Below are 115,343 nucleotides of genomic sequence, written 5' to 3' on the forward strand. Positions count from 1 at the left end.
CGAAACCCCTTGTTTGATGTGATGTTTGTGCTGCAAAACAATGAAAAGGTTGAGCTGCAAATGGGGGATGCGAGGTTTTGCCCGCTTGAAACTGAGCCGAGGACAGCAAAATTTGATCTGACGCTGCAAGTATCGGAGCTTGACGGCGGATATGAGGTTATCCTTGAGTATTGCCGGGATTTATTCACAGAAGCCTCCGCACGTACAATGCTTCTGCATTTTGAAGCATTGGTGGACTCCATCCTCGCCAATCCCAACGCACGCATAGCAGAATTGGAGATAATCAGCGATGCAGAGCGGGAGACAATCCTTGGTGCTTTCAACGAAAGAAACAATGAGAGCACACAAATCTACATCCTTGACTCTGGTAAGCTGTGTGGGATTGGAGTTGCAGGAGAGCTTTGCATAGCAGGGGCTGCACTTGCGTGCGGACGACTGAGCAACACGGAAATCAGCAAAAATGAGTTTGGAAAGAATCCCTATGGAGAAGGTATATTATACCACAGTGGTGAGCTGGCGCGATGGCAGATTGGCGGAAACCTTGAGTATATAGGGCATATGGGTGATAACAGCGATTCAAATATAAAATCAGTAATTGAAGAGGAGGCTAGGAAAACATATCCATACAGCGGCTACATGAATTATTTGAAAAGCCGTGATACAGCAGATTCTCTTGTCTATTGGCGTTCTCTTTTGTCAGATTATGAAGGGGATTATTATATAAAGTCTGTTTCAGATGTTGATTCTGATGAAGCGTATAGCGGTGTGGTAAGTCGGAGAATTGAACAGGGCTTGTTGGATCGGCTTGAGGAAACGTCAAAAAACTTAAATATATCAATATGTACGATATTTGAAGCTGCCTTTGGCTTGCTTTTGCAGAAATATGCCGACAGTAGCGATGTATTGTTTGGGAAGTTATTACTGGGAAGAAACGAGGAATTTATTAATAGTGGGTTTGATAATTCTTTGCACCCAATTCCAGTGAGGTTTAGGACAGAAGCTGAAATGAGTCTGGTGGAACTACTAAGGGCTGTAGCAAGACAGTCTGGCGAGAGCTTCCGCTATAGACATTATACGAGGGCTTCTATTCAAGAGATGACAGCTCAAAATGGAAGCATAATGAGAGTTCTGTTCGTGTTAAAGGACTGCTTAAGAGATGGGGAATTGATTCAAGGCAGGGAGTTCGAATCGGAAAAAAGCGGAGAGCAAACAGGCAATGAATTAACCTTCATGGTAAGGATAGGCGGCAGTACCACATTAGAGGTATTGTTCCATACGAAAAAATATTGCGAGATGGATGGGGAGTTATTGCTATCGCGTTTTCACAATATTCTCACGCAGGTGGCAGATAGTACGGCAATTGAATGCGAAGCTATCACGCTTGGAATTACAGAGCAGGAGTTCAACGATGTATTCATTCCCTATAATAATACAGAGGTATGCTTTCAAAATGGAACATTACACGGACTCTTTATAGAACAAGTTATGAAGACGCCAATGCATGCAGCCGTCATCTATAATGGCCGACAGATTACATACAGCCTTCTTTATCAGGAGGCATGCCGGGTGTCTAATTTTATTCTGGCGTCAGGTGTTAAGCCGGGCGAAAAAATAGCAGTGATGGGAGAACGCAAAATTGAAACAATCGTCAACATATTAGGCATACTGCTCTCGGGTTGTTCTTATGTTCCGTTGAGTCCTGATTACCCTGAAGAAAGGAATCACTATATAATTACGAATAGTGAGTGCAAGATGACGCTCACATCTGATACGTTGGAAGATGCAGCGGATTATTCCGATAAAATTGACCATGTGCGAGGCGGGGCGGATGCATTAGCGTATGTTATCTACACATCAGGCAGTACTGGTACACCAAAGGGTGTGGCTATCAGACACAGTGCGGCTGTCAATACGATTATTGATATTAATAAAAAGTTTCAAATCGATGACAAAGACAGAATCATTGGCCTATCATCTTTTGCATTTGATTTATCTGTATATGATATCTTCGGAGCGCTGAGCACTGGCGCGGCACTGGTGATGGTGGAAGAACAACGTGATGTCAATGAGATTCAGGGGATTCTTGCAAAACAAAAAATCACACTCTGGAACTCAGTGCCTGCCATCATGGATATTTTCAACGAGAGTGCGGATAAAAGCTTTGTAAATATGAGCTTGCGAAATGTATTGCTCAGCGGAGATTGGATACCGCTGTATTTGCCGGGAGCAATAAGAAATAAGTTTCCTAATGCTTCGGTGACAAGTCTGGGCGGGGCAACCGAGGGTTCAATATGGTCCATTTATTTTCCGATACATGAGGTAAAAGATGTATGGCACAGCATTCCATACGGGAAACCGCTGGCTAACCAAAAGATGTATGTACTTGATAAAAAACTCCGTATGTGTCCTTTAGGTATAAGCGGACAGATTTGTATCGGAGGAAAGGGTGTCGCAGAGGGGTACGTGAATGATAGCGTAAAGACCAACCGTGCGTTTGTTGACAACGATGAATATGGGAAAATTTATTTAACAGGGGACTATGGGAGGATGCGAAGTGACGGCAATATCGAATTCTTGGGCAGAGTTGATGACCAAATCAAAATCAGAGGATTCCGCATTGAGCTTGGTGAAATCGAAAGCGTTATAAGGAAACAACCGGGTGTGTCAGATGCTGTAGTTATTGTTCGCGAAATGGACGGTGACAAGAGTATATGTGCCTATCTGGTACCTGAACAGGGAATCGGGCCGCAGGAGCTTGACATCTCTTCCGTTCGTGAAGCACTCATTGAGAAACTGCCGGAGTATATGATACCGACATTTATAATAAAATTGAACGCATTGCCATTAAACAAAAATGGTAAGCTTGACAAGAGTGCGTTACCGAAGCCGGACGGGATCAGACGAACTTACACAGCACCGCGGACGGATGAGGAATGTGCAGTAATTCAAGTGTTTGAAGAAATTCTGGGTCTATCCTCCATCGGCATTGACGACAGCTTTTTCGAATTGGGAGGTGATTCTATGAAGGCAGTACGGACTGTTTCAAAATTACGTGAAAAGGGTTATGAGTTTGCCGTTATAGATATAATGCAGAAGCAGACGGCGAGGTTAATAGCTACTGTAAAGGTAAACGACAGAAAGATCAATATGATTGATTTCATGAGTATAACAACCGATGAGTCGAAAAAAGATAAGACTGGAAATATGAAAACAGATATTATTGATTGCATAGAGAATTACGGGAATAACTTCCTCCGAAGCAATTCACATAGTGATTGCAATGCGTTATATGTCAATCACTATTTTTTGAAGGAAATAAAAAATATAATGATTGATGTAAATGAAATTAATTATGATGCAGACGGCACAGCTTCAATATTGCAAACTATAATTTTAAATCAGGGAGCCATGCGAATCAAGTTCAACGAGGTAACAGAATGCTTCGAAGAATATGAATACTGTGATGACTGGATAATTCCTATTTTGGATATTGAAAAATATAATGTTGAAATGAATTCTTTCATTGATGTATTTCAGCAAGTTGTTCGTGAACTCAACTTCCTGTCAGACAATAGATTGCTCTCTAGGATATTGATACTCAAAACAGGGGAGGATCGCTGTGCAATTCTTCACGCAGTGCATCATTCCATATGGGATGGAGTATCAAAGGATTTGCTAAGGGCAATGTTTACCGAAGAATTGAGAAGAGAGAAATTGGGCAAGAACAGCCGATCATATATACAATATTGTAAAGATATTGAAAAGCTTAAGAAAAGCTATGTATTTAATGAAGAAGAGACATTGGCATTTGAGGAATGTGTTAAATTAGCTTTTAAAACATATAAGTCAATTACAAGGTTAGCTCCAAATTACTTGGCGTCGATTCGTGTAAAATTAGATGATACAAGGAGCAAGGAGTTTTCGGTAAATCCAATTGATACTGCCATGAAATTTTTCTCGAGTTTATTATACGACGATACAACAGAGGAGAGCTTGATAGTACCGTTTACTATATTGCGGCATAACAGAAACCAGAGAAACAGTGGGATGCTGGGATTAACACTTGATGCAAATCTTACGTTGTTTGATATTAGAAAGAAAACTAAAATTGAGTGCATGCTTGATAAATATTTTGATCCGGAAGTAATACCATTTTCAGAAAAAATCAGTTTGTTCCAGGAAAAGTCCGGATTCAGTGATATGGATTTGATGATTCCAAATATAAATTATCAAGGACTGTTTCAAGTTGCCGGAGGCTTAGATAGCGAAAACATGGATGAAATGCAGGTGAAAATTGAAACAACTGATTTCAATACAGGACGGAACACAATGGGAATGGCGTTTTACATGCAGGACAATATTCTGATGGCGCAAATAGTAGGAATCAGAGTTGATGAAAATATTGTAGAAAGGGCACTGAAGAATATTGACCCAACTACGGATTGACAAGCACTGGAAACACGCAGAAGCAAGGTATTGCAGAAGGACTGTCCGTACATGCTGCTTCTTCCTTTCGGGTGCAGGCTGACATCTGTGCGCGGTATCCTGTATTTTGGCCGTGATGAGAGCTGAGACTGCCGAAAGGAATAAGCAAATGCAGTAAGCATAATAAGAGGAGCAAATATGTAATTAAATAGCTGAAATAATTGCAAGAGACAGTGAAAAGCCTGATGGAACCGGCATGGCAGATGTCAGTTCCGTCAGGCTTTATTGCTGCGCTCATTGACAAGCAGCAAAACGCATAATAAGATTGAGTTATTTATCAATAGTCAAAATTGTCTGTAACCTTTTTGATAATTTTGCGTTTTTAAAGTGAGGAGATAACGAGAGGAGGGTGTGCATGAAGAAAGATGCCTTTGGAGAACTATACTGTCTTTATTTCAAACAGGTTTATCTTTATGCATACTCTCTTTGCAGGAATCATCACATGGCCGAAGATTTGACCAACGATACGTTCTACAAAGCCATGCTGGCACTGGACAAAGAAGTGCCGAGCACCAAATATTGGCTTTTGCGAGTATGCCGGAATCTGTTTTTTGATTTTTGCCGAAAAAATCGTGATAAGATACTGCCCTTGGAAGATGCATTGCTTTCCAGAGATGAAGACCCTTTGGAAAAGCTGTTACAGGATGAAAAGCACCGGCGATTGTACAGGGCTATGCAGGCACTTTCCCAATGGGATCGGGAACTGCTTACCATGTTCTATTATGGAGAGTGCAGTATTCACTGGATTTCAGATTTTACAGGGCATTCACCGGGGGCTGTGAAAACAGCCCTGAGCCGCGCCCGTTCCCGGCTCAAAAATCTTATGCAGGAGGAATAAACAATGAATGAATTTCGTGATCGTTTGAAATGCTATAAAAATGGAACCGCCGCCCCTGAAGAAGCTGAAAGCCTGCGCTTGGAAATTGAAAAGCATGAGGCAATAAGTGACTTCCTTGCCGAAGAATTTAACGAACAGCTGCCACCGATGGAAGAAACAGATGATACCCTTTCCGCAAAGAGAATTTCCAGAAAGGCAAGCCTCAGACTTTTTCTGACGGTATTGCTAACAGTTCTGTCGATGGCAATTTTGACAGTTGCGTTGATTGGCGGCTGCAACCTGTATTTTTATAATCCCAATAAGGGAATCCAGCCTACCTATGGCGGTGACGGGCAGCTTTTGGTGGATATGATAGCCTTTACCGAGCTTCACTCCCCTGGCTATTCCACCTATTGGGCAAAGGCATGGCGGGACGGCCCCGGATCCTATCAGGTGCGTATCCGCCAACAAAATGTGTTTCTTGGAGAATCGGAAAACTATTCGGAGCAGGTGGTCCGCGGAAAAGCACTTGGAAATGATAGGGAAATGCCAAATGATTATTGGCATTTCCCTTTAATGGATGCTTTTGGTGAACGTCAGGGAATTGTTGCCAGCTATGAAGGAGAAACCGGAGAAAGGATATTCCCATCGGAGAAGGATTGGTCAGAAGACTTGCAGGCATTGGCGCAGCTGCCTGATTCATGCCGTGCGGCTGTCTATGTTACATTTTCTAAGGATTTGACACTGGAACAGTTTTCGAATCTGTATAAAAAATGGACCGGTAAGCTTGACTTTCTCTATGCGGCTGTCGTCAGTGATGACAAATATATGGCATCTACCATTGGATTCGCTCCGGATTCCGCCGGAACCATACTGGAAAAGAATATTCCGGACGAAAAGGAATATCCCTATTTCCAGCTGTTTCAAGCCTCTGATGCAGAAGCCAATCAGGCCACCTTATGGGCGAAGCATTTTGACTCCCTGCTGAGATATATGTCCGGCCGTGGAGAATTCCTTAATACAATGGCCTCGGTCAATGGCATTGGTGATGATTATTACCGGGAGGTATTAAGCTATGTCAATGAAAATGGCGTAAAAATCTATGGCGTATTACTCACCGGCAACGTGAAGAGTGTTCAAGCATTTCTGGCACAGGAGAGTTATTCCGATTTTTATGTGAGCGGTGTGCGTCTATCTGCATTTTCTGATTGACAAGGAACTTTTAATTTACGGACAATTTGCAAAATAAGGAGAGAATACCATGGAGTACAAAAAATTAGGCAAGCAAAATGACATTGCACTGGTTATTACTGATAAAGCTATTATCAAGGATGCTCAATCCGCATTAGATGTGATTGCTTCTGTACAATACGAAACTAATTGCGATAAACTTATAATATACAAGTCATGCATAGCAGATGAGTTTTTTGCGTTAAGCACAGGAATTGCAGGCGAAATATTGCAGAAGTTTATCAACTATCGCAAAAAAGTCGCTATAGTCGGAGATTACTCAAAATACACAAGCAAACCTCTTAAGGACTTTATATTTGAAAGTAACAAAGGAAACAGTATTTATTTTTTGCCGAGCATTGATGAAGCGGTGCTTAAGTTGGATAGTTCCGAATAAGTCTAGGCTAAAGCCTATAAATTTAAAATTAATGGATTGTCTGAGTTTCTTGTGAGGAGCATAATAGACAATGCTTAACTGATGTGTCCTACAAAAATCTAAACAAGCAGGCTGTATTTCATAGTTGTGATAATCTGTGAAATACAGCCTGCTTGTTTTCTTTGTATTAAATATATCGTTTCTGCATAAGGGAGCGCAGGTGCACCCATATGCTATATTCACTGGAGAAACAGAACATTATACGATTGAGTGATACATACTTAAGGAATAATACTGAAGCTTTTTACATGCGATAGCTCAGGGCATGGATGTGCTGTGAAGCGGAAGCAATAATTTATTTTAAATATTAACTGTATTAGGAAATAAAACGTACTTACAGTTCTTGATATATATCACAAATACTATGAAAGCATCATATTATTTTCTGGGGGTGTTTATTATGACTAAAACAGATGTACTTGATGATATTATTGAATTATTGATTAAAAAGGCTGCGGAAGATGAACGGCAGAAGCATGATCTAAAAAAGAGATCCAATGAGCTTGCAAGGGGTGAAAAAGAAAATGGAGTATATTCCTCCTCTAGTTATCGGAAACAAGCTTGACCAGTACAAGGATGTCAAAAATACTCTTGATGAGGAATGGCTTGGTATTGGAGGGTATATACGGATTTCCACAAAAAAGGATAGTCAGAAAACTTCGATTGACAATCAGAAAAAGTATATACGCGAGTGGGCAAGGATAAACAAATTTAATGTTGCTGACTTCTATACAGATGTAAAATCCGGTGCGTACAGCTACCTGAGGAACGATTTGACCAGGCTTAAAAATGACATCGCATCAGGTAAAATAAAGGGAATTGTATCTAAAGAAATATCTAGAACATCCAGGGATATTTTGGATATTATTGAGCTTAAAAGAGGTCTCGCAGATCAAGGTGCTTTTTTTATATCAATAAAAGAAGGATATGACAGCAGAACTGATGATGATGAGTTTTTACTGGTTATACATGCCGGCTTGGCGCAAAAAGAAAGAAAGACTACAAGCTCAAGAGTGAAAATAACTCAAATGATTAAGGCAAATGAAGGAAAAACCAATGTGACCAAACCGGCTCTGGGTTATATGCTTTCTGAAGACAGGCAATATCTTGTTGTAAATCCGGACACAGCAGATGTATATAAACTGATTAAAGACAAGTTTTTATTTGGATGGGGCAGGCTTAAAATTGCCAAGTATCTGAATTCTCAAGGGATTAAATCTCCGCGCGGGAACGGCGGCTGGTCTACAAATACAATCTTAAATATTTTAACTAATCCTGTGTATTTAGGAGTCTATATGTATAATGTCTCAATTCTTGTCAGAGACAGTAGCGGCAAAGCCAAACGCATGATTCGGCCCCGGGAAGATTGGGTGATTAAAGAAAAGTCTCATCCGGCACTGATAACACCGGAAGAATTTGAACGGATCCAGCAGATTATTCAGGAACGCAGGGAAAAGGATAATAAGGAGTGGAGCTGTACAAAAACTTATCTGTTATCAGGATTTTTATATTGCGCATCCTGCGGTTCCAAATTGTATGGGAATAAGTTACTTAAGGATGCATCTAAAAAGAAGCATAAAGACGAATTAACTCCAGAGGATTACTATTATTATTATGTTGATAAAAAGGCAACTTCTTGCAAGCACAAAATAGCATACTATCATATGAATGCTGTTGACAATGCGGTTATAGATACAATAAAAAATCTATTTACTTCGGATTGCGGCTTGGACAAAAGGATAAAAAGTAAGCAATACATTTATGATACAAGGCTTGAAAAGGAGAAAAAAGCTAGAGAGGATATTGTAAATAAAATTGCATCGGTTAACACTGCAATCAAAAAACAGCAGCTTGCTTATGAGGCTGAGGCAATTACGATTGAAGAGTATAAGGGAAGGCTTGCTGAGCTGCGGGAGCAAAAATCCAATTTTGAAAAGAAGCTTTATAGATTGAATCAGTCACTGGAAAGGCTTGATTCAATGGAAGGCAGATTCTATGAAATAAAAGAAAAAGTCAAAGCATACATAGAAAATCTTAATTTGATGGATTATGATATTAAAGAAGAGATAATCAGAAAAACAATAAAAAGAGTTATAATAAGTGAAGACTATTCACTTGTATTTGAATATACCTTTGAAGAGTGAGAAGAAGTAGTATGAACAGACCCTCATACCAGCCAATAGAAGAATAATGAAGAAAAATATACAGCTGGTTAAGCTTGAGGGAGGAATGGATGATAAATTAGCTCTCAAAGAGAAATACAGGTTCTGTAAATAAAATAAAATGTTCACATAAATTTCACTTAACAATCAATATTTATTAACATATTGCAGCTATTATATAACCATAGCCTTTTTTCATATAGTCAATTACGGCTTAAACTTCTGCTTCAATATTTGAAGCTTCGATAATTGACTTTTTCTTTCCCCTATATTTTTTATAAAAGCTCCGGCAACGGAGCTTTTATTGGCTGCAAAATAATACCCCTGAGTTATTATATTTTCTTTATAAGTACAGGCGGCAAGGAAAATAACTGAGATACTGTGAAAATTAATATGGCAATTTGTGAAAAAATCCGATACTGTGAATTGAATTATTCCAATGTGGGTGATAAATACCTGGGTTTCTGACATGAAAGGCAGTATTGACTAATGATATACAATAATATATTATCCTATATAAGAAGCAATTCAGAGATACCTTGAAATAATAAAAAGTTGCAGATGGAGATAACAGATTTAATTATAATCAGAGCTTAAAAAGATATAGGACATGTGAAAACTTATATGATTAATAAACAGAATTTGACGGAGGTAAATATATGTACTTGACAATAAAACGATTTGAGGAATTATCCATAGAAGAGCTATATGAAATATTGCAAATCAGAGTAAAGGTATTTGTTGTTGAGCAGAATTGTCCGTATCAGGAATTAGACTATAAAGACCAATTCTCCTACCACGTGATTCTGAAAGATGAGCAAGGAATTAAAGCCTATTTGAGGGTTGTAGACAAAGGAGTATCCTTTGAAGAGGTATCAATCGGAAGGGTATTGACTGCCGATAGAGGATGCGGTTTGGGAAGCAGAATTCTTTCAGAGGGTATAAAGGTTGCGAAAGAGAAAATGAATGCGGATAAAATAAAGATAGAAGCTCAATCCTATGCAAAAGGGTTTTATGAAAAGGCAGGATTCAGGCAGGTATCGGATGAGTTTTTGGAGGATGGAATTCAGCATATTTTAATGGTTTTAGGATAAATAATTGAAGTGAACAAGCCTCCGGACTAATCAATAAAACATGAAATACGGCGGGCCGGACGGTGAGCTGGGTGCATCTTTAAGATATTTAAGCCAGAGGTTTTCCATGATAACCCCTGAGGCAAAAGCAACACTAAATGATATAGGAACAGAAGAACTGGCACACCTAGAAATGGTAGGGACCATGGTCAGACAGCTTACACAGGGAGCCAGTATGAAGGAAATCGAAGAAGGCGGGTTTGCTCCATATTATGTTGACCACGACAGCGGTGTTTATCCTGTCAGTGCGGCAGGTGTTCCTTTTACGGCTGCATATATTCAATCAAAAGGTGACCCGAGAACTGATTTGTATGAGGATTTAGCAGCAGAACAGAAAGCACGTTCAACTTACGAATACCTTATCAATTTGGCTGATGATCCCGATGTAATTGAGCCCTTAAGGTTTCTGCGCGAAAGGGAAATTGTACATTTTCAAAGGTTTGGCGAATCCCTAAGATATGTGCAGGAATATCTTGATAATAAAAAAAGATTTTCAGCAAGTCCTAAATAAAACTTCAAGAAAAAAATCACTTTCTCCAGGAGCTAGTGATTTTTTTAAAACAGGGAATAAAAAATAGTGTTCTTGTTAAAACTTTTTAAATGCAAAGAAAACTGCGCCTATTATACATATAAAGGAAAACACATAATTCAGCCTGAAGCTTTCTTTCAAATACAGAACTGAAAAAATTCCAAAAACAACAATTGTTATGGCTTCCTGAATTATTTTAAGCTGAGCTGTATCAAAGCTCTTTGAGGCAATTCTGTTTGCAGGAATCATAAAGCAGTATTCAAAAAATGCAATGCCCCAGCTGATAATGATAATAATCGGCAGCGGAGTGGAGCTGTTTTTAAAAAATTTCAGGTTGCCGTACCATGCAAAAGTCATGAAGATATTTGATACAACCAAAAGTAAAAAGGTCCAAAACCTTAGTATTGAAGACATATGTAAGCACTCCTTGTGTGTTGTCGTCAGCTGCATTTATAATGATTGCAGTCGGAATTAATCAGAAAAATTGACTTTATTGAGATATTATAGCGCTGTTTCAACAAAAATACCATCAGAAATGTTAAAAATTAATATAATAATATTTAAATTATTTAGTTCAAAAGAACACCGGATTTGAAAATTTTACTTCAAATTTGGTGTTCTTTTTATCGTAAAAATGTCCAAAAGCCTGATAAAATCAGGTTCTTGGACAAAGTGTAGTGCGGACGGCGGGACATTGCCCAAGTTCAAGTCCCAAATAAGAAAACACAAAAAACAACCGATATTTCATATCGATTGTTTTTTAAATGGTGCGGACGGTGGGACTTGAACCCACACGGTCTCCCATACGCCCCTCAAACGTACGCGTCTGCCAGTTCCGCCACGACCGCATTAATTAATCAGCTAATGCATTCCGCATCAGCAAGTATGATTATACTAGCATTTACTGTGTATTGTCAACAATAAATTTGAAAAAAATTGATTTTTTAAGAAAAAAATTTGAAGATATATACAAGAGGTCAATTCCTATCGGCTAAAGAACTGATGATATCGACGATAGTTTTGGCCTGAGGCTGAATCTTGCTGAAGTCAAAGATTTGCCTATCAAGACGACATAAATATTGTCTTGATATTATCGCCGCAAGGCTTGAAGGATAATTGACTAAAGGCAATTGCCTCCATATTATTGCTTAATATATATAATATATATTAAATTTCAGTTCATATTCAGTTAATAAAATTGAAATAATATAATAAGGTATGAAAATAAAAGTGACCATAAAAATGTTGAAAATTTGATTGAAAATGTATATTGTAGTATCCAGACAGGCTTGATACAATATATTAATGAAAACAAAAAAGGAGAGTTGATTTGTGGGGTTACTAAGTCCAAATTATAATAAGCCCGGTCCGGGGGTTGATAAGGATGCACCGCCAAAGCCAAGATTTTTTGTGTTTTTTGAGGTGTTCAAGAGAAAGTTTTGGAATTTGATGAAGGTTAATTTGATGTTTGTTTTATTCAATATTCTTGCATTAGCGGCAGCTTACTATGTATCAGCAGTGCTTTTACAGAGAATTCGCCTTGACGGCGGAATGGGAGATATTGTTATCAGATTATTTTTGGCTGCTATTCTGACCTTGATTCCGGTTGTTACCACAGGGCCGGTACAGGCTGGTTTTACGTACGTGCTGAGAAATTATTCAAGAGAAGAGCACTCCTTTATATGGGGTGATTTTAAAGAAAATTTATTGAGAAACTTTAAACAGGGAATGATAATTGCAATTATCGATATCTTTGCTATGATTGTATTTAGTATTGCCTTGAACGTTTACTCTAGTATGTCCGGAATATTACCGGTTTTAGGTGCAACATTCATATTTATTTCAATTATAATTTTCTTTATGATGCATTTATATATATATCCAATGCTTGTTACAGTTAATTTAAATATAAAAAACCTATATAAGAATGCTTTGATTTTCAGCATAATGAAATTTATTCCTAACTTTTTAATGATACTTTTAAACCTGATAATTGCATTTTTGGCTTTTTATATACCTTTTGTAGGGGTTGTTTTGTATATCCTTATATTACCGGCCTTTATGGGACTGATGAACAACTTCTATGTCAATCCTTTGATTAAGAAGTACGTTGCAATGCCCGATGAAGGTAATGGAAATAAGGAAGAAAGCATATTTGAAGATAACAAAAAGGGTGAAAGCTTTTATAAACCTGCAATTGAGGATGAAGACAAAAACATTTAAGCCGGTATGGATACAGAGAAATTTACTTTATTAGTAGCAGCATTATATTTATTTAAAGCTTTAGGCGGCTAATAAATACGGCTTTTCTTACAGGATAAGATTTTATAAAATTAATGGCTAGGCTTTGGCAGCTTATGAGAGAGTAGTTTTGAAAGTATAAATTTATAAGCTGAACCGTTAAAAGCAAAGCCATTAATTTTATCTGCACTCTAATTGTTTAGAAAAATCGTATTATAGATTAAACTCTTTTTTTATTGCTGAAATAGCTTTGTCAATATCCTTTTCATAAATAAGATATGATATTTCAACTTCTGAAGTGCAAATCAGCTTTACCTCGATATCGTTAACGGCCAGCAGGGTAAACAGCTGTGCGGCAACACCTGGTATATTTTTCATAGCCTCTCCGAAAACTGTAATCTTGGTATTATCTGAGTCAATTTCTATTCGCAGATTTGGAATTTTATTTTTAAAGGAGTTTAATATACCGATTATCTTTGCTATGTCCTGTGCCGGAAGAGAAAAGGATATACTGCTTTTGCCTTTATAGGGCGGAGCCTGACTAATCATATCAATATTAATTTGTTCGTGGGCAATTTTGCTGAACACATTTGAAATAACCGACATGTCGTTTGGAAGATTGTCTACGGTAACTAGTGCCACGCCGTATATGGTACTAATGCTTGTAACTGGATTATTTGCCATAAGAAATCCCTCCTTATATGCTATTATCTTAAATCCATAAAATGGACTTTAAGTACCTGCTAAAGCAATATGCAGCTGCTAAACTCCGTTTTACAGTAAGGGAGCAGCCGCAGATTGCTTGCAAATTATTAAAAAAACAGAGCTTAAAATTAGCATTAAACCTCAAAGGGCAACTATATTGCCTAAAGCTATAAATTAGTTGTTTTCAGCAATAAGGTCAGACATTGAATAAAGGCCGGGTTTCTTATCGGCAAGAAACATAGCGGCTTTTAATGCACCGACACCAAATATTTCTTTAGATGCTGCGGTATGATTTATTTCTATAATTTCATCCTTTCCGGCAAAAATTACAGAGTGATCACCTACAATTGTACCGCCGCGGACGGCATGCATACCGATTTCCTGCTTGCCGCGCTTTTTCCTTCTGGAATGTCTGTCATAAGTATATTCGTATTTCTCATCAAGAGAGTCATTTATAGCATCAGCAATTGCAAGAGCAGTGCCGCTTGGAGCATCAATTTTCTGATTGTGATGCTTTTCAACAATTTCAATATCAAACTGTCCTTCCAAAAGCTTTGCGGCTTTTTTAACCAATTCAATAAGTAGGTTTACTCCGAGAGACATATTTGCGGAGAAAAATACCGGTATTCTTTTTGCGATATCATTTTTAAGCATACCTGTCTGATCAGAGGAAAGACCTGTTGTACACATTACTACAGGAATGCGTTTTTCCTGTGCATATTCCATCAATCCGTCAAAAGCCTTTGGATTGGAAAAGTCAATAATTACATCAACCTTAATATCACAATCATTCAGCGAAGTGAAAACGGGATAGGGGTTATTTACAGAATTATTTAAATCTAATCCGGCTGCAATCTTTAATTCACAGAAGTTTTCTGAAAGCCGGGTTATCACTTGCCCCATATGTCCGTTGCATCCGCTTAGCAGTACATTAATCATTTGCATTTCACATCCTAATCTATATAATAAGTAAATTATATTGCGCAAAGCGCGCTTTTTAAATATGTAACAATTCAATCCGGATTTGAGACTTGCCGCATGATATATCAAGGAGATACATCTTTTAAAGAGCGGAGTTGTCAAGCAAATTTTAAATGCAGTTATAAAATTAATCCGTATTCCTTCAGGCTACTCTTAAGTAACTCCAAATTTTTGTCACTCATATCTACCAAAGGTAACCTGCAGTTGCCTACATTCATGCCAAGCAGATTCATTGCTGCTTTTATTGGAATAGGACTGACCTCACAAAACAGTGCTTTTACCAAATTCATGGCTTTTAACTGCAAATTTCTGCTGCCTTCAACGTCACCGGATAAATATTTTGCAACTATATCATGAGTATCCTTGGGAATAATATTAGCCATAACGGAAATTACACCTTTTGCACCCATTGAAAGAAAAGGAACAATAGTGCCGTCTTCTCCGGAATAAATAGTAATATCATCACCGCACAGGTTAACAATATCGCCTACCTGTGACAGATTACATTCTTTAATAGCAACGATATTTTCTATTTGAGACAAGGCTTTCACTGTTTCCGGTGAAATATTCAGGTTGGTTCTTGAAGGAACATTGTAAAGCACTGCAGGAATCTTTATGCTGTTGGCTATAAGCTTAAAATGTTCATATAATCCTTTTTGAGTTGTTTTGTTATAATATGGTGTAACGGTCAAAATAGCATCTGCGCCAGCCTCTTCCGCATATTTGCTAAGCTCTATGGCATGAACAGTGTGATTGCTGCCTGTACCTGCAATAACCGGTACTCTTCCTTTAACCTTTTCAACAGTATATTTAATTGCAGCCTTGTGCTCATTGTCATACATGGTGGAAGCTTCACCGGTTGTGCCGCATATGACAATCGCATCTGTTCCTTCCTTTATCTGAAACTCAATCAGTTCGGAAAGCTTCTGATAATCGGTACCTTCACTTGTAAATGGAGTAACAATAGCAACGCCTGATCCTGTAAAAATAATTGGCTTTTTCATACAAAACATCCTTTCATTAGAAATAAAAAACGCTAGCACGAGCTAACGTCTGTTTTACATACTTATGATTCATAATTTATAAATCATAATAAACAGATAGCGCTCCATCATGCAAAATGATGACAGTCACAAAGCTGTTAACCTTGTAACCAGGTATTACAAAACTTATTGGGTGAGTAATACCTTCGGCGTTTTTTCCTTTCAAAACAAATCACAAGACCCCAATAAACTTCATTGTATTTACTCTTAAAAAACGCACCTCTATCTAAGTCTATTCATTTTTCTTAATAATATCATTGGATATTGATTGTGTCAATGCTTATTTAAATTCAATAATTATTATAAAAATTCGGTTATTATTATTATATTTCAGATGTTTCATTAATGTTACATTTTTCTGACTAAGCAGGAGGTCATATAAAATCTGTCGAAAAACTATATTTGAACTGAAAAATGAATCAAAATATAGAAGGAGTCTGTTACAAATGAAGAAAATTTGCTTGCTTTTAAGCGCGATATTAATACTTATGATGCTTCCCGGCGCTAATTTTTGGGATACCGATGCAGCATCCGATTCAAACATTAAAATAGGCTTGTATTTTAAAACGACTGCCCAAAGCCAGATTGATATAAGCAGCAATAAAGGCGTTTCATTTTTTGCCTTTGATTCGATAAACAATAAGGAATACCCGGTATACAGCTCGGCCGAGGGAGAAGCAATTACCATAAGAAAAGACGGGTATTTCACTAACAGTGGTTTAAAATATACAGCCATAGTTGATGGAGCTAATACTGAAGGCGCTACAAGCGGTCCCTTTCATATAAAAATCGGTAACAGCTCCAGTACATACAAGGATGCATTGTCAATCGCTCAGGGATATACAAAAAAAGGTACAGCTTCATATCCTGTATATACTGATTCCGGCTGGAATGTCTGGACAGGCTTTTATATCAGCAGGGCTGATGCTGAAAAGGCAATAGCGGCTGTTAAGGCAAAGCTTGGGGACAGCTCATATGCTGTTATTGAAAAGGCGGATACAAGAATTTATGGTGTGAGCGGTACCGGAGAAGTAAGATTTATGTATGCTTCCGAAAAGAATCTTTTAAGAGGAAAGTCATTATCTTCTGAAACTCCAAATCCTATAAATATCGGGAGTGATAAGCTCAATTCCTATAGAGGGCAGGTTGAGTTTTACAGAAAAACAGACAGTGATATGACAATAATAAATGTTTTGCCCTTTGAAGAGTATCTATATGGTGTCGTGCCTAATGAAATGCAGGCGTCCTCCAATCCTGAGGCACTGAAGGCACAGGCAATAGCAGCCAGAACATATTCCTACAAAATGATAAACAAGCATGCCGCGTATGGGTTTAATCTTTGCACGACCACAGACTGCCATGTATACAAGGGATATGCATCTGAAAGCACTGCTACAAATAAAGCGGTGGATGATACAAAGAATATGGTGGTAACATATAACGGCAGTCTGGCGGAAACACTGTATTTTTCATCAAGCGGAGGCAGGACAGAGGCTGCAGTAAATGTATGGGGAACGGATTTTCCGTATCTTCAGAGTGTTGAGGACAAATATGAATCAGGTCAATCCTATAAATATAACTGGAGTGTAACCTATACAGTTGATGAAATCAGCAAAAAGCTGGAAAGCTATGGTGTCGGAAGGGTTACAAGCATTGAAATCACCAAATGCTCTGAAGCAGGCAGACCGGTTGAGCTTGTTATAAAGGGAACTTCAAAGCCAGAAGGAGTTGTAATAACAAAGGACAGGTGCAGAACCTTTTTAGGCTTGTACAGTCAGTGGTACACGATAAATAATAACGGTGACGGTACGGCAGATGTGAACGTCTACATAAAAAATCAAAATATGACGAAGCAAATAAATCAGCTGAAAGTAATAACTGCATCGGGAGAAACAAAAGGCTTATCCTCAGGGAAGGTAACAATAGTAGGTGCCAACGGTATCAAAACCAGTTCATCTGAAAGTCCGACAACAGCTTCCACAGGCTTTACCTTTGTGGGGAAAGGATGGGGGCATGCGGTCGGAATGAGTCAGGAAGGGGCAAAAGGATATGCGGATGCCGGCCGTACTTATGATTGGATTTTACAGCATTACTATTCAGGAACAAAAATTGAATTAAAGAAGTAGATGCAGTAAAATTAACGAAGTCAATTACTATCGGCTAAAGCCTCTTGAAGGCAAATAAAAAATACACCGTTGAAGGGTTCGGCGTATTTTTTATTTGCAACTGTTTATCTCCTGTTAAAAAACTCATTGTACAAGGAAATTACAGCTTTATGTGCTTCGTATTGTCTGACTCCGAACATCATTGTAACCTCAGAGGAGCCCTGATTTATCATTTCAAGACTGATTGAAGCCTTAGCCAATGCGGTAGTTGCTCTTGATGCTGTTCCTACGGTGTTTTTCATTCCTTCTCCTACTATTATTATCATGGCTAAGCCATGGTCTATGGAAACATCATCACAGTTCAGCTCGTTTTTGATTCTAGCCAGAATTTTTTGCTCAATGCTTGTATTTTTAATCTGGCTTTGCTTAAAGATTATAGATATATTATCTATACCTGAGGGAGTATGCTCATAGGATATACCTTCGTCCTCCAGAATCTGAAGAAGCTTTCTTCCAAAGCCTATTTCTCTGTTCATCATGAATTTGCTCACATATATACAGCAGAAGCTGTCATCGCTTGCTATGCCAACAACGTGACTGTTGGGTGAATAGTCTCTTGACAGGACTATCTTTGTCCCCGGGGCTGTCGGATTGTTTGTATTTTTTATATTTACAGGTACGCCAGCTTTAAAGACAGGTATCAAAGTATCCTCATGCAGTACCGAAAAACCTGCATAGGATAATTCTCTCATTTCCCTGTATGTTATTTCCGAAATGGCTACAGGATTGTTGACCAAACCGGGGTGAGCGGCATATACGGCATCAACATCAGTAAAATTTTCATATAAATCAACTTTTAAGGCGGCAGCTAAAATAGAACCTGTTATATCAGAACCTCCGCGTGGAAATGTGGCAACATTTCCTTCAGCCGTATAGCCGAAAAATCCCGGAAAAATAATTATTCCGTCTATGCCGCATAGCATTTTAAGATTCTCAAAGGATTCAGGCAATACCTGAGCATTTCCAAATTCACTGCTTAATAACAAGCCTGCCTGCTTAGGGCTGACATACTGAGCCTTCTTGCCGATACTGTTCAGGTATGCCGCTACTAACTTGGCACTGTTGTCCTCTCCGGCAGCCTTCATGGCATCCATAAACATTCCTTTATGACTTGTATCAAGCTTTAATCTGCCTTCCAGATCAGCTTTTATTTCATTTATAATTTCATCGCCAAGCTTTAAATCGTCAGCTATGTCTTTAAACCTCTTTACTACGGCATTAAGCTCCTCGACAGCATTACCGTCAGCCAATTGCTTCTCTGCACAGGCAATCAGCAAATCAGTAACCTTTGTATCTGATTTTTCTCTTTTACCCGGCGCAGATACTACAATAATTTTTCTATCACTATCTGAGAGAACGATATCACATACTTTTTTTATTTGTTCCGCGTTGGCTAACGACGTACCTCCAAATTTTGCAACCTTCATTTTAAATCCTCCATTCATTTTTTAAAAATTTTATGCTTGAACGGAAGTGTCCTGTTATAGTACATTAGTTACATATATAAGTAAAAGTCAGTTACTATCGGCTAAAGCCCCGTAAAGTCAAAATAAATTCAAATCCAAGCTGCGTTCAAAATTAGGCAAGGCTTGAACAGTAACTGGCTTTTGTCAATGTGCAGCAATAATGACTAAGCCTAAATATCACTAAGAAGAGACATCCTCCGGTATATTGCAGAGTGATAACATAGTGCTCAGATTCAGAGATTTCTGTTTCTCCTAAATCTGAGCCATCGGATAAATTATACAAAAAAACATTATTCATGGCAATAATTATTTGTAATATAAAGAATTATAATGTATGATAGTTAATGGTTATTTTATAATATTCAATTTTCCGGTATATGTTCATGGCATTAACGAGTTAATATTCAGTTTATATTGAATGGTATTATAGTTTATATAAAAATTAAAATGATTACATACAAATAAAGAAGCTATAGATAGTATTTCACAAAAGCAGTTGAATAAACATTATTATTGTCAGTAGAATCAGAAATGCTTTGGAGGAATTTCAGACGTGGATTTAAAGGAGTTTGATTACTATTTGCCAGAAGAGCTTATTGCTCAGCATCCGGCGGAAAAGAGGGATATGTCCAGACTGCTGGTACTGGACAAGAAGACAGGACAGACAGAACATAAGATATTTAAGGATATTGTTGACTATTTTAATGCGGGTGATTGTATTGTTCTTAATAATACCAGAGTTATTCCCGCCAGATTGCTGGGAGAAAAAGAAGGAAGCGGCGGAAAAATTGAGTTTGTTCTTTTGAAATGTGTTAAAGAGGATGACTGGGAGGTCATTCTAAGACCCGGCAGGAAGGCGAAGCCCGGTGCGAGGTTCGTTTTTGGGAATGGAGAATTGAAAGCGGAAATAATTGAGATTCTTAATGAAGGAAACAGATTAGTCAGGTTTGAATATGAAGGCGTATTTCAGGAGATACTGGACCGGGTAGGAGTAATGCCTCTGCCGCCTTATATAACCGAAAAGCCTGCAGATCCCGGCAGATATCAGACGGTATATGCAAAGCATAACGGCTCGGCAGCTGCACCGACAGCAGGGCTTCATTTTACCAAGGAGCTTTTGGAGGTTCTTGAAAGTAAAGGCATAAAAATAGTATATGTTATGCTGCATGTGGGATTGGGTACATTCAGGCCCGTTAAGGCGGAGGACATCTCACAGCATAAAATGCATTCGGAATATTATTCTATCAGTCAGGCAGCCTGTGACACTATAAACTCCGTCAGGAAAGCGGGAAATAAAGTGGTGGCTGTGGGAACGACAAGCTCAAGAGTTCTTGAAACTGTGGGCGCAAACGGAGAGCTTCATGCAAGTGAGGGCTGGACTGACATTTTTATATATCCCGGGTATAAGTTTAAAATTGTGGACAGGCTGATAACAAATTTTCATCTGCCGGAATCCACATTGATAATGCTGGTCAGTGCCCTTGCAGGACGTGAAAGTATTTTAAACGCATATTCTGAGGCGGTAAAGGAAAGATACAGCTTTTTCAGCTTTGGGGATGCAATGTTTATAAAATAAATAATTCGACTTTCAGGTTGAACCGACAGCCTTTTTATTCGGGAAAGTTGAGTAATAATATATATTGAAAGGTATTTATATGACTGCGGTTACTTACGAATTAATAAAAACATGCAAGCAAACAGGAGCAAGGCTGGGTAGAGTCCATACTCCTCACGGTTCCTTTGAAACACCGGTTTTTATGCCTGTCGGTACGCTGGCAACTGTAAAGGGAATGTCCCCGGAGGAATTAAAAGAGATTGATGCCAATATAATATTAAGTAATACTTATCACTGTTATTTGAGACCGGGGCAGGATATTGTCAGGGAAGCAGGAGGCCTTCATGGCTTTATGAATTGGGACAGGCCTATACTTACTGACAGCGGCGGATTTCAGGTGTTCAGCCTAAGCGGCCTCAGAAAAATTACCGAGGAGGGTGTTACCTTCAGGTCGCATATTGACGGTTCGAAGCACGTTTTTACTCCGGAATCGGTAATAGGGATTGAAAATGATCTGGGTGCAGACATTATTATGGCCTTTGATGAGTGTGCGCCGTATCCGGCTGAATATAATTATGTGAAGAAATCCATGGAGAGGACTACCAGATGGGCGAAACGCTGTAAGGAGGCTCATCAGGACACTGAAAGGCAGTCGCTGTTTGGAATTATTCAGGGAGGAATGTACAGGGATTTGCGCATGGAGAGCGCTCATCAGCTCAAGGAGCTTGATTTTCCGGGCTATGCCATAGGGGGGCTCAGCGTTGGTGAGCCTGCGGATATTATGTATGAGGTATTGGATTATACGGTTCCATTAATGCCTGCCGGCAAGCCGAGGTATCTGATGGGTGTCGGTTCACCCGATTATCTGATTGAGGGAGCTCTGAGGGGCATTGATATGTTCGATTGTGTGCTTCCCACCAGAATAGGCCGAAATGGTACAGTAATGACAAGTAACGGCAGAATAATTATTCGTGACGCAAAATATGCAAGAGATTTTTCAAGGCTTGATCCGGAGTGTGACTGCTATGTATGCAGAAATTATTCCAGAGCGTATATAAGACATCTGATAAAATGCGGCGAATTGCTTGGCTTAAGGCTTACAACATGGCATAACTTATATTTTTTAATTAACTTGATGAAGCAGGTCAGACAGGCTATAATGGATGATAGATTAGGCGGCTTCAGAGATGAATTTTATTATAAATACGGCTATAAAAAGGGTTGATTATACAGTAAGCTACCGCGGGAAGGCTTTAGCCTGTATTGACTATAGCCAACCCGTAAAAAGCTGAATTAAATATGAATAATACAGTTACACTGTGTTAAATAAATTTTCAGGAGGTTTTTAATTATGTCAGAACAATCAATGGCAGCGCTTGTTCAATTTGTTATACCTTTAGTACTACTTTTTGGTCTTATGTATCTTATGATTATTCGTCCGCAGAAGAAAAAAGAGAAGAAAACCAAAGAACTGCTGGACTCCTTGCAGGTTGGATGGTCCGTTATTACAATTGGCGGTATTTGCGGTAAAATCATTAATATCAAAGATGATGAGGTTACTGTTGAATCCGGTGTTGAAAAAACCAAAATTCTTATTAAGCGCTGGTCTGTAAAAGAAGTTATTAAGCCGATTGAAGGATAAAACCGGAATTGTTATATTTTGCATATACTTTGTTCTAACCGGTATACCTCAAAAATAAAATATATGGAAGACATTCTATAATATTTTTTGGAGGTATACTATGGCAGGACAGACAACCGGAATAAAAAAGTCACTTGATGAGCATGTAAATTTAATAAGGGTGGCTAAAGGAATAATTTTATCCTTTCTTATAACATTACCTTGTTTCTTTATGTTTGCATTGTTTTTGACCTACACGGATTTTCCTGAAAAATACACTTCAATAGCTGTATTTATAACTACTGTAATTAGTGTGCTGGTGGCATCGGCGTACTCAACTAAAAATGTAAAGCATAAAGGCTGGATGAACGGCTGTTTTGTGGGTTTGGTTTATGTCACAGTATTATACTTGGCCAGCAGTATTGTTGATAAAAACTTTATGCTGAATATTTCAGGGCTGCTTACATTTTGTATAGGAGCAATTGTAGGGTGTATAGGCGGCATTTTGGGAATTAATATGAAGTAGCATGTTTCTAAAAAATGGCTTTTCAAAACTATTCAAATGTGCTATAATCGGCTGAGAAAACTTATAGGAGGTATTATTTATGAAGCATGTTAAGACAATTAATGCGGCTACTTTAAAGAAAAGCCTTGCAAATGGCGGATGTGGAGAATGTCAGACTTCATGTCAATCAGCCTGCAAGACATCTTGTACAGTTGCAAATCAAAGCTGTGAAAAGAAATAATAGGTTATATTTATATTCTTGTTATGTATAAAATAAGTGAAAAGTGTTTTTGGCACTTTTCGCTTTTTATTGATGCATAAATGCATCAATAGGCATTGCATTAATAAAATACAAAATGCTTTACCTTGAGTATTTTTTCGCTGGAATATATTCTTGCGAAGATACTCTTTTATTGGTTTTTTGATTTTAAAAAATGTATCAAAGTATTTTTTTTGAAGGGCTTTAGGAGGTTCTTACTTAATGATTCACAAGTATACAATGCATAATACAAACATAGTTATGGACATAAACAGCGGAGCAGTTCATGTATTCGACGCTGCAGCATTTGATATTGTTGATTTATACAAAACGCAGACTAAAGGGCAGATTATTGAAGCCTTGTCACAAAAGTATGAGGGACAAGCTGTTTCAGATGCTTATGATGAAATTGTGGAATTAGAATCAGAAGGCTTGCTTTTTAGTGAGGATGTATATTCAGAAGCTGTTAAAAATTGGGAAAGGAAACCCGTTGTAAAAGCCCTTTGCTTACATATATGTCATGACTGCAATCTCAGGTGCAGATATTGCTTCGCTTCAACAGGAAGCTTTGGCGGTCATAGAACAATGATGGATGCTGATACCGGGAAAAGAGCTATTGATTTCCTGATAGAAAAATCAGCAGGCAGAAGGAATCTGGAGGTTGACTTTTTTGGCGGTGAGCCACTGATGAATTTTGATGTGGTGAAACAAATTGTTGATTATGCGCGAATCAGAGAAAAAGAAACCGGCAAGAATTTTAGATTTACAATTACCACTAATGCTATTTTACTCAATGAAGACAACAAAGAGTTTATAAATAAGCATATGCACAATGTTGTACTCAGTATTGACGGTCGTAAGGAGACCAATGACAGAATGAGATTCAGGGTTGATGGCTCGGGCACCTATGACAGTATTCTTCCAAAGCTGAAAGCTATGGCGGAATCAAGAAATCAGGATAATTACTATGTTAGGGGAACCTTTACAAGAGAAAACCTTGACTTTTCAAAGGATGTTCTGCATTTGGCAGATTTAGGGTTTAAGCAGATATCTGTTGAGCCTGTTGTGGCTGCAAAGGATTCTGGATATGATATACGTGAGCAGGATTTGAAGCAGCTTTTTGAGGAATATGAGTCTTTAGCCGAGGAATATGTTAAGAGAGGGAGGAATGAAGAAGGCTTTAATTTCTTCCACTTTATGATTGACCTTAAGCAGGGGCCATGTATTATCAAAAGGCTGGGTGGATGCGGTTCAGGCCATGAATATCTGGCGGTTACCCCTGAAGGGGATTTATATCCCTGCCATCAGTTTGTCGGAGATGAGAAGTTCAAAATGGGCAATGTTCATGGAGCGGAATTTAACACTGAGTTTCAAAAACATTTTCAAAAATCGAATGTTTATTCAAAAAAGGATTGTTCTGAATGTTGGGCTAAGTTTTATTGCAGCGGAGGCTGTGCTGCTAATGCATATCAATTTAATAATGACATCAATGTCCCATATAAGATAGGTTGTGAGCTTGAAAAGAAGAGAGTGGAGTGTGCAATCTGGATTAAGACTCAGGAATAATTGCTTATAGTGGCGGTTGGCTTGAAAAATACGAAGTTTATATTTCGTGCATTCATCGTTCGCTTGGCATATCAAAAGCTGCTCGCAGCTTTTTGTGGATTTGAGCAATCAAGCGAATAGTAAAAAACTGTGACCGCCGCAGCTGCTTTATTAAATTTTTGTGCCCAAGCTGGGTGTGGGGGTTATTATGATAAGAGCTTTTAAAAATATTATGCCCAGAATTCATGAAACCGCATTTATTGCATCAAATAGTACTGTTATAGGAGATGTGGTTATAGGAGCAAATTCTGCTGTGTGGTACAATGCGGTTTTGAGAGGTGATATTGACAGTATAGTGGTCGGTGATAATACCAATATTCAGGAAGGCTGTATCCTTCATTGCAAAAAAGGTTCTGCCCTGAAAATAGGTTCTGATGTTACAATCGGACATGGAGCGATATTGCACAGCTGCCATATCGGAGATAAGACTCTGGTTGGAATGGGTGCGATAGTTCTTGATGATTCTTTGATAGGAAATAACTGTTTAATAGCCGCCGGAAGTGTTGTTACTTCAAGAACAAAAATATCTGACGGAAGTCTGGTTGCCGGCAGTCCTGCAGTGGTTAAAAGAGTATTGACTGAGCAGGAAATTTTGGATATTGAAAATAATGCTAATGAGTATGTAAGTCTTTTAAAGTTATATAAATAGTTATAATTTTGAAATTGCAAGCTGAATATTTAAAAGAGTATTGTGTATTATAATGTTAAATACTTATTTTATATAACTAATTAAACAAAAAAACATTGCTTTAATTGTAAAATCTTAGCTAATTTTACGACATGTTTATTGACTAGAATTTATGATAGTTATATAATGTCGTAAGTGGAATTAATAAACAAGGGGGAATTAAACAAATGAGAGGCAAAAATGCAGTTAGGTTTTTCTCAATAATTGCTATCATCGGAATTTTAGCTTGGATAGGATTTAACGGTTCTATCTTAGGTTTTGATATACCTGGTTTTAGTGATTTCCGTCCGGGTATTGATATTTCGGGAGGAGTAGATGCAAAGCTATATGCGGTTACTGAAGATGGCAGTTTACCTTCAGCAGAGGACTTAGAAGCAGCAAAGATTACAATAGGTAAGAGATTGGATGCAAAAAATGTTTTTGACAGAGTTCTGACAATTGATACTAAAAAGGGATATGTACTTGTACAAATACCTCATAAAAGCGGCCAGGAATTTGATCCCCAGAAGTCAATTGAAGAAATAGGCGCTACCGCACTGTTAACATTCCAAGAGGTTGATGAAAGCAAAAAGGATGAATCCGGAAGCTATTTGCCGACCGGGAAAAATGTTATTGTCGGTGGTGATGTTGAAGAGGCGAAAGCTGAAATTTCACAACAGGATGGTTCATGCTATGTTGCGCTGAAGCTTAAAAAAGAAGGCGCTGCAAAGTTTTCTGAGGCCACAGAAAGACTTATCGGAAAGCCTATAGCGATATTTATGGATGACAAATTGATAAGTGCGCCGGTTGTACAGTCTCATATTACAGGCGGTGAAGCTACTATCAGCATCGGAGGGACAAACGGTTCAAAGGAGCAGAAAGCAGAAGCTACCGAGCTGGCAGGTGTTATTAAATCCGGTTCATTACCCTTTAAGCTTGAAGCCAAGCAGGTTCAGAATATCAGTCCTACACTTGGTTCAAATGCACTTACTGTATCTGTAGAGGCTCTGGTTTTTGCATTAGTTTTAATATGCCTGTATATGATATTCTACTATAGATTGCCTGGATTAATTGCAAGCATAGCATTAGTCCTTCACACTATTCTTGAGCTTTTAGCTCTGTCTTGGCTGGGAATTACAGTTACTCTGCCGGGTATTGCGGGTGTTATTCTTACGGTAGGTATGGGTGTTGATGCGAATGTAATAATATTCGAAAGAATTAAAGAAGAAATAAGAAGCGGAAAAACACTTGGTGCGGCAATTGATGTCGGATTTAAGAGAGCATTTACCGCTGTTCTTGATGGTAATGTTACTACGCTTATCGCAGGTGCAGTTCTTTGGAACTTTGGTACGGGAGCGATACAGAGTTTTGCATTGACCTTGATTATAGGCGTTATTTTAAGCTTTGTTACAGCTGTAACAGCAACAAGAATTATGCTTAAGTCCATATCCGGTCTGGAAGTGGCAAAGCACGTATGGTTATATGGTATAACCATGAGGGGAGGTAAATCAAATGCCTAATATAAACTTATACAGTAAAAGATATATTTTCTTTGTTCTATCTGTAATAATTATGGCAACAGGTATAATTACTTATTTTGTAAAAGGATTTGTATTTGATATTCAGTTTCAAGGCGGAACAGTTATTGAAATGCACGCAAATAAAGACACCTTTACTGCCAACAATGTTCAGCAGATTCAAAGTGAAGTTGCAGAGTTAGTTGAGAGCAGTATAGGTAAATCAGCCTATGTACAGAAATCAACTACTTATGATGTTAATAACAAATCTGATTTTGACGTAATAAAGATTAGTATAGGCAGTAATGAAACGCTTTCAAGCACTGAAATACAAAAAGTTGAGCAGGCAATTATAGATGAGCTGAAGCTTACTGCTGAGGATCCCGTAATAAGTGAAGAAAGTGTTGAGCCGTTTATCGGTAAGGAAATAAGCCAAAATGGTGTCAAGGCTGTTATAATTGCTGCTATTCTTATTATATTGTATATCTGGTGGAGATTTAAAATAGTATCAGGCCTTTCACTGGGTGTATTCGGTGTTGTAGGGTTATTGCATGATATAGGTGTTATGATAACAGTATACTTGATCTTCGGTATTCCGGTTAATGATTCATTTATTGCGGCAATGCTGACAATATTCGGTTATTCCATGAATGATACCATTGTAATTTATGACCGTATAAGAGAAAATACAAGATTAATGAAAAAGATTCCTTTCCCGGAGCTGGTAAATACAAGTATTATACAGACTATGAACAGATCGATAAATACAACGGTAACTGTATTGATGGCTGTAATAACTATATTTGTATTTGGTAAAATGAACGCTATAGAATCAATTACCGAGTTCAGTTTCCCTCTTATAATAGGTCTTATCAGCGGTACTTATTCTACAATATTTATAACTACTCCTTTATGGGTAATGTGGAAGGAAAGCCAGAAAAAAAGCAAGGTAAAACCGGCTAAGGCTTAATTTAGCAACAGATTATTTTTAACATAATACAAAAAAGGAAAGGGTTGCCCTTTCTTTTTTTGTATTTAATAATAAATTGCCGGTTTGAGAAGTTCCCTTGCTAAATTTTACAGCTCAAAGCTTATGAAGGTATTTTAAAAGCTGATGCAGGCAATTAAAATTTAATGCCTATTTGGCTTTTCTGATAAGAATGTCAAGAATTAATGAAGCTATCATGAATTCGGCAAAAACAAAAAAGCCATTTGTAATTAGTGTTGTTGTCATAAATTCAAATTCAATGCTAAAGTTATTGCTGGTTTTGTTAGCAGCGAATAATGCTGTACCAAGTGCAATAAAGAACAAAGCAGCCGGTGTTGCATACTTAATCATTTGCTTCGGTAATTCGGCCATGTTGCATAAAGCAATATTAAGTAAATGTATTTTTGATTTTTTCTTATTCTCACTACTACCCACGGCAAACCCCTCCCAGATAAAATGAATATAATAAATTAACGTAAATATTTAAAATAATTAGTATACATAAAATATTAACACCGGTAACCATGAAGTTCAATGTAAAAAAATGATAAAAGTGCATACTTCGACACCAAAATATTGATATAATACTAATTTTATGTAAAGTAGTCGAAATACCGAAAAACTTTTGTGTGGAATAAACGATATAAAATATTATATAATATGTACTATAATATATATAACAATATTTATAGAATTTAATTTGGAAAAATGAATAGGGGGTATTTTAAATGGAACTTGTTTGCTCAAAGAAACTTGAACTTGACGAGACGTTAGAATGCAAAAGCCGGGAGATTAACTTAGAGTACTATTTATTAGCATGTACGGTTGATGATTATTGCAGATATGGTATGCAAATAAATATGACAAGGAATTCCGGTGAGTCTGAAACCGCTATTATACGCGATGTCTTTACCTCAAGAGAAGAGATGATTAATCTCATAAAGCTGTTTCATTCCAATTCGGTTACCCCAGTAAGTGCGCTTGATATTGTTTATGACTTCATAGATTAAAACTTACTAAAGTCAATTACTATCGGCCAAAGAACCGATTCCGTCGGTCGATACTTTGGGTTTGAGGCTGAAGCTGGTTTTCAATTCAGCTTGGGCTTGTACGATTCTTCTTACCTTCAGCCTATAGTAATTAGCTTATATGATGTATAGAGAAATTACTGCATAAGGACAGTCATAAGGTTGTTTAATATATTTAATTATTTTATATCTAAAAAGTATGCTTGCAGCATACTTTTTTGTTGCCTTAAATCAAATATGTATAAAAATATTATCAAAAAAGAAGGATTCTAAATAATAATGTCGAACAAGTATTAAGTGATTTTGGTGAAAACTAAAATAATAAACAGGAGATTTGTTTATAATATTTAAATAATTAAATTATTATTGTTATTTAAAAAGATTGGAATGTAAGGCATAATGGCAAATTTTTTCCCTGAGGATTTAATAGAAGAAATAAGGGTTAATAATGATATAGTCGAAGTAATATCTGAATATGTCAAGCTTGAGAAGAAAGGAAAAAATTATTTTGGCAGATGTCCTTTTCATAATGAAAAGACAGGTTCTTTTTCTGTAGAACCGGTAAAACAGATATTTCATTGCTTTGGCTGCGGTAAAGGCGGAAATGTAATTCACTTTGTCATGTCAATTGAAAATCTGGATTTTATAGAAGCACTGAAGCTTCTTGCTGATAGGGCCAGAATACAAATTCCGGAAATGAACAAGGGAGTTCATGACGATGAAAGGGCTAAGCTTAAGAAGGAGCTTTTGCAGATAAATATAGAAGCTGCCAGATTTTTTTATAATAACTTAATTGATGAAAAGAATAGGATACCGTTTCAATATCTGGCTAAAAGAAAGATTGAAAGGCAAACTATTACCAAGTTTGGCTTAGGTTATGCCGAAGATAAATATGATACTTTATACAGGCATTTGAAAACAGCAGGCTTTAGTGATTCTTCAATATTTGCGAGCGGGCTTGTGATAATTAAAGAAGAAACTAAAAAAGTCTATGACAGGTTTAGAGGAAGAATAATGTTTCCTATTTTTGATATAAGAGGGAATGTTATTGCATTCGGAGGAAGGGTTCTGGACTCCTCACAGCCCAAATACATGAATTCTCCTGAGACTGCTGTTTATCAAAAGGGAAAACACTTATATGCAATGAATTTTGCAAAAAGTAATTGTGCAAAAAAGATTATTTTGGCCGAAGGTTATATGGATGTTATATCCTTGCATCAAAGAGGTATAATAAATGCAGTTGCTCCACTTGGAACTGCATTGACGGAAAGTCAGGGAAAGCTTTTAAAAAAATATTCAGAAGAAATAATTCTTTCTTTTGACTCTGATTCCGCAGGGCAGAAGGCAGCTCTCAGGAGTTTGGACTTGCTCAGTGATATTGGCTGCAATGCTAAAGTTTTGACTATTCCTTCAGGCAAGGATCCTGATGAGTTTATAAAAACCTATGGAGTTGATGAATTCAGAAATCTTATAGACAGCTCTAAGAGCCTGTTGGATTTCAAATTGGATATTTTGGACAGTAGGATTGATACATCGACAAATGAGGGAAAAGTTAAATTTATTGATAAAGCAGTGCTTATTTTGGATAGAATTGACAATAATGTAGAAAGAGAGCTTTACGTAAAAAAGCTGTCCAAGGATTTTGGCATTAGCGAGCAGTCCATTTATTCTGAAATGGCAAAGCGGCAAAAAAATATTGAAGGTTATGAGAGGAAGCAATTAAAGGATATTGCGGCAAATAAAAAGAATACTGTTAATAAAGGCAAGACAGCCGAGTTTAGCGAAGAACGGCTTGTTAAGATGTATTTGATGCTTCTGGCAGCTATTTGTATGGAAAACAACGTATATTTTCAGATAAAAGATGCTCTGGATATTGAAAAGATTAAAGCCGTTGAAATAAAAGAAGCATTAGTGTTTGCTTGCAATCAAATAGAAAGCAGGGCAGGTGTTTTAGTAGGCGAGATTTTGAATAAACTTTCTTCCCCTATGGCTGAGAGTTTTGCAAATATAATACAATCCCAGAGCGTTTATGAAAATAATAAAAAGGCTGCTCTGGACATTATAAAAAAAATAGACCTTTATGGTCTGGAGGCAAGAAAAGAAGAAATACTAGAAATTAAAAAAAGAAGTGATTTGTCAGAAGGAGATGTTGAGTTATTAAATCAAGAATTAGGCAGTATTGTATTAAATATAGCTATGCTGAAAAAAGGTTTATAAAAATGCTTGAAAGGAGGGGAGCGAATGAAGCATAATCAGGAGACCAGAAAAGCGATACTCAAGGATCTCATTGAAAAAGGCAAGTCAAAGGGTATGCTTACCTATAAAGAAATTACCGAAGCCTTCGATGAAATTGAAATAGAGCCGGAGCATATTGAAAAAATATATGAAACTCTTGAAAACTTGGGTATTGATGTTATTGGCGATATGGAAGCCGACTTGCAGGAGATTCAGAATTCTGATGAAGAAGAGGAGCTTGATATAAGCGTTCCTGAGGGAATAAGCATTGATGACCCTGTAAGAATGTATCTGAAAGAAATCGGTAAAGTGCCCCTTTTGACGGCAGAAGAAGAGATTGAGCTGGCTCATAGAATGGAAAATGGAGACATCGAAGCTAAAAGAAGGCTTGCGGAGGCAAATCTCAGGCTTGTGGTAAGTATTGCAAAAAGATATGTTGGAAGAGGTATGCAGTTTCTTGATTTGATTCAGGAGGGTAATCTGGGACTTATTAAAGCAGTTGAGAAGTTTGATTATAGAAGAGGTTTCAAATTCAGTACCTATGCAACATGGTGGATTAGACAGGCAATAACCAGAGCAATTGCCGATCAGGCAAGAACTATACGTATTCCGGTTCATATGGTGGAAACTATAAACAAGCTGATTAGAGTATCCAGACAGCTGCTTCAGGAATTGGGCAGAGAGCCTCAGCCTGATGAAATAGCAAAAGAGATAGGTATGTCGGTTGAAAAAGTCAGAGAAATAATGAAGATTTCACAGGAGCCTGTTTCTCTTGAGACTCCTATCGGTGAGGAAGAAGACAGCCATCTGGGCGATTTTATTCCTGATGATGATGCTCCGGCACCTGCAGAAGCTGCCGCGTTTACCTTGTTAAAGGAACAGCTTATTGATGTGCTTGACACATTGACACCACGGGAAGAGAAGGTTCTGAGACTTAGATTTGGTTTGGATGACGGAAGAGCAAGAACTCTTGAAGAGGTTGGCAAGGAGTTTAATGTCACAAGAGAACGTATTCGTCAGATTGAAGCCAAGGCTTTGAGAAAGCTGAGGCATCCCAGCAGAAGCAAGAAGCTGAAGGATTATCTGGATTGATTATTATTCGGAACCGAAATGGGTTTGAGTACCTTATGTTACTGAAGTCAATTACGGTTGAAAGCCTGAGCACGATGAAATACCGGGACAGTATGCATCGTTTTTCAGGCGGATACCGCTTTTAGCGCAGTTTTTGGTTTGTATAGCCTGAAAAATCAAAAGGATGTGTGTCTCCGTCTCCGCAATATAGAATTATTACAATACGCTAAAGCTGATTGTGGAGGCTGGCCTCAAATCCAGACTAGCAGCATTTGATACTATCGGGATGATGTAATTGTTGACGGGTATATCATTTATTTAGCGGATAGTAATTGACTTGGTAAAACAGCAATTTCTTAAAGATAGGGTAGTATAGTTTTTTGAGGTTTTTAAACATGTAAATCAGAGAAACAGAAAGTATTATTAAAAAACATATAGAGAATTGATAATAAATTCATTAAATGGTCAAATTATAGAAATTTTAGTGTTGACCAGTTGGCAGTTGGTAAGTATAATATTACTTGTGCTTGAGAGAGCAACAGGTTTTAAAGAGCATGAAAGCATTGGAAACAGTGAGTTAAGTACATTTAGTTGTGTATAAATGCACTGACAGATATAAATACACTGATGTGTATTTATATTTTAGATATTCCTCCTTAGCTCAGTCGGTAGAGCGCGTGACTGTTAATCACGATGTCGTTGGTTCAAGTCCAACAGGGGGAGCCACTTGGGCCTTTAGCTCAGTTGGTTAGAGCAACCGGCTCATAACCGGTTGGTCCGGGGTTCGAGTCCCTGAAGGCCCACCATAAAAAAAGAACACGTATTGCGTGTTCTTTTTTTATGGTGTCAAGCAGGAGGAACTCTTGCAGGCCATGGCTCCAAGGGCCTCCTGAGCAGTATGGAATCCAAAGACAAGTATATTATTGATAATTCTACTTGATTTTGTTGATAAATTCCAAATTCTGTTCTTCATCCTGCAAATCAATGCTTGTTTTCCTTATTGCAGGAATATTTGTGTTAACTCCGAAAATATCCCGTCCCAAGATATTTGTTGAAATGGGCTTCTCTATATCGCTTACTTTATGCTTCCGGTTATATGGCGGCATATGCAAAGACCTTTCTGTCAATTATTTTATATGTTTTGTCAGCTGTGAGAATTTAGCAGCCAGATATTATTATGCCCAAAATATTAATTTCTAAAGCTTTCTGAATTGATTTTATTCAGCCTTAAATCCATTTATATTTTATAGATTAAGTTGCTTATTTAATATTATTGTGTGTATAATTTACATTGGTACTACAAATGGATTCTTGAACAGCTGATTTGAAATATGGAGGATAGCTTTGAACTTAATATTAAAGGGCAGATTAAAATTATTGGCGGATAAGGTGCCAAAATGTGATGTGGCTGCCGACATAGGCACTGATCATGCGTACATACCCATTTATTTAATCCAGCAGGGTATTTGCAAAAAGGCAATAGCATCTGATGTTAGAATTGGACCGGTCAGGGTGGCAAACAAAAACATAAATTTATATAAAATGAACGACAGAATAGAAGCTAGACTTGGAAGCGGGCTGGATACCCTGTCAGAAAATGAGGCTGATGCAATAATCATTGCGGGAATGGGAGGAACACTTTTGTCCGGGCTTCTGAATGACAATGCTGAAAAGGCCTGCAAAGCTGCTTCTCTGATATTGCAGCCCATGAACGATTTGGATATGGTACGGGAATGGCTGCTTGACCATAAGTTTGATATTTATGACGAGGAATTGGCCGCCGAGGGCGAAAAGATATATTGTGTCATATCTGCAAGGTATGACGGGCAAGACAGGGATTATCAATCCTTTCAGCTCCATGTCGGCGAAAAATTGATTGAAAAAAAAGATCCGCTGCTGCCGGCTTATTGTGAAATAAGGTTAAGGCAGACAAATCGAATTTTGAGCCAGCTTGAGGCTATGGAGGATAATAAAGAGCTTTTGGGTTATTATTCTCAGCTGAAAACGGATTACATGGGCTTAATTAATAGAATACGATAATTACAAGTACAAGAAGGAGTAAAGAAACAAATGAACACAGGAGAAATACTTGATTTTATAAATGAGCTTGCACCTTTTAAATATGCTGAGGCTTGGGATAATGTGGGGTTAATGGTAGGCAGCCGTAAATGCAGTGTAAATAAAATATTGCTTTGTATGGATGTGACCGAAAAGGTTGTTGAGGAGTCAATAGACAAGGAAGCGAACCTCATAATATCTCATCACCCGTTTTTGTTTTCAAAGCTGAAATCGGTCGATTTTGACACAATGACAGGGCAGCAGATATCAAGGCTTATTAAAAACGATATTAATGTCATCAGTGCCCATACAAATCTTGACGTTGCAGAAGGCGGTGTTAATGATACCCTTGCCGAAGCAGTGGGTCTGACGGAATGCACCAATCTGAAGCCGTATATTCCTGAAGGCTTTGAAATAGACTTGGGATTGGGAAAGGCGGGACGCCTGTCCCGGGAGCTATCCTTTGACGAGTTTATCTGCAGTATAAAGAAAAAGCTTAACATTCAAAATCTGAGAATTACAGGTACCCAGCCTAAGACAGTGAGAAGGGCTGCAACCTTCTGCGGCAGCTTTGACGGTGATTTGGACAGTATACGGCAGCAGGATGTTGATGTCCTTATTACCGGAGATGTAAAGTATCATACAGCACTTGCTGCAAGAGAGCTGGGTTTGTGCGTGATTGATGCCGGACATTTTGCATCTGAGCATTTGATTGTAAATAAGCTCAAAAGCCTTTTGGAAAATAATTTCACAGGTATTGAAATATTATGCAGTACTATGGAAGGGGACCCATTTATTTTTGCTTGACTATTATAAGTTAAACATCTATAATAAGGTGGCTGATTAAGTTGTTATCAGATTACAAGTTAATAAATATATGAGTAAGCCAGATGATCGCGGATACAGCCTGAAAAGGCGTAGATGAGGAAAGTCCGGGCTCCGCAGGGCAAGGGTGCCGGGTAACTCCCGGTGAAGGTGACTTCAAGGAAAGTGCAACAGAGATATACCGCCTTACTGGCGATTTAAGCTGAAAAAAGGTTTTTCTTTCAGCTTAAATCGCCAGTAAGGTAAGGATGGAAAGGCGAGGTAAGAGCTCACCAGCGGCTTGGCGACTTGCCGGCTATGTAAACCCCACCTGGAGCAACGCCGTGGAGGGACGCAATGACTGCCCGTCAGTCCCGTGGAGGCGGCTTGAGCCATACAGAAATGTAAGGCCTAGATAGATGATCGTCTAATACAGAACCCGGCTTACAGACTTACTCATTAAATTTTAGCTCTGAGAAATCAGGGCTATTATTATGCGCAAAAACTCTATATCTTTTATAAGACCTATACTTATTATGGTATAACAATTTTGATTACAGGTTAAATATGGTATAATAATTAAAATTAGCGAAAGGTACTTTTTGTATTGCTTTATGCATTAATATAGCTTGCTTTTTCTGATGATATGATACGTTAATACCTTGCACCGGGAATCAATACCGGCATTAAGATAATTACAGGTATAGCCTTAATAAATTGACTAATTGGGAGCGTATAATGGATAAACAAAGATTTATGGAATCCTGTGAAAGGATTATAAATAAAAAAAGAGAAAAATCCGGAATAGGAACACTTGGAGAAAAAACACTGCATGCTGTTTTAAAGGATTATTTTGAGCCGTATACAGATAATCAGGAAGTTAAAATGGGTGCCTTTGTTGCCGATATAGTCTGTGAAAGCGGTATTGTTGAAATTCAGACAGGCAACTTCAATAAGCTGCGAAAAAAGCTGGAAAGCTTTTTGGAGGTGTCAGCGGTAACGGTTGTCTATCCTGTTCCTGGTACAAAATGGATTGTATGGATTGACAGCTGTACCGGAGAGGTTACAAATAAACGTAAAAGTCCTAAAAAGGGATCATTTTACGATGCTTTTCCGGAGCTGTATAAAATAAAGCCTTTTCTGACACATGAAAACTTTAAATTATGTATTGTTCTGATTGATATTGTAGAGTACCGAAATCTTGACGGCTGGAGTGCGGACGGAAAAAAAGGCTCCACACGTTGTGAGCGTATTCCTGTTGATTTAATTGATGAATTGCATATTGAGAATACAGGGGATTACATTCGGCTGATACCGGATAATATGCCACAGAGCTTTACATCAAGGGATTTTAAAAAATTATCAGGATTAAGCTTGAAAAAAGCGCAGACAGCAATAAATGTACTGCAGTATACAGGTGCAGTCAAATATATCGGAAAAGACGGACGGCTGCATTTATACGAGAAACAGTCAGAAAGGATTATATAATAGAAAAGACATATGAACAGAGGAGGGGAAAAATGAAGCACTTGGGAACCAAGGCGATAGAGACAGAAAGATTGATACTCAGAAGGTTTAATTTAAGTGATGCAAGCAATATGTACATAAACTGGGCAAGCGATGAGGAGGTTACAAGATATCTTACATGGCCTGCGCATATGAACGCGGAAGAAACAGAGATGATTATTGGCTTGTGGATTAAAGATTATGAGTCGCCAAAGACTTATCAGTGGTGTATTGAGTTAAAGGACTCGGGCGAAGCGATAGGCAGCATTAGTGCGGTTAATGTTAAGGAGGATGTCGATTCGGTGGAAATCGGTTACTGTATAGGCAGGGAATTCTGGAGAAGGGGTATAACATCCGAGGCCTTCAGTGCCGTAATTAAGTTTTTTTTCGAGGAAGTACAGGCCAGCCGTATTGAGGCGAGGCATGATTCAGAAAATCCGGGCTCCGGAAGGGTTATGGAAAAGTGCGGATTAGTCATGGAGGGAATACACAGGCAAGGATACAGGAATAATAACGGCATATGTGATTTGGTTGTATACGGACTTTTGAAGGATGAGTGGCGGCAAAGGCTGCTGCTGTAAAATTAAGAGGAAGGAAGTGAAGGCTGGTGAGATTTTTATGAACAGCCGTATATTCTCACCAAGCTAAAAATATGAAAAACGACAGATTGATGAAGCAGATAAGGTTTATCATTGAGATTGACAGGCTTAAAAAGGTATTCCGCCGGAATATTGTTATAGGTACAATAAGAAATGAGAATGACGCGGAGCATTCATGGCATCTTACCATTATGGCAATGCTTCTGTCCGAGTATTCGGCTGACAGGAATATCGATATTTTAAAGGTTATCAGGATGGTAACAGTGCATGATCTCGTTGAAATTGATGCGGGAGATACCTTTTGCTATGATGACAAAGCTAATGAAGATAAAGCCGAAAGGGAAGAAAAGGCTGCAAACAGGCTGTTTGCTATTTTGCCGGAGGATCAGTCAGAGGAGATTTTCAGCTTGTGGAGAGAGTTTGAGGAGGGAGAAACACCTGAAGCAAAATTTGCATCTTGTCTGGACAGGCTGCAGCCTCTTCTGTTAAACTATAGCACAGAAGGATATACTTGGCAGAGCCCTGAGGTCACCAGTGAAAAGGTTTTGAACCGAAACAGATTTCTGGAAAAAAATGCGCCTGAGCTTTGGGAATATGCAAAGGAAATTATTGAAGATTCAATAAATAAGGGGTTCTTACGAAGATAGAGCATACTGATTACAGAAGGAGAAAATAAAAAATGAAAATTTTATTTCAGGGACGTGCAAGCTTAAGGATAGTAACCAAAGAGAATACCGTTGTTTATGTTGATCCGTACATGGGGGACGGATACGATATACCCGCAGATATCATACTTGTAACCCACCAGCATGGGGATCATAATCAGACGGATAAGCCCGAGAAAAAGAGCGGCTGCCTGATATATCAGAACTTTGATGCATTAAAGAACGGGAAATACATGACTCTTAATTTTAAAGATTTAGTGATAGAAGCCGTACCGTCCTATAACAGGAATCATAATAAGGAGGAATGTGTAGGCTACCTTATAACCGCGGAGGGAAAGAAATTGTATATTGCCGGGGATACCTCCAAAATACCTGAAATGAATGAGCTGGCTTCCAGAAATATTGATTATGCCTTTTTACCTACTGACGGTTATTTCAACATGGGTCCGGAAGAAGCTGCCGAATGTGCAAGGATTATTTCCGCAAAGCACTGTATACCCATACATACCAGCCCTGATAAAATATACAGCAGAAGCAACGCTGAAAAATTTAATGCGGAAAACAGAATTTTGATGGACTTAAATGAAGAAATTGAAATATAAGAAGCATTCCTGTCAAACAGGCAAAAGCCTTTAAACAGTATGAGCTAGATTGCGACCGTATAGCCGGTCGTATTTTTTTATCTGCAAGGCTCCCGCCGGACTTTTGGGTTGAAGGACTTATAAACTGGTATCGGAGCGAAGAAAGGGAAGTGAGAAAATAGAGAAAAGTCGCAATATGACGAAAAAAGCAGAGAAATACTGAAATATTAGCCTGTAATCGACAATAAAGTAATAAAAAATACATTTTACAACATGCTGAATTTATGATAATATTAAATCAAGATTAAAATGTTTCTAAAATATTTTTGTGATAATTTAGAAATAATTAATTCAGATGTTGCATAATAGACGCAGCTACTGGGAAAGTTAATGCAGAAAAGTTGTAAAATTTATAAAGATACACAGCAATATTTGTACTAATATATAAATTATAAATATACCAGTAATCGTAAAAGTTTTTGAATTTTGTATGTACTAAACACTGCATTTATGTTGCCTTAGCATTTATACTTACTTTTAAAGCATTATTCGTACTCACTAAAGCGGAAAGCCCTTATGAGAAATCATAAGGGCTTTTTGCCTATAAGCAGGTAAATGAGACTGGATTATTTAATAAAATTGATATTAAAATTATTTTTTAGTATAATTAAAAAAATTGACATTCATTCCTGTTAATTAAAACACATTAAGGAGAGCATTTTGAAAAAGAAGCGAAAATATCTGATTATAATTTGTACGGGTTTACTGGTAATTATTTTGATTTGTGCCTTTTATAACGGATTGGTGGTAAACAAATTTAATATAACTGCTGAAAAGTTAAACGAAAATGAAGCAATAAGGCTTGTTTTAATTTCAGATTTACATAGTCATATTTACGGGAAAAATCAATCGAAGCTGGTTAAATTAATTGAGAGGCAGAAGCCGGATATTATAGCATTGGCGGGAGATATAGCCGATGATGAGGAAGCCTTTGAAGGCACAGAGCTATTTCTTGCCGGAATAAAAGGCATGGCTCCTGCATACTATGTGACAGGAAACCATGAGTTTTGGTCTGAGGATGTAAAGGATATAAAAGACAAAATAAAAAAATATGATGTTAATATTCTTGAGAATACGTTTGAAAGAATCCGAATAAAAAATTCAGATATAATTGTTTGCGGAATTGAGGATCCTGAGGTGGTAAAATATGAAAAACCTGATATGAATTATTATGAGGAGCTGCAAAGGCTATTTTCACAAATGCAGGATAAGCAGGGATATAAAATACTTTTGGCGCACAGGCCTGAATTAATTGAAATATATAAAAAATACAGTTTTGATTTGGTATTGTCGGGACATGCCCATGGCGGACAAATAAGAATACCATTTATATTAAATGGGCTTTTTGCTCCCAATCAAGGATGGTTTCCTGAATATGCCGGAGGTGCTTATGAATATAAATCCCTGACACATATAGTTAGCCGGGGACTTTCTTATAATCCAAGACTGCCGCGCATATTTAACCCTCCGGAGGTAGTGGTTATTGACCTTGAGGGTAAAAATAAGGTTGTCAAATGAGGAAAGTCAATTACTATGGGCTCAAAGCCTTTTAGAGAATAAAAATGAAGTAAAATATTTACATATATTAACAAATATGTTATTATATAGGGCAGATACTATTTTTACTTCCTGATATTATTTTTTTAACTTAAAATAGAGGTAATAAGAATGTAGACTTATTAGCTCTATTTTTCTATGCTTTTATGGGCTGTGTCTATATAATAGTATGTTTAAAGGAATCTGATAAGCTGAATTATATTAAAAAGCTGTGAAAATAATTATAAATAGTTTACAAAAAAGCATTGCAATATATAGCGGACAAAAGTATATTTATAATAAACAAATGTTCGATTACTAAATATACAGGGAATGCTATGGAAAAGTCACAAGTAAAAATTTCAATAAGAAATCTGGTTGAACTGGTTTTAAGATCCGGTGATATTGACAGCAGGCTGGTTTCCTCAACAAGCATGCAGGAAGGCACCAGAATTCATCAAAAGATTCAGAGGGAAGGCGGTCCGAATTACAGCAAGGAGGTAAGCTTAACCTTTGATTATGAGATTCAGGGATTTACAATAAAGCTGGAAGGACGTGCTGACGGCATAATAACAGAACCAGAAGGCATTGTAATTGATGAAATAAAATCCACCTCAAGACCTCTTGAATATATAGATGAGGAGTTCAGCTTATTACATTGGGCACAGGCGAAATGCTATGCTTTTATTTATGCCGTGCAAAATCAAATGGAAAAAATACATGTCCAATTGACTTATTTTCAGGTTGATACAGAGGAGAGGCTCAATATCAGAAAACAGTTCGAGCTGCAGGAGCTTAGGGCTTTCATGGAGGAACTGATGGACAGGTATCTGGTATGGGCAAAAATGCAGGATGAATGGAATACTCTGAGAGATATTTCGGTAAGGGCCTTGAAGTTCCCCTTTGAAAATTACCGCAAGGGTCAGAGAGAGCTGGCAGTTGCAGTATACAAAACCATAATGCAGGAGAAAAAGCTCTTTGTTCAGGCACCGACAGGTATCGGAAAGACTGTTTCAACCTTGTTTCCTTCTGTAAAAGCCGTTGGAGAGCAGCATATTTCAAAAATATTCTACCTGACGGCAAAAACCATAACCAGACAGGTCGCGGAGGAAGCTTTTTCTAAAATGAGAGAAAAGGGGCTCAGCTTCAGAACAATTACTCTGACTGCAAAGGACAAGATTTGCTTCAACAGGGAAGGAAGCTGCAACCCTGATTTATGTGAATATGCCAAAGGACACTATAATAGAGTAAACGATGCTTTGACCGATATTTTATGCGCTACCGAGTATTTTTCAAGGGATGCCATTGAAGAATATGCTTTAAAGCATAATGTCTGCCCCTTTGAATTTGCTCTTGATTTGTCGTTATGGGCTGACTGCATTATTTGTGACTACAATTATGTATTTGATCCGAGGGTTTATCTGAAGAGATTCTTTATGAACAACGGAGGTGACTATGCTTTTTTGATCGATGAGGCACACAATCTTGTTGATAGGGCGAGGGAAATGTTTTCGGCTCAAATAAGTAAAACCGCATTCCTTGAAGCAAAAAAAATAATAAAGAATAAGCAGCCCGGGATAGCAAAGCAGCTTAATAAAATAAATTCATACATGGTTGCACTCAGGAAGCAATGCAAGGAGGAAGGCTTTTTGATAAGCAAATGCGAATTAAAGGATTTGTACGGCTTGCTGAATAATTTTATAAGGGAAGCAGAAGAATGGATACTGAAAAATCAGAGCAGAAATATTGAAGGCTTTGAGCAAATACTTGAGGTTTATTTTAATGCTATTTCCTTTATAAAAATCGCGGAGCTGTACGATGAAAGATATGTGACCTTTATCGATACATATTTAAGTGAGGTACGTGTAAAGCTATTTTGCATAGATCCCTCATATTTGCTGGCAGCTGCGGTCAAGAGGGGTAAAACCTCTGTGCTTTTTTCGGCAACGCTTACACCTCTGGACTATTTTATGGATATTCTGGGAGGTGACAAGGAGGACTATAATATAAGCCTCTCCTCACCCTTTGATAATAGAAAGCTCTGCCTGCTTGTGGAGGACAGGATTTCAACAAAATACAAGAACAGGGAAGGCAGCTATGGTAAGCTCGCCGATATTATTAGGACCGCCGCAGATAAAAAACAGGGGAATTATATGGTGTATTTCCCTTCCTACAAGTATATGAATGAGGTATATACAAGATTTACAGAAAAATATCCCTATATTGAAACAATGCTTCAGCAAAGTGCAATGACTGAGGAAGAAAGGGAAGGCTTCCTTAGCAGGCTTGTTCCAAATACTGACAAGCTGTTTGTGTGCTTTTGTGTTTTAGGCGGTATTTTTTCAGAAGGGATTGATTTGAAGGGTGACAGGCTGATAGGGGCAATAATTGTCGGTGTGGGACTTCCGCAGGTCAGCGCGGAGCAGAATATCATTATGGATTATTTTCAGCGGAAGAATGGAAGAGGCTTTGAAAACGCGTATATGTTTCCGGGTATGAACAAGGTGCTGCAGGCGGCAGGCAGGGTCATCCGCTCTGAAAGCGATACAGGAATGGTTTTGCTGATTGACGAAAGATTTTCTCACAAGGAATATAATTGCCTGTTCCCAAGACATTGGGCACATAACAGGAGAGTGAGAAGCTCACCGGATTTGGAAAGGAGGCTGGAGGAATTCTGGGAGGGAAACACGCACTATTGATTGTAAATACAATACTCAAATAAGGACGGATAATTTTTGGATTTCTTTGAAGCAATTAAAAACAAATATGATATAAACCTTGATGAACAGCAGAAGAAGGCTGTGACGCACAGGGACGGACCCGCCTTGGTTCTGGCGGGGCCCGGCTCCGGAAAGACTGCCGTTATAACTGCGAGAGCTGCATACTTGATTTTAACAGCCGGAGTCAAGCCGGAGAATATTTTAACAGTGACCTTCAATAAAGCCGCTCAGCTTGAAATGGAAAGAAGGTTTCAAAGGCTTTACGGTGCTGAAATTAATGCCGGAGTGCATTTTTCAACTCTGCACAGCTTCTGCAACAATGTGGTCAGAGACTATGAGAATATGAAGGGGCAAAAGCTCAGGCGTATTGAAGGTAAGGAGGATGTCAGCAAGAAGCATTTACTCAGGGACATATATTTTGAAATAAATAATTCAAAAATCAATGATGATGAGCTGGAAGGCTTAATTAATGAAATTGGTTTTGTGAAAAATAAAATGATACGTGATTTTGATAAAATAACGTTGGGCACAAATAGATTTGCACAGGTTTACAGGGCTTACGAGGAGTATAAAAAGAACCATTTTTTGATAGACTTTGATGACATGCTTACATATGCCTATGCTATTTTGTCAAGGAATCCGAAAATTCTGAATTATTACAAAAGCAGGTATAAATACATACAGGTGGATGAAGGTCAGGATTTGTCAAAAATACAGCTTGAGGTACTTAATCTTCTGGCGCAGGATACAAAAAATTTGTACATGGTAGCTGACGATGACCAGTCAATTTATGGCTTCAGGGGCGCTGAACCCCAGTATATACTGAATATTGAAAAGCAATTTGAAAACTGCAGTGTTTATATGCTGGAAGCAAATTATCGCTCTACAAAAAATATAGTTGAGCTGAGCAGCAAATTTATCAGATTTAATGAAAACAGATTCAATAAAAATCACAGTGCGGCAAACAGCAAAAAATATGATCCCGTTATCCTTAATGCGAAGGATGACAACGCTCAGATAAGGCTGGTTCTGGAAAAAATAAAAGAGAAGCTGGCTCAGGATAATAATAGTGAGCTTGCGGTATTATACAGAAATAATCTGTCTTCAATACTTATTGCGGATATTCTTGACAGAAATGAGATACCCTTCAAAATAAAGCAGAACAGGTTGTTTTTCTTTAAGCACTGGTTTGTACAGGATATAACGGCTTTTTTGCTGTTTGCACTTGACCAGCAGGATATTGAAGCCTTCACAAGAATTTACTACAGAATGAACAGATATATATCAAAAGCTATGCTGGAAAGTGCGGTAAGTGAAAAAAGCACTGGTGAGCAGGTAATTGACTGTATTATCAAGAATGTTGATTTAAAACAATTTCAGCTTAATGCATTAAAGGATTTGAAACAGGAGTTCGTTGTACTGTCAAATAAGAATCCTTGGTCGGCTCTGGAGTATATTAAGAACAATTTCAAATATCTGGACAGCATAAAGGGATACTGTCAGCTTACAGGACTTTCCTTTGAATATCTTAACAGGCTTTTTGCAATTTTGCAGGAAATAGCACTTAATTGTGAAACACTATCATCATTTCTTGTCAGACTTGGAGAGCTGGAGAAAATATTTGAAGGAGTGGCAGAATTAAAGCCTCAAGGCAAAAATCCGGTTACACTCAGCACCTTTCATTCCTCAAAGGGACTTGAATACGACTGCGTATTTATGATAGATTTGAATAACAGTGAGATTCCGGGTGAAAAGGTTTTAGAGCAGGCTTCTGACAGCAAGGACAAGTCAGCTCTGGAGGAGGAAAGGCGGCTATTCTATGTGGGAATGACCAGAGCCAGATATGAGCTGTATCTTATATATCCTGAATATATTAATAATGAAAGGTCAATAAGGTCTGTTTTTATAAATGAGGTTGCACAGCTTATTAAAAAGGACATAATAGACAGTATAGGAGAAGGAATTATTGTAACGCATACAAAGTTCGGGAGAGGAGTGGTTGCTGCCGTAAATGAGAATCCGGCAGACAGGCAGACTGTTGAAATAAACTTTTTCAGCGGCAGGAGAAAGACCCTTGATTTGCAGCTTTGCCTTGACAATAAGCTTCTGAGCTTTGACTAAAAGTCAATTACTATCGGCTAAAAAACCGATTTCATCGGTCGATAGTTTGGGCTTGAGGCTGAAGCCTCCTGAAGTCAAAACAAATTTAAACCCAAACTGTGTTCAAAATTAGCTTAAAAGCTTAATTCTCCTAAAAAGACGATATAAATATCGTCGCGAAGGCTTGAACCGTAATTGACTTTAGTCAATTACTATCATATTTTTAGCCTATAGCAATTGGACTTGACATACTAATGCTTTACAGAAAAGTTTCCTCAAATGGTTGTATATAAATAATACATTTGTTATTATATGATAGGTTCACCGCAAATGCTTTACCAAAGTCAATTACGGGAGGAAAAAAATGATTGAGAAGTATTATCCTGATTTATATTTTGACAGTATAAGGCATATCGACATTAAAATGCTGAAGCAAAAAGGGATTAAAGGCCTGATTCTGGATATTGACAATACTCTTGTACCAATGCACAGCAAGGATGCTGATGACAATGCAGTTTCGTGGATAGAAGAGCTTAAAATCGAAGGCTTCAAAGTATGTATATTGTCAAATGCATCTGAAAAGAGAGTCGTCAGATTTAACAAGGCCATTGCCGTTACAGCAATACACAGAGCTTATAAGCCCTCAGGGAGGGCATTTTTAAATGCCGCAGGGATAATGGGACTTGAACCGGAAAATATTGCGGTAGTGGGTGACCAGCTGTTTACAGATATTATTGGAGGCAACAAGGTAAATATGCTTACAATTCTTGTCAAGCCTATAGACAGAAAAGAGATATTGTTTGTCAGGCTGAAAAGAATTCCTGAAAAGCTGGTACTCAATAGTTTTATTAAAAACATAGAGGATAAGATAAATAAAAGGCTCGAATGGAAAAAAAGGAGCCTGAAATATGAAAAAAACAGGTTCAAGCAGAAACAGTGACGCTGCTTTACCGAAGTTCTGCGCCAAAGCTGGGCGCGGAGGTTAAGGCTAATTACAAAACAGGGGGAATACAATGAAGGTTGTCAGTGCAGTTAACGGTAAGACAGAATTGTATGGTATATTAGGAGATCCCATAGAGCATACGAAATCTCCTTTTATTCATAATACTCTTTTCAATGAATTTAAGCTGAATGCTGTTTACATTCCCATCCATGTACACGAGGGATGCCTTGAGCATGCTGTCAGCGGCTTAAAAGCTCAGAATTTCAGCGGCTTTAATGTTACTGTTCCTTATAAAAAGTCTATTATAAAATATTTGGATGATATATCTAATGATGCGCTTTTGATGGGAGCGGTAAATACAGTTAAAAACATAAACGGCAGGCTAAAAGGCTATAATACTGATGCAGAAGGCTTTGTCAGGGACTTTAAGGATGGGCTTGATGCAAGCTTCAAGAATAAAAGTGTTTTGCTGCTAGGTGCCGGGGGAACAGCAAGAGCGTTAGCTGTCAAGCTTGTATCTGAGAGCGTTGAACACATTACCATAGTAAACAGAACAGAGCAGAATGCTCAAAATATAGTTGAGCTTCTAAGGAACAACTATGGCAGTATTGCAAGCTATATTCAGCCTGATTCTGAAAAGCTGTCCTGTGAAATTTCAAAAAGCCGGATTATTATTAATACTACACCTGCCGGGATGAGTACATATCTGGATTCCACACCTTTTGACATTAATTATGTATTTGATGAAAATCAGCTAGTATACGATGTTATTTACAGTCCCGAAAAGACAAAATTTTTAATGCAGGCAGAAAGCTATGGCTGTAAGATAAGAAATGGCTTTGGAATGCTTATAAACCAAGGAGTTTCGGCTTTTGAAATCTGGACCGGGAAAATTGTTCCAAGGCAGCTGTCGATAGAATTATTAAATATTATGTCAAAATGAAGGATTTCCAAAAATAATAACGAATACTATTAATGTCATTAATATGTAACCGGTTATTATCTGTGTTTAGGAGGGATGAAATGATAGTTATCAAAAATTATATGGAAGAGGTTGTATTAAATTTAATGGACGGTGTACTTGAGGATATTAATATGTGCAAGTGCGAAGCCTGCGTTATGGATATCGCAGCTCTGGCCCTTAATGATTTGCCTCCGAAGTATATTGCTACCGAAAAGGGTGAGCTGTACTCAAAGGTAAATTCACTTAAGAATCAGTTTGAGGTTGATGTTATAGCTGCAATAACGAAAGCCGCTGTTTTAGTAAAAAGATCTCCCAGGCATAAATAGTTTAGTGAATTTCATGAAAGAATAATTCATCTGAATCTCAGAAAATATTATCCTTTGGTACATATAGAGTTCTTTGCTTTTATTAATTTTTAATATTAAGCTTCTAACGGATATAATTTTGTTTTTATCGTAAATCTGCCTGAAAGACAAAAGCTTTAAAGCAGATTATAAATTTTCATTGCCTAAGGCTTGTCTTTTCCTGTTCCTTTTGAATCAGTCTTTGAGTTAGACGGATTTTTTCTGGTGGTTACGGCAGGCTTCTTTGTATTTTTTGAAGGGGTATCTTCGGATTTTTCGGAATCATTATCGGGAACAAATAATTCTGAAGGAGTTGAAATTCCATTTGGAGAGTAAAAGTACTCCGGTACTATTTTTTCTGACGGTGCTGATTCATTTGTATCTATATTAATAAAATTCCCGTTGTAAACATAGTACCAGCCGCCGCTTATCAGCTTATCCTCACCGTCGAGCCTGAAGGAGTTGAAATTGTCGGATTTTATATTTATCAGTCCTGTAGTAAGCTTGAGTGCATCGGTTAAGGTCATATTGGTAATAATATTCTGAAAAGCATAGTTTATTACAGAATTAAACTTAGGGAAGGTTTGTATATTAAGCTTTTGATTTATAAAAGCTTTGATGAACTTGACCTGCATTTCGGTTCTTTTTATGTCACTTCCATCATAATATTGATACAATTCCTTCAATTCGCTGGATGAATACAGGCTTTTTTGAGGTTTCCTGAACCTAAGAAGCTGTTCCACCTTTTCACCGTCCAGCAGCTGATTGCCTTTTTTCAAGTCAATATATAAATCCTGTTCGGGATCGTTATACCTTAGGTCGGCAGGCACATCAAAATATACACCGCCTAACATATCTGTTATACCTTTTATGCATGAAATGTCCAAATGCACGTAATAATTTATACTGATTCCTGTCAGGTTGCTGACTGTTTCAGAAGCATATGTCGCACCCTTATGATTGCGTCCGCCGCCGGCATATGCGGAATTAATCTTAGGAACATTGCTGTTCTTTATTTTAACCTTTGTATCTCTTGGTATAGTAACAATGCTTATTTTACTGTTTTTGGGGTTATAATTGGCAACAAGCATTACGTCAGTGTTTCCGCTTGACTGGTCTCCTACAAGCAGTAGAAAATTCATGGGGTCTTTATTCCCGGGAGAATTAAGCCCGTTTAACATACCGTTAAACGGAGTATTTCCGTCATTAGGCTCCAATGTATTTATATAAAACAAAAATACGGTTCCAAGTGCGAATAGAAAAATCCCAAGTACAATACTTGTTATATAGGTAAATTTTCTTGTGTTCATTACAGACCTCGTCAATTAATTTTTTATTTTAAAAATCATATCATAAAATTATAACATATAATATTTTTTATAAAAATACATAAAATTAAAATCCTTAAAAATATTTTATAAAATACTAAGCCGGTTCTTTAGCCGATAGTGATTGACTTTTATTAAAAAGCCGGCTTAAAAGTATAATTCGCCTGAAAAACCATACCGCCCCGATATTTTATCCCACAAAGGCTTTAAACGCAGCTTAGGTATGGTAACATAAAGCAATCATATATCATATTATACCTTAGAGGTTTGCTCATCAAGGGGGCATTAAGCTTGAATTATAAAGATATTGACATGCTAAAAGGTGTTTTTTCAAATATGCTTAAAAATCAATATACGCTGAGAAGTATTGATTTGGGAATAAACGGCAAATTAATAGCTATCGGGTATAATCCTTATTGGACCAGCCGGTATGATTCAAAAATAGAGAAGTTGGAATTAAGCTTTTTAAATTCCAGAGGGATAATGGTTCCTTTAATATTAAAAAATATAGTTGATTTTGAGGTATACCCCAAAGAAGGAAGAAGAAATAAAAAGTATAGAATAAATAGTATTGAATTGATGATATTATCACCTTATGTAAATCCAAGAAATCAAAAGGATATATATGACAGGGTGAAATTCGAGATAATCTATAATGATTGAAAATGGTGGAAATGGTCGTTTATAGCGTTTTACACTGTTTACAAATAGCTGAATAAGTATTAAAATGTAGAGCGACATAGAAAATGTTAGATTAAATGTAGAACAATGTATTAAAAGACAGCAGCGTGTGTGGAGGAGCTCGAATGTTCAGTAATTTGTTTACATATGACGGGATAGCTAAAATACTAATAGATACTTTACTCATTTCAGTTCCTGAGGTATTCTTCTGGGTAATGTTTACATTAACACTTGTAGGGGAGTTTGAATATTGGAAGGAACCTGAATGCAAAAGGCTTATAAACAAATTTGATTATGTACGGGTATTTCTTCCCACCATTGTAGTTGCATTATTAATAAATATTATGGATTATATGGGCTTGAATATGTATATAAGTCAGCTTATTTCAATTTCTGTTTTCTATATAATTGTAGTGCTGACAAATGATGTTTTCGGGGATGCAAGTGCCTTGAAATGGATGGCAAAGGCTTTTGTATTTATGGTTCTAGGCTTTTTTATTATTCAGATATTAAAAAATATCTATATTCCGTATGTCTTATATATGGCTAATCTGTCTGTTAAAGAAGTAAACGGCAGCTTTTTGCTCAGCTTTATTCTGACATTGCCGGTAAGACTGCTGCAATACAGCCTGCTGCTGTATTTTGTAATAAGAAAGCGTACCTTTCTGAAGGGGCGGTGGCTTAAACCTATACTATCAAGTCCGCTGCTGACTGCTTTACTTTTTTCCATTATAGTATTCAATATTTTATTTCTGCAAATAGTATATAAAACAGTAATATCTGTTGAAACCCTGAAGGAATTATCAAGTACTTCAATTGTAGTTTTACTTATTGGTGTGGTCTTATCACCTATTATAAACATTATGGCTTTTTTAATTGGCTGCTATTATTTAAAGGATAAGGAAATTAAGGACAAGGTTAGTGAAGCAGAAAAGCTGCATAATCTATCGGAAAATATCAGAGTATATATAAATCATGGTAATTATGATAACATTAGGTGGAAGCTTAACGGTGTCAAAATTGAAGTGGAGGATATTGCCGACAGCATATATAAAGATGATGAGAAGGACAAGCATTGCATTGGGTAGCCGGTTTGAAAGGCCGCTGCTTTCCGCTTTTTTAGACGTGTTTATATTATGAAGCCGGGGGCTTTAAGCCATAATTGACTCAGGTGAGGGCTGCTGTGATAGTTTACAATAAGCACTTGTTGATTATACGGTTTTATCGTATTATAATTTTATATAGTGTTTTTTAGTAGTATGGGTCATAATTTTTAATTCACATAAATATATTGTATAATTGTAGAACGGAGGAAAAAATAAATGCCAATTACAGAATTTTTATCTCGTAATGCCGAAATGTACGGAAATGAAACTTGTTTGACCGAGATTAATTTGGATCTTCAGGAAAGTCATAATGTTATATGGCGAGAATTTGAGCTTATTGAAAACAATCCCGCAGGTGAGTACAGACGTGAAATGACCTGGCGCGTATTTGACGAGAAGGCAAACAGATTTGCAAACCTCCTGTTGAAAAGAGGAATCAAAAAGGGGGACAAGGTAGCTATTCTGCTTATGAATTGCCTTGAGTGGCTGCCTGTTTATTTTGGAATTTTGAAGGCTGGTGCTATTGCAGTACCGTTAAACTTTCGGTATACAGCTGATGAGATAAAATATTGCTTGGGTTTATCAGATACTATTGCATTGATTTTCGGACCTGAATTTATAGGCAGATTGGAAACGATTTACGACCAGATACCTGATGTAAAGACACTGTTCTTTGCTGGCGAAGGCCGGCCTACTTTTGCTGAGAGCTATGACCGTCTTTCTGCTAATTGTTCCTCGGAAAACCCCCAAATTAAAATCACTGATGAAGAGGATGCTGTCATTTACTTTTCATCAGGAACTACAGGATTTCCAAAGGCGATACTACATACACACAGAAGTCTGATGTCTGCATGCTATACCGAGCAAAAGCATCACAGTCAGACTCGGGAAGATAATTTCCTGTGTATTCCTCCTCTTTACCATACCGGTGCAAAAATGCATTGGTTCGGAAGCTTTTTATCCGGAAGCAAAGCGGTTCTGCTTCGTGGTATTAAGCCGGAGTGGATTTTGAGAACGGTTTCAGAGGAGAAAATAACCATTGTCTGGCTGTTGGTTCCTTGGGCACAGGATATTTTGGATGCAATAGAGAGCGGAGAGGTCAAGCTGGAGGATTATAATTTATCCCAGTGGAGATTGATGCATATTGGCGCACAGCCTGTTCCGCCAAGCTTGATTAAGCGCTGGAAAAAGTATTTCCCGCATCATCAATATGACACAAATTATGGCCTTAGTGAGTCAATCGGACCGGGATGCGTTCATCTTGGCGTCGGGAATATTCATAAGGTGGGAGCTATTGGGATACCCGGCTATCAATGGGAGGTTGAGATTGTTGATGAAAGCAGGGTTCCTGTTGATAAGGGGCAAGTCGGAGAATTGGCTGTAAAAGGCCCTGGAGTTATGAAATGCTATTATAATGATTCAAAAGCCACAGAAGCCGTTCTCAAGGATGGGTGGCTGTTTACCGGAGATATGGCGAGAATGGATGAGGATGGTTTTATATATTTGGTTGACAGGAAAAAAGATGTCATTATAAGCGGAGGAGAGAATATATATCCTGTTCAGATTGAGGATTTTCTCCGTACAAGCACTAAGATTAAAGATGTTGCGGTTATAGGACTTCCTGAAAAGCGTCTGGGTGAAATAACGGCGGCTATAATAGAGCTAAAGCCCGGCTGTGAATGCACCGAACAGGAAATTGAAGCATTTTGTGCTCCCTTGCCGCGTTACAAGCGCCCGAAAAAAATCATTTTTGATGCTATTCCGCGCAATCCCACAGGGAAAATTGAAAAGCCGCGCTTGAGAGAAAAGTATGGTGCCGCAGGTTTGGTTGCGGTTCAAAATGAAATATAACGCCTGATTTTGATTTAAATAAATATTAACGCATTTATAATGGAGGAATTTAGATGAAGAAACTCATGCTTGGTAATGAAGCTGTAGCAAGAGGAGCATACGAAGCCGGATGCACTGTTGCATCCGCTTATCCCGGAACACCCAGTACAGAGATAACGGAGACTATTGCTAAAGAATATAATGAAATTTATTCAGAGTGGGCACCGAACGAAAAGGTAGCCATGGAAGTTGCCATTGGAGCATCCTTTGGCGGCGCACGTGCAATATGTGCTATGAAGCATGTAGGGCTCAATGTTGCCGCAGATCCGCTGTTTACAGTTTCATATACGGGAGTGAACGGAGGCTTGGTAATTATGGTTGCTGATGACCCCGGAATGCATAGCTCCCAGAATGAGCAGGACAGCAGGAACTATGCCAGAGCCTCAAAGGTTCCTATGCTGGAGCCGTCTGACAGTCAGGAGTGCAAGGATTTTGTCAAAAAAGCATTTTCAATCAGTGAACAGTTTGATACTCCTGTAATGGTAAGGCTTTCAACCAGAATTGCTCATTCACAAAGCATTGTTGAAATTAACGATAAGGAAGACTATAAGCTGAAGGAGTATGTTAAAGATGCCGGGAAATATGTTATGATGCCGGCAATGGCAAAAAAAAGACATGTAGCAGTCGAGAAGAGAATGGCTGACTTGAGGGGATTCTCAGATACAATAGCTTTTAACAGGCTTGAAATGAACAGCAGTGAGACCGGAGTTATTACAAGCGGTATTGCATATCAGTATGTAAAGGAAGCAATGCCGGATGCATCTGTGTTAAAGCTTGGCATGGTTTATCCCGTACCGGAAAAGCTTATTGCTGATTTTGCTTCCAGGGTAAAAACTCTTTATGTTGTTGAAGAGCTGGAACCGTTTTTTGAAGAACAGATTTTAAAAATGGGAATAAAGGTTATCGGAAAGGAAAAGCTGCCTGTAATTGGTGAGCTGAGCAGTAAGCTTATAGCTGAAAGGCTTATGGGAAAAGCAGCTGAAAATTCCGAAGCGTCAAAACAGCCCGTACCGGTAAGACCTCCGGTAATGTGTCCCGGATGTCCTCACAGAGGTATGTTCTACGTTCTGAAAAAATTGAAGCTGAACGTCAGCGGCGATATAGGATGTTATACCTTGGGAGCACTGGCGCCAAATGAAAGTATAGATACATGTGTCTGTATGGGCGCCAGCATTGGCGTTGCTCACGGCATGGAAAAGGCGCGGGGAGCGGAATTCGGCAAGAAGACAGTTGCTATATTAGGGGACTCGACATTTATACATTCGGGTATAACCGGCTTGATAGATATAGTATATAACAAAGGCAATTCAACAGTTCTTATACTTGACAATTCTATTACAGGCATGACCGGACACCAGCAGAATCCTACAACAGGCTTTACAATAAAGGGAGAACCCACAAAACAGGTGGATCTTGAATTGCTTTGCAAGGCAGTAGGAATTGAAAGGGTTTCAGTGGTGGATCCTTTTGATATAAAGGAATTTGAAAAGGTGGTAAAAAGAGAGACAGCTGCTGACGAGCCGTCTGTAATTATTTCTCAGAGGCCGTGCGCACTGCTTAAGAATGTCAGGTATGAAGGGGTTCAAGAGATAAATCAGGATAAGTGTAAAAAATGCAGAATGTGCATGAAGATTGGATGCCCCGCAATAGTAGACAAGGGAGAGCATTTGCAGATAGATACTGCATTATGTGTTGGCTGTAAGCTTTGTACAAAGGTCTGCGGCTTTAATGCGATTGAAAAGGCGGACAAATAGCTGAAACACATACCAAAATTCGGCGTGGAGGTTAGCTAGACTTAAATAAATAAAATGCAGCTGCATAATAGATGGCGTACCGCCACGAAAGCTTTACTAAAATTTATGCCGAAAACTCGGCGTGGAGGTTAGCCCTAAAGAAACAAAATGCAGCTCATAATAGATGGCGTAGCGCCACGAAAGCTTTACTAAAATTTATGCCGAAAATTCGGCGTGGAGGTTAGCCCTAAAGAAACAAAATGCAGATCATAATAGATGGCGTACCGCCACGAAAGCTTTACTAAAATTTATGCCGAAAATTCGGCGTGGAGGTTATTATGGAACAATTAAATATATTAATCGTTGGTGTAGGAGGACAGGGGACTCTTCTTGCCAGCAGGATACTCGGTAATGTGGCCTTAAAAATGAACTATGATGTAAAGGTTTCAGAAGTTCATGGGATGTCTCAGCGGGGAGGCAGTGTCGTAACATATGTTAAATTCGGTAAAAAGGTATATTCTCCTTTAGTTGATATAAAGGAGGCCGATGTAATTATGGCTTTTGAAAAATTAGAGGCGCTCAGATATATTGAAAGGCTGAGTGACAATGGCAAAATGATAGTAAATGAACAGCAGATAGATCCAATGCCTGTTATTATCGGAAAAGCGGAATATCCAGAAAATATTATTGAAACGCTTAAAGAAAAGCATCGTATTTTTTCATTGGATGCTCTCAAAATTGCTCAAGACTGCGGAAATATAAAGGCTGTTAATATTGTGCTTATAGGTGTGCTGGCAAAATTAACAGGCATAAGTAAGGAAATATTTACGGAGGCGATACGTGAGGTTGTGCCTGCAAAGTTTTTGGATATTAATTTAAAAGCCTTTGAAGAAGGCTATAATTATCACAAATAGTTGGGATATTATAGCTTTTAAAGGATTTAAATTTATATAAAGATAATTAAGCTTTTGCTGTTTTGGCCTATTGCTTTTGTGTGGGGCTCATAAGTATGCAGTAAACCCTGAAAGCCATTCCAAGGTGGAATGTTCGGCAAATATGTGAAATATTAAAAACATTCAATTCTTTGGGGGGATTTTAGCTTGAAAGACTTTAGATGCAGTCGTGAAAAAGATAGCGTACCTCCACGAAGTCTTACAAAATTTTTGTGCCCAAATGGGGCGTAGGAGGTTATTATGTCTTTTTGGAATGAAAAGTATGAGTGTATGTCGAGAGAAGAAATGAGAAAAGTGCAGTCGGAGAGGCTCATAAAAACAGTAAGCAGGGTATACAATAATGTACCTGCTTACAGGGAAAAGATGGATAAGAAGGGTATTTTGCCGGGGGATATCAAGTCAGTGGATGATTTGAAGCATTTGCCTTTTACTTATAAGCAGGACTTGAGAGATACTTATCCTTTTGGGCTGTTTGCATGTCCAATGAGCGAGATTGTCAGAGTTCATGCTTCATCAGGAACAACAGGAAAGAAAACCGTGGTGGGTTATACCAAAGAAGATCTTGAGGTGTGGTCGGAGGTTATAGCCCGCACATTTACAGGTGCAGGGCTTACAAAAGAATCCTTTTTGCAGGTTTCTTACGGATATGGGCTTTTTACCGGAGGACTGGGCGCACATTACGGCGGTGAAAAGGTTGGTGCGACAGTTATTCCTACATCATCAGGCAATACGAAGCTGCAGCTGTCACTTATGCAGGACTTCGGAACAACACATATTGCCTGTACACCTTCATATGCATTGTATCTTGCCGAGGAAATGGAAGAGCTTGGTATCAAGAGAAGCGATTTAAAGCTGCAGGCAGGTATTTTCGGTGCAGAACCCTGGTCTGAAAACATGAGAAGAGAGATAGAAGAAAGACTTAAAATTAAGGCTATTGATATATACGGCCTGAGTGAGGTAATCGGGCCGGGTGTTGCCTGTGAATGTGAATTACAGAATGGTATGCATATTCCCGAAGACCATTTCATACCTGAAATTATTGATCCTGAAACAGAGGAAATACTGCCGGAAGGCTCAAAGGGTGAAATAGTATTCACTACCATAACCAAAGAGGGATTGCCTCTTATCAGGTACAGAACAAAGGACCTTTCTTCACTTAACTACGAACGTTGTGAATGCGGCCGTACAGAGGTCAGGATGAGCAAGGTTACCGGAAGGACGGATGACATGCTTATAATCAGAGGAGTAAATGTGTTTCCGTCACAGGTTGAAAGTGTCCTTCTTTCAATTGGTGAAACTGCTCCCCATTATATGCTGATTGTGGACAGAAAGGATAATCTTGACACCTTGGAGATACAGGTTGAACTTTCACCAAGGCTGTTTTCGGATGAAGTTAAAAAACTTGAGGATATCGAAAGAAAAATTACAAAGGAAGTTCAAAGTACATTGGGAATAGGCGCAAAGGTCAAGCTCGTAGAGCCTAAATCCATCCAGCGCAGCGAAGGTAAAGCTAAGAGGGTAATAGACAAGAGAGTTTATTAACTGCTTTTTATTAAGTACTATATTCTATCGGTGCTTTTTTATGAATAAATTGTTATACGGACTTAAGTCATTATTACAGGGTAAAAATAAAGGAGGCCATAATCATGCTTGTACAACAGATTTCTGTTTTTTTGGAAAACAAATCAGGACGTTTGGCAGAGGTAACCAAAACATTAGCTGAGAATAATATAGACATATGTGCATTATCAATAGCTGATACCACAGATTTTGGAATTCTCAGACTTATTGTTAACAAGCCTAAAGAGGCTGAAGCCGCATTGAGTAAAAATGAGTTTACAGTCAGCTGTACTGATGTAATTGCAATTGCGGTGGAGGATAAGCCGGGAGGGCTTGCACGTGCATTGGAAGTATTGCAGAATAATTCCATCAGTATAGAATATATGTATGCTTTTGTAGGAAAGTTTGGAAATGAGGCCTTTGTTATAATAAGAGCTGAAAATCCCGAAGCTGCTTTGGAAACTATCAAAAGCTGTGATATCAAAATTGTACCAAGTGATAAAATATATTGTAAATAACGATATACTTTTTTGGGGAAAATTAGAAATATTTGTTTTATGATGCTGCAATGTAAGTGAATTATCCAGCCTTCCCGTTTGAGCCTTTATGGATTTTTTTGAGAGGGAACTGAGCTGATTGCTTACATTGCAGTATTTTATGCAGAAGCTGAAAGTCTTTAATAATAGTATTAAAAAAATATTTGCTTAATTCACATATTATGGTATAATTTTATCAATGGCTTCATGTTTCTCCTGAGTAATTCCTGTCAAAAACGTAATCAATGTTTATCTGCGGTTTTAATTCTAAAATATTAAAAATGAATAAGTATTTAACGGATTTAGTATTACTATTTTTACTGTGTATTGATATAATAGTAAGGATATATTTATAACGGTTTATTTACCGCAGATTATATTAGCCTGCTAAGAGTCTAATTACAGCCTATCGCCTTTCAAGCGGCGGTAATTGACTTTTGGAGGCTTTAGCCGATAGAAAAAATCTGATTATGGAGGACAGAATAATATGAAAGCAGAAATACTGGCAGTTGGAACAGAGCTTTTGATGGGGCAGATTGCAAACACAAATGCTCAATATATATCTTCAAAATTACCGGAGGTTGGCTTGGGTGTATATTACCACAGTGTTGTCGGAGATAATCCGGACAGATTGCAGGAAAGCTTGAAGCTGGCATTGGAAAGATGTGATGTTGTTATTACAACAGGAGGTCTGGGGCCTACACAGGATGATTTAACCAAAGAGACAATTGCTCGAGCTTTTGGTAAAAAACTTGTTTTGCATGAGGAGAGTCTTAATGACATTAAAAGCTTTTTTATCAGAGTAGGACGACAAATGACTTCCAATAACGAAAAGCAGGCATACATGCCGGAGGGCTGCATAATACTGGAAAATAATAACGGAACAGCTCCGGGATGTATTATTGAGGAGGGTTCAAAAACTGTCATTATGCTGCCCGGCCCGCCGTCCGAAATGAAGCCCATGTTTGATGAAGCCGTGATGCCTTACTTTAAGAAAAAAAGTAAATTTTTAATCGAATCCAGATTTTTAAGAGTTTTTGGTATCGGCGAGTCTGCTATGGAAACGCTTATTATGGACTTAATAGATGGACAGCTAAACCCAACAATTGCAACTTATGCAAAGGAAGGCGAGGTTACGTTAAGAGTATCGGCTAAAATAAAAGACGGTGAAAGTGCTGATAGCATTTTAAATCCGGTTATCAATGAAATTAAGGAGAGAACGGGTGAATGCCTGTATTCCGACGCTGATCAAAACCTTGACGAAGTAGCCGCTAAACTTCTTATAGAAAAAAATATTACTATAGCTGCCGCAGAATCTTGTACCGGCGGGCTTATTTCAGAGATGCTTACAAATATTCCGGGGATATCCAAGGTATTTATTGGAGGCGCGGTAACCTATTCAAATGAATCAAAATCAGAGCTTCTTGGAGTAAAAAAGGAAACATTGCAGAAATATGGAGCTGTAAGCTGTCAAACAGCTGCTGAAATGGCAGAGGGAATAAGAAAAAGGTTAAATACGGATATCAGCGTATCTGTTACCGGAATAGCGGGACCTGACGGAGGAACAGCCGAAAAACCGGTTGGACTTGTATATATAGGGCTTTCCTCTGAAAAGGGTACAATTACAAAAGAACTGAGGCTATCCGGAAACAGAAAGAGAATTCGTAATGTTACGGCGCTAAATGTTTTTGACATTATCAGAAGACATGTTATGGGATTAGAAAATTAATTTAATCTGGACATGCAAAATAAGCATAGGATAAAGACTGCGTAATTGTAGTCAGGGGGTAATAAAATTGGAAGCTAAAAATAAAAAATTGACAGGTGCCGCTATAATTGTAATGTCATCTATGATTGTCAGCAGAATTACCGGTTATCTTAGAACTATACTGATTAATAATTTGCTTACGGCATCACAATCGGATTCTCTTCTGGCTGCTTTTAAGACTACCGATTTAATGTACAATTTATTGATTGGCGGTGCTATATCCGCTGCATTAATACCGGTATTATCGGGATATCTTGCAAAGGATGAGGAGGAGGATGGCTGGAAAGCAGTCGGTACTTTTATAAATGTTATATTTATTGCAATGATTATTCTTTGCATTTTGGGGGTTATTTTTGCACCGTGGGTCGTATCTATGACCGCTGCGGGATTTCAGGGACAAAAGAGGGAACTGACAATACAATTAACCAGAATTCTTTTCCCGTCGGTTGCTTTTATGATGCTGGCAGGCCTGACAAACGGCGTGCTGAATTCATATCAGCGCTTTGCGGCTGCTGCATACGGGCCTTCAATATACAATCTGGGTGTTGCCCTCAGTATTTTTGCATTGAGCCGGTACGGAGTCAGATATGTTGCCTTCGGGGTACTTACAAGTGCCGTTATATATTTGATAATACAGGTTTCCTTTGCAATTCCGAATCTACGGCATTACAAGCCTAGAATTTTTTGGCAGCATTCCGGCTTCAGAAGACTATTCAAGCTTGCTATTCCGTCACTGGCGGCATCAGCTATTATTCAGATAAATATTTTAATTACGCAGAATTATATTTCGCTGTTTAAGCTTGATGGAGGCGTGACTGCCTATGCAAATGCAAATGATTTGTGGCAGCTGCCTTACGGGATTTTTGCCATGGGCTTGGGAACTGCACTGCTTCCAACTTTATCAGAGAAGCTTGCATTAAAAAAAGTGGACGAGTTTAAAGAAATTTTAAATAATGCGTTTAAAACAGTCCTTTATTTGATAATACCATCTGCAATAGCCTTTGTTATTCTTGCAAATCCTTTAATAAGCGTTGTTTACAAATGGTCTCAGAAAATTGACGGCGAAAGAATAGTATTAGCCGGATTTATTTTGATTATGTTTACTGCGGCAATGATAGCCCAGTCTATGTTGGCGATTCTTACAAGAGCCTTTTATGCAAATAATGATACTAAAACGCCGCTGTTTATTGGAATTTTTACAATGCTGCTGAATCTGATTTTTTGTACGATATTCTATCATACTACGGATATAACTCATTTGGGTCCTGCGGGGATGGCCTTGTCATATTCTTTGATTAGCGTTGTTTATATGATTATAATGATGTACATTATATCAAAAAAAATGAAGGGTATGCAGTGGAAGGAACTGGGGAAATATTCCGGAAGGCTGCTTGTATCCGCATTTGTAATGGGAATTGTACTTTTTCTTTTAAACAGGGTAATTCCGTTGGATTTCACTCAGAGGTTTGATTTACATTCCAAGGTGGTTGAAATATTGGCTTTGGGTATAGAAATTGTGCTGGGAGCTCTCATTTACTTTGGAGGAACTATGCTTTTAAAGGTGAATGAGGCTGTAGTTATTAAAGACAAGCTGTTTGCTATTTTAAAGAAAGTTCTAAGAAAGGTTAAGAGAGCTTAGATTTAAATATTAAATTTAGTATTGACTGCAAAATAAAAAAGCTATATAATTTTAAATAGAACAAATGTTCGATATTAACGAGGAGGAAATCTCATGTTAGAAAAGAAAAAAGCGTTAGAAATGGCTCTGGGCCAGATTGAAAAACAATTTGGAAAAGGTTCTGTTATGAAATTAGGAGAAAATGCACATATGAATGTTGAGTTTATTCCGACAGGTTCAATAAGCCTTGATATTGCACTTGGAATTGGCGGAGTCCCAAGAGGGAGAATTGTTGAGATTTACGGACCCGAATCCTCAGGTAAGACAACAGTTGCTCTCCACATGATTGCAGAAGCTCAGAAGATGGGCGGAGAGGCTGCTTTCATTGATGCGGAACATGCGCTTGATCCCAAGTATGCCAGAACCCTTGGAGTTGATATAGATAATTTGATAGTATCCCAACCGGATACGGGCGAGCAGGCGTTAGAGATTACAGAAGCACTTGTCAGAAGCGGAGCTATAGACATTATTGTTGTTGACTCGGTTGCAGCGCTGGTTCCTAAAGCAGAGATAGACGGTGAAATGGGAGACACTCATGTTGGATTGCAGGCAAGACTTATGTCCCAGGCACTTCGCAAGCTGGCCGGCATAATAAGCAAGTCCAGAACTACTGCTATATTCATTAACCAGCTTCGTGAAAAGGTTGGTGTTATGTTCGGAAATCCTGAGGTTACACCGGGAGGCCGAGCTTTAAAATTCTATTCCTCTGTTCGGCTTGACGTAAGAAGAATAGAATCGATAAAGCAGGGAAATGAGGTAATAGGAAACAGAACCAGAGTAAAAGTAGTAAAGAACAAAATCGCACCGCCGTTTAAAGAAGCGGAGTTTGATATTGTTTATGGAGAAGGTATATCAAAAGTAGGAAGTATTCTTGATATTGCTGTAAACATGGAGATAGTTAACAAAAGCGGGGCATGGTTTTCCTATAATGGTCAGCGTATAGGGCAGGGCAGAGAGAATTCAAAGCAATATTTAAAAGAGAATTCCGCCCTCTGTGCAGAAATTGAAAAATTGGTAAGAAGTAATTTCTCATCTGAAGCTGTGCAGGCTGAGCATACAAATGCAGAAGAGGATGAAGATTTTAATGAAAATGATGATGCAAAATAATAAAATCAACTACCTTGACTTTAGTCAGCTATGATGACTTTAGTCAGCTGATATCGGCTGAAGGCCTCCTGAAGTAAAAAGCATTCACCCCAAACTGTGTTGAAAATCAGCTTTAAAGTAATACTCACCTGAAAAACGATACATAGCGACCGGATATTTTATTGCTCGAAGGCTTTCAAACGTAATTGACCTTGGTAAATTAGGTCTGAAGGTATTTGCGCTATAATCAAGAGAATACATATATAATATGCATATCGTTTTTTGGCAGGTTATGCTTTCGAGCTGCTTTTTTACGCTAAATAAGCGGTGATACAGTAAGTTAAAAAGTCTTGAAAGACTGCTGGCTTTGCCGGAAGATTACAGGAGGTTATTTTGGTTATTACATCTGTTGAAGTTAATAAAAATATTGCATCAATGGCTAAAGTGTACGTAGATGATAATATTTATTTTTGTCTGCCTCAAAAAAGAATTAAAGCATTAGAATTATATGAAGGTAAGAATATTACACCGGAGACTTTGGAGTTTATAATGACTTATGAGGTAACCGATGCTGCAAAATGTACCGCTGTTAAATATATTGCCGCAAGGCTCAGAACATCATACGAAGTAGGGCAAAAGCTTCTTGAGCTGGGCTATGAGGAAGAAACCCTTGATAAGGTGATACAAAGTTTAACTGAGATAGATTATATAAATGACTGCAGATATTGTGTTAAATATATTTCTGAGAAAACAAAGCTTCAGCCGAAATCTGCAAAAATGTTATCAATGGAACTAAGCCATAGAGGAATATCTGATGATATTATCAGCAAGGCATTTGAAGAAATAAATTTAGACGAGGACGATATTGCTCTAAACCTTATAAAAAAGAAATTTTCAAAAATTACTTCTTTTGACGAAAAAACTATACAGAAAATGAAAACCTTTCTTGCCGGTCGAGGCTTCAGCTATCAGCAAATATCAAGAGCAGTAAGTGCATTTATTCCCGACTATGATAATTGGGAGAATTACTGAAGCTCACAGTAAATTAATTACAATTCCAGTCATGCATGAAAAATTTTTAGCCATTTATAAAAATTATTATATTAATTTATTGACAATTTATTAATATTGTTAAATAATTTTTATTAGAGTTTCACATATTTATAAAGGATTATTTCCGGTAAGATTTTATTATGAATCTTTTGGATAATTCTTGCAGAGCTTTATTATAAAGATTTAGGCTATTATTTTTAGTATGCATATTTAATTTGTCAAGCAGTAATAATTATATTTATGCAAAAATATATTCAAGGAGAGTAATTGTGAGCAAAAAAATTGGCATTGTTTCCTTAGGATGCCCCAAAAATTTAGTAGATAGTGAAATAATGCTTGGTCTGCTGTCAAATGCAAATTATGAGATTGTCAATGAGAAAGCAAATGCAGATATTTTGATAGTCAACACTTGCGGATTTATCGAATCTGCCCAGCAAGAATCTATAAATACTATTTTAGAAATGGCAGAGGAAAAGAAAAGAAGATGTGAAGTATTAATAGTCACAGGCTGTATGGCTGAAAGGTATAAAGAAAAGATTTTAGAGCAGATACCTGAAGTTGACGCAGTGCTTGGCACGGGAAATTATAAGGAAATAGCGGATGTTATAAATTTGGCATATAAGGGTGAAAGGACTGTTTCTTACGGAAAATTTGAAGAAACGGATTATCTTGATGAAAGACGTATAATTTCTTCCGAAAGTCACTCGGTTTATTTAAAAATATCAGAGGGCTGTGATAATAGATGCACATATTGTATTATCCCATATTTAAGGGGTAAATACAGAAGCAGAAAGATTGAATCCTTAGTCAAGGAAGCTGAGCTTTTAGCGCAGAAGGGAGCTAAGGAGATTATATTGGTAGCTCAGGACACGACCAGATATGGAATTGATCTATACGGTAAAAAAATGCTGACTGAGCTGATACAAAAGCTATCAAAAATTTCAGGTGTTGAGTGGATTAGGTTGTTATACTGTTATCCTGAGGAAATTGATGACCTGCTTATTGAAGAAATTGCTTCTAATCCAAAGGTATGCAAGTATATGGATATTCCTGTCCAGCATGCTTCTGACAGTATTCTCAAGCTTATGGGCCGTCGAGGCAATATTTCCGAAATTCATACAGTTTTAACTAAGCTTAGGGAAAGGGTTAAAGGTATAGCTATCAGAACAACTATGATAGTAGGCTTTCCGGGTGAAACAGAGGAGGACTTTGAACAATTGACGGCTTTTGCGGAACAGTTTAAGTTTGACAAATTGGGTGTTTTTACTTATTCAAAAGAAGAGGGTACACCTGCCGCAAAAATGAAAAATCAAGTTAATAAAAGAATAAAGCAAAAAAGGCAGAAAGCCGTATTGGAACTTCAAAACCATATAAGCAAAGATATTAACTTTAAAAGAATCGGAAAAGTTTATAAAGCTATTGTTGACGGAATTGCTGATGATGGTATATTCTATTATGGACGTACCTATGCAGAGGCTCCCGAGATTGATGGCATGGTTTACTTTACCAGCAGTGAGCCTCTTACTGTTGGCAGTTTTGTTGATATAAATATATTAAACGCAGAAGAATATGATTTGATTGGAGAGGTCATACATGAATTTGCCAAATAAAATAACAGTATCTAGAATTATTTTAGTACCATTGTTAATGATTTTTTTAATACCAATTCCGGATGCCACCGTAAATTTTCCCTTACTGGGATTCCTTAAGGATGAAATGCTGGCATTTAATAGATTTGTTAATAGTACAGGAAATTATATTTCCGCTTTTATTTTTATTTTAGCAGCCAGCACAGACGGCGTAGATGGTTACATTGCACGGAAACACAAGCTTGTAACTTCATTGGGAAAATTTCTTGATCCTATTGCAGATAAGCTGTTGATTACCGCGGCATTGATTGCACTTGTGCAGAATTCTGTTATAACAGGATGGGCGGCAATGATAATTATATCAAGAGAGCTTCTTGTTACAGGATTCAGATCCATTGCGGCGGCTGAAGGACAGGTTATTGCAGCTAATAAGTCCGGTAAAATAAAGATGGTATTTCAAACTGTTGCAGTATCGGTATGCCTGTTAGGTAACTGGCCCTTTTCATTGATAACTGATTTTCCGGTTGATACTTATCTGATGTTTATAGCTGTTGTAATAACTGTTTATTCAGGTATAGATTTCTTTATTAAAAACGGTAAAATTTTAAAATCAGGTGATATGTAATAAGTTAACATACAGCTAAAAAGCAGCCGTAATGATGAGTTGCGGCTTTAATTTTCAGCTGATATCCAAGGCTTTGCACCATTAAGATATCGGTACGACATGTATCGTTCATATCATACATCCTACTCATTTAATACTCAAGCTATCCGAGAGCCGCTTCTTATCAAAAATAAGAATTTACATTACTTAAATATTATTTTGCATAAATTAATTGGCAAATCGAAGGATTTTTGCCGGAAAACCTACAGGAGTATCAATTTTAGCATACTATGAACAAATTGCTTTGGCAATTGCCTATAATTTTGATACCGAATTTATAAAATTATAAATAATAATTATAAAGTATTATTATTTAGCAGGCAGTTATACCGGGAAAAATATTAGATAAAAAGATTTTTTTATGGTATATGTCTTTATAGTATTAAACCGGAAATAGTTAATGGAGCGAGCTTGCTGAATACGGTGATTAACAGCGCCAGAGTGTACTTGTTATTATTTTCTGTGCCGGGAATATGCTATAAGAAATAGGCAATAATATCAGAAAATAGTTGCAATAAATATTAAGTTAATATATAATCTTGATATCAGCAATTAGTATCTGGTAATAATTATAAAACATAAATAATATATTAAGGAGTGTTTCGTTTTTGAGTAGATCATCATCACAAAAACAACAGAGGCAGAAAACCCTCCTTGAAAAGATCAAATATGACCCATTTTTAACAGATGAAGAATTAGCTGATTTTTTTAAGGTAAGTGTACCTACAATTAGACTTGATAGGCTTGAATTAGGTATTCCTGAGCTCAGAGAGAGAATTAAAAATGTTGCAGAGACCAATCAGGAAAAGCTTAAGTCAATTGAGGGTAAAGAATTTATTGGTGAATTAGTTGATTTGCAGTTAGGTCAGAGTGCAATATCATTAATGGAAACAAATGATTCCATGGCATTTGAAAAAACACATATTGTAAGAGGCCATTTTATCTATTCCTTGGCTGAAACTCTTGCAATAGCAGTAATAGATGCACAGGTTGCACTTGTTGGTGTTGCCAATATAAAATATAAAATTCCAGTTTATTCGGGTGCAAAAATTGTTGCCAAGGCAGAAGTTAAAAAAACCAAAGGAAGCAGAGTTATAGTATGGATTAAAATATATGAAAAAAACGTAGAAGTTTTCAGAGGGAAATTTATATTAGTTACAATAGATAAGAACAATATTAAGCCTTGAGAAAATAATTGGAGTGTGAATAGAATTGATAAATATTATCGTTGATGCTATGGGCGGAGATAATGCACCTAAAGCTATTATAGATGGATGTATAGAAGCTGTAAATATGCAGGAGGGATTTAAAATAACTCTTGTCGGTAAAGGTGAGGTCATAAAAAAGATTTTAGATGACAACAAGTTTGACAGAAATAGAATTGATATAGTTAATGCTAATGAGGTAATTGCAGGTGATGATACTCCCACAAAGGCTATAAAGAATAAAAAGGATTCATCAATGGTTGTTGGTTTTAATCTGCTGAAGGAGAAAAAAGGAGATGCATTTATTTCGGCGGGGAATACCGGGGCTTTGATGACCGGAGCCTTACTGCTTATAGGCCGGATCAAAGGTATAGATAGGCCTTCTCTTCCGGCATTGGTTCCGTCAAAGAAAAATATGGTTTTAATTATTGATGCAGGTATGAATACTGTCTGTAGGCCCATTAATTATTTACAATTTGCAATTATGGGTTCTATATATATGAAGCTAATCTACAAACTTCAAAGCCCCAAGATAGGTTTATTAAATGTTGGGTCAGAAGATGCAAAAGGCAATGATACCTTAAAAAATGCATTCAGGCTTCTTTCCTCAGGTCCTGTTAATTTTATCGGAAATATGGAAGGAAACGATATTACAAGCGGAGATGTTGACGTTGCTGTTTGTGATGGATATGTAGGTAATGTTTCACTGAAATTGTTTGAAGGTGCAGGTTCTTTGCTGTTAAAAGAGATAAAAGGAATCTTTACAAAAAATATGATAACTAAGCTTTGTTATTTACTTATGAAATCAGCCTTTAAGGATTTTAAAAGCAAATTCGATCCTGATGAGCTCGCAGGTGCTCCTGTATTGGGAGTAAAGGAACTTGTTATTAAAAGTCATGGCTCTTCAAAAGCAAAAACAATCAGAAGTGCTATTTTAAAAAGAGCAATTCCTTTAATTCAATGTGAAGTTTTGAATGAAATTAAAAATCAATTTGAAAATATGGAGGTGAAGCCTTCTGATGATGAAATTAGCTAAAAGTATAGGAATAATCGGAACAGGCAGTTATTTGCCTGAGAAGGTGCTTACTAATTTTGATTTGGAAAAAATGGTTGATACATCTAATGAGTGGATTATAAAGAGGACAGGAATTTCCGAGAGAAGGATTTTAGATGAGAAGTTGCCGACTTATTCGATGGGTATAGAAGCAGCTAAGAGAGCTTTGGAAAATGCGGAATTACAGGCCGAAGATGTTGATTTAATTGTTTATGCGAGTGTTACCGATGATTTTTATACTCCCTCAAATGCATGTATTATTCAAGGAGCTATAGGAGCTTGCAAGGCTATAGCCTTTGATGTAAATGCCGCATGTACTGGATTTATCTATGCTTTGGTAGTTGCTCAGCAGTTTCTTTTAGGCGGAAATTACAAAAATGCTCTGGTAATAGGCTGTGAGGCATTGTCGAAAATAACTGATTGGAAGGACAGAAACACCTGTGTCTTATTTGGAGATGGAGCCGGTGCCGCAGTATTGGGTGAGGTTGATGAGGGATACGGAATGCTTAATTCCTTTCTTGGATCGGATGGTTCTTCTGCTATGGTGCTTAATGCTCCTAATCTGTATGTTTCAGAAGAGGAAAGGGAAAAAAGAAAAAACGGAAAGCTGGATTCCTTATGGATGGATGGAGCGGAGGTATTTAAGTTTGCCGTTAAGACTATGTCCAGTGCAACGGTTAAGGTGCTGGAGGAGCTGAATATGACTGTTGATGACATACAGCATATCTTCCCCCATCAGGCAAATACCAGAATTATTGACGGAGCAATAAAAAAGCTTGGTATTACGGATGATAAGCTGTATTACATTATACAAAAATACGGAAACATATCTTCGGCGTCAATACCTGTTGCTTTGGATGAGGCCAATAAAGAAGGCAGGCTGAAAAAAGGTGATAATATGGTACTGGTAGGCTTTGGCGGTGGATTGACATGGGGCTCCATTGTACTTAAATGGGTTTAAGGTTATTTATATAAAATGAAAAAAGAGATTATTATAAAGCGAGGGATTATCAATGGGTAAATTGGCATTTATTTTTCCGGGTCAGGGTGCTCAGTATGTGGGCATGGGCAAGGAAATTGCTGCTGAATACAAGAGCGCAGACAACATTTTTGACGAGGCAGCAGATGCTTTAGGTTTTGATATTAAGGAAATGATTTTTAATAGTGATGACGAGACATTGAAAATTACCGAAAACACTCAGCCCACAATTCTTACTGTAAGTATAGCATGTATGCAGCCGCTTCTTGAAAAAGGAATAAGGCCGGATTATGTTGCAGGCTTGAGCTTGGGTGAATATTCCGCGCATGTTGCCGGGGGCACTATGAGTTTCAGTGATGCTGTAAAGCTTGTAAAAAAGAGAGGAAAATATATGCAGGAAGCTGTACCTGCAGGTGTTGGCGCTATGTCAGTTATTATAGGGCTTGACAATGACAGCGTGATTGAATGCTGTAAAGACGCATCACAAATTGGAATTGTAGAGCCGACAAACTTTAATTGCCCTGGACAGATTGCAATTGCGGGGGAAAAAGAAGCTGTTGAGAAAGCAAGTGCATTATGTAAAGAAAAAGGCGCTAAAAGAACAGTTCTTTTGCCTGTCAGTGCACCCTTCCATTGCAGTATGCTAAAACCAGCGGGAGAAAAGCTGGCTGCTGAGCTGGGAAATATTGAGCTTAGCGATATTAAAATTCCAGTAGTTACTAATGTTACTGCGGAATGTATAACTGACAGGGAAGCTGTTAAGAATTTGCTGGTCAAGCAGGTCAGTCAGTCTGTTCTTTGGGAGAATTGTATCAGAACTATGATTGATAAAGGGGTTGATACCTTTATAGAGATAGGCCCCGGAAAAGTTTTATGCGGATTTGTAAAAAAGATAAGCAAAGAGGTTATGGCTTTTAATGTAGAGGATATGGAAAGCTTAAACAAGACCTTGGAAGCATTATCTTAATAACTTTGGTTAAAAAGTTAAAGCTGATAGGAGGTGCAGCCGATGAAATTTGAAGGGAGAACTGCTGTAATAACAGGCTCTTCAAGGGGAATTGGCAAAGCAATAGCAGAGAGGCTCGGCAAGCTGGGAGCAAATGTCGTTATTAACGGAACTTCTGAGCGGATTTTTGAAACGTCAAAGGAATTTGAGGCTATGGGAATAAAAGCTGCCGCAGCTGTAGGCGATGTAAGGAAGGCTGAGGATGTAAAAGCTATGCTGGCCACAGCTGTAGACAATTTTGGCGGCGTGGATATTCTCATAAACAATGCAGGAATAACAAAGGATAAGCCTATGGCAATGATGTCTGAGGATGATTGGGACGTTGTTCTGGACATCAATTTAAAAGGTGCATTCTTGTGTACAAAAGCAGCCGCAAAGCTTATGATAAAAAGAAGGTATGGAAGAATAATTAATATATCTTCTGTTGCGGGTGCCTATGGAAATGCAGGTCAAGCAAATTATTCCGCATCTAAAGGCGGCTTAATCGGGTTAACAAAAACTACGGCAAAGGAATTTGCGCCGAGAGGTGTTACGTGCAATGCTGTCACCCCGGGCTTGATTGATAGTGAAATGACGGAAATATTACCGCAGGAGATGAAGCAGAAATATCTAGACAAAATAGCACTCGGAAGGTTCGGGACGCCTGAGGAAGTTGCTGCTGTTGTTGCTTTTCTTGCTTCTGACGAGGCAGGATATGTTACTGGTCAGGTAATAGATATTGACGGTGGGTTAGTTATATAATAATATAAGTATGATTTGTTGTAATTTTTGAGCTTAAAGGCTTAAATTATTATAAATTGCATAATATGGTATAAAAAATATATGCAATTGAATAACTTTCTTGGAAGGAGGTGAATATATGGTTTTCGAAAAGGTTAAAAAGTTGGTTGTTGAACAGCTGGGTGTTGAAGAAGACGATATATCTATGGAATCTTCTTTCATAGATGATCTTGGTGCAGATTCCCTTGATATAGTTGAACTTATTATGGCTTTAGAAGAAGAGTTCAGCCTTGAAATACCGGATACTGAAGCTGAGAAGATTACAACAGTAGGTGATGCTGTTGAATACATTACAAAGAATTCTTAATTCTTAAAAAAAGATAGTTAAAAAAAGTCCCTTAACAGGGGCTTTTTTTAGCTAATTGCAATTATATTTAAATTTATAACCAATGATGTTAATTATAAAAAGAAACTCTTTTAAAATATATATTAATAAATTTTTCGAGCTGGCTTTGTTGTCTGATATCAAAACAAAATGAAAGCAGCTTGGAGGCTTACCAAATTTTTGTGCCGGAAACTCGGCGTAGGAGGGTATTTATGAAAAAACGTGTTGTTATTACAGGTGCCGGTGTTGTATCTTCACTTGGCTTTGGTGCTGAACAATTCTGGAACTCAATAAGAGAAGGAAAAAACGGTATCAGCGAAGTTACAAAGATAGATGTATCAAATCTGCCGACAAAGGTAGGAGCTGAGATAAAGGATTTTGATCCTACTTTGTATATGGATAAAAAAGAAGCAAAAAGAATGGACAGATTCAATCAATATGCTATAGCAGCCTCTAAAATGGCTGTTGATACCTCTAAATTGGATTTGGAGTCTATAGACCTTGATAGATGCGGTGTTATTGTAGGTTCTGGAATAGGCGGTATGGAAACATTTGAAGATCAGCACACTGTTCTTCTGAATAAGGGACCCGGAAGAATAAGCCCGTTCTTTATACCTATGATGATAGCAAATATGGCTTCTGGGCAGATAGCTATCCGGTTTGGATTTAAAGGCTTTAATGAGTGTGTTGTTACGGCATGTGCGACAGGAAACAATGCAATAGGTGATGCCTTCAAGGTAATTCAGCGCGGAGATGCGGATGTAATGATTACAGGCGGTGCTGAGGCTTGTATCACAATGATGGGATTTGGCGGTTTCTGCTCGATGGGAGCAATGAGTAAGAATCCTGATCCCAATACAGCCTCCAGACCCTTTGACAAGGACAGGGACGGTTTTGTATGCGGCGAAGGAGCAGGTATACTTGTAATAGAAGAATACGAGCATGCTGTAAACAGGGGAGCAGATATTATAGCAGAAATAGTAGGCTATGGATGTACGTGCGATGCGTATCACATTACAGCTCCAAGTCCTGAAGGAGAAGGCGGAGCAAGAAGTATGCAGATGTGTATTAACGATGCAGGGATAAAACCGGAGGAAATTGGATATATTAATGCACATGGAACATCAACGCCGTTAAATGATCCTTCTGAAGTTAAAGTAGTTAAAAAGGTCTTTGGAGAATATGCAAAGAAAATAGCAATGAGTTCAACAAAATCAATGACAGGTCACCTTCTTGGAGCAGCAGGTGCCATAGAGGCTGTTGTCACAGCAATGGCATTAAGGGATGGATTCTTGCCGCCGACAATAAATGTTAAGAATCAGGATCCTGAATGTGATATAGACTGTGTTCCAAATGTAGGCAGAAAAGCAGATATAAAGTATGCATTATCCAATGCACTTGGGTTTGGAGGACATAATGCAACTCTATGCTTGAAGAAATTTGAATAATAATTATGCTATTGATGATATATATTTTTAAGTATAAAATAAAAGGCGGGGTTATATACTCCACCTTTTATTTTAGTTAGATTAAAATTTAAACATATAAATAATAAGTTAACTGCAAAGGATGGTATTAACCAAAACAAACAAAAATCTATATTGGAGGTGCCAAGTACATGCCGGTTTTTTATAAAAGTCAATTACTGCTTTAGTCAATTAAAGCTATTGGCAGATGAAATTTATTTATAAGAATATAGTAAGTGACTTTTGTTTTAATAAACAGGATGTGATTAAATGATGAATAATAATACCCGTAATAACAGTAATTCTGTACTTGAAAACAGAATAAAATATAAATTTAAAGACAGGCAAATATTACTGACAGCCATAACACACAGCTCTTATGCAAATGAAAGGAAAACAAAAAAGATAGCTTACAATGAAAGAATAGAGTTTCTTGGAGATTCGGTGTTAAGTCTGGTTATCAGTGAGTATTTGTACAAAATGTATCCCAATCTTCCTGAGGGAGAATTAACAGTAACAAGAGCAAAAATTGTTTGTGAAAGTTCTCTTGCAAAATGTGCTGCCGATATTGGGCTGGGAAAATTTTTAATGCTTGGAAAAGGCGAAGAGCTTTCAGGAGGCAGAGAAAAGGCTTCTATACAATCCGATGCCTTTGAGGCCTTAATTGGAGCAATTTATATTGACGGCGGTTTTGAAACGGCGAAGGGATTTATTCTTAAATATATGGAAGGCATTATAAAAAACTGTGTTGAAGGTAAATTGTTTTATGATTTTAAAACACAGCTGCAGGAGCTTGTGCAGCAAAACGGGGAGCAGCATATTTTATATAATGTAATCGATGAAAGCGGGCCTGACCACAATAAAACCTTTGTAACAGAGGTTAGCATTAACGGAGCTGTAACCGGTAAAGGCACAGGACATTCAAAGAAGGAATCAGAGCAAAATGCCGCAAAGGATGCATTGGAACGGCTGAAAGTCGATGATGGGGGAGTGTTAAAACATTAAAAGGCATATAATAATTCCTATATTTGTACCTCATAAGGGATGTCCCTTTGAATGTATTTTTTGTAACCAGAAGATAATCAGCGGACAGATTAATGAAGCAAAGGAAGAAGAAATCAGGAAGAGCATAGAGGACAGCTTATTAACAAGCGGAGATGCTTTTGTCGAAATCGCTTTTTATGGCGGAAGCTTTACAGGTATTCCGATGAAAGAGCAGGAATGGTATCTGAAAATAGGATATAGTTATGTAAAAACAGGACAAGTCAAGCAAATGAGACTTTCAACAAGACCTGACTATATCAGTGAGGAAATACTCGATTTGCTTTTAAGATATGACGTCAGGACGATTGAGCTGGGTGCCCAGAGTCTTGATGACAAGGTACTGCTTTGCAGTCATAGGGGGCATACCATTGAGGATGTGGCACAGGCGGCAAAAATGATAAAAGACAGGGGCATTTCCCTGGGGATTCAAACTATGATTGGATTGCCGGAGGATACAAAAGAAAAGGATATAATGACTGCCCGTAAGGTTGTAGCATTGTCTCCCGATATTGTCCGAATATATCCGGCACTTGTTATAAAGGATACATATCTTCAAAAAATGTACTCAGAGGGCAGATATAGGCCCGTTACAGTTGATGAGGCAGTGGATATATGTGCTGAACTCTTGGAAATATATGAGGCCAGCAACATTAATGTAATTCGGATAGGACTTCAGCCTACCGAAAGTATAAGTGAAAACGGTGATGTAGTGGCAGGACCGTTTCATCCTGCTTTCAGGCAATTGGTTCAATCAAGGCTTATTCTGAATAAAATGATCGAATATATAAAGGACAATAGTCTTGATAATGCAAGCAGTATTGAAATCGAGTGCAATGAGCGTGAAATGTCAAATGTTATCGGACAAAAGAAAACCAATATTATTTTATTAAAAAATAAGTTTGATTATAAAAATATAAGTATAAAAATAAATAATGATACTAAATATTTCAAAATCCTAAAGCAGAAGTCTATATAATAAATATTTTTGAAAAATTTATTTGTAAAAAGAAGGTATTTGAAGTAATATATAGAATACTTATATAAATATTATATATTTGCAAATAAAATTTTATTATTAAAGCATTTTAGGAGGATATATTTATGGAAGTACTAAAAGTTTCAGCTAATTCACAGCCCAAATCTGTTGCTGGAGCATTAGCCGCTGTCTTAAGGGACAATAATTATGCTGAGATCCAGGCAGTAGGAGCAGGAGCAGTAAATCAAGCGGTTAAAGCTATTGCGATTACTCGAGGTTTTGTTGCTCCTAATGGAATTGATCTGGTTACAGTTCCTGCTTTTGCAGAGGTTGTTATTGATGGAGAGGAAAGAACAGCTATAAAATTCTACATACAGCCTCGATAATTTTATTTCAGGGTAGGTTAAGGCTCGCCTTCTGGTGGGCCTTAAAAATATACTAAAACAAACAGATAAATTTAAAGTTGATTAGCAATAAAGAGGTCCATAAATATGAAAATGAGCTTAAAAGTCAATACTGATGACTTAAAAACCGGCATGATTCTTGGGGAGGATATTTGTTGTAATGAAAATTTGCTTCTTTCAAAGGGAATGGTTTTAAAGCAGTGTTATGTAAAGAAACTGATGGCGAGGGGAATAATGGAAGTCGCCATATTAGCAGATAAGACTTATTATGATGATATTTTTCTAAATCCGGTTGAAAAGTTTTACGTGGAAACTTATGAAGCTTTGACAAATGTAATTGAAAGATACAGAAAAGAAGACAAAATAGAAATTTCAAGAGTTTTTCCGATAGTTGAGAATATTTTGGAGGCTGTTTTTTCCAGTCAGAATTCTATCCTATCACTGACAGGTTTCAGAGGTGAAGGGGATTATTTTCAGCTGCATGCCTTGGATGTCTGCATTTACAGCCTTATAGCTGCAAAGGTTATGAATCTGAGCTATGAGGATACTGTGATTCTCGGCTTCGGAGCACTTCTTCATGATATCGGAAAGACTAGGGTACCGGATCGTATTCTTAACAAAAAAGGAAAATTAACCGATGAAGAATTTGATGAGGTTAAAAAACATTCGGAATGCGGGTATCAGATTCTCATCAAATGTCCCCAAATAAATTCCGATATTGTCAGAATTGTTTTACAGCATCATGAACGATGTGACGGCAGCGGATATCCCAATAATTTAAAGGATAGAGATATACATTTGCTTTCCAAAATTGTTGCAATAGCCGACATATATGATGCGTTGACATCCGACAGGGTATATAGAAAAAAGGTTCTGCCGCATGAGGCGGCAGAATATCTGCTTTGCATATCAAATACATTAATTGATCCACATATAGCAAAGGTTTTTGTCAATAACATTGCAATTTATCCCAAAGGGTGTCAGGTGCTTCTCAGCAATAATCAAGTTGCTTTTGTAATTGATTCAAACCCTAAAATGCCTTTAAGACCTGTTTTGAAAATTATAACCGATAAATTCAGAAACCCTTTGCCGGTGCCTTATGAATTCAGCTTGCAGGACAATTCTCATATAGTTATAACCCAGATTTGCTGTTAGTATTACATAATAAGCGGGACAAGCCCCTTCATAGCCATTTGCAGCCGTCTTTCCACCTCATACCAGTTTATAAGGCTCCACCAGGCATCTATATACTTTTTGCGCTCATTCTGATAGTCCAGATAATAAGCATGTTCCCATACATCGCAAACCAGAATGGGTATCGCGCTCCATTGGGTCAAGTCCTGATGCTTTCCAGCCTGCAGGATTTCCAGTCTCATCCACGCAGGCTGCCAGACAAGAATTCCCCAGCCGGAAGCCTCAACCTTTTCGGTGGCACTTTTAAATTGCTCCTTGAAAGCATTGAAACTGCCAAAGTAACTGTTAATATGGCTCAGGGTTTTAATTCCCGGTCGTCCTGTCATGCCTATGGGAGACATAATTGTCCAATAAATACTGTGAAGAATATGTCCTGAGCCGTTAAAAGCGAGCTCATTCTCCCAGTACTTGATATATTCATAATTGCTTTGCTTACGAGCTTCTTCCAGTTCTATTTCCGCTTTATTAAGGCCGTCAACGTATGCCTTATGATGTTTATCATGATGATATTTTAAAGTTGTCCGGCTGATTACAGGTTCCAATGCATTGTATGCATAGGGTAATGGCGGCAATTGGTGCTTTCCTGTTGGAATCATAATAACCTCCACGCCCGGTTTGGGCACAAAAATTTAGGAAAGATTTCGTGGCGGTACGCAGCTGATTTACAGCCATGGTTTAATTTTTTTTAAGCTAACCTCCACGCCCGGTTTGGGCACAAAAATTTAGGAAAGATTTCGTGGCGGTACGCAGCTGATTTACAGCCATGGTTTAATTTTCTTTAAGCTAACCTCCATGCCCGGTTTGGGCACGAAAATCTTACAGAATATTATATGCAGCTCGAAATAAATGGGTTACCAAAGTCAGATACGGTTGAAAGCCTTCGCACGACAAAATATAGGGGCAATATTGGGAGTTTTCAGCCAGCTTGCATATATGATGCTTATTTGATAAAAAATCTCATGTATTTAAAGCTTTTTAAATTTAAATAAGATAAATAAAATTATTTATGAAAAATAATTTATAAAAAATTAGATATGCAAGAGGGAAATAGGTATAATTTAAGAATAGAGAAAAAGAAGATAAATAAATGTGCTATAATATGGTAGCTTATGAAGGAGGTTATGTTTTATGAGCGGAGAGAAGCTGCTTGAGGAAGAAATGCTGGAGAAAAGGGTTTGGGCCGTTGTCGGCGCAAATCAGGATCCCGAGAAATTCGGCAACAGAATTTATAATAAATTAAAAGCACGAGGATATGAAGTCTATCCGGTTAACCCTATGTACGAAAGCATTGACGGAGATAAATGCTATAAAGACCTGTCTTCATTACCTGTGCTTCCGGATGTAATTGATATGGTTGTATCACCCAAAAGAGGGAAAGCCTTTATTGATGAAGCTGCAAGCCTTGGTATCAGATATATCTGGCTCCAGCCCGGCACCCATGACGGTGGGATACTGAAGCAGATTGATGAGCTTGAATTACAGGGAGTTCAGGCATGTGTACTTGTTGCGCTGAGATAGTATTTTTTAAAAAATAAAAATATAGGAGGATACTTTTATGACAAATAAGGAGCTGTATGATACCATATTTGTGAGAAAATCAGTCAGAAAATATGATATGACTCCGCTGACGGATGAAATAATATATGGAATTAAGGAATATGCAAGCAAGCTAAAACCGCTTGATGGAAGCATAAGGTATTCACTGTCATTTTTAGGTGAAAAGGATGCAAGATTTGTAATACCTACAAAATTAGCGCCCCATTATTTGTGCTTATATTCGGAAAAAAAGGACGGGTATTTGATGAATGCAGGCTTTTTATTGCAGCAGGTTGATCTGTATATGTCTGCAACAGGACTCGGAAGCTGCTGGCTTGGTTTCTTTAAGCCTAAAAAGGAGCAAGATGCAAAGGATGGGTTAGACTTTATTATTATGCTTGCTTTTGGTAAGCCTGCCGAACAGCTGCATCGGAAAAGCATTTCAGAATTTAGCCGTAAGAGCTTTAAGGACATTACCTCAATTGAGGGTGCGGAAAAACTGCTTGAACCTGTCAGATTAGCTCCTTCTGCAACTAATAGCCAGCCTTGGTTTTTCAGCGGAGCTTTAAATGAAATTACGGTAAGCCGTAAGAAGCTGTCAATGCTTAAAGCCTCTTTATTAGGAAGATTTAATCAGATGGATATCGGAATTGCGCTGTGTCACTTATGGCTGTCTCTTGATAATGAAGGAAAAGCGGCAGTTTTTGAGGATAATAATTCCGATGTTCCGGAGGGCTATGAATTTATGGCAAAAGTTAAGGTTAAAGACAAATAATTAAATTGTAAACCGATATTCTTCCAATAAAACACAAAGTATGCTAGACTAATAAAGATATCGGGAGGACATTTAATCGAGGCTATAGTCTGGAAAAATCAAGATACCGCTGTAAAAAAGACTTCACTAAATTATTGATTTCGGGGTGTGGAATGTATTTAAAAAGATTGGAAATACAGGGTTTTAAATCATTTGCAGATAAAATATCATTAGATTTTGCTTCGGGAATTACAGCTGTTGTGGGTCCGAACGGAAGCGGTAAAAGTAATATCGGCGATGCGGTAAGATGGGCTCTGGGTGAGCAAAGTGCAAAAACGCTCAGAGGAAGTAAAATGGAGGATGTTATTTTTGCGGGGACGGAAAACAGAAAGCCTGTAGGCTTTGCCGAGGTATCTCTTACTATTGATAATTCTGATAATTATCTGCCTGTATCCTACAGTGAAGTTACAATAACCAGAAGAGTTTACCGTTCGGGTGAAAGTGAATACTATATTAACAAAACATCCTGCCGTCTCAAGGATATATATGAGCTTCTTCTGGATACCGGAATAGGCAGGGACGGATATTCCATTATCGGGCAGGGAAGAGTTGATGAGATTCTCAGTACAAAATCAGAGGACAGAAGACATATATTTGAGGAAGCCTCCGGAATTATGAAATACAAGGTCAGAAAGCAGGAAGCTGAAAGAAAGCTTGAATTAACGGAGCAGAATCTTATTCGTATCAAGGATATAATTAATGAGCTGGAATCGCAGATAGAGCCCTTGAGAGAGCAATCCGAAGCGGCAAAAAAATATCTGACCTTGAGAGATGCATTAAAGGAATTAGAGATTAATGTTTATTTGGACAGTATAGATAATTTAAAAGAAAAAATAAAGGAATACGAGGTAAACTTTAAAGATATAAAAGACAACATTGAAGCAGAAGAGAGAAAGCTGCGCAATATAACGGCTCAAAACCAGCAAAAGAATGAAATATTGAAGGAGCTGGAAATAAAGGTTAACGAAGCCAGGGACAAATATTATATTGTTGAAGCAAATCTTGAAAAAAGCAGTTCTGAGATAAATGTAAACAGAGAAAAAATAAACAGTCTGGATCAAAATATGAACCGCCTTGATGAGGAAATTTCAGAGATTGATTCAAAAACAGAGCTTTTATTAAAGGAGGAGAAAAACAGACAAAGTAAAATTGTATATTTAAAAGGACAGCAGGAGGAGTTCTCAGCCAAGCTTTTTAAATATCAGGCTGAGCTGGATGCGGTTATTTCAACACTTGGAGAGAGTGAACGTAAAATTGAAATGCTTAAAGCCGGAATAATGGACAAGCTGGATATTCAATCAGACAAAAGAACTCAAATAAACAATATAAAAAATCATATTGAAAATATAAAGAAGAGACAGAATTCAATTGGAACAGAGATATATACTCTTAAGCTGGAAAAAGACAAAGACAATATGAAGAAGGAAGACCTGACAGAGAGTATAAGAAATACTGTTATGCTTATTAAGCATGAAAAGGAAAAGATTGAAGAACTTAGTACAGAAAAGCATGAGTTTAAGACTGCACTTATTGATCTGGAGAAGCAGCAGGGAACCGTAAAAACAGATATACAGGTAAAAGCATCCAGACACAGGCTGCTGAGGGATATGGAAAAAAGTATGGAAGGCTACAGCCGAAGTGTAAAAGAAATAATGAATGCCTGCAAGGCCTCGGCAGACTTCGGGAAAGGTATTCATGGCACTGTTGCACAGCTTTTCAGCGTAGACAAAAGGTATGAGACTGCCATAGAAATGACATTGGGCGGTGCCCTTCAAAATATTGTTTCTTCTTCCGAAGATGATGCAAAGAAAGCAATAGACTTTTTGAAGCGGAACAGGATGGGCAGGGCAACATTTCTTCCTGTTACTGCGGTACACGGAAAACGCCTTGACGACAATACCATTAACAAATTAAAGGAATACAACGGGTTTTGCGGGATTGCTTCCGACCTTGTTCACTGCGGCGATAAATACAAAGGGATTGTGCTGAATCTTTTAGGAAAGGTTGTTGTAGCTGAGAACCTTGATGCAGGCATAAATATTGCCAGAAAATTCAGTTATTCCTTCAGAATTGTAACCCTTGAAGGAGATATATTAAGCACCAGCGGTTCTATGTCCGGAGGCAGCAGTGACCATAAGGGTTCAGGTATATTAGGAAGAAGCAGGGAAATTGCCGAGCTTGAGGAAGCTGTTGAAGGCTTGAAAAAGCAGGATATCAGATTAGGTGAAAAGGCTGCCGAGGTAAGAAGCATGATAGCCGAAACAGATACCGAATTGAATGAGGAAAATACAAGATTAAGAGATAACGAGCTTGTTAAAACAAGAGATGAGAACCATTTGAGCATGCTTGAAGACAACATTTTAAAAACGGCTGCAAAGATTGGTATGCTCAATGATGAGAAATCCCAGATGGTACAGCAGGAACAGGATACCGTAAGGGAGATGGAAAAATACGAGCTTGAGCTTGAGGCGATTGAAAAGGATATTTCTTTAACCAAGGCTGTAATTGCCGAGCATCAGGAAAAATTCAAATCTGACCAGACAGTCAGAGATGGTCTGCATGAGGATATAACTGACTTCAAGATATCAGTTAATTCAATAGCTGAGAGCCTTCAAAGTGTTAATGAGCATATGGAGAGAATTAACACGGATAAGGAGACAATGCATAAAAGCAAGGTCAGAAAGGAACATGAAAAGCTAAAAGCCTCTGATGAAATTGAATCGCTGAAGCAGGAAATTGAAGGCCTTGAAAATGCCATAAAAAAGCTCCAAGCAGAAAAAACCGGCAGAACTATGGAAATAGACAGGCTTGCTGAAGAGAAAAAAGTTCTTGAGGAGGAATCCTCAGACTTCATAGAAAGACTGAATGCTTCAAACAAGACTATTCACTTGCTGCAGGAAGAGTATAACAGATTTGATGTAAAAAACACCAAGGCTGAAGCAGAAATGAAAGCTATACAGGACAGGATGTGGGATGAATATGAGCTTACTTATACTAATGCGGCAGAGCTCAAAAAAGAAATACGGAGCCTTCCGGAGGCCCAGAGGACTATAAATGACTACAGGACTCAAATAAAGCTCCTTGGCCCTGTTAATGTTTCAGCAATTGATGATTATATTAAAACAAAAGAGAGATATGAGTTTATGTCTGCTCAGCAGGAGGATATGGAGCAGGCAAAGGAAAAACTGCATAAAATTATACATGAAATGGTACAGGTAATGAAAAAGCAATTTGTTGAGCAGTTTAAAATTATAAATGAAAACTTTGGAATAGTATACCGCGAATTATTTGGAGGCGGTCATGCTGAGCTGATTATCTGTGATATGGATAATGTTCTCGAAAGCGGTATTGAGATTGCTGTTCAGCCGCCGGGGAAAAGGCTTCAGAATATGATGCTGCTTTCGGGAGGAGAACGTGCCTTTACAGCTATTGCATTGCTCTTCTCTATACTGAGAATGAAGCCTACGCCGTTCTGCCTGCTTGATGAAATTGAAGCGGCACTTGATGATGCAAATGTATATAGATTCGGTGAATATTTGAAGAAATTCTCGAAAAACACCCAGTTTATCATGGTAACCCATCGTAAAGGCACCATGGAGGCAGCAAATACAATGTACGGAGTTACAATGCAGGAGCATGGAATTTCCAGGGTAGTGTCCATGAAAATGGGTGAAATTGCAGTATAGAATAAACTGGCAAGTTATGCCATACATAAGCGGTTTATATAAATAATAACTAATATAGAACATTCTGGAGGATTTAAAATGGGCTTTTTTGACAGATTAAAGGACGGATTGCAAAAAACAAGAAAAAGTATCACTGAAAAGATAGATCAGGTGCTTGTTTCATTTGGCAAGGTGGATGAGGAATTATTTGATGAGCTTGAGGAAATTCTAATTACATCCGACATAGGAATAGAAACCACAATGAGGATAATTGAGGATTTAAAGGAAAAAACCCGTGAAAGAAAAATCATTGATGCCTTGAAGGTCAAGGACCTGTTAAAGGAAGAGCTTGAGGAAATACTGGATACCGGTGAAAGTGCTTTAAAGCTTGATTCCAAGCCGTCAGTCATCATTGTAATAGGTGTCAACGGAGTTGGAAAGACAACATCTATCGGTAAAATTGCAAATTATTATAAAAGTCAGGGTAAAAAGGTTTTACTGGCTGCAGGAGATACATTCAGAGCAGCAGCGATAGATCAGCTGGAAATATGGGCTGACAGAGTAGGTGCGGAGATAATAGAGCAAAAGGAAGGCTCGGATCCTGCTGCGGTGGTATTTGATGCCGCTCAGGCAGCCAAGTCAAGAAAAGCCGATTTGCTGATTTGTGATACAGCAGGAAGACTGCACACAAAGAAAAATCTCATGGAGGAGCTGAAAAAGGTTTCGAGAGTATTGGACAGAGAGCTGCCCGGAGCAGATAGGGAAACCTTGTTGGTGCTGGATGCGACTACGGGACAAAATGCAATTTCACAGGCAAAAACCTTCAAAGAAGCTGCCGACATTACGGGAATTGTTCTCACAAAGCTGGACGGAACAGCGAAGGGCGGAATTGTAATTGCAATAAAATCAGAGCTGGATATACCTGTTAAGCTGATTGGCGTCGGTGAACAGATAGATGATTTGCAAAAATTTAATGCGAAGGAATTTGTTGAGGCTCTGTTTTCGTAAGGATAACTAAAGTCAATTACGTTTAAAGCCTTCGCGGCGAATTAAGCTTTTAATCTAATTTTGAGCTCAGGTTATTACGGGCCGATACAACCGGTTCTTCAGCCGGCAGTAATTGACTTTTTTATAAATTTCAGTACAGATATTTACTATTGTAATCAGAATATAGCGTTAGGAGGGAAAATATGATATATGATTATTACAAGGAAAAAGGCAAAAAGCATTATAAGTGGAAAATAGTTATATTAGCGGTAGCTGTCATTGCAATAATAGGCTTAATTGTCGGGAGTTCGATATACATGGAGCTCATTCAGCTAAAGGAGCTGAACATGCAGGCCGACTACACCTCGGTTTACACTAAAAACCTTCTGTACAAGGTCGTATCCTTTTTTGCCGGCTTTGTAACTGTTTCACTGTTTATTTATTTTACTAATGTGGCAGTAATTAAAAATTTGAAAAAATATTTTGCCAATAACAATATTGAGCAAAGAAAGCTTATTAATGTTCCGGCAGCTTTGGCAGTCGGTGTTTTAGGCGCATTGGCGGTTAAAAACTTTTTCTATGACAAAGCATTGCTTTTCCTGAATTCCATAGATTTTGGAAGAGTTGATCCCCAGTTTGGTCAGGACATCGGATACTATATGTTTCAAAGGCCTTTTTACATGTCCTTGCTTAGCTTTATTTCAAATCTATGGCTGCTTGTAGTTGTTTATACGGTGGTATATTATGCTATGGTTTTACTGGCAGCCATGGGCGGAACATTTGAATTCAAGGAGTTTAAAGACAAAACAATACTCAGGCATAATCTTATAAACATTGCTGTATTTTTTGTGCTTAAAACGATTTCATACAAATTCCAGAGAGAGGATCTTTTATTTTCAGCCTTTACAGATACAGGTGTCAGCGGCGCGGGATATTCCAATACAAATATTTGGATTAGATTTTATACCATAGCTCCCTTAATTGTTTTGGTTATTGTATTGATATCGGGCTTCTTTATGTGGAAGGGCAGGATGAAAAAGGCGGCTGTCTCAATAGCTGTATATCCGGTAATTTTTATACTGGTATCTATTGCTTCGGCTCTTGTACAGACAGTTATAGTAAAACCCAATGAATTTGAGTACGAAAAGGATTATTTGCAGCAGAATATGATTGAAACAAGGGCTGCATACGGACTTGACAAGATTGAAACCTACGATTTCAAGACAATAAAGGATTTAACTCCGCAAATAATTGAAAATAACAGAAATACCATTGACAATATCAGAGTGGTGGATTATGCCCCTACGCTGGAAAGCAATAAACAGCTTCAAAGCAATACAAATTTTTATACCTTTAATACCGGAGATATTTTAAATTATACAGTCAACGGCAAGGAGATTCCTGTGCTTATATCAGCAAGGGAAATTAACACCTCCAAGCTTCAGAATCAAAATTTTGTAAATAAAACCTTTAAATATACTCATGGCTACGGTGTTGTTGTAAATCCGATAAACAAGCTGACAACTCAGGGACAGGTTGAGTTTCTGGTAAGCGGACTAAAAATGGACACAGTTGATAAGACCTCACTAAGCATAAAGGAACCAAGAATATATTACGGAGAGCTTACAAACAATTTTGTCATAGTAAGTTCAAAGTCTGCCGGCAAGGAGCCTGAGATTGATTATGACGGAACAACGGCAACATATTTTGATTCTGCCAATACTGAGGATGGTTCCAATGCTGAAAAAATAAGACTGAATCTGCTGAACAGGCTGTTATTTTCAGCTAAATATATGGATGCAAATCTTCTGGTGTCAAGTAATATTTCATCGGATTCACAAATTCTGCTCAATAGAAATGTGGTTGAAAGAGCACAAAAGGGAGTTCCCTTTCTTCGGGTGGATTCAGATCCTGCTTTGACAATTACTTCGGATGGGAGACTGAAATGGGTTTTAGATGCTTATACGGTTTCAAGCAACTATCCTTATGCTCAGAATTTCTATACGGAAAGCAGTGAAGCTGATTTAAGAGCACTTAACGGTACAAACTACATCAGGAACTCTGTTAAGGTCACTGTTGATGCATATGACGGCAATGTCAAGTATTATATTATTGATGAGACCGATCCTATTATCAAGGCTTATAAAAAGGTTTATCCGGGAGTATTTTCCGAGGAGCCTCTTCCGGAGGATATAGCATTGCACATGAGATATCCCGAGACCTTATTCAAGGTTCAGACTGAAATGCTCAAAAAATATCACTTAGACCCTGAAAAGCAGGAAAATATATCTACATTTTATACAAATCAGGATGCCTGGTCAATTGCAAAATATCCTGATAAAAGCAGCCCGACGGGAGTAAAGGAAATAGACTCCTACTACAATATGATAAAGCTTCCCGACAATTTGGGCACAAAAGAGGAGCTAATACTAATGAGGCCTTTTACACCTTCGGCTGATAAGCATAATATGATGTCATGGCTTGCGGTCAGAAATTCCAAAGAGGATTACGGAAAAATGATACTGTTTAACTTCCCGAAGGACACCAATATACTAGGTCCTGATCAGGTGGAGAACAATATAAATGCAATAAGTGAAATTTCTCAGAATCTTGCGCTTTGGGGACAGGGAAGTTCAAAGACCTTCAAGGGCAGCCTGCTGGTAATTCCGATTGAAAACAGCATTCTTTATGTTGAACCGATATATATCCAATCAGACAGTACATCGTCTATTCCGCAGGTTAAAACAGTGATAGTGGGGTATCAGCAGGGAAATGATTTCAAGCATGGTATTGGAGACAATCTGGATTCTGCTTTGGCTGATTTATTTAATGGGACTGTAAAAGCAGGTGACAATAAAATACCCACTGTAGATCAGACAACCGGTGAAATTAAAAATCCGGAGGAGGAAGGAAATACATCTGCTCCGCCGGCGGATAATGAACAAAAGTCAGAAATTGACGAAGCGAAGCTGGATGAGCTTCAGAAAAAGCTTGATGCTTTGATGAAGCAATCAGAAGAGATAAGCGAGTTAATTGACAGCCTTAGGAAGAGTAAATAAATTCAGACTGTTATAAAAAACACTAGGTTTTGTGAATAGAATATATCCATTACAAATACATTAAATTGCGGCATAAGAAGTTAAATAAAAAATAAATAGACAGGAATGGTGGATTATGGCTGAGGTTAAATATGAAATAACAAAAAATTTGGGCGTTTTATCAGAAAATGCAAAGGGATGGATAAAGGAGCTGAATTTGGTCAGCTGGAATGACAGAGCTCCCAAATATGATATAAGGGAATGGTCTCCTGAGCATGACAGAATGGGCAAGGGAATTACCCTGACGCAGGAGGAGCTTGCTGAGCTGAAAAGCTTGTTAAATAATATTGACCTTTAATTCGAAAACTTGATTCCTCAAGATTTAAACAGGCTGCTGTAAAGTGCTATAACCGCTAATGCTTGAGTGGTTACACTTTACAACAGCCTTTTGGATGAATTTAAAAGTTATTTCTTTTCAAAGGATTGACAATCTGTACATTCAATCATAGTCGGATCTGATTCATGAGTGCCTACCTGAATCTTTTGCAGTGCACAATAGTCCTCCGAGCTGCTGTGAAATTTGCAGCTGCTGACTGTACAGGCGATACTTGGGTTTTTACTATTCATTTTGATATCACTCCAATTCTTTTTTATTTTGTAACAGTTATTATTATTGTTTTATAATATGTAAAATATTCAGTCAAAATTTTAAAAAAGCTTTAAAAATAGATATACCTTAAAAATCAAATCTTATTAAGATATAAAGGGCAGAAATTAAATTTAAATCATTTTAATTGTCCTTGACACTATATATTTGATAGTGATAGTATTAATACACAATATATGGCGTGGTAAATAATGTAAATTTTTAGAGGGGTGGCAAAACCGCAATGATTACTAAAATCAAAAAGCGTGACGGAAGAGAAGTTCCTTTTAATATCGAAAAGATAGCAAGTGCTATTTTCAAAGCTGCAAGTGCAACCGGAGGCAAAGACTATAATACTGCTATGGGTTTGGCTGAAAAGGTGGTTGATTATATTGAATCTGCATATGAGGGAAGGCTTCCGAACGTTGAAGAAATACAAGATGCGGTTGAAAAGATACTGATTGAAACCGGTCATGCCAGAACAGCTAAAGAATTTATTTTATACAGAGCAGACCGGACCAGAAATCGTGAAATGAATACCAGACTTATGAGAGTATACGAGGAATTGACCTTTAAAGATGCAAAGGACAATGATTTAAAGCGTGAAAATGCAAATATTGATACCGATACGGCAATGGGAACTATGCTTAAATATGGTTCGGAAGGTGCCAAGCAATTTTATGAAATGTATGTGCTGAAGCCGGAGCATGCAAAGGCACATAACGAAGCAGATATTCACATACATGATTTGGACTTTTTAACGCTTACTACAACCTGCTGTCAGATAGATATTGTAAAGCTGTTTAAGAAAGGCTTCAGCACCGGGCACGGACACCTGAGAGAGCCGAATGATATAAACAGCTATGCGGCGCTTGCCTGCATAGCAATTCAATCCAATCAAAATGACCAGCATGGAGGGCAAAGCATACCGAATTTTGATTTCGGAATGTCGATGGGGGTTGCAAAGACCTATGTTAAAGGCTACAAGCAGAATTTGCGCAAAACGATAGAGCTTCTGACAGACAAGGATTTAGAAAAGGAAATAGCCTCAATCTGTGAGACAATAGAGAAGGAAAATTATCTCAAGCCTGCTTTGAATAGAATGGAGCAGTATATAAAGCTTGAAAAGCAGTATCTATTGAACTACGTGGCTGAAGAAGCTGTTGTGGATAAGGCACAGGCCTTTGCCGTAAAAAAAACTGATGAAGAGACAGACAAGGTAACATATCAGGCGATGGAGGCATTTGTCCACAATCTTAATACAATGCACAGCCGTGCCGGAGCGCAAACACCCTTTAGTTCCATAAACTACGGAACAGATACCTCACACGAGGGAAGGCTGGTAATTAAAAATCTGCTGCTTGCTACAGAAGCCGGTCTTGGAAACGGTGAAACACCTATTTTTCCAATACATATTTTTAAGGTTAAGGATGGAATTAACTATAAGGACGGTGATCCCAACTATGACCTGTTCAGGCTGGCATGCCGCGTAAGTGCAAAGAGGCTGTTTCCTAACTTTTCGTTTATAGATGCGCCGTACAACCTTAAATATTACGTAGAGGGGAACCCTGATACTGAAATTGCATATATGGGATGCAGAACCAGAGTAATCGGAAATACATATGACAGTTCCAGAGAGACTATTTTCGGCAGAGGGAATTTAAGCTTTACAACTGTTAATTTGCCCAGAATAGCATTGAGAAGCAATAAAAATTTAAACATATTTTTTGAAGAGCTGGATAAAAAAATAGATTTGATTATAGAACAGCTTTATGAAAGATACCTTATTCAGGCAAAGAAAAAAGTAAAGAATTATCCGTTTCTAATGGGACAAGGTATTTGGATTGATTCTGACAAGCTGGATTGGGAGGACGAGGTTGGTGAGGTTCTCAAGCACGGTACTTTATCTGTTGGCTTTATCGGTTTGGCGGAATGTCTTTTGGCCCTTACCGGAAAGCATCATGGAGAGTCTGAACAGGCACAGAATCTGGGACTTGAGATAATTGGCTATATGAGAAAAAGAATGGACGAAGCAAGTGAAAAGTACGGAATGAATTTTTCTCTTTTAGCAACGCCTGCAGAAGGTACATCAGGACGTTTTGTCAAATATGACAGGAAGCTTTTCGGAGCTGTTGAAGGCATTACAGACAAGGAATATTACACAAACAGCTTTCACATCCCTGTTTATTATAAGATAAATGCGCTTGATAAGATAAAAATAGAGGCTCCATATCATGAATTAACCAATGCGGGACATATAACCTATGTGGAGGTTGACGGTGATCCTATGAACAATCTCGAAGCCTTTGAGAAGATAGTAAAAGCTATGAAGGAAGCCGGTATTGGCTATGGCTCTGTTAATCATCCTGTAGACAGGGATCCTGTATGCGGCTACACCGGAATAATAGGAGATGTTTGCCCCAAGTGCGGAAGAAGAGAAGAAGAGGGTGCTCATTTTGAAAGAATCAGGCGTATAACAGGATATCTGGTGGGTACCTTAGACAGGTTTAACAATGCGAAGCTGGCTGAGGTGAGGGACAGGGTCACTCATATGTAGTTAGTAATCCTGTTGTATTAATGTTTTTATTATGTTTGCGTTTCATCTAAGGGCATTATTTATGATGAATAGTGAGGATAAATCAAATGAACCAAAAGATAAGAGTTGCAGGAATTATAAATGAATCAATAGCAGATGGTCCGGGGATAAGGCTGGTTATTTTTGCTCAGGGCTGTAAGCATAAATGCAAAGGCTGTCACAATCCCGAGACTCATTCCTTTGAAGGCGGAGAATTGGTAGATACAGATAAAATCCTGAAGGATATCAGGAGGAATTCCCTTCTTGACGGAGTAACCCTGAGCGGAGGAGACCCCTTTGAGCAGGCTGGGGCCTTTGCCGAGCTGGCAAGGGAAGTGAGGAAAATGGGAAAGAATGTGATTACCTATACAGGATATACCTTTGAGCAGCTGATAAAATATTCTTCCGAGAGAGAAGGCTATAAGGAGCTTTTAGAAAATACAGATATACTGGTGGACGGTCCTTTTATACTGGAAAAGAAAAGCCTGATGCTGAAATTTAAAGGCTCGGAAAATCAGAGAATTATCGACGTACCAAAAAGTATGGAAAGCAAAAAGATTGTAATTGCAATTGAATAGAGAACATAAGGAAGAATATCAAAATCCAGACAGATACTTAGGATATCGTCTGGATTTTTAGCTGCTATATTTCTTTATAAGCGACATTTTCGGCATAGCAGCGTGCAGCACCGACAGCTGTAGCGTATTCCGCATTTCTGGGTGTCTGAAAGTTAACATCATATAGCTTGCTTAGCTGAGTGAAGATATGCTCGGATTGAGGTACATTTGTTAAATTTCCGGTTAATATGACATCCTTTATATTATCAATTCTTGTATTAAAAACAGCAACCATGCCTATAGTCTGAAATACAAGATTAATTATACCCATTGCTAAATCAGCATTTGTAACTAAATCGCTTATTTTGCCGAAGTTAGATGCCGTGGTTTCGCTGGGAAGAGTCTCCAGTATCTCTTTTGAAATATCATTTATAGTAAGATCCACATGGGATAAATCACCGCCCTTTGCAGTCTCTATCAATTCATCAAAATTTCTTACATTCAGCATCCTGTTTGACAGTCCCAGCAAGGTACCTCCTCCCACGCCTGTTCCTCCCAGATGGACGGCTGTATTATGCTCAGCCTTTACAAGAGCTGTTCCTGTACCCATGCTGACTATAATTGCTTTTTTCAATTTGCTGAGGAACAGCCCTCCCAAGCCTATTGCCATAAATTCATCAACTCTTGCTGTGGGGATACCGAATAATTTACTGTTAATAAAGGATGAACCTACACCTGTTATCATTATCCTCTCAACGTCATCAATCTTCAGTGAATTTATATTGAGAAACTTGCCGAAAGCACCGTAAACCGATGCAATAGGATCATTTGCACGCACAAGCAAAGGATTAATTATTTCTTTTTTGTCAAAACCGACAATCTTTGTAGTACTTCCGCCTATATCTATTCCAATAACCTTGCCCAAGAAAAACACTCCTTCAGAAATATGTAATCATTCAGCATATATTGCTTTCACTGCTTTTTATTATCAAATTAAGCTCCCGTAAACATCTTTACTATTGCAATGCCTACACCTGTAATGCCTTCTCCTCCGAGCAAGCCTGATGCCGCAACTGTGCCGGTATCCTCCTTTGACTTGCCTTTTACAAGGCCGGTAATAAAACGTATTAATCCTCCCAGAAAAACAGAAGATGATATATAGAAGGGAAGGTAAATACCAATGCCCAAGGTGGCTGTAGGAAGTCCCAAAAGATATAGAATTGCGCCTGTTCCCGCTGCAACACCAAAAACAACAGGGTCTCCGATTCCGTTAATCATTGTGGTTACACCGACTGCCTGACCGGCAGGCAAAGCAGTATCCATACCTACTTCCCCGAACTGGTTTATAATTGCGAATAATGCCAATGAAGCGACTACTGTCCCGAATACTCCTCCCACAATCTGTGAAATTAGCTGAGCCTTTGGATTTGTTCCGAGCACCTGACCTGCCTTGTAATCATTGAACAAATCACCCGAAAAACCGCTTGAAACAGCAACACATCCGGCTATCAGCAAGGCATCGGTTGCATCAATATCAACAAATATTCTGATTCCAAGGAGAACGATAATACCGAAAATCTCCATCGGGTTTATTCCGGTCTGTCCTGTTATAGAGGCGGCCATTACGGAAACAATAAATATCCCTATTATTAACAATATGGAGGGAATAACGGATATTCCGGCTGCAATGGTAAAAACAAAGGCCAATGCAGTGGTAAGGATTATTAATATTCTTCCGAAACTGAAAATTTTCCTTTTGTCCGCTTTTATGCGGTTATCCGAAGAGCCTTTTTGTGAAAGCAATTTTTTGACAGCGGATACCACAATCCCTATAAGAACGCCTAAGCCTGTACCAACCATAAGCCCTATACCCGCACTTGTCTTAAAGGCTGCGGCTTCTGCACCATCGGCAAAAAGCCCGAGCTTGGGGCCAAAGGGTATAATAAATGCATTTGAAAACAATGCACCAAGAAACCAAACACCGGTATACAGTCCGCCTAAAATATATCCCATACCCACAGCCATGGGGGAGTTCCATGCAATGACTGTGCTTTTATATGCAAAAACCTGAGGAACAAGTGCAAGCTGATCTCTGAAAAAAGTATATACTGCCGATACAATCATGCTGCCAAAAAGGAAAATTGACTTTTTCCCTCCATGGTCTCCGGCTTTTATTGTTTCTGCAGCCGCAAGCCCGATAGGATATGTTAAACCGCCGTTATTAACAATAAACCTATACCTTAGAATATAGGAGGCAACCGTACCAAACAGCATTCCGGCAATGGCTACAGCTAATACCTTAAAGAAGTTAACGGAAAAATCAGCAGAGCCCTTCCAGATACCCATAATCCATAATCCCGGAAGAGTAAAGGCTAATCCTCCTGCAACCATTGATCCTGCTGACATCGCAGTCTGAGTAATATTAATTTCATTATTTGTAGTTTTCCCGAATATCTTCAAAAGTGCCATTGAAAGTACCGCAACAAAAATTGTCGGCCATGGGAGCGCACTCATTCTGAGTGCGACATACATTGAGCTTGCAGTAATTACACAAGAACCGAGAGCACCAAAAATTAAGCTTCTCAGGGATAATTGTTCAATTCCAAAAAGATTTCTTTCGCTATTATCGTTCATTTTAACCTCCACGCCCAATAGGGGCATAAGCATTTGTAAAACATCCTGCTGAGAACCTTTAAGCCTTTTTACAATCTACAGGTTACTCAAGTTCAGGCGGATTTATTCATAAGCTGAAATAAATGTCTCGATCCGTAAGGACATGCATAAGCCTGAATATAAAAAATATATTGATTAGTGTGTATGCTGTAAGAATAATTCTTCCTTTAACGGAACAAAGCAATAGAAAATTGCACAAATTCTCCGCATTACAGGATAAAAAGTCAATATTAAGAAGCTTTAGCTTCAAACCAAACTGTGGCTGCCGATTACATTTTATCTGGCCGGCAAGATTGACCTCTGGTAATATACAGACTGGTTAGCTTGAAATAATAAATTTTAACATTAAAATACCTCCGTTCTTATTCCAAAAGGATATAAGTCGTAATAAAAGTCAACTGCTGCCGCCTAAAAAACGATACATACTGTCCCGATATTTTATCATGCGAAGTATTAAAACATAATTGACTTTGGTCAATTTAAAAAAGCTACAGCCCCGATACTAACCTTCGGGGCAAAACAATCCTGTCTGGTTTCAAATGCAAAAGCAGCATATTTGATGCCTATGCGGCTTGCCAAAAGTCGATTGCGGTTATAAAGCCTTTACGACGATTGATTTATATGAATACCAGCTAATTTATTATGTTATCATATTGCTTATATATGTGCAATTATTAATTTCCATATAATAAATTACTCAGCCGAACCATCGATAAGCTGAGCATTGATAGATTTTCTACAGGGAAAGCTAAGAAAAATTACAAAATATGTAAATAATGGATGGAATAATTATGGCCTTAATGCTATAATAATTAAAAATAACAATTGAGGTATATAATTGTTAATGAATTTCAAAGTATAAATAAATTATAGGCAATGAAAGGAGGAGACATATATGGAATCCGGCGAAATGAGGTTTGCAGTACTTATAGATGCTGAAAACGTACCTTACTGCAATATTAAAGGCATAATGGAAGAAATCGCAAAGTATGGAACACCTACTATCAAGAGAATATATGCTGACTGGACAAGACCTACTGTTTCTGGATGGAAAAATGTTTTATTGGAAAATGCCATTACGCCTATACAGCAATATAGCTATACCAGCGGCAAAAATTCATCAGATTCTGCGATGATTATTGATGCAATGGATATACTATATACGGAAAAGGTTGAAGGCTTCTGTATAATATCAAGCGACAGCGACTTTACAAGATTGGTTATAAGACTTCGTGAAGCAGGTATGAAGGTATTCGGCATAGGAGAAAGAAAAACTCCAAGCCCATTTATTGCAGCATGTGATAAATTCACTTATATTGAAATAATCAGTGCATCCTCACATAATAATGAAACATATGACAACGGGCCTAAAAAAGAGGGTGTGGCGGAAAAGGAGCAAAAGAGCGGTACAGTGGCTATAGGCAAGGATATAATCAATTTGATTGCAGTTTCAATCAATGATGTGGAGGATGAAAACGGCTGGGCGTTTCTTGGAGATGTCGGCAATCTGATTAATAAAAAACAGCCTGATTTTGATCCAAGAAATTTCGGCTTTTACAAATTGACTCATCTCATTAAGAAGCTCAAGGAATTTGAGATTGAGGAGAGAGATACAAATAATTCAAAAATAAAGCATATTTACGTTAGAAATAAAAATAATCTTGTAAAGTAAAAGTACTTGACAACCTGTACAATTTAATTTAAAATAAGTTGTAAAGTAAAATTGCTTTACAAGTTCTGTTTTATAGGTATTCAATTTATTGGAGTCAATTACTATCGGCTGAATAGACGAGGTAATCGTCCCGGTGGTATCAGATGACAGTTTGGGTTTGAGGCTAAAAAACAAATTCAGCTCCAAGCTGCATGTATATCGTTCCGGTATTTTATCCCACGATGGCTTGAACTGTAATTGACTTTAGTCATGTGCCTCACGGAGGTTACCATGGAGAAGGTATTTGAAACATCCCTGCTGCTTGATTTTTATGGACAGCTGCTTACTGACAGACAATATGAGATAATGGATTTGCATTACAACAATGATTTTACTTTGACAGAAATTGCGGAACAGCTGGGTATCAGTCGTCAAGGTGTTTATGATAATGAAAAGCGCGGAAGAATGTTATTAAATGAATATGAAAGTAAATTGGGCTTGCTTTTAAAATTCTGCCAGCAGAAAGAAAGAGCCGAGCAGGTACAGAAGTATTTGGAGAATATAAATGTAGCAGAGCTCAGCCGGCACAACAAGGCAGTTATCGAAAAAGTTGGGTTGGAAATAAGGGAGCTTGCCAATAGTATATAGTGCAGGATTGAATTGGAGGTTTTGGAATGTCGGTTTTTGAAGGTTTGTCAGGAAAGCTCCAAGAAACAATGAAAAAATTTCGAGGGCAGGGCAGAGTATCCGAAAAAGATGTCAAGGATATGATGAGAGAGATAAAGCTGGCTCTGCTTGAGGCTGACGTAAATTTTAAGGTAGTTAAGGACTTTATAAGCAAGATATCTGAAAGAGCGGTCGGGCAGGATGTTTTGGAAAGCCTTACACCGGGACAGCAGGTAGTTAAAATAGTTCATGAAGAGCTTATAGAGCTGCTGGGAAGAGAACAGAGCAAGGTGACTTTTTCTTCAAAGCCCCCTACGGTATTTTTAATGACAGGACTTCAGGGCTCAGGTAAAACCACTACCTCCGGCAAGCTGGCAAGCTTGTTGAGAAAGCAGGGAAAGTCGCCCCTGCTGGTTGCCTGCGATGTATACAGGCCTGCCGCTATCAAGCAGCTGCAGGTTGTAGGCGGACAATTAAATATTCCGGTGTTCACATTGGAAAACAATATGAATCCTGTTGAAATTGCAACGGAAGCAGTAAAGTTTGCTAATATGAAGCAATATGATTTGGTTATAATAGATACTGCGGGACGACTCCACATAGATGAGAAATTAATGGATGAGCTGCTGAATATAAAAAAGGCTGTTAATCCTCATGAAATATTGCTGGTTGTTGATTCAATGACAGGTCAGGATGCTGTAAATGTTTCACAAAGCTTCAATGAAAAGCTGGGCATTGACGGAGTGGTTCTGACAAAGCTTGACGGCGATACAAGAGGCGGTGCGGCACTTTCCGTCAAAGCTGTTACGGGTAAGCCTATCAAGTTTATAGGACTGGGAGAAAAGCTTAGCGAGATTGAGCCGTTTTTCCCAGATAGAATGGCATCGCGTATACTTGGAATGGGTGATGTGCTGAGTCTCATTGAAAAGGCTCAGGATGCATTTGATGAGAAGCAGGCCCTTGAGCTGGAAAAGAAAATGCGCACAATGCAGTTTACACTTGAGGATTTCCTCGAACAGATGCAGCAGATTAAGAAAATGGGTTCAATAGGAGAAATTCTTGGCATGATGCCTGGTATTGATTCAAAGGCTCTCAAGGATTTAAATCAGGAAGAGAGCGAAAAAAATATGGCTCGTACCGAGGCTATCATCAGATCAATGACAAAGAAGGAACGAAATGATCCGTCTGTAATTAATGCAAGCCGCAAAAAGAGAATATCTGCCGGAAGCGGTACGACTGTCCAAGAAGTTAACGCACTTCTCAAGCAGTTTGAAGAAATGCGAAAAATGATGAAGATGATGACTGATATGGGCAAGCGAGGCAAAAAGGGTCTTGGAAAGTTCAAATTGCCTTTCTGATGCTTTCAGAAGTTTATAAGTGCAACTGAGCTTGTGGATAAAGGCAATTACTGCCGGACACAGGTGAGGTTTTCTTTATAATGAATTCCTTAAAAGGAGGTGAAAATAATGGCGGTTAAGATACGTTTAAAAAGAATAGGTGCTACTAAGAAGCCTTTTTATAGAGTAGTAGTTGCTGATTCAAGATATCCCAGAGATGGTAGATTTATTGATGAAATAGGTACTTATAATCCTTTGGTAAATCCTGTTGATTTCAAAGTTGATGCGGAAAAAGCACAAAAATGGATTAAGAATGGTGCACAGCCTACGGATACAGTTAAGTCACTTCTTAAGAAATCAGGTATTATTCAATAATATCAATGCTATTTTGTGTAACTCAGTTTAAAAAACTAGATTAACTTGAAAGAATCCGGATTTGGGTGTAAAAGGATGCGGTGCCTCAATAGCGTGGAGGTTAGCTTGAGGAAGATGTATATTATAGTTGGTAAAAAATCAGCGTACCTTCACGAGGCTTTCATAAATTTTTCGCCGGAAACCCGGCGTGGAGGTTATTATGAGAGAATTGCTTGAAAACATTGCAAAGGCTCTTGTGGATTATCCAGATGAGGTTTTTGTAAATGAAATTCAAAATGAAAAGTCAATCATCCTTGAGCTTAAGGTTTCCAAGGATGATATGGGCAAGGTAATCGGTAAGCAAGGCAGAATTGCAAAAGCTATCAGAACTGTTGTCAAGGCTGCGGCAGTCAAAGACAACAGAAGGGTAGTAGTGGATATTATACAATGAGAAAAGGGGCGGACGCCCCTTTTCTAAAATCAATTATGGCTTGAAGCCTTTGTGCGATAGAATATCTTGATAATATTCTATCGTTTTTTAGGAATATGGGAATTTAAAGGTTTGAATTCCCTCTTCTGCTTTAAGCAGGCTGTGTCTGAGCAGGGAAAAGTCAGGTGCCGCTGCAGGCAGCCATCGGAACCCTTGGCTTAGCATACAAGAAATTAAGTAGCCGGTAGCCTTGCAAAGCAAATTTTCAAAAAATATTATCTGTAAAGATAGGTGATTTTAATGCTTGAATATTTAATTGTCGGACAGTTAATCAATACTCATGGTGTAAAGGGAGAGCTTAAGGCTGTTTCCATGACAGATGATTCTCATAGATTTCTTGACCTTAAATGGGTTTTTATTGATAAAAACGGCAAGCTTGAAAAATATAACATCTCAGGTGTGAAATTTTTCAAGCAATTTGTAATACTTAAATTCGAAGGTGTCGATTCTATAGATGCAGCTGAGAAGCTGAAAAATCTCTATATGAAAGTTGACAGAGCTAATGCAGTCAGGCTTCCTAAGGGCTCCTTCTTTATTGCAGATATAATGGGCTTGCAGGTTTATGATGAAAATAATAGCCTTTTAGGCCAGCTCAAGGATGTTATTCATACAGGCAGCAATGATGTATATGTTGTAAAAAATGAAGAGGGAAAGGAATTACTTATTCCTGCTCTGAAAAGTGTAGTCATGGAAATTTCTCCGGAAAACGGAAGAATATCTGTAATTTTGCCGAAAGGACTGCTTGACTGATGAAATTTGAGGTGCTTACACTTTTCCCGGATATATTTAATGCTGTAATGAGAGAGAGCATTGTGGGCCGCGCTCAGGAAAACGGCATTGTTGAAGTAAACGCTGTAAATATAAGAGACTATTCGAAGGACAAGCATAGAAAGGTTGATGACTATCCTTTTGGCGGAGGCACAGGAATGGTTATGACCTGTCAGCCTGTTATAGATGCATATGAAGATCTTACGAAGGATTTGGAAACCAAGCCAAGGGTTATATATATGAGCCCTCAGGGGCGGGTGCTGACACAGGATATGGCGAAGGAGCTGTCTGAGGAAAAGCATTTGATATTGCTATGCGGCCATTATGAAGGAATTGACGAGAGAATAATTGAAGAAATAGTTGATGAGGAGATTTCCATAGGTGATTATGTTCTCACAGGAGGAGAGCTTCCTGCAATGGTGCTCATTGATTGCGTCAGCAGGCTTTTGCAGGGCGTTTTGGCAAGTGAGGATTCTTACAGCGAGGAATCGCATTTCAATGGATTGCTGGAGTACCCTCAGTATACAAGACCGGCTGATTATAAAGGAAATAAGGTGCCTGAAATATTGCTTTCAGGACATCATGCAAATATAGAAAAATGGAAAATGGAGCAGTCATTAGAAAGAACAAAATTGAAAAGACCTGATATGTATGAGGCATATCAAAAAAAGCTTTAAAAACATTAAAATTTACTTTGCATTATCCAACAAATTATGTTATAATGTGCTTTGTGTGTAATACGGATGGTCCTCTGCACTTATGATGCATGAACATCTAGGAGAGGGAGGAGGATTTATATTATGGATATATTAAGGTCTATTGAAAGTGAACAAATAAGAGCTGACATTCCAAATTTGGAAATCGGTGATTTTATCAAGGTTCATGCAAAGATTATAGAAGGAAGCAGGGAAAGAATACAGGTATTCGAAGGAACTGTTATTGCTAAAAAGGGTTCTGGTTTAAAAGAAACTTTTACAGTAAGAAGAGTATCTTACGGTGTCGGTGTTGAAAGAATTTTCCCCGTAAACTCACCAAGAATTGATCATATTGATGTTGTCAGAAAAGGTGTTGTCAGAAGAGCTAAGCTATACTATCTGCGTGACAGAGTTGGTAAGGCTGCAAAGATTAAAGAAAAGCTATAATTTTGAAAGCCGAAAAACCTGGAGGCATTATTGTCTCTGGGTTTTTTTAGTAAGATATCCATTTGAAAAATTTTAAAATCAGGACTATTTACTGGAAACCTGAGTATTAAAATAAAATTATTGTAAAAATTGATTACTTTAATAAAAGATAGTATAATCATTTATGAATAAACTTAAAGCTAGTGTGTTCAAAATAATGACGAGGTGATATTTTAATGGAAAATAAGAATTCCGAGGGCGGCAAAGATGAAGCTTTAAATGTTGGATTTGATAATGAAGATATCAATGGGAAAAAGGCTTCTGATAATAATAACGGAAATGATATTAAAAATGATTCTGATATAAAGCCTGCAGAATATAGCGCAGCTGAAATGAGCAGCAATACTGGCGATGAAGCCGGTAAAATAACGAAAAGCAAAAAGAAAAATTCAATAGGCAGGGAAATTTTAGAGTGGGTTATGGTTATTGTTGCGGCTCTGTTAATATCAATGCTTATTAAGGCATTTATATTCTCAACCTACAAGGTAAATATGGTTTCAATGGAAAATACACTTCATGAAGGTCATAATGTAATAGTTTACAAAACCGGTTACTTTTTTAACGAGCCTGAACGCGGTGATATCATAGTATTTATGCATGAGGAAGGCAAAATCAAGAACTTTATTAAGTATCTGCCTATCAGAAATCCCGGCGAGGTTGACTATATAAAGAGAGTTATAGGCTTACCGGGAGATCAGATTGATATACGCGACGGCTCTGTATATCGCAAATCTGAGGGAGAGAGTGATTTTATCAAGCTGGATGAGCCATATACAAAAACAACTACTGATTCGAAAGGTATGCAGCTTCCTTTTACGGTACCTGAAGGCCAGCTGTTTGTAATGGGCGATAACAGAGGACAGAGTCTTGACTCAAGACAGATAGGGACAATTGATATGGATGCTGTTATAGGCAAGGCTGTTTTCCGCATTTGGCCATTTTCTGTATTCGGCGGATTGTATGACTAACCGTCACGATAGAACACAGGCGTTTCAAGCCTTTGCAATGATATTTTATATCTGAGACGATATTTATATACAAGAGTTCTGAGAATGGTAGGAAGTTAGTTGTACCAGACTTTAGAACTCTGTTAATTTATTTAAAATTTTACAAAGGAGAATTTATGAATATTCAATGGTTTCCGGGGCATATGGCAAAGACAAGGAGGCTGATTGCCGAAAATTTAAAGCTTGTGGATGTTATTATAGAACTCCTTGATGCAAGAATACCATTTAGCAGCAGAAATCCAGAAATTAATTCTTTAATAAATAACAAACCAAGGCTTGTGGCCTTCAATAAGTCGGATCTGGCAGATGACAAGGTTTCGGGCCAATGGATACAGTGGTATGCGAATCAAGGAATAAAATGTATTTTAATTAATTCTATAACCGGTAAGGGACTAAATGAAGTTAAAGCCAGGGCACGTGAAATGATGTCCGAAAAAATTGAACGTGAAAGAGCAAAGGGTAAAATTTTTACACCCGTAAAAACTATGGTTGTAGGTATTCCTAATGTCGGAAAATCTTCATTTATAAATAAAATTGTGGGCAGAGCGACAGCCGTGACAGGAGACAGGCCGGGAGTAACAAGGGGAAAGCAATGGATAAGAATAAATCAGGAAATAGAGCTTTTAGACACACCGGGTATTCTCTGGCCTAAATTTGAAGATCAGGAGGTTGGCTTGAATCTTGCTTTTACCGGAGCCATTAAGGATGATATAATGGATACATCAGAGGTGGCTATGGAGCTTCTTTACAGGCTTTCACTGCTGTACCCGAAGGAATTGTATACAAGATTCAAGCTTGAGCCTGCTTCAATCAAAAATCCGGAGCCGCTGGAGCTTTTGGAAACTGTAGGACGCAAGAGAGGCTGTATTATATCTAAGGGCCAGATTGACTATTCCAGAATATCCGCAATTGTTCTGGACGAATTCAGAGGCGGAAAAATAGGCAGAATAACGTTGGAAAAGCCGGATGAGAGAGACTTAAAAGACAGCCAGGAGTTATTTCTTTAACACTATCAAAGGGTTAAATATATTTGACAGTTCTTCATAGGTATTGACAAGCTCCGGAAACATCAATGGGCGTTCCGGATTTTGGGGTTTTACACTGGTCAGCACCTGTATTCTGTAGTAAAGTATAATTAATGACAATAGCATAAAATATAAGCTGAGCAGCGTGAAGCCTTGCTATAGCCTTGCAGAGCTTTGTCATGCCCTTTAACAATACATATTGACAGGAGCAAATAATGGCTAAGCTAACATTAAAGCAGATTCAGGAACAGGTTCAGGACAAATCAATTCAAGAAGCAATTGATTACCTTATATCTTTGGAGACATGCGGCTCATCAGTGGGCAGGCTGCTTGAGAAATATTACAGGCTTCGTGAAAAGCATGACAAGGAGACAGAACGCTTGCAAAATATGCTTTCCTATGAGAATAAGGCTATGCAGGAAGGCTGCACCTTGATAGCAGGTGTGGATGAAGCGGGCAGAGGACCGCTGGCAGGGCCGGTGGTTGCCGCTGCGGTAATTCTTCCGAAGGGCTTGCTGATAGAGGGAGTGAATGACTCTAAAAAACTCAGTGAGGCAAAAAGAGAAGCCCTGTTTGAGGTAATAAAGGAAAAAGCTGTTGCATACGGAATTGCGGCAGTTGGCGAAAAGTCTATTGATGATATTAACATATTGAATGCCACAAAAAAAGCAATGTTTGATGCAATAAGCCAGCTAAAGCCTTCACCAGACTGTATTCTTTTAGATGCGGTAAGGCTCGAGAATATTGATGCGAAGCAGGTGCCTATTATAAAGGGGGACAGCCTGAGCCTTAATATTGCGGCAGCTTCAATATTGGCAAAGGTAACCAGGGACAGATTAATAAGAGAGTATGATTCAGTATATCCGGAATATGGTTTTGCCGTTCACAAGGGTTATGGAACACCTCAGCATATTTCTGCTATAAAAAAATTCGGACTTTGTCCGATACATAGAGTAAGCTTTATAAATGAGTCGTGGCTTTCAGAATGATATTATCTGGCAAGCTTCCGCATGAAAAAGCATGAACAAATCAGGCAGTACCGAAATATATTGGGAGGTGTCAGCAGGTGAGAGTTGATGGATTTTTTTCTTCAGGAGGATTTACACAAAATACCGGCGGAGATATATTGAGCAGGCTAAAACCGGGAGATACAGTCAGAGCGCAGGTGGTTGAAAATTCAGGCAGTGACCTTGCATTGAAGCTGGCAGACGGCTCTGTTATATCAGCTAGTGCCACGAATCCTCTTGATGCTGCCGATGGTGAATATGTTAATTTTGTATTCAAGGGCACCGTTGACGGTAAGCCTGTATTCGAGGTTGCAGGCAGAAATGTGCAGCCTCAGGCGGATACATCCTTTGAAAACATAAAAAACACATTGACTGGACTAAATTTACCGGTTACCGAACAGAATATTGAGCTTGCCCGGGCACTGATTAGGCAGAATGTCCCCGTTAATTCCGAAAGCATGTCAAAGATAATTAATTTAATGAGCAAAAATACTGAATTAAAGCCGGATTCCGCTGCTTTTTTAACCGGTGCAAATATGACAAATGATCAGAATAGCATAGATAAGCTTCAGAATCTTTTAGCCGGCAGACTTAAAATCAGCAATGACATAGGTGAACTGCTTAAGCTTATGGGCAGCGACGGCAAAAATGCGGCAGAATACGAAAAGCCTGCTGTAATTAACTATATTCTCGGCAGACTTGCTCATGAAATAGCTGCTAAAGGACAAAACCCAGCAACAAGTGGTGAGCCTGCAAACAATTCCGCTGCCGTACAGAACAGACAACAGAATATATCCTCAAATGCCGGGACAGTATTAGCTGCGGATTCCTTTTCCAAGTCATCTGAAAGGTCCTCTCCTTTAAATAATGCTGTCATATCAGGAGAAAATAATATGGCTGATGGCAGTCTCAGTGCTCCCAAGGCCAACAGCCCAGCTAGTACTGCGGCGGCAGCTGAAAAATTGGTAAGAGGCACCTATATTCAGAATAATACTGCCTCGGACACATCGGAGAATGATACGGTAAATGACAGTAAAAATAATTCCGGAGCAGTAAAAGCAGGTACAGACGGAGAAGGGGCAGCTGCCAGTCAGAAGGCTGCTGCTGTATATTCAGGTTTCAAGAACAAGGCTAATATGATTGAACAGCAAATCAGCAATTTGTTCAAGGGCGGGGAGCCTCTCGGAAAGGCAGATTTGCCTTTGCTGAAGTCAATCGGCTCACGGGTTGAATATATGATTAAAAGCGGTGAAATAACGGCAGATGAGCTTTCAGCGGCAAAGCAGATTGCCGGGGAAATAGATTCCGCAGTTTTTAAAATCATGAAGGGTGAGGAAGGCTCAAATCTGGCTCAATTGGGTAAAAGCAGCATAAAAGGCTTTGAAAATGCAATAGAAAGTCTTAAAAATTTATTTGTCAGAATAGACGGAAGCAGTGACGAGATAAATCCGGTCAAGCTGTATAAAAACATGGAGGATGCTATTCAGACACTTAAAGCAGGTTTGCAGCATATGCCGGTATCAATGCAGGAAGCTGCGCTGAAAATAATAAGCAATCTGGAAAGCAATATGAATTTTATCAATCAACTGAACAACTACAGCTCATATGTACAGATTCCGCTGAGCATATTTAATCAAAATACCACCGGCGAGCTTTATATGCTTAAAAGAGGTTCAAAATCCAAAAAGCTTGATGCCTCCCAGATGACAGTGCTGATATCATTAGATAGCACGAATATCGGAAGAATAGACACCCTGCTGAGTGTGGACAAAAAGAATATAAGTACAAACTTCAGACTTGAAAACAGTGAAGTGTTTGATGTGCTGAAGGAGAACCATAAGCAGCTTTATACAAGCTTGCTGGAAAAGGGCTACAGGCTTGTTGATTTCACATACAGACTTATGGATGAGCCATTGAATGTTGTAAATTTTGAGGAAGAGGCAAAAAAAGAATTTATAAAAAGTCCGAATAATATTGATGTATTGGTCTAAAGCAAGCAGCAGGCTTGCCGTTAAGAATAATTATTTTTGAATTTGAAGGGAAATTGAAGCTATGGCTCAAGACAAAAATAAAGCCAAAAAGGAAATTAAGCATGCCGCAGCCCTGCGTTATTCTCCGGAGACAGATGCGGCACCAAAGATTATTGCGGCCGGAAAGGGTATATTAGCTGAAAAAATAATAGAAAAGGCGCAGGGGAATGAAATCCCTGTATATAAGGACAGCAATCTGGCAAAAACTCTGTCAGCTCTCGGTATCGGAAATGAAATTCCGCCGGAGATATATGAGGTGGTTGCAGAAATATTAATATTTATAGGTAGTGTAGATAAAAGCTACGGAGAAAGATATGACAGATAATAATACCAGAAAAGTTGGGCATGAAGGTGAAAAAAAAGCTGTTGAATACCTTAAGGAAAATAATTACGAAATTTTAAAAACAAATTTCAGAGCCGGCAGAATAGGAGAAATAGATATAATTGCAAAGGAAGCCCAATGCATTTGCTTTATAGAGGTAAAAACGAGAAAATCCCTCCGTTTTGGTATGCCAAGAGAGGCAGTTACAGTTAGGAAACAGGAAAAAATAAAACTTATTGCTTCGGTATATCTGTCCAATACAGGTAATATGAATCAAAGCGTACGTTTTGATGTCATAGAAATAAATATGAAAAATAATAATAGTGTAAATGAAATAGAAAATATCAGCATAATTAAAAATGCTTTCTGATATAAATATATTATAATACGTAAACCGGAGGCCAGTTAAATGATAATAGTTGACGCACATTGCGACACAATTACAGCCATAATGGAAAAAGGTGAGGAGTTTTATAAGAATACGGGACATATTGATCTGGTCAGATTAAAAAAATATGACGGCTTTGTTCAGTTTTTTGCAGCCTTTATCTCGCCTGCTCATGCTAAAATGGGCGCGCTTCGCCGTGCTGCTGATATAATTGACAAATTGTACAGGGAAATTGAGGCTAATAAGGATGATATCTTGTTATGCGGTAATTACAACGAAGTTATTTCTGCTGCTGAAAGGGGAAAAGTAGCAGCCGTCCTTACTATTGAGGGCGGAGATGCATTGGAGGGAAGCCTCTCCGCATTGCGTATGCTGTATAAGCTTGGAGTAAGAGCCCTTACTCTGACATGGAATTACAGAAACCAGATAGCGGATGGTGTAGCTGATGCCTGTACAGGAGGAGGACTGACTCCCTTCGGTAAGGAGGTTATTGCTGAAATGAACGGGCTCGGTATGCTGGTGGATGTTTCTCATTTGTCGGAAGCAGGCTTTTGGGATGTACTTAACATAAGTACGGCACCTATTATTGCGTCCCATTCAAACGCCAAAAAAATATGTAATCACAGAAGAAATCTTACAGATGAACAGCTTCTGGCATTGAAGAAAAACGGCGGAGTCACAGGAATAAATCTATGCCCTGATTTTGTGTTAAGTGATGGCAAGGCATCTATTGAGCATGTTATAAAACACATCGAGCATATTATTTCATTGACAGGAGAAGACACGCTGGGGCTTGGTGCGGATTATGACGGAATCGACACTACTCCGGAAGGTCTGGAGGGGGTACAGTGTATTAACAGCCTGCTGAATGAATTACTTAAGCTTAACTATAGTGAGACTTTAGTCAGCAAGATAGCTGGGCAGAATTTTCTTAGAGTAATAAAAAATGTCCTGAAATAAGTTTTGGCTAAATTTTAACCCAGCTTTTATTTAAATCGGGGGCTAGATGATTAAAAAATCCAGAATCCTTGCGCTGGTACAGCTTTCCATTGTACTGAACGATATCCCCCTTTTTGTATTCTTTAAAGAGCTCTTTCAAAAAGCTCCAGTACGGATATTTGCTGATATCATAATATTTAGCGGTGACTGTCACTGTTACAGCGGGAAGAGTTTTTGTGTAAACGGCCATTGTATCTGACAAAGCAGAGGCAGCAATACAAATACAAACAGCAAACAAAATGAGCGCTTTTTTCATGTAAGGTACCTCCTTTGCCATATTTTTGGTGTATACTTATTTAACTCAAGGCTAAAATTCTAAAAGATAACGGCTGAAACATTGTAGTGTTGACTATATGCTCCAGCCGCTGTTATTATTCTTAATTTGCGGTTTTTATTACTTACGCAGGTTCTGAGTTCCTGTTATAGTAACGCTTATTGCTGTAGCATTACTGTTTTCGGCATTTGCTGTATCAACATTATCTCCGACAAATGAGTTTTTCCAGTCGGCTACAAGCTTAAGTCTTTGAGTGGTTCTTGTATTGGCTACAAATGCTTTTTCTACGGTAAATGTCATCTGACCGTTTTTAATTACAGTTGTACCAAGCTGCTTGTTTGATTCATCATATATGCTTACGTGAAGACCGTCAATTGCTTGCTTGCCTGCTTTCGGAGCTACATTCAGCTGAATTGTCATATCTGTATCAACCTCATTAACTGTTCCGTCATCTTTAAAGTTCACAACCTCAAAAGCCCATTCCGATTTCTCTGACGGAGCCAATTTTATGTCAGGAAAAACAGTTTGTTTAGTTCCGATATAAAAGGATTTGGCAGAAACATTTCCGGTAATTGGAGAAAGTGTTTTTGTATAAGTAGCAAAGGTTCCTGCTACTATTGAAGTAAGAATAGTCAGAATTAATGCGCTCATTATAATAGTTTTTTTCATTTTAACCCTCCGTATAGTGTAATTGGTTTACATAACATCCACAACACTTATTATTATAGTCAGAATTAATTGAAAGGTCAACAGGAATATACTTGAATTTATTAAATTTTCATACATATAGAATTGCTGTAGGATTTAAACGGCAGTAATTAACTCAGTCCGTTATTAATTATAAAGTTTATTACTTCTAATATTGGCTTATAATAAAAAAGCAGGATTACAGGTATTAACAGCAAAAGAAGTCTGCCTACGGTACTGTTTGCAAAAAGAATCAATAATCCGAGCCAACGGCTTCTTCCGGCATATTTTCCATAAATCTGGCTTTTACGTATGGTTTCCGAATAATTTTTCCCTTCACTATCAGATGGATAATTATCAATATCAACAACAGCCGTTTCATTTTGAATTGATTTAACCCTTCCGACATTTACTTCTTCCTTTGCTTTGTAGATTACGATATCGCCCTTTATGGGTTCCACGGCGATATTTGTACTGAAAAACGCCAGATCATTATACATAATCACAGGCTGCATTGTATCTGATTTAAATATATACGGGATAATATTAAAAATTGGTACTTCCTTTTTTGCTGTGGACACAGAAATAAATAAAACTAGAGCATTAAAAATGATGAATATTATTATAACTGCTGCCAGCAATGAATTTATTACCTTTGTTATAATTCTCAATCCTGCCGCAGCGTCGAATTCCTGTGTTATCAGCTTCTTATAATTGGTTTCCGGACCTGATGCAATTGATACATTGTCGGGGAAATCATAATCGAGTTCATAGAAAGAAAAGCTGTAATATTTTGCATTTCTTTTTCCTCTTATGAAAATTATAAAAATACAAACTATGGAGATAAAAAAAAGAATAGTGACATACACGGAAAACTCCGACAAGATATTTATGCTTTTAAAACGGCTTTTGTCGCCTATAACAGCATAATAGCCGGTGATATATTTCAGAATGGCAATCAGAATTGCAGAGGATGCCATAACATAGTTTGAAATTATACCTTTTTTAAAGTACAGAGAGGAGGTCATGGTTACAATAACAATAAAAAACAAATCTATTAAGCCAAGGATGAAAAGTGGAACGAGGTATTCAAATAAAAGAGCATATTTAAGGAAAGAGGTTAGAAAAAGTATAATCACATAGCCAAGCCCATATACGAAAAATATAGTAATCAGTCTTGTATAAAGCTTCGTAAAAATCATCCTTAGCGGGCTGAAGCCAAATTTTATAGGAATATACCATTTATTATTGCGTATTTCGTCAAAGGTAAGGAAATGATAATTTGTGGCTAAGTAAAAAATATAAAAAAAGTAAAATATATCAATATAGATAGAAATAGTACTGAAGGAACTGGGACTTATATACTTCGGAGCGGCATCCGACAATACACTTTGCTCCAGGGTTCTTAGAACAAAATGATCTGCAAATGACAGCAAGGCAAGAAACAGTGAGTATCCCATACGTTTTTTGACGCTGATGGAATGTTCAAAATATGATGCCTTAAGTTCTTTTTTAAAAATACTTTTATCATATATCATACTGCTTCATCAATCCTTGAATAGAGTTTTTTATGGTTTTATTGCTTTTCAAAACAAAGCCGGGCTCTATATTGAAATCCTTTAATGTCTGAAAAATCTTTGCCGCCGCCTGTTTAGTGTCTGCATTATCATTGTTATCTATTATCTGCAAAGTCTCCTCTTCTATACGGTATTCAAACTGCGGCAGTGCATATTTGAGAGATTGTACCATATAGCTAAAGTTATCTGCTCCCAGAAGGTAAATTACTCTGTCATATTTGTCCAGAAATTTACTGAGGGAGCCCTTATAAAGTATTCTTCCTTTATCTATATAGCATACATGACTGCTGATTAATTGAGCCATTTCATAGCATTGTGTACTGATTACCAATGTTTTTTCAAGATATGGAAGCCTTGATATAAGCTTGCCGAAGGAATTTATTTCTTGCTCATTATACATGAGCCTTGGGAAATTCATAATTATGAGAGCACTGTCACTTAATATCGCCGCAGCCAGAATTATTATGGATTTTTCCTGTGAGGTAAGCAGTGTAATGGGTGTAAGGCATATATATCCCAAGTCTGAAGCTAAAAGATAATTAAGGAGATATTCCTGTCTGGAAACAGAGTCTCTGCTTGAATAACCTCCGGTGATAAACATCAGGTACTCCAGAACATTCATGTTTCCAAAAGCCATATTTGTACTGCCTATATAGAATACATGAGGGAGTATGGTTCTTTTCCTTTTTGTAGTATCAAAGCCTGCAAGCATCAAGTTTCCTTTTTCATAACTCTTTGCATTGGCCATAATATCAAGCATAAGCTTCATTTCAAATACAGAGCTTCCCATTATGCTCCAAAGCTCACCCGGATTTGCAGCAAAGCTGATATCCTTTAGAACATGTTCATTTTGAGAGGCTGCGTCCTCCTTGCTTATATAATATTCGGAGGAATAAAGATTTTTCATGTAAATGGCAGGGGCTTGCATTTTATACACCTCGTTTTAAAGTAATTTCAATACAGTTTCATTACAAATATTGCTTTAACATTATCAGGGGACAAAAGCTCAATATCCGCAGTATTGTCCGGATTATCTCCCTTTGTTCTGTATTTGATACCATTATCATTAATAACTTCAATTATTCTATGAGTTACAACAGCTCCGTTCAAAGAAAAGGTAACGATATCTCCGGCCTTAAGTGCAGCCGCATCATCAGTTTTTTTTGACAGTATAATCGATCCAATCGGAAGAGTAGGTGACATACTCCCTGACTGCACAGTATAAAGCTGATAGCCGAAAATAGAAGGGGTGGCACCTGAATATCTGGTAAGCAGTACTGATACAAGGGTACTGGTGAGTAATAGAAAAACTGCCAAAAACATAAAAAGCTTTATAAATCTGATAATTTTAAGCTTTTTATTATGCATATTACTTTTTGCTTCCTCTATCTCAATTCTCATTAAAGCTATCTCTTCCTTTGTGGTGTATTTATCGTTGTTCATGCCAGCCTCCAAGCTTTATCTGCGTATAGAAACCCTACTCCTTTTTATATAAATTTCTCAAATTAGTATAACCAAAACAACTGCAGTTTAGTTATTGAATTCTTGCATAAAAAAGGATAAAAATAAAATTTTTATGTACCCCAAAATATTTTTTGAATATGTAGACCATAAAACTTGCATATGTTAATATTATGTATTAAAATAACATTGTTGTAGCATATGATCACGATTTTGGAGGAGAGTATTCATGATATATTATGAAACTTTATCAAAGGATGAACTTAAAAATGAAATAGAAGCTTTGGAAAACCGATATAATGCATTTAAGGGGCAAAAGCTCAAATTGGATATGACGAGAGGAAAGCCCTGCTCTGACCAGCTTGATATCTGTATGGATATGCTGGATATTCCCGCAAAGGATCTTCGCAGGTCGGCTGACGGTACCGATTGCCTAAATTACGGTGTGCTTGACGGATTGCCTGAGGCAAAAGCTCTTTTTGCCGAAATGCTGGAGGTAGATGCAAACGAGATAATTATAGGAGGTAATTCAAGCTTAAATCTTATGTATGATACTGTTGCGAGAGCTATGTCTCTAGGTATAACGGGAGAAATACCCTGGTCAAAGCAGGAAAAGGTTAAGTTTATATGTCCAAGCCCCGGATATGACAGACATTTTGCCATATGCGAGTTATTCGGAATAGAAATGATTACTGTTGACATGAGGCAAGACGGTCCTGATATGGACACTGTTGAAAAGCTTGTTGCCGGGGATGAGGCAATAAAGGGTATCTGGTGTGTGCCGAAATACAGTAATCCTGACGGAATTACATATTCTGATGAGGTTGTTGACAGATTTGCGGCATTAAGACCAAAGGCAAAGGATTTCAGAATTTTCTGGGATAATGCATATTGTGTTCATCATCTTTCGGATAAGCCGGATATGCTTAAAAATATTCTGACTGCGTGTAAGAAAGCAGGAAATGAAAATATGGTTTATATGTTTGCCTCTACTTCAAAGATAAGCTTCCCGGGTGCAGGTGTTGCTGTAATGGCATCGAGCACCGGCAATATAAGCAGCATAAAAAAGAGCCTTACAATACAGACAATAGGCCATGACAAAATAAATCAGCTGAGGCATGTTAAGTACTTCAGGAACCTTGAAGGAATAACCCTTCATATGAAAAAGCATGCAGGTATTTTGAAGCCCAAATTTGATATGGTATTAGAAATATTAGAAGAAGAGTTGGGCGGCAAGGGAATTGCCTCGTGGAATAAGCCTAACGGAGGCTACTTTATCAGCCTTAATACCTTGGATAATTGTGCAAAGGAAGTTGCAAAGCTGGCTCAGGAGGCGGGAGTTGCACTCACAAAAGCAGGAGCCACTTATCCGTATGGAAAGGATCCTCTTGACAAAAATATTAGAATTGCTCCGACAATGCCTCCTGTTGAGGAATTAAAGAAGGCAATTGAAATCTTTGCCATATGTATACAATTAGTCAGCGCTAAAAAAATCATGGAAATAGCTTGAATGAATTAAAAATAACGCTTATAATTTTAGTATATGGGATGTAAATTCTCATTGTTTTCTCAAATTTATTTTATAGTAATTTTGATTATGCCGCAGCGCCGCTTATATTGCTCTTTTAAAGTGAAATATAAGCGGTGCTGCGTTTTTGCGGCTGTAAATAAAAGCAATAACTGTAAATATATTGCTTGCAGACTGATTATACGAACGTTTTTAATATTTCTGATGCAATTATTCGGATTTTATTGTATAATATTTGATGTTGTATTTATAGGGATAGCAAGGCTTATTACAGTTGTTCCATAATATTGTTTTGATGGAGGATAAATTTTAAATGAAAAACGTTTATGAAAGTCCTTTGAATTCAAGATATGCAAGCAATGAAATGCAGTATGTCTTTTCACCGGACATGAAATTTACTACTTGGAGAAAACTCTGGATAGCTTTGGCAGAAGCTGAAAAGGAGCTGGGCTTAAATATTACCGAGGCTCAAATAGAGCAATTAAAAAGTAATGCGGAAAATATCAATTATGAGGTTGCGGAAAGATACGAAAAGCAATTCAGGCATGATGTTATGTCCCATGTACATGCATATGGGGAGCTTTGCCCTGATGCAAAGGGAATAATTCACCTTGGTGCCACCTCCTGCTATGTTGGAGATAATACCGATGTAATTATTATGACTGAGGGCTTAAGGCTTATCAAAAATAAGCTGCTGGTTCTTATTAAAAAGCTTTCTTCCTTTGCCTTGGAATACAGAGCAATGCCTACATTGGGGTATACTCATTATCAGCCTGCACAGTTAGTAACGGTGGGGAAAAGAGCCTGCTTATGGATTCAGGAATTATTGATGGATTTAGAGGATTTAGAGCATACAATTGCAAATATGAAGCTATTGGGTTCAAAAGGTACCACAGGAACTCAGGCAAGCTTTCTTAATCTGTTTGACGGAGATCATGAAAAGGTTAAAAAGCTTGAGCTGCTTATTGCAGAAAAAATGGGCTTCAAAAAGGTGTTTGCCGTATCAGGCCAGACATATTCGCGAAAGCTTGACAGCAGAGTGCTTGGTGTTTTAAGCGGCATTGCACAGAGTGCATATAAGTTTGGAAATGATATGAGACTTCTTCAAAGCATGAAGGAAATGGAAGAGCCCTTTGAAGAGAAGCAGATTGGATCTTCCGCAATGGCATACAAGCGGAATCCTATGAGATGCGAGAGAATTTGCTCTCTTGCAAGATATGTTATTGTAGATGCAATAAATCCTGCCATAACAGCTTCTACCCAGTGGTTTGAAAGAACCTTGGATGATTCCGCAAACAAGAGAATTTCCATACCTGAGGCTTTTCTGGCTACAGATGCAATTTTAAATATTTATATAAATGTTGCCGGCGGTCTGGTAGTATATCCGAAGGTAATTGCAAAGCATGTTATGGATGAGCTTCCTTTCATGGCTACGGAAAATATAATGATGGAAGCGGTAAAGCACGGAGGAGACAGACAGGAGCTCCATGAGCAGATTAGAAAGCACTCTATGGATGCAGGCAGGAAAGTAAAAGTTGACGGAGAGGCAAATGATTTAATTGAAAGAATTTCAAAGGATTCAATGTTCGGAATGTCTCTTGAAGAGCTCAATTCAGTTCTTGAGCCCAAGCGTTATATAGGAAGATGTGCTGAGCAGGTTGAGGAGTTTGTTCAGGATGAAGTAAATACAGTGCTTGCAAAGGCTGAGGTAGCCGATATTGAAATTGATTTGAAGGTTTAGGCTTGGTGAGGGAAGCTTTTTAAATATTGCTTTAAATAAAAGAAAGTAAATTTATATTGATAGTCAATACAATATTTTGATATAATAAAATACAAAGATAGGATGTCAATACATCATCCTATCTTTTTTAACTAAAGGTCAATTATGGTTTTCGCTTCCGATATTGAACAAATTATGCTTTTAGCTTGCTTAAAAGCATAGCCGGAGGCTGATATTGCCTGCTTTTCAGCCAATAGTAACTGATTTTTCAAGGGAGAAATTAAAATGATTAATAAATTCAGCAGTATTCCATTATATCTGCAATTAAAGGACTTGATTCTGGACAAAATCCGGAATAATGAGTATCCTCCATATACTCAGATACCTTCCGAGCAGGATTTGTGCGAATTGTATGCTATCAGCAGACCTACTGTCAGGCAGGCTATAAGTGAATTAACAAGCAGCGGTTATCTGTATAAGGAAAAAGGAAAAGGAACCTTTGTCTCAGGAAGGAAGAATATTATTGATATAAAAAATTTCAATGGCTTTACAGATTCAATTCTGGACTGCAAGTCGCCGGCGGAAAAAAACATGATTGAAATAACAGTTGTTGAAAGCTCATCGGTTGATATATTAAATAATATTTTTAGTTATAATACAAGCATGCCTGTAGCTGTAATCACTTATTTGTCATATATAAACAATAAGCCCGGGGAAGTATATTCCTTCAACAAATCATACATACCAATTAATTTGTTTCCTGATATTGTAATGCAGCTGAGGGATGGGAAATCGTCAATAGATATTTTAAGAGGAAAATATCCTTTAATACCAGAAAAGAGTAAAAGCATTCTAGAGGTGGTTTTTGCAGATAATATTGACTCACCTATACTGAGAATACAGCCCGGGCAGCCTTTGATAAAGGTTCAGAACAGCCTGTATTCAAAAAGCGGACAAGCTGTGGAATATGTTTGCTCAAAGTATAGATCGGATAATTGCAGACTGCTGTTTGAAGGAAGCAAGCAGGGATAAAAATTTTATAATTATTAAAAATATCTTGGAGGCTATAGATTCATGAGTCCATATCATATGAGAAGTGATAAAAAATATAGAAGAAGAAGGGCGCTGGTTGTTTTTTTGTCGGCTTTATGTATTATTGCCCTGTCAATGGCAGCCTATTTAATAATAAAAATGGATAAGGGTACCGGTGATTCAACAAAAAGCACAGCAGGACTGACAGGCGAGAATTCAGGGGCTGCGGCTTCCGATACATCATATACGACGGCTCAGGCCTCGGGCAGTACAACTACAGCACCAACAACAGGCGCAGAAGCAAATATTGTGGAGACAAAAGCTCATGGGGCTCTTCCAAGAGTTGGAACAGCAGCAAAAAGCGGCAGGATGGATGAGCTGGAAAAGCTGATAAGTGACTACACTTCAAAGCTTCCCGGGAAATACGGGGTGACCTTTATTGATTTGGCGACCGGAGAAACCGTAAATATTAATGATAAGACCGAATATATAGCAGCAAGTACATCAAAGCTGCCTATAAATGTGCTTTTATATAAAAAAATTGAAGCTGGAGAAATAAATCCTGAGGACAAGCTTGTATACAAGCAGGAGGATTTGGAATACGGAACCGGCAGCATCATAGGCACACCCTTTGGCACTGAATATTCTGTAAGGGAAACCTCGAAGCTGTCCATCCAAAAGAGTGACAACTGCGGCGTGAATATGCTTATCAGACTTCTGGACATTGAAAATGTCAGAAATTATATTGATGAGGTAGGAGGACAGGTTCACTACGGGAAAACACACCGTTCTTGTCCGTATGATATGGCTCAGATTGCACAAGACTTATATAAGCTTTATCTTAACAATGAGGAGGTATACGGAGAATTATTAAGCTATATGGAAACTACCGACTGGCATGACAGAATTGATGCAAAGCTTCCGAAGGAGGTAAAGGTAGCACATAAAATAGGCAATCAGACTACTACCAGAAATGATGTTGGTATAGTTTTTGCAACACATCCGTATGTTTTGTCTGTTATGAACGATAATGTAAATATAGATGCCGCAACCAAGGCTATTGCCGAGCTGTCAAAGAAAATTTACGATTTTGAAGAGGAATATGCGAAAGAAACGAAATAATCAGACATTATTATTTATTTTGGGTATTATTAGATAATAATTAAATCGTACTAAGGAGGATACAATTTTTTAATGGATGTTTTTTTACTCAATTTTACTCAAGATATAATTCAATGGAATCCTATTTTCACATATCTTTTTATTCTTTTGACAGGTGTTCTTCAATTGGTGTTTCCTCCGTTTCCTTCCGACGTTATTATTGTTTTCGAAGGCTATTTAACAACTATGGGAATGAATTATCACTTTTTGCCCGTATATCTTGTTTCAGTTGCAGGGAGTATTGCAGGTTCCTTTATTGTATACTTGTTTGGTTACAAAAAGGGAAGTGAAGTATTAAGGTATAGGGTCGTTCTTAAATATATCAATGAGAAACATATCAAAAGGTCTGAAAAGGTTTTTCACAAGTATGGCAAATATGGATTGATACTCAGTAAGTTTATTCCGGGAACAAGTTCAATTATGGTATTGTTTTCAGGTGTTTTTAAGGTGAAAAAAAGAATTTATTTTCCGTATATCATTTTTTCAATTTTCTTGCAGCAGATTCTTTATCTTTTGCTTGGCCGGGTAATAGGTCATAATATAGATCAGGTAAAACGCTTTTTTTCTTTGTTTAATTTAATAACAATAATTGCAGTAGCGGTTATAGCAATTATTATTTTTATCATTCATAAAATAAGGAAATCAAAAAAAGTGGATACAAGCTCTTAATAAATCAGCCGGCATTTTTATATACCTGCATAATCATACAAAACAATTCATTATTGTATAAAATATTCCACAAAACTTTGAATAAAACACTATTTTATGCTATTATAATTATAATATGTAATCGGTGTTCGGTATT

The 115,343-nt window shown here is 37.9% G+C and carries 103 protein-coding genes, 3 tRNA genes, 1 other RNA gene and 1 riboswitch; of the genes, 89 read left to right on the forward strand and 18 right to left on the reverse strand.

The window, feature by feature from the left end; genetic code table 11:
* The 8 genes from LY28_RS11805 to LY28_RS11845 all read left to right on the forward strand — a co-directional run.
* A partial coding sequence (locus LY28_RS11805) for a non-ribosomal peptide synthetase (RefSeq protein ID WP_117434288.1) occupies positions 1-4,446 on the forward strand: 4,446 nt, incomplete at its 5' end.
* 394 nt (positions 4,447-4,840) lie between these two features.
* The gene (locus LY28_RS11815; protein WP_110462402.1) at positions 4,841-5,323 is read left to right on the forward strand and encodes an RNA polymerase sigma factor; all 483 of its coding nucleotides are present in this window, start codon (positions 4,841-4,843) and stop codon (positions 5,321-5,323) included.
* A gap of 3 nt (positions 5,324-5,326) precedes the next feature.
* Positions 5,327-6,514 (forward strand): anti sigma factor C-terminal domain-containing protein, encoded by a 1,188-nt coding sequence (locus LY28_RS11820; protein WP_110462403.1) that lies wholly within the window; start codon positions 5,327-5,329, stop codon positions 6,512-6,514.
* Positions 6,515-6,563: 49 nt separating this feature from the next.
* Entirely contained in the window at positions 6,564-6,929 is a 366-nt protein-coding gene (locus tag LY28_RS11825; protein ID WP_110462404.1) for a DUF4180 domain-containing protein, read from the forward strand.
* A 439-nt stretch (positions 6,930-7,368) separates the two neighbouring features.
* Entirely contained in the window at positions 7,369-7,533 is a 165-nt protein-coding gene (locus LY28_RS19130; protein WP_165835556.1) for a hypothetical protein, read from the forward strand.
* Positions 7,493-9,112 carry a recombinase family protein gene (locus LY28_RS11830; protein WP_110462405.1) on the forward strand — a complete coding sequence of 540 codons (1,620 nt, stop codon included), beginning with the start codon at positions 7,493-7,495 and terminating at the stop codon, positions 9,110-9,112. Before LY28_RS19130 ends, LY28_RS11830 begins: the two co-directional genes overlap by 41 nt.
* Positions 9,113-9,789: 677 nt before the next feature.
* A complete protein-coding gene (locus tag LY28_RS11840; protein ID WP_110462407.1) occupies positions 9,790-10,224 on the forward strand; it encodes a GNAT family N-acetyltransferase in 435 nt (144 codons plus the stop codon).
* A gap of 40 nt (positions 10,225-10,264) precedes the next feature.
* Positions 10,265-10,774 (forward strand): manganese catalase family protein, encoded by a 510-nt coding sequence (locus LY28_RS11845; RefSeq protein WP_110462408.1) that lies wholly within the window; start codon positions 10,265-10,267, stop codon positions 10,772-10,774.
* A 75-nt stretch (positions 10,775-10,849) separates the two neighbouring features.
* Here the strand turns inward: LY28_RS11845 and LY28_RS11850 are convergent, their stop codons facing one another.
* Both LY28_RS11850 and LY28_RS11855 read right to left on the reverse strand, forming a co-directional pair.
* On the reverse strand, positions 10,850-11,206 hold the full coding sequence (locus tag LY28_RS11850) for a DMT family protein (RefSeq protein ID WP_110462409.1): 357 nt from the start codon (positions 11,204-11,206) through the stop codon (positions 10,850-10,852).
* 351 nt (positions 11,207-11,557) lie between these two features.
* A tRNA-Leu gene (locus tag LY28_RS11855) sits at positions 11,558-11,640 on the reverse strand.
* A 484-nt stretch (positions 11,641-12,124) separates the two neighbouring features.
* Here LY28_RS11855 and LY28_RS11860 point away from each other — a divergent pair.
* Entirely contained in the window at positions 12,125-13,015 is an 891-nt protein-coding gene (locus LY28_RS11860; protein ID WP_110462410.1) for a YesL family protein, read from the forward strand.
* A 231-nt stretch (positions 13,016-13,246) separates the two neighbouring features.
* Here LY28_RS11860 and LY28_RS11865 read toward each other — a convergent pair whose 3' ends face one another.
* From LY28_RS11865 to dapA, 3 genes are all read right to left on the reverse strand, one after another.
* Entirely contained in the window at positions 13,247-13,717 is a 471-nt protein-coding gene (locus tag LY28_RS11865) for an ACT domain-containing protein (protein WP_110462411.1), read from the reverse strand.
* A 195-nt stretch (positions 13,718-13,912) separates the two neighbouring features.
* Entirely contained in the window at positions 13,913-14,677 is a 765-nt protein-coding gene (gene dapB, locus LY28_RS11870) for a 4-hydroxy-tetrahydrodipicolinate reductase (RefSeq protein ID WP_110462412.1), read from the reverse strand.
* A 161-nt stretch (positions 14,678-14,838) separates the two neighbouring features.
* Positions 14,839-15,723 (reverse strand): 4-hydroxy-tetrahydrodipicolinate synthase, encoded by an 885-nt coding sequence (gene dapA, locus LY28_RS11875; RefSeq protein WP_110462413.1) that lies wholly within the window; start codon positions 15,721-15,723, stop codon positions 14,839-14,841.
* 89 nt (positions 15,724-15,812) lie between these two features.
* A riboswitch (Lysine riboswitch) is annotated at positions 15,813-15,995 on the reverse strand.
* Positions 15,996-16,208: 213 nt separating this feature from the next.
* Here dapA and LY28_RS11880 point away from each other — a divergent pair.
* On the forward strand, positions 16,209-17,888 hold the full coding sequence (locus LY28_RS11880; RefSeq protein ID WP_110462414.1) for a SpoIID/LytB domain-containing protein: 1,680 nt from the start codon (positions 16,209-16,211) through the stop codon (positions 17,886-17,888).
* Between the two features lie 104 nt (positions 17,889-17,992).
* On the opposite strand, the gene LY28_RS11885 is transcribed toward LY28_RS11880, so the two are convergent.
* Positions 17,993-19,354 carry an aspartate kinase gene (locus LY28_RS11885; protein ID WP_110462415.1) on the reverse strand — a complete coding sequence of 454 codons (1,362 nt, stop codon included), beginning with the start codon at positions 19,352-19,354 and terminating at the stop codon, positions 17,993-17,995.
* 592 nt (positions 19,355-19,946) lie between these two features.
* On the opposite strand from LY28_RS11885, the gene queA reads away from it, so the two are divergent.
* The 9 genes from queA to secF all read left to right on the forward strand — a co-directional run bounded on the left by queA (position 19,947) and on the right by secF (position 28,092).
* Positions 19,947-20,969 (forward strand): tRNA preQ1(34) S-adenosylmethionine ribosyltransferase-isomerase QueA, encoded by a 1,023-nt coding sequence (gene queA / locus LY28_RS11890; RefSeq protein ID WP_110462416.1) that lies wholly within the window; start codon positions 19,947-19,949, stop codon positions 20,967-20,969.
* Between the two features lie 79 nt (positions 20,970-21,048).
* A complete protein-coding gene (gene tgt, locus LY28_RS11895; protein WP_110462417.1) occupies positions 21,049-22,173 on the forward strand; it encodes a tRNA guanosine(34) transglycosylase Tgt in 1,125 nt (374 codons plus the stop codon).
* Between the two features lie 126 nt (positions 22,174-22,299).
* Positions 22,300-22,590, forward strand: coding sequence for a preprotein translocase subunit YajC (gene yajC, locus LY28_RS11900; protein ID WP_242981256.1), 291 nt, complete (start codon positions 22,300-22,302; stop codon positions 22,588-22,590).
* A gap of 100 nt (positions 22,591-22,690) precedes the next feature.
* The gene (locus tag LY28_RS11905) at positions 22,691-23,095 is read left to right on the forward strand and encodes a TIGR04086 family membrane protein (protein ID WP_110462418.1); all 405 of its coding nucleotides are present in this window, start codon (positions 22,691-22,693) and stop codon (positions 23,093-23,095) included.
* Positions 23,096-23,174: 79 nt separating this feature from the next.
* A complete protein-coding gene (gene scfA / locus LY28_RS11910) occupies positions 23,175-23,315 on the forward strand; it encodes a six-cysteine ranthipeptide SCIFF (RefSeq protein ID WP_110462419.1) in 141 nt (46 codons plus the stop codon).
* 240 nt (positions 23,316-23,555) lie between these two features.
* Entirely contained in the window at positions 23,556-24,899 is a 1,344-nt protein-coding gene (scfB, locus tag LY28_RS11915; protein ID WP_110462420.1) for a thioether cross-link-forming SCIFF peptide maturase, read from the forward strand.
* 187 nt (positions 24,900-25,086) lie between these two features.
* The gene (locus LY28_RS11920) at positions 25,087-25,587 is read left to right on the forward strand and encodes a gamma carbonic anhydrase family protein (RefSeq protein WP_110462421.1); all 501 of its coding nucleotides are present in this window, start codon (positions 25,087-25,089) and stop codon (positions 25,585-25,587) included.
* Between the two features lie 206 nt (positions 25,588-25,793).
* The gene (gene secD / locus LY28_RS11925; RefSeq protein ID WP_110462422.1) at positions 25,794-27,125 is read left to right on the forward strand and encodes a protein translocase subunit SecD; all 1,332 of its coding nucleotides are present in this window, start codon (positions 25,794-25,796) and stop codon (positions 27,123-27,125) included.
* Positions 27,118-28,092, forward strand: coding sequence for a protein translocase subunit SecF (gene secF / locus LY28_RS11930; RefSeq protein ID WP_110462423.1), 975 nt, complete (start codon positions 27,118-27,120; stop codon positions 28,090-28,092). The genes secD and secF overlap by 8 nt, the downstream gene beginning before the upstream one ends.
* A gap of 168 nt (positions 28,093-28,260) precedes the next feature.
* Here secF and LY28_RS11935 read toward each other — a convergent pair whose 3' ends face one another.
* Positions 28,261-28,545, reverse strand: a complete 285-nt coding sequence (locus LY28_RS11935) for a hypothetical protein (protein ID WP_110462424.1) — start codon at positions 28,543-28,545, stop codon at positions 28,261-28,263.
* Positions 28,546-28,838: 293 nt separating this feature from the next.
* On the opposite strand from LY28_RS11935, the gene LY28_RS11940 reads away from it, so the two are divergent.
* From LY28_RS11940 to LY28_RS11960, 5 genes are all read left to right on the forward strand, one after another.
* Positions 28,839-29,120 carry a DUF6514 family protein gene (locus LY28_RS11940; RefSeq protein WP_110462425.1) on the forward strand — a complete coding sequence of 94 codons (282 nt, stop codon included), beginning with the start codon at positions 28,839-28,841 and terminating at the stop codon, positions 29,118-29,120.
* 417 nt (positions 29,121-29,537) lie between these two features.
* Positions 29,538-31,355: a DNA primase gene (gene dnaG, locus LY28_RS11945; protein WP_110462426.1), complete on the forward strand. Its 1,818-nt coding sequence runs from the start codon at positions 29,538-29,540 to the stop codon at positions 31,353-31,355.
* Positions 31,356-31,379: 24 nt separating this feature from the next.
* Complete coding sequence (gene rpoD / locus LY28_RS11950; RefSeq protein ID WP_110462427.1) at positions 31,380-32,465, forward strand: RNA polymerase sigma factor RpoD; 1,086 nt, start codon at positions 31,380-31,382, stop codon at positions 32,463-32,465.
* A gap of 629 nt (positions 32,466-33,094) precedes the next feature.
* Positions 33,095-33,170 (forward strand) — tRNA-Asn (locus LY28_RS11955).
* A 3-nt stretch (positions 33,171-33,173) separates the two neighbouring features.
* Positions 33,174-33,250, forward strand: a tRNA-Ile gene (locus LY28_RS11960).
* Positions 33,251-33,376: 126 nt separating this feature from the next.
* Here LY28_RS11960 and LY28_RS19135 read toward each other — a convergent pair.
* Positions 33,377-33,550, reverse strand: a complete 174-nt coding sequence (locus tag LY28_RS19135; protein WP_165835557.1) for a hypothetical protein — start codon at positions 33,548-33,550, stop codon at positions 33,377-33,379.
* 238 nt (positions 33,551-33,788) lie between these two features.
* On the opposite strand from LY28_RS19135, the gene LY28_RS11965 reads away from it, so the two are divergent.
* From LY28_RS11965 to LY28_RS12025, 13 genes are all read left to right on the forward strand, one after another.
* The gene (locus LY28_RS11965; protein ID WP_110462428.1) at positions 33,789-34,484 is read left to right on the forward strand and encodes a tRNA (adenine(22)-N(1))-methyltransferase; all 696 of its coding nucleotides are present in this window, start codon (positions 33,789-33,791) and stop codon (positions 34,482-34,484) included.
* A 30-nt stretch (positions 34,485-34,514) separates the two neighbouring features.
* Positions 34,515-35,309: a Nif3-like dinuclear metal center hexameric protein gene (locus tag LY28_RS11970; protein WP_110462429.1), complete on the forward strand. Its 795-nt coding sequence runs from the start codon at positions 34,515-34,517 to the stop codon at positions 35,307-35,309.
* Between the two features lie 71 nt (positions 35,310-35,380).
* Positions 35,381-35,769: RNase P RNA component class A (gene rnpB / locus LY28_RS11975), an RNA gene on the forward strand.
* 275 nt (positions 35,770-36,044) lie between these two features.
* Positions 36,045-36,794 carry a DUF8091 domain-containing protein gene (locus tag LY28_RS11980; protein ID WP_110462430.1) on the forward strand — a complete coding sequence of 250 codons (750 nt, stop codon included), beginning with the start codon at positions 36,045-36,047 and terminating at the stop codon, positions 36,792-36,794.
* Between the two features lie 32 nt (positions 36,795-36,826).
* A complete protein-coding gene (locus LY28_RS11985) occupies positions 36,827-37,393 on the forward strand; it encodes a GNAT family N-acetyltransferase (protein WP_110462431.1) in 567 nt (188 codons plus the stop codon).
* 71 nt (positions 37,394-37,464) lie between these two features.
* Entirely contained in the window at positions 37,465-38,058 is a 594-nt protein-coding gene (locus tag LY28_RS11990) for an HD domain-containing protein (protein ID WP_110462432.1), read from the forward strand.
* A 32-nt stretch (positions 38,059-38,090) separates the two neighbouring features.
* Positions 38,091-38,678 carry an MBL fold metallo-hydrolase gene (locus tag LY28_RS11995; RefSeq protein WP_110462433.1) on the forward strand — a complete coding sequence of 196 codons (588 nt, stop codon included), beginning with the start codon at positions 38,091-38,093 and terminating at the stop codon, positions 38,676-38,678.
* Between the two features lie 699 nt (positions 38,679-39,377).
* Positions 39,378-40,235, forward strand: coding sequence for a metallophosphoesterase (locus tag LY28_RS12000; protein ID WP_165835558.1), 858 nt, complete (start codon positions 39,378-39,380; stop codon positions 40,233-40,235).
* Positions 40,236-40,591: 356 nt separating this feature from the next.
* On the forward strand, positions 40,592-42,952 hold the full coding sequence (locus LY28_RS12005) for an ATP-dependent DNA helicase (RefSeq protein WP_110462435.1): 2,361 nt from the start codon (positions 40,592-40,594) through the stop codon (positions 42,950-42,952).
* A 36-nt stretch (positions 42,953-42,988) separates the two neighbouring features.
* Positions 42,989-45,094, forward strand: a complete 2,106-nt coding sequence (locus tag LY28_RS12010; protein WP_110462436.1) for an ATP-dependent helicase — start codon at positions 42,989-42,991, stop codon at positions 45,092-45,094.
* A 343-nt stretch (positions 45,095-45,437) separates the two neighbouring features.
* Complete coding sequence (locus LY28_RS12015) at positions 45,438-46,013, forward strand: YqeG family HAD IIIA-type phosphatase (RefSeq protein WP_110462437.1); 576 nt, start codon at positions 45,438-45,440, stop codon at positions 46,011-46,013.
* Positions 46,014-46,086: 73 nt separating this feature from the next.
* Positions 46,087-46,959 (forward strand): shikimate dehydrogenase, encoded by an 873-nt coding sequence (gene aroE, locus LY28_RS12020; protein WP_110462438.1) that lies wholly within the window; start codon positions 46,087-46,089, stop codon positions 46,957-46,959.
* 80 nt (positions 46,960-47,039) lie between these two features.
* Complete coding sequence (locus tag LY28_RS12025) at positions 47,040-47,306, forward strand: late competence development ComFB family protein (protein ID WP_110462439.1); 267 nt, start codon at positions 47,040-47,042, stop codon at positions 47,304-47,306.
* Between the two features lie 182 nt (positions 47,307-47,488).
* Here LY28_RS12025 and LY28_RS12030 read toward each other — a convergent pair whose 3' ends face one another.
* Positions 47,489-48,634 (reverse strand): LCP family protein, encoded by a 1,146-nt coding sequence (locus LY28_RS12030; RefSeq protein WP_110462440.1) that lies wholly within the window; start codon positions 48,632-48,634, stop codon positions 47,489-47,491.
* Positions 48,635-48,943: 309 nt separating this feature from the next.
* Here LY28_RS12030 and LY28_RS12035 point away from each other — a divergent pair, with 309 nt between their 5' ends.
* From LY28_RS12035 to LY28_RS12150, 24 genes are all read left to right on the forward strand, one after another.
* Positions 48,944-49,315: a hypothetical protein gene (locus tag LY28_RS12035; RefSeq protein ID WP_110462441.1), complete on the forward strand. Its 372-nt coding sequence runs from the start codon at positions 48,944-48,946 to the stop codon at positions 49,313-49,315.
* A 143-nt stretch (positions 49,316-49,458) separates the two neighbouring features.
* Entirely contained in the window at positions 49,459-50,421 is a 963-nt protein-coding gene (locus tag LY28_RS12040) for a hypothetical protein (protein WP_110462442.1), read from the forward strand.
* A gap of 234 nt (positions 50,422-50,655) precedes the next feature.
* The gene (locus tag LY28_RS12045; protein ID WP_110462443.1) at positions 50,656-52,290 is read left to right on the forward strand and encodes a class I adenylate-forming enzyme family protein; all 1,635 of its coding nucleotides are present in this window, start codon (positions 50,656-50,658) and stop codon (positions 52,288-52,290) included.
* 53 nt (positions 52,291-52,343) lie between these two features.
* Positions 52,344-54,083: an indolepyruvate ferredoxin oxidoreductase subunit alpha gene (gene iorA, locus LY28_RS12050; protein WP_110462444.1), complete on the forward strand. Its 1,740-nt coding sequence runs from the start codon at positions 52,344-52,346 to the stop codon at positions 54,081-54,083.
* A gap of 317 nt (positions 54,084-54,400) precedes the next feature.
* Positions 54,401-54,976 carry an indolepyruvate oxidoreductase subunit beta gene (locus LY28_RS12055; RefSeq protein ID WP_110462445.1) on the forward strand — a complete coding sequence of 192 codons (576 nt, stop codon included), beginning with the start codon at positions 54,401-54,403 and terminating at the stop codon, positions 54,974-54,976.
* Between the two features lie 279 nt (positions 54,977-55,255).
* Positions 55,256-56,557, forward strand: a complete 1,302-nt coding sequence (locus tag LY28_RS12060; protein WP_110462446.1) for a phenylacetate--CoA ligase family protein — start codon at positions 55,256-55,258, stop codon at positions 56,555-56,557.
* Between the two features lie 104 nt (positions 56,558-56,661).
* A complete protein-coding gene (locus tag LY28_RS12065) occupies positions 56,662-57,093 on the forward strand; it encodes an ACT domain-containing protein (RefSeq protein ID WP_110462447.1) in 432 nt (143 codons plus the stop codon).
* 505 nt (positions 57,094-57,598) lie between these two features.
* The gene (locus LY28_RS12070) at positions 57,599-58,840 is read left to right on the forward strand and encodes a competence/damage-inducible protein A (RefSeq protein WP_110462448.1); all 1,242 of its coding nucleotides are present in this window, start codon (positions 57,599-57,601) and stop codon (positions 58,838-58,840) included.
* A gap of 67 nt (positions 58,841-58,907) precedes the next feature.
* On the forward strand, positions 58,908-60,518 hold the full coding sequence (gene murJ / locus LY28_RS12075) for a murein biosynthesis integral membrane protein MurJ (protein ID WP_110462449.1): 1,611 nt from the start codon (positions 58,908-58,910) through the stop codon (positions 60,516-60,518).
* 93 nt (positions 60,519-60,611) lie between these two features.
* Positions 60,612-61,664: a recombinase RecA gene (recA, locus tag LY28_RS12080; protein ID WP_110462450.1), complete on the forward strand. Its 1,053-nt coding sequence runs from the start codon at positions 60,612-60,614 to the stop codon at positions 61,662-61,664.
* A 372-nt stretch (positions 61,665-62,036) separates the two neighbouring features.
* Positions 62,037-62,675 (forward strand): regulatory protein RecX, encoded by a 639-nt coding sequence (locus tag LY28_RS12085; RefSeq protein WP_110462451.1) that lies wholly within the window; start codon positions 62,037-62,039, stop codon positions 62,673-62,675.
* Positions 62,676-62,965: 290 nt separating this feature from the next.
* Entirely contained in the window at positions 62,966-64,306 is a 1,341-nt protein-coding gene (rimO, locus tag LY28_RS12090) for a 30S ribosomal protein S12 methylthiotransferase RimO (RefSeq protein WP_110462452.1), read from the forward strand.
* Positions 64,290-64,910, forward strand: coding sequence for a CDP-diacylglycerol--glycerol-3-phosphate 3-phosphatidyltransferase (pgsA, locus tag LY28_RS12095; protein WP_110462453.1), 621 nt, complete (start codon positions 64,290-64,292; stop codon positions 64,908-64,910). Before rimO ends, pgsA begins: the two co-directional genes overlap by 17 nt.
* 647 nt (positions 64,911-65,557) lie before the next feature.
* Positions 65,558-66,136: a transcription factor FapR gene (gene fapR, locus LY28_RS12100; protein ID WP_110462454.1), complete on the forward strand. Its 579-nt coding sequence runs from the start codon at positions 65,558-65,560 to the stop codon at positions 66,134-66,136.
* A gap of 25 nt (positions 66,137-66,161) precedes the next feature.
* A complete protein-coding gene (gene plsX / locus LY28_RS12105) occupies positions 66,162-67,190 on the forward strand; it encodes a phosphate acyltransferase PlsX (RefSeq protein ID WP_110462455.1) in 1,029 nt (342 codons plus the stop codon).
* Positions 67,174-68,169, forward strand: a complete 996-nt coding sequence (locus LY28_RS12110) for a beta-ketoacyl-ACP synthase III (RefSeq protein WP_110462456.1) — start codon at positions 67,174-67,176, stop codon at positions 68,167-68,169. The genes plsX and LY28_RS12110 overlap by 17 nt, the downstream gene beginning before the upstream one ends.
* Before the next feature lie 52 nt (positions 68,170-68,221).
* Positions 68,222-69,154, forward strand: a complete 933-nt coding sequence (gene fabD / locus LY28_RS12115) for an ACP S-malonyltransferase (protein ID WP_110462457.1) — start codon at positions 68,222-68,224, stop codon at positions 69,152-69,154.
* 42 nt (positions 69,155-69,196) lie between these two features.
* Entirely contained in the window at positions 69,197-69,934 is a 738-nt protein-coding gene (fabG, locus tag LY28_RS12120; RefSeq protein WP_110462458.1) for a 3-oxoacyl-[acyl-carrier-protein] reductase, read from the forward strand.
* 118 nt (positions 69,935-70,052) lie between these two features.
* The gene (acpP, locus tag LY28_RS12125) at positions 70,053-70,280 is read left to right on the forward strand and encodes an acyl carrier protein (protein WP_110462459.1); all 228 of its coding nucleotides are present in this window, start codon (positions 70,053-70,055) and stop codon (positions 70,278-70,280) included.
* Between the two features lie 230 nt (positions 70,281-70,510).
* Positions 70,511-71,746 carry a beta-ketoacyl-ACP synthase II gene (fabF, locus tag LY28_RS12130; RefSeq protein WP_110462460.1) on the forward strand — a complete coding sequence of 412 codons (1,236 nt, stop codon included), beginning with the start codon at positions 70,511-70,513 and terminating at the stop codon, positions 71,744-71,746.
* Positions 71,747-72,037: 291 nt separating this feature from the next.
* Positions 72,038-72,769, forward strand: a complete 732-nt coding sequence (gene rnc, locus LY28_RS12135; RefSeq protein ID WP_110462522.1) for a ribonuclease III — start codon at positions 72,038-72,040, stop codon at positions 72,767-72,769.
* A gap of 19 nt (positions 72,770-72,788) precedes the next feature.
* Complete coding sequence (locus LY28_RS12140; RefSeq protein WP_278303486.1) at positions 72,789-73,784, forward strand: elongator complex protein 3; 996 nt, start codon at positions 72,789-72,791, stop codon at positions 73,782-73,784.
* A 125-nt stretch (positions 73,785-73,909) separates the two neighbouring features.
* Positions 73,910-74,170, forward strand: a complete 261-nt coding sequence (locus LY28_RS12145) for a stage V sporulation protein S (protein ID WP_110462462.1) — start codon at positions 73,910-73,912, stop codon at positions 74,168-74,170.
* Positions 74,171-74,275: 105 nt separating this feature from the next.
* The gene (locus LY28_RS12150; protein WP_110462463.1) at positions 74,276-75,343 is read left to right on the forward strand and encodes an HD-GYP domain-containing protein; all 1,068 of its coding nucleotides are present in this window, start codon (positions 74,276-74,278) and stop codon (positions 75,341-75,343) included.
* A gap of 2 nt (positions 75,344-75,345) precedes the next feature.
* Here the strand turns inward: LY28_RS12150 and LY28_RS12155 are convergent, their stop codons facing one another.
* On the reverse strand, positions 75,346-75,978 hold the full coding sequence (locus LY28_RS12155) for a superoxide dismutase (RefSeq protein WP_110462464.1): 633 nt from the start codon (positions 75,976-75,978) through the stop codon (positions 75,346-75,348).
* Positions 75,979-76,510: 532 nt separating this feature from the next.
* Here LY28_RS12155 and LY28_RS12160 point away from each other — a divergent pair.
* From LY28_RS12160 to LY28_RS12185, 6 genes are all read left to right on the forward strand, one after another.
* Positions 76,511-76,900 (forward strand): CoA-binding protein, encoded by a 390-nt coding sequence (locus LY28_RS12160; protein WP_479692084.1) that lies wholly within the window; start codon positions 76,511-76,513, stop codon positions 76,898-76,900.
* Positions 76,901-76,937: 37 nt separating this feature from the next.
* Positions 76,938-77,693 carry a nitroreductase family protein gene (locus LY28_RS12165; RefSeq protein WP_110462465.1) on the forward strand — a complete coding sequence of 252 codons (756 nt, stop codon included), beginning with the start codon at positions 76,938-76,940 and terminating at the stop codon, positions 77,691-77,693.
* Between the two features lie 152 nt (positions 77,694-77,845).
* Positions 77,846-81,418, forward strand: coding sequence for a chromosome segregation protein SMC (smc, locus tag LY28_RS12170; RefSeq protein ID WP_110462466.1), 3,573 nt, complete (start codon positions 77,846-77,848; stop codon positions 81,416-81,418).
* A 78-nt stretch (positions 81,419-81,496) separates the two neighbouring features.
* Positions 81,497-82,405 carry a signal recognition particle-docking protein FtsY gene (ftsY, locus tag LY28_RS12175; protein WP_110462467.1) on the forward strand — a complete coding sequence of 303 codons (909 nt, stop codon included), beginning with the start codon at positions 81,497-81,499 and terminating at the stop codon, positions 82,403-82,405.
* Positions 82,406-82,587: 182 nt separating this feature from the next.
* Positions 82,588-85,443, forward strand: a complete 2,856-nt coding sequence (locus LY28_RS12180; protein WP_110462468.1) for a UPF0182 family protein — start codon at positions 82,588-82,590, stop codon at positions 85,441-85,443.
* Positions 85,444-85,558: 115 nt separating this feature from the next.
* A complete protein-coding gene (locus LY28_RS12185; protein WP_110462469.1) occupies positions 85,559-85,780 on the forward strand; it encodes a YdbC family protein in 222 nt (73 codons plus the stop codon).
* A gap of 107 nt (positions 85,781-85,887) precedes the next feature.
* Here LY28_RS12185 and LY28_RS12190 read toward each other — a convergent pair whose 3' ends face one another.
* Positions 85,888-86,049: a DUF1540 domain-containing protein gene (locus LY28_RS12190; RefSeq protein ID WP_110462470.1), complete on the reverse strand. Its 162-nt coding sequence runs from the start codon at positions 86,047-86,049 to the stop codon at positions 85,888-85,890.
* Between the two features lie 263 nt (positions 86,050-86,312).
* Between LY28_RS12190 and LY28_RS12195 the strand changes: the two genes are divergently transcribed.
* Positions 86,313-88,625 (forward strand): anaerobic ribonucleoside triphosphate reductase, encoded by a 2,313-nt coding sequence (locus tag LY28_RS12195; protein WP_110462471.1) that lies wholly within the window; start codon positions 86,313-86,315, stop codon positions 88,623-88,625.
* An 86-nt stretch (positions 88,626-88,711) separates the two neighbouring features.
* Positions 88,712-89,221 (forward strand): anaerobic ribonucleoside-triphosphate reductase activating protein, encoded by a 510-nt coding sequence (nrdG, locus tag LY28_RS12200; RefSeq protein ID WP_110462472.1) that lies wholly within the window; start codon positions 88,712-88,714, stop codon positions 89,219-89,221.
* A gap of 64 nt (positions 89,222-89,285) precedes the next feature.
* Here nrdG and coaW read toward each other — a convergent pair whose 3' ends face one another.
* A complete protein-coding gene (coaW, locus tag LY28_RS12205; protein WP_422785007.1) occupies positions 89,286-90,134 on the reverse strand; it encodes a type II pantothenate kinase in 849 nt (282 codons plus the stop codon).
* A gap of 59 nt (positions 90,135-90,193) precedes the next feature.
* Positions 90,194-91,834 carry an OPT/YSL family transporter gene (locus LY28_RS12210; protein ID WP_110462474.1) on the reverse strand — a complete coding sequence of 547 codons (1,641 nt, stop codon included), beginning with the start codon at positions 91,832-91,834 and terminating at the stop codon, positions 90,194-90,196.
* Between the two features lie 934 nt (positions 91,835-92,768).
* On the opposite strand from LY28_RS12210, the gene LY28_RS12215 reads away from it, so the two are divergent.
* The 15 genes from LY28_RS12215 to LY28_RS12285 all read left to right on the forward strand — a co-directional run bounded on the left by LY28_RS12215 (position 92,769) and on the right by LY28_RS12285 (position 105,059).
* Entirely contained in the window at positions 92,769-93,545 is a 777-nt protein-coding gene (locus LY28_RS12215) for an NYN domain-containing protein (protein ID WP_110462475.1), read from the forward strand.
* A 270-nt stretch (positions 93,546-93,815) separates the two neighbouring features.
* Entirely contained in the window at positions 93,816-94,172 is a 357-nt protein-coding gene (gene ylxM / locus LY28_RS12220) for a YlxM family DNA-binding protein (RefSeq protein ID WP_110462476.1), read from the forward strand.
* A gap of 26 nt (positions 94,173-94,198) precedes the next feature.
* Positions 94,199-95,548, forward strand: coding sequence for a signal recognition particle protein (ffh, locus tag LY28_RS12225; RefSeq protein ID WP_110462477.1), 1,350 nt, complete (start codon positions 94,199-94,201; stop codon positions 95,546-95,548).
* Between the two features lie 108 nt (positions 95,549-95,656).
* Positions 95,657-95,902, forward strand: coding sequence for a 30S ribosomal protein S16 (rpsP, locus tag LY28_RS12230; protein ID WP_110462478.1), 246 nt, complete (start codon positions 95,657-95,659; stop codon positions 95,900-95,902).
* Between the two features lie 199 nt (positions 95,903-96,101).
* Positions 96,102-96,332, forward strand: coding sequence for a KH domain-containing protein (locus LY28_RS12235; protein WP_110462479.1), 231 nt, complete (start codon positions 96,102-96,104; stop codon positions 96,330-96,332).
* 279 nt (positions 96,333-96,611) lie between these two features.
* The gene (gene rimM, locus LY28_RS12240) at positions 96,612-97,121 is read left to right on the forward strand and encodes a ribosome maturation factor RimM (RefSeq protein WP_110462480.1); all 510 of its coding nucleotides are present in this window, start codon (positions 96,612-96,614) and stop codon (positions 97,119-97,121) included.
* Positions 97,121-97,816, forward strand: a complete 696-nt coding sequence (trmD, locus tag LY28_RS12245; protein WP_110462481.1) for a tRNA (guanosine(37)-N1)-methyltransferase TrmD — start codon at positions 97,121-97,123, stop codon at positions 97,814-97,816. Before rimM ends, trmD begins: the two co-directional genes overlap by 1 nt.
* Before the next feature lie 123 nt (positions 97,817-97,939).
* Complete coding sequence (gene rplS / locus LY28_RS12250) at positions 97,940-98,281, forward strand: 50S ribosomal protein L19 (protein ID WP_110462482.1); 342 nt, start codon at positions 97,940-97,942, stop codon at positions 98,279-98,281.
* Between the two features lie 215 nt (positions 98,282-98,496).
* The gene (gene lepB / locus LY28_RS12255; protein ID WP_242981258.1) at positions 98,497-99,288 is read left to right on the forward strand and encodes a signal peptidase I; all 792 of its coding nucleotides are present in this window, start codon (positions 98,497-98,499) and stop codon (positions 99,286-99,288) included.
* 155 nt (positions 99,289-99,443) lie between these two features.
* A complete protein-coding gene (ylqF, locus tag LY28_RS12260) occupies positions 99,444-100,334 on the forward strand; it encodes a ribosome biogenesis GTPase YlqF (protein WP_110462483.1) in 891 nt (296 codons plus the stop codon).
* A 233-nt stretch (positions 100,335-100,567) separates the two neighbouring features.
* A complete protein-coding gene (locus tag LY28_RS12265) occupies positions 100,568-101,341 on the forward strand; it encodes a ribonuclease HII (protein ID WP_110462484.1) in 774 nt (257 codons plus the stop codon).
* Between the two features lie 77 nt (positions 101,342-101,418).
* On the forward strand, positions 101,419-103,350 hold the full coding sequence (fliK, locus tag LY28_RS12270) for a flagellar hook-length control protein FliK (protein WP_110462485.1): 1,932 nt from the start codon (positions 101,419-101,421) through the stop codon (positions 103,348-103,350).
* Between the two features lie 61 nt (positions 103,351-103,411).
* Entirely contained in the window at positions 103,412-103,714 is a 303-nt protein-coding gene (locus LY28_RS12275) for an EscU/YscU/HrcU family type III secretion system export apparatus switch protein (RefSeq protein WP_110462486.1), read from the forward strand.
* A complete protein-coding gene (locus tag LY28_RS12280; RefSeq protein WP_110462487.1) occupies positions 103,704-104,081 on the forward strand; it encodes a YraN family protein in 378 nt (125 codons plus the stop codon). Before LY28_RS12275 ends, LY28_RS12280 begins: the two co-directional genes overlap by 11 nt.
* A gap of 39 nt (positions 104,082-104,120) precedes the next feature.
* Positions 104,121-105,059, forward strand: a complete 939-nt coding sequence (locus LY28_RS12285) for a dipeptidase (RefSeq protein WP_110462488.1) — start codon at positions 104,121-104,123, stop codon at positions 105,057-105,059.
* A gap of 7 nt (positions 105,060-105,066) precedes the next feature.
* On the opposite strand, the gene LY28_RS12290 is transcribed toward LY28_RS12285, so the two are convergent.
* The 5 genes from LY28_RS12290 to LY28_RS12310 all read right to left on the reverse strand — a co-directional run bounded on the left by LY28_RS12290 (position 105,067) and on the right by LY28_RS12310 (position 109,079).
* Complete coding sequence (locus LY28_RS12290; protein WP_165835559.1) at positions 105,067-105,354, reverse strand: hypothetical protein; 288 nt, start codon at positions 105,352-105,354, stop codon at positions 105,067-105,069.
* Between the two features lie 138 nt (positions 105,355-105,492).
* The gene (locus tag LY28_RS12295) at positions 105,493-106,041 is read right to left on the reverse strand and encodes a hypothetical protein (protein WP_110462490.1); all 549 of its coding nucleotides are present in this window, start codon (positions 106,039-106,041) and stop codon (positions 105,493-105,495) included.
* Positions 106,042-106,190: 149 nt separating this feature from the next.
* Positions 106,191-107,597 carry a S26 family signal peptidase gene (locus LY28_RS12300; RefSeq protein WP_110462491.1) on the reverse strand — a complete coding sequence of 469 codons (1,407 nt, stop codon included), beginning with the start codon at positions 107,595-107,597 and terminating at the stop codon, positions 106,191-106,193.
* On the reverse strand, positions 107,587-108,564 hold the full coding sequence (locus tag LY28_RS12305) for a P-loop NTPase family protein (protein ID WP_110462492.1): 978 nt from the start codon (positions 108,562-108,564) through the stop codon (positions 107,587-107,589). Before LY28_RS12305 ends, LY28_RS12300 begins: the two co-directional genes overlap by 11 nt.
* Positions 108,565-108,590: 26 nt before the next feature.
* The gene (locus LY28_RS12310; RefSeq protein ID WP_110462493.1) at positions 108,591-109,079 is read right to left on the reverse strand and encodes a signal peptidase I; all 489 of its coding nucleotides are present in this window, start codon (positions 109,077-109,079) and stop codon (positions 108,591-108,593) included.
* A 247-nt stretch (positions 109,080-109,326) separates the two neighbouring features.
* Here LY28_RS12310 and LY28_RS12315 point away from each other — a divergent pair, with 247 nt between their 5' ends.
* From LY28_RS12315 to LY28_RS12340, 5 genes are all read left to right on the forward strand, one after another.
* Positions 109,327-110,607, forward strand: coding sequence for an aspartate aminotransferase type Ic (locus LY28_RS12315; protein WP_110462494.1), 1,281 nt, complete (start codon positions 109,327-109,329; stop codon positions 110,605-110,607).
* A 331-nt stretch (positions 110,608-110,938) separates the two neighbouring features.
* Positions 110,939-112,366: an adenylosuccinate lyase gene (purB, locus tag LY28_RS12325; RefSeq protein WP_110462496.1), complete on the forward strand. Its 1,428-nt coding sequence runs from the start codon at positions 110,939-110,941 to the stop codon at positions 112,364-112,366.
* A 264-nt stretch (positions 112,367-112,630) separates the two neighbouring features.
* Positions 112,631-113,377, forward strand: coding sequence for a GntR family transcriptional regulator (locus tag LY28_RS12330; protein ID WP_110462497.1), 747 nt, complete (start codon positions 112,631-112,633; stop codon positions 113,375-113,377).
* Positions 113,378-113,419: 42 nt separating this feature from the next.
* Positions 113,420-114,499 (forward strand): serine hydrolase, encoded by a 1,080-nt coding sequence (locus tag LY28_RS12335; protein ID WP_110462498.1) that lies wholly within the window; start codon positions 113,420-113,422, stop codon positions 114,497-114,499.
* A 72-nt stretch (positions 114,500-114,571) separates the two neighbouring features.
* Complete coding sequence (locus LY28_RS12340) at positions 114,572-115,207, forward strand: DedA family protein (RefSeq protein ID WP_110462499.1); 636 nt, start codon at positions 114,572-114,574, stop codon at positions 115,205-115,207.
* Positions 115,208-115,343: the final 136 nt, after the last annotated feature.

This window comes from Ruminiclostridium sufflavum DSM 19573, from assembly GCF_003208175.1.
GTDB lineage: Bacteria > Bacillota > Clostridia > Acetivibrionales > DSM-1351 > Ruminiclostridium > Ruminiclostridium sufflavum.

Coding starts and splice junctions, on each gene's coding strand:
- LY28_RS11815 (WP_110462402.1), top strand. CDS start 4,841: ATGAAGAAAGATGCCTTTGGAGAACTATACTGTCTTTATTTCAAACAG.
- LY28_RS11820 (WP_110462403.1), top strand. CDS start 5,327: ATGAATGAATTTCGTGATCGTTTGAAATGCTATAAAAATGGAACCGCC.
- LY28_RS11825 (WP_110462404.1), top strand. CDS start 6,564: ATGGAGTACAAAAAATTAGGCAAGCAAAATGACATTGCACTGGTTATT.
- LY28_RS19130 (WP_165835556.1), top strand. CDS start 7,369: ATGACTAAAACAGATGTACTTGATGATATTATTGAATTATTGATTAAA.
- LY28_RS11830 (WP_110462405.1), top strand. CDS start 7,493: ATGGAGTATATTCCTCCTCTAGTTATCGGAAACAAGCTTGACCAGTAC.
- LY28_RS11840 (WP_110462407.1), top strand. CDS start 9,790: ATGTACTTGACAATAAAACGATTTGAGGAATTATCCATAGAAGAGCTA.
- LY28_RS11845 (WP_110462408.1), top strand. CDS start 10,265: ATGAAATACGGCGGGCCGGACGGTGAGCTGGGTGCATCTTTAAGATAT.
- LY28_RS11850 (WP_110462409.1), bottom strand. CDS start 11,206: ATGTCTTCAATACTAAGGTTTTGGACCTTTTTACTTTTGGTTGTATCA.
- LY28_RS11865 (WP_110462411.1), bottom strand. CDS start 13,717: ATGGCAAATAATCCAGTTACAAGCATTAGTACCATATACGGCGTGGCA.
- dapB (WP_110462412.1), bottom strand. CDS start 14,677: ATGATTAATGTACTGCTAAGCGGATGCAACGGACATATGGGGCAAGTG.
- dapA (WP_110462413.1), bottom strand. CDS start 15,723: ATGAAAAAGCCAATTATTTTTACAGGATCAGGCGTTGCTATTGTTACT.
- LY28_RS11880 (WP_110462414.1), top strand. CDS start 16,209: ATGAAGAAAATTTGCTTGCTTTTAAGCGCGATATTAATACTTATGATG.
- LY28_RS11885 (WP_110462415.1), bottom strand. CDS start 19,354: ATGAAGGTTGCAAAATTTGGAGGTACGTCGTTAGCCAACGCGGAACAA.
- tgt (WP_110462417.1), top strand. CDS start 21,049: ATGACTGCGGTTACTTACGAATTAATAAAAACATGCAAGCAAACAGGA.
- yajC (WP_242981256.1), top strand. CDS start 22,300: ATGTCAGAACAATCAATGGCAGCGCTTGTTCAATTTGTTATACCTTTA.
- LY28_RS11905 (WP_110462418.1), top strand. CDS start 22,691: ATGGCAGGACAGACAACCGGAATAAAAAAGTCACTTGATGAGCATGTA.
- scfA (WP_110462419.1), top strand. CDS start 23,175: ATGAAGCATGTTAAGACAATTAATGCGGCTACTTTAAAGAAAAGCCTT.
- scfB (WP_110462420.1), top strand. CDS start 23,556: ATGATTCACAAGTATACAATGCATAATACAAACATAGTTATGGACATA.
- LY28_RS11920 (WP_110462421.1), top strand. CDS start 25,087: ATGATAAGAGCTTTTAAAAATATTATGCCCAGAATTCATGAAACCGCA.
- secD (WP_110462422.1), top strand. CDS start 25,794: ATGAGAGGCAAAAATGCAGTTAGGTTTTTCTCAATAATTGCTATCATC.
- secF (WP_110462423.1), top strand. CDS start 27,118: ATGCCTAATATAAACTTATACAGTAAAAGATATATTTTCTTTGTTCTA.
- LY28_RS11940 (WP_110462425.1), top strand. CDS start 28,839: ATGGAACTTGTTTGCTCAAAGAAACTTGAACTTGACGAGACGTTAGAA.
- dnaG (WP_110462426.1), top strand. CDS start 29,538: ATGGCAAATTTTTTCCCTGAGGATTTAATAGAAGAAATAAGGGTTAAT.
- rpoD (WP_110462427.1), top strand. CDS start 31,380: ATGAAGCATAATCAGGAGACCAGAAAAGCGATACTCAAGGATCTCATT.
- LY28_RS19135 (WP_165835557.1), bottom strand. CDS start 33,550: ATGCCGCCATATAACCGGAAGCATAAAGTAAGCGATATAGAGAAGCCC.
- LY28_RS11970 (WP_110462429.1), top strand. CDS start 34,515: ATGAACACAGGAGAAATACTTGATTTTATAAATGAGCTTGCACCTTTT.
- LY28_RS11980 (WP_110462430.1), top strand. CDS start 36,045: ATGGATAAACAAAGATTTATGGAATCCTGTGAAAGGATTATAAATAAA.
- LY28_RS11985 (WP_110462431.1), top strand. CDS start 36,827: ATGAAGCACTTGGGAACCAAGGCGATAGAGACAGAAAGATTGATACTC.
- LY28_RS11990 (WP_110462432.1), top strand. CDS start 37,465: ATGAAAAACGACAGATTGATGAAGCAGATAAGGTTTATCATTGAGATT.
- LY28_RS11995 (WP_110462433.1), top strand. CDS start 38,091: ATGAAAATTTTATTTCAGGGACGTGCAAGCTTAAGGATAGTAACCAAA.
- LY28_RS12005 (WP_110462435.1), top strand. CDS start 40,592: ATGGAAAAGTCACAAGTAAAAATTTCAATAAGAAATCTGGTTGAACTG.
- LY28_RS12015 (WP_110462437.1), top strand. CDS start 45,438: ATGATTGAGAAGTATTATCCTGATTTATATTTTGACAGTATAAGGCAT.
- aroE (WP_110462438.1), top strand. CDS start 46,087: ATGAAGGTTGTCAGTGCAGTTAACGGTAAGACAGAATTGTATGGTATA.
- LY28_RS12025 (WP_110462439.1), top strand. CDS start 47,040: ATGATAGTTATCAAAAATTATATGGAAGAGGTTGTATTAAATTTAATG.
- LY28_RS12030 (WP_110462440.1), bottom strand. CDS start 48,634: ATGAACACAAGAAAATTTACCTATATAACAAGTATTGTACTTGGGATT.
- LY28_RS12040 (WP_110462442.1), top strand. CDS start 49,459: ATGTTCAGTAATTTGTTTACATATGACGGGATAGCTAAAATACTAATA.
- LY28_RS12045 (WP_110462443.1), top strand. CDS start 50,656: ATGCCAATTACAGAATTTTTATCTCGTAATGCCGAAATGTACGGAAAT.
- iorA (WP_110462444.1), top strand. CDS start 52,344: ATGAAGAAACTCATGCTTGGTAATGAAGCTGTAGCAAGAGGAGCATAC.
- LY28_RS12055 (WP_110462445.1), top strand. CDS start 54,401: ATGGAACAATTAAATATATTAATCGTTGGTGTAGGAGGACAGGGGACT.
- LY28_RS12060 (WP_110462446.1), top strand. CDS start 55,256: ATGTCTTTTTGGAATGAAAAGTATGAGTGTATGTCGAGAGAAGAAATG.
- LY28_RS12065 (WP_110462447.1), top strand. CDS start 56,662: ATGCTTGTACAACAGATTTCTGTTTTTTTGGAAAACAAATCAGGACGT.
- LY28_RS12070 (WP_110462448.1), top strand. CDS start 57,599: ATGAAAGCAGAAATACTGGCAGTTGGAACAGAGCTTTTGATGGGGCAG.
- recA (WP_110462450.1), top strand. CDS start 60,612: ATGTTAGAAAAGAAAAAAGCGTTAGAAATGGCTCTGGGCCAGATTGAA.
- pgsA (WP_110462453.1), top strand. CDS start 64,290: ATGAATTTGCCAAATAAAATAACAGTATCTAGAATTATTTTAGTACCA.
- LY28_RS12110 (WP_110462456.1), top strand. CDS start 67,174: ATGATGAAATTAGCTAAAAGTATAGGAATAATCGGAACAGGCAGTTAT.
- fabD (WP_110462457.1), top strand. CDS start 68,222: ATGGGTAAATTGGCATTTATTTTTCCGGGTCAGGGTGCTCAGTATGTG.
- fabG (WP_110462458.1), top strand. CDS start 69,197: ATGAAATTTGAAGGGAGAACTGCTGTAATAACAGGCTCTTCAAGGGGA.
- acpP (WP_110462459.1), top strand. CDS start 70,053: ATGGTTTTCGAAAAGGTTAAAAAGTTGGTTGTTGAACAGCTGGGTGTT.
- fabF (WP_110462460.1), top strand. CDS start 70,511: ATGAAAAAACGTGTTGTTATTACAGGTGCCGGTGTTGTATCTTCACTT.
- rnc (WP_110462522.1), top strand. CDS start 72,038: ATGAATAATAATACCCGTAATAACAGTAATTCTGTACTTGAAAACAGA.
- LY28_RS12145 (WP_110462462.1), top strand. CDS start 73,910: ATGGAAGTACTAAAAGTTTCAGCTAATTCACAGCCCAAATCTGTTGCT.
- LY28_RS12150 (WP_110462463.1), top strand. CDS start 74,276: ATGAAAATGAGCTTAAAAGTCAATACTGATGACTTAAAAACCGGCATG.
- LY28_RS12155 (WP_110462464.1), bottom strand. CDS start 75,978: ATGATTCCAACAGGAAAGCACCAATTGCCGCCATTACCCTATGCATAC.
- LY28_RS12160 (WP_479692084.1), top strand. CDS start 76,511: ATGAGCGGAGAGAAGCTGCTTGAGGAAGAAATGCTGGAGAAAAGGGTT.
- LY28_RS12165 (WP_110462465.1), top strand. CDS start 76,938: ATGACAAATAAGGAGCTGTATGATACCATATTTGTGAGAAAATCAGTC.
- smc (WP_110462466.1), top strand. CDS start 77,846: ATGTATTTAAAAAGATTGGAAATACAGGGTTTTAAATCATTTGCAGAT.
- ftsY (WP_110462467.1), top strand. CDS start 81,497: ATGGGCTTTTTTGACAGATTAAAGGACGGATTGCAAAAAACAAGAAAA.
- LY28_RS12180 (WP_110462468.1), top strand. CDS start 82,588: ATGATATATGATTATTACAAGGAAAAAGGCAAAAAGCATTATAAGTGG.
- LY28_RS12185 (WP_110462469.1), top strand. CDS start 85,559: ATGGCTGAGGTTAAATATGAAATAACAAAAAATTTGGGCGTTTTATCA.
- LY28_RS12190 (WP_110462470.1), bottom strand. CDS start 86,049: ATGAATAGTAAAAACCCAAGTATCGCCTGTACAGTCAGCAGCTGCAAA.
- LY28_RS12195 (WP_110462471.1), top strand. CDS start 86,313: ATGATTACTAAAATCAAAAAGCGTGACGGAAGAGAAGTTCCTTTTAAT.
- nrdG (WP_110462472.1), top strand. CDS start 88,712: ATGAACCAAAAGATAAGAGTTGCAGGAATTATAAATGAATCAATAGCA.
- LY28_RS12210 (WP_110462474.1), bottom strand. CDS start 91,834: ATGAACGATAATAGCGAAAGAAATCTTTTTGGAATTGAACAATTATCC.
- LY28_RS12215 (WP_110462475.1), top strand. CDS start 92,769: ATGGAATCCGGCGAAATGAGGTTTGCAGTACTTATAGATGCTGAAAAC.
- ylxM (WP_110462476.1), top strand. CDS start 93,816: ATGGAGAAGGTATTTGAAACATCCCTGCTGCTTGATTTTTATGGACAG.
- ffh (WP_110462477.1), top strand. CDS start 94,199: ATGTCGGTTTTTGAAGGTTTGTCAGGAAAGCTCCAAGAAACAATGAAA.
- rpsP (WP_110462478.1), top strand. CDS start 95,657: ATGGCGGTTAAGATACGTTTAAAAAGAATAGGTGCTACTAAGAAGCCT.
- LY28_RS12235 (WP_110462479.1), top strand. CDS start 96,102: ATGAGAGAATTGCTTGAAAACATTGCAAAGGCTCTTGTGGATTATCCA.
- rimM (WP_110462480.1), top strand. CDS start 96,612: ATGCTTGAATATTTAATTGTCGGACAGTTAATCAATACTCATGGTGTA.
- trmD (WP_110462481.1), top strand. CDS start 97,121: ATGAAATTTGAGGTGCTTACACTTTTCCCGGATATATTTAATGCTGTA.
- rplS (WP_110462482.1), top strand. CDS start 97,940: ATGGATATATTAAGGTCTATTGAAAGTGAACAAATAAGAGCTGACATT.
- lepB (WP_242981258.1), top strand. CDS start 98,497: ATGGAAAATAAGAATTCCGAGGGCGGCAAAGATGAAGCTTTAAATGTT.
- ylqF (WP_110462483.1), top strand. CDS start 99,444: ATGAATATTCAATGGTTTCCGGGGCATATGGCAAAGACAAGGAGGCTG.
- LY28_RS12265 (WP_110462484.1), top strand. CDS start 100,568: ATGGCTAAGCTAACATTAAAGCAGATTCAGGAACAGGTTCAGGACAAA.
- LY28_RS12275 (WP_110462486.1), top strand. CDS start 103,412: ATGGCTCAAGACAAAAATAAAGCCAAAAAGGAAATTAAGCATGCCGCA.
- LY28_RS12280 (WP_110462487.1), top strand. CDS start 103,704: ATGACAGATAATAATACCAGAAAAGTTGGGCATGAAGGTGAAAAAAAA.
- LY28_RS12285 (WP_110462488.1), top strand. CDS start 104,121: ATGATAATAGTTGACGCACATTGCGACACAATTACAGCCATAATGGAA.
- LY28_RS12290 (WP_165835559.1), bottom strand. CDS start 105,354: ATGAAAAAAGCGCTCATTTTGTTTGCTGTTTGTATTTGTATTGCTGCC.
- LY28_RS12295 (WP_110462490.1), bottom strand. CDS start 106,041: ATGAAAAAAACTATTATAATGAGCGCATTAATTCTGACTATTCTTACT.
- LY28_RS12300 (WP_110462491.1), bottom strand. CDS start 107,597: ATGATATATGATAAAAGTATTTTTAAAAAAGAACTTAAGGCATCATAT.
- LY28_RS12305 (WP_110462492.1), bottom strand. CDS start 108,564: ATGCAAGCCCCTGCCATTTACATGAAAAATCTTTATTCCTCCGAATAT.
- LY28_RS12310 (WP_110462493.1), bottom strand. CDS start 109,079: ATGAACAACGATAAATACACCACAAAGGAAGAGATAGCTTTAATGAGA.
- LY28_RS12315 (WP_110462494.1), top strand. CDS start 109,327: ATGATATATTATGAAACTTTATCAAAGGATGAACTTAAAAATGAAATA.
- purB (WP_110462496.1), top strand. CDS start 110,939: ATGAAAAACGTTTATGAAAGTCCTTTGAATTCAAGATATGCAAGCAAT.
- LY28_RS12330 (WP_110462497.1), top strand. CDS start 112,631: ATGATTAATAAATTCAGCAGTATTCCATTATATCTGCAATTAAAGGAC.
- LY28_RS12335 (WP_110462498.1), top strand. CDS start 113,420: ATGAGTCCATATCATATGAGAAGTGATAAAAAATATAGAAGAAGAAGG.
- LY28_RS12340 (WP_110462499.1), top strand. CDS start 114,572: ATGGATGTTTTTTTACTCAATTTTACTCAAGATATAATTCAATGGAAT.